Origin of the sequence: Huijunlia imazamoxiresistens, assembly GCF_037132455.1 — a bacterium.
GTDB lineage: Bacteria > Bacteroidota > Bacteroidia > Chitinophagales > Chitinophagaceae > Flavisolibacter > Flavisolibacter imazamoxiresistens.
Map to the genome: position 1 here is coordinate 346,030 of NZ_JBBBEI010000004.1, position 96,138 is coordinate 442,167.

The window sequence follows — 96,138 nt, forward strand, 5'->3', positions numbered from 1 at the left end:
GTAGGGAAGTCGAGCAGCAGCTTCATCTTCTCGCCGCTGATGTCGTAGAGCTGGGCGCTCTGGGTCAGCTCGGGACCCGTGGGCAGGTAGCGGTCCTTGGTGATCTTGTTGTAGGCGATCACGTATTTGCCCCAGGGCTTTTTGGTGGGTCCGCCCGGTACGCACAGGTGGCCGATGGAATAGTAGGTCGGTACGCGGTCCAGCACCTTCAGGGTCTTGATGTCCCATTTCACGATCTCGGAGGAAACGAAGAAGGAGGTGTAAGCGTTGCCCTTGCCATCAAACTCGGTATGCAGGGGGCCGAGGCCGGGTTTCTGCACTTCGCCGTGCAGCACCGATTCGTATTTCAATACAGGGATGCCGTCGTAATTGCCGTCGTAGTTGCGGCCGGCGATGGCCTGCTGGATTTTGGCAAAGGAAAAAACGGGGATCACCGCCGCCAGCTTGCCGCTGCCGATGATGTACTCGCCGGAGGGGTCGGTATCGCAGCCGTGGGGCGACTTCGGACAAGGCATCAGGTACACCACGTCCTGCAGCTCTTTGGGGTCCAGCACCAGCACTTCCTTTTCGATGGTGGAGGTGGCGGTATGGGTTTTCTCGTTCAGCACGTTGTGGGCATAGGTCACCGGCACTTTTTTGCCCTTGCCCGCCCGGGCGTACTCCTGCGCCTTTTTCCAGTTCACGGCCATGATAAAGTCCTTGTCCTTGGCACTGGCATTCACTTCCAGCAGGGTGTTGGCCTTTTCGGAATTGTAGCAGCTGAAGAAGAACCAGTCTTTGGAGGCGCCTTTGCCGGCCCGCGCCAGGTCGAAGTTGATACCCGGGAGCAGCAACTGGAAGTCGATGCTCAGGCGGCCGGTTTTGGGATCCACGGCAATAAAGCTCACGGTACCCTTGAAGTTTTCCTTGTAGGTGGAGATGGGCACGTCGGTTTGGTTGCCCACCGGAACGCTGAAGCGGGTGCCTGCCACCACGTACTCGGTGTTTTCGGTAATAAAGGGCGAGGAGTGGTTGCCGGCGCTGTTGGGGATCTCGATGATCTCCTCGGTGCGGAAGGTGGAGAGGCTGACCCGCCCGATGCGGGGGGTGTTGTTGGCGTTGCCAAACGCCCAGCGGCCGTCGTGCTCGCCGTTGGTGGTGGACAGGGCGATGTGGTGGAGGTCGTCCCAGGGCACGAAGCCGTGGGAGGTATTGAGCATGGCTTTGGATTCTTCGCTGAAGCCGTAGCCGTTCTCGGGATGCTGGGAAAATACGGGGATGATACGGAACATGCGGCCGGAGGGGATGCCGTAAATGCTCATCTGGCCGTTGAAGCCGCCGGAAACGACGTTGTAGAATTCGTCGTACTTGCCCGGCGCCACGTACACTTTTTCAGCCGCATCGCTGCTGGCGGCATTGCCGGCCGCTTTTGTTTTGCAGCCGGCAATCCCACCGGCCATTATTGCCCCGGCCGCGGCCAGAAACAGGGTGGTTTGAATTTTTCTCATGTGAAACTTTTTGATGGTGAACTTGTGAACTGGTGAAAGCAGGCGTCAGCCAACTCAGGAACTCAGGAACTCAGAAACTCAGAAACTATTTCTCCCCGTCATTGGAGCGCATAAACTCGAGCACTTGCCGCGCTTCATCTTTGGTGAGGTTCTGGTTGGGCATGCGCACCAGCAGTTCTTCCAGCAGTTTTTGGGCGTCGGGGTCGGTGTTCAGCATGGCTTCGGGGTCGAGGATCATGCCCATGATCCATTCGGGCTTTCGTTTTTTGGTCACGTCCTTCCATCCGGGGCCTACCAGCTTCTCGTCGGTCAGCTTGTGACAACTCTGACATTTCAGGTCGTAAATACTTTTACCCGCGTTCACCCAGGCGGTGTTCAGCGGGGAGCTGAGGGTAACGGCTTCCAGTTTAGGAGCGGTGGCGGCCGGCGCTTCGGCAGCAGGTTCGGACCCGGCGGCTGGCTGCGCATTGTTGCTTCCGCAGGAAGCCAATAGCGCTGTTCCAGCCAGCAGCAGAGCGGCAGCAATGTTGATTTTATTCATGTGTAAAAAGTTTAAGAGGTGTTAAATGTCCCGGACGATCCAAAAGTATTCCGGCTGCCGGCCCGCCATCAGTGAGTAGCCTCACAGTCGGGGATGATCTTCGTCAGGTTATGGCCGCAGGGGTATTAATACTTTTGAGTACAATTCAAATTGTACCAATATGATGTTCTCTAAATCCTTTGGGTATTCCGTTCGCGGCATGTTATATATAGCGCTGATGCAGGACGAGAAGGTGCGGGTGCACGCCGAAGAAGTGGCTGGTGAGCTGGGCGTGCCCAAACCCTATATGAGCAAGATCCTCAAGACCATGGTGAAAGAAGGCCTGCTGCTTTCGGTAAAGGGCCCCCAGGGCGGCTTTGGGGCCAGCCAGCGTACCCTGGAGACCACCCTGATGGATATTTTTAAGCTGACCGACGGCCTGGGATACTTCAACCGCTGCGCCCTGCGGATGGACGAATGCAGCTCGAAAAACCCCTGCCCGATGCACGTGCATTTCGAGCAGGTGAAGTCGAGCCTGCGCCACCGCCTGGAAACCACGACCATCGGCCAATTGATCACCGGCAACAAGGCGGAATTCATCAGGAGCATCGCTTCCCTGAATTTCGAGGTGGGCGGTGTGCTGGTGTAAGTCCCGTTAACGTACAGCGGTCCCGGCCCGGTGCCGGCCGTTTCCCCCTTAACCTATTAACTATGGAACCGAAAGTAAAAGCAGGAACGCTAGCGGATATCGTGCGCAGGGACGTGAATGAACCGGAAGGCGCCCCCCGGCGGGTGACCCTGCCCGGCGCCATTGATTTCAACGACTGGTCTATCGAGTTCCTGATCGAGTATATCGTCAATATTTACCATGCTTCCCTGAAGCGCCTCCTCCCGCTGTTGAATGCCGAGGCGGCCGCTTTTGCCGGCAACCACGGCGCTCCTTATCCCCATGCCCCGAAGCTGGCCCAGGTGCTGGGCGAGCTGTCGTCGCTGCTGCTGGAGCATATGGCCAAGGAGGAGGACAGCCTGTTTCCTTACCTGCGGCAGATCTCCTCTACCCACAAGCGCCGGGAAACCTACGGCAGCCTGTTTGTGCGCACGCTCAGCAAGCCCCTGGACCAGATCAAAAAGCTGGAACATACCCACATCTCGGCCCTTCTGGACCAGCTGCGCCGCCTCACCGGCAACTACCAGTTCGCCGCCGACGCCCCCGCCGCCTACCGCCAGCTGCTGCAACAGCTCCGGGAACTGGACGCCGACCTGGTACAGCACAAACACCTCGAAAACCACATTCTTTTCCCCAAAGCGATGGTCCTGGAGAAGGAGTTACTCCAACTGTAGCAGTTTACGGGTTTACGGGTTAAGTTCCTGAGTTTCTAAGTTCCTGAGTTCCTGGGTTGGCGTTACTCCGGAAGAAGCAGCCTCCGGGCTGGGTCAAACCCGTGCACCCCTAACTCAGGAACTCAGAAACTCAGGAACTTAACCCGTAAACCCGTAAACTTGTAAACTCGTAAACTCACAAAAAGAACAATGCCTCAATTAAGCAGTAAAGCGGCGACCATTTACGCCGTCCTGGTGTTTGTCTTTACCCTGGTGGTCAGTTTCCTGTTGCCGGGGTACACCATTACGCTGAGCGGCCTGCTGATCGTCATCTTCCTGTCGGTTTTTGTGCAGGACCAGCGCTCCACCATCATTGCCGGCGTCGTCAGCAGCATCGTCATCGGCCTGCACCTGTGGATGGCCTTTTCACAGGGCGCCTACCAGCCGTGGACCGAATTTTTCTTCATGCTCCTCCTGGCTTTTTTTACCACCCTCATTGTGCTGTACATCAAGGGACTGATCCGCAACATGCAGTTCGACAAATCGCACATGACCTCGCTGTTTGAAAACGCTACCGAGGGCATTTTGCTCACCAACGAAAAAGGGACGATCATCCTGGCCAACCCGGCGGCCTGCAAAATGTTCGGCTACGAAGGCAGCGAGCTGATCGGCCTGATGGTCGACGCCCTCATTCCCAAGCGCTACCGGGCCGGCCACGTACACCTGCGGGAAGGCTTTTACCACCACCCCCAAAACCGCGAAATGGGCTCGGGCCGCGACCTTTACGGCGAGCGCAAGGACGGCCACAACTTCCCCGTGGAGGTGAGCCTGAGCGTGTACCGCCAACAGGCGCAAACCTTTGTCATCGCCTTCGTGGTGGACATTACCCACCGCAAGGAGATCGAAGGCAGCATGATCCAGCAGCAGCAGCAGCTGGAAAAAGTGTCGCACCAGCTGCGCAAGCTCAATGCCGAGCTGGAAGCCAAGGTGGAGGAACGGACCATCATCCTCAAAGAAGCCCTGCAGCGCCTGGAGGAATCGCAGGCCGAGCTGAGCGAAGCCCTGGACAAGGAGCGCCAGCTCAACGAGATCAAGAGCCGCTTTGTGTCCATGGCCTCCCACGAGTTCCGCACCCCCCTGAGCGCCGTGCTGTCCTCCGCCTCCCTTATTGCCAAGTACACCACCACCGAGCAGCAGGACCGGCGTGACAAGCACATCAACCGCATCAAGGATTCCGTCAAGCACCTCAACGACCTGCTGGAGGACTTCCTGTCGCTGGGTAAGCTGGACGAAGGCAAGATTGGCGCCAGCCCCTCACCCTTCAACCTGGCCGAGACCATCCGCGACACCATCGACGACATGAAGGGCATCCTGAAGCAAAGCCAGCAGATCAGCTACGAGCACGAGGGCCCCGAGCTGGTGTACAGCGATAAAAAGCTCCTGAAAAACATTATGATCAACCTGATCAGCAATGCCGCCAAGTTCTCGCCCGAGGACGGCGCCATCCGGGTCAAAAGCCGCACCGAAGGGGAGCAGGCCACCGTATCGGTGCAGGACCAGGGCATCGGCATTTCCGAGGAAGACCAGGAGCACCTGTTCTCGTCCTTCTTCCGCGGCAAGAACGCCCTGAACATCCAGGGCACCGGCCTGGGCCTCCATATTGTAAAACGCTACCTTGAGCTGATCGACGGAAATATTAAATTGCACAGCAGGCTGGGCGAAGGCACCACCTTTACTTTTTCCTTACCGGTAAATCCGAAAAATAATGCAGAAAACTATCCTGGTAATTGACGACAATAACGACCTGAGAGAAAATACCGCCGAAATCCTGGAACTGGCCGGCTACAAGACGGTGACGGCGGAAAACGGCAAACGCGGCGTGGAGGCGGCCATCCGGGAAAAGCCCGACGTGATCGTGTGCGATATCATGATGCCCGAGCTGGACGGCTACGGCGTGCTGCACCTGCTGCGCAAAAATGCCGGCACCCAGGACATTCCCTTTATCTTCCTCACCGCTAAGACCGAACGCAGCGACTTCCGCAAGGGCATGGAAATGGGCGCCGACGACTACGTGACCAAGCCCTTCGAGGATATCGAACTGCTCAACGCCATTGAGATCCGCCTGAAGAAGACGGAGATCCTGGAAAATAAATACGCCTCTTCGCCCCAGGGCCTGACGCAGTTCGTGCACGACGTCAAAAGCGCCGGCTTCCTGAAGCAGCTGTCCGACCAGTACGACGTGGAGCATTTCAACAAAAAGCAGGTGCTTTATTCCGAAGGCAAACGTCCCCGCTTCCTGTACTATTTGGTGAGCGGCAAGGTCAAGGCGTTCAAGATCCACGAGGATGGCAAGGAATACATTACCGACCTGTTCAGCGCCGGCGACTTTATCGGCTACTCGGCCCTGATCGAGGACAAGAACTACGACGACAACGCCTCGGTGCTCGAGGATGCGGAGATCATGCAGATCCCCCGCGACGAGTTTTTGCAGATGGTGTACGGCGACATCAACATCGCCGCCAAGTTCATTCATATCGTGACGCAGAACGTCAAGGACAAGGAGGAGCGCCTGCTGAACCTGGCCTACAGCTCGCTGCGCAAGCGGGTGGCCAAGGCGCTGGTGGACATCCATTCGAAGTTCAATGCCCGCAATACGCCCATCGAGATCTCCCGCGACGACATCGCCCAGTACGTAGGCACCGCCACCGAATCGCTGATCCGCACCCTGAGCGATTTCAAGGAAGAAAAACTGGTGGAGATCAAAAGCGGCAAGATCATCGTCACCAATCCCGATAAGCTCAAAAACTTGTTATACTAAGAACAGTTTACGAGATTACGGGTTTACAAGTTTACGAGTGGTTTCCAGGCCTGGCAGGTTATTTAAGCTTGCCAGGTTTTTTGTTTTTGTAAACCATGATCAATGACCAATGCCCCTTGACTAAAAAGATGCTCAGGTCACTTTAAACAATGATAAATGTTTGCAGGGGCGTTAACCTGCATCAGCTTTCACCGGGAGGCTTCTGTTTAGCTTTGAACCATGATGCCCACCGTAGCGATAAACCCCCTGCTGATCCGGAAATACAACCTGCCGGTACCCCGATATACCAGTTATCCCACCGTTCCGTTCTGGAACGAGCACCTGGAAACGGACACCTGGCGGTCGCTTTTCAGCCGGCGCTTTCATGAGCAGAACCACACCAACGGCATCAGCCTGTACATTCACCTGCCCTTTTGCGAGTCGCTCTGCACCTATTGCGGGTGCAACAAGAAGATCACCACCAACCACAAGGTGGAGGAGGAATACCTGCTGGCAGTGGAGAAAGAGTGGAAGCTGTATCGCAAGTTGATGCAGCAGACCCCCGTGATCCGCGAACTCCACCTGGGCGGCGGTACCCCCACCTTTTTTTCGCCCCAGAACCTGGAGCGCCTGATCAAAACCATCCTGAAAGGCGCCATCGTGCATCCCCAGCGGGAGTTCAGCATCGAAGGCCATCCCAATAACACCACCACCAAACACCTGGAAACCCTCTATAACCTGGGCTTCCGCCGCATCAGCTACGGGGTGCAGGACAACGATCCCGAGGTGCAAAGGGTCATCAACCGCCACCAGCCCTTCGAGCGGGTGAAAGTAGCCACGGAGGAGGCCCGCCGCATTGGCTTTACCTCGGTCAACTTCGACCTGATCTACGGATTGCCCTTGCAAACCCTGGAAAGCATCGAGCGCACCTTTAGGCAAGTGATTGAGCTGAAGCCGGACCGCGTAGCCTTTTACAGCTATGCCCACGTACCCTGGACCAGCAGGGCCCAGCGCCTGTTCGACGAAAGCCACCTGCCCGGTCCGGAGACTAAGGTGCAGCTGTACCTGAAAGGAAAGGAGCTGCTGTTGCAGGAAGGTTATTCCGATATCGGCATGGACCATTTCGCCCTGCCCCACGACTCCCTGTACGCCGCCCGGGAGGAGGGACGCCTGCACCGCAACTTTATGGGCTATACCACTCAAAATTCCGGCCTGTTGCTGGGACTGGGCGTCTCCAGCATCTCCGATGCGGGCTATGCCTTCGCGCAAAATGAAAAAGCCCTGCACGACTATTATGCCGCTATTGAAGCGGGCAAGCTGGCCATCAGCAAAGGCTATGCGCTGAACGTGGAGGATTGCTCGTTCCGCCAGTATATCCTCGACATCAGCTGCCGGGCAAGGACGGTCTTCCATCCTGCCGACCTGCCCCTGCTGCGGGAGCATACCTTTCCGCAACTGGAAAGCCTGGCGACCGACGGCCTGGTGGAATGGAATGAGGAAGGCGTGACCCTTACGCCGGAAGGCCATTATTTTATCCGCAACTGCTGCAGCGCTTTCGACCTGTACCTGGCGAGGAGCGGGAAGCGGCCGTCGTTCAGTAAGGCCATTTAAAGAGTTTACGAGTTTACGGGTTTACGCGTTTACAAGTTGGTTTCCAGGTTCCGGAGGGTTGTTGTTCGGAGGTTTTGGAAACCATCTTTTTGTGTTTGTGATAAATTTGTATGGGTAAAAAATATTATTTGAAATTATTTTCAGATATTAAATAGTTAATGTATTTTGTGTACGTGTTGAACAGCGATTGATGCAGTTGCCTTATGGTTACCGGGACGCCCTCCTCCAGGGCGAACAGATCTGAACCCAGGATCGATTACCCATAACCATAAGTATATGAAAGTTTACACCAGTCGTTTTCTTTCCATTCTTCTCCTTTTTTCTTTAGCGGCCTGCAAGAAAGACGTTCGTGTTCCGGGCTTTGATGCGGAACGGCAATTACCCTTAGAACGGCTCAGTAAGCCGGAGCAGGAAGTGGTGAAAAAGTTTGAGCAGGCTTCCTGTGTGCTCCAGGGACTATTTGCCGATCAGCCGCTCCGGCAGGAATTCAATGCCTTTATTGCCGCAAAACTGGAGCGGACACAATCAGATGAGGAGCTGACGTTCCGGGAAATATTCAATGCAAGGCCGGTATCGCTGCCGGGTGTCAGGCAGGATTTTTTGCAGCGGTTGAAGGTTGCTTTTGTGCAAGCCTTCCTTGCGGGCAATTATCCCGGGGCGGATAAATACAAGGACTTAAAGTTCGGTTCGGAAGACGAACTGGCTGCCTTTTTTGATCTGGAAAAAGTAGCGTCTCCCGCTTTTCGGGTGAATGCAACGGCCAATACCGGTTATCAAACCGAGGGGCTGGGGCTTCCCTACATGATATACTTTCCTTATTCTGAAAATTTTCCTTCAAATAATTCCCGGAACTATACCATTTGTTATGATCCACTGTATACCAACGACTCGAATACAGGCTTGGTGTTCCACGCCGGCAGCGGCGAACTCCTCAAAGAAGTAACTGTGGATGACGATTACGCTTATGAGCATCCCACCTATTTGCTCACTTACGACGATGGCCTGCAACATTCCGATATTTCTTCCGGGCTGGTACCCGTTAAGTTTTCATCCTACCACAAGAAGTTTTTTAATGATGATTACCGGTCGGATTTTTTTAATGATACAGATTCAGAACAGGAGCAGGAAACCTCAACAACTGCCTGCACCACACGGCTCGGGGTAAAGGATGGCCGGTGGACCTTGCTGAAAAACGGCTATGGCCTTTTTGAAGGCGGGATTGATTATGCGGTTGCCGTTTCCTTCGGTGTTTCCTACGTAAGAATTCCCGGCGAAACTCCAGGGGCAAATCCTGAACTGATAATAGGTGGAGCTACGGCATGGGGTTATCAAAAAATCAGAAGGAAGAAAGTAAAGCAGATGCAGAAGAATGAAAATGAATATTGTTCCTTCGGAATGAATGTGGCGCCCTGGTGTGCAGGCAAACCAGACGGATTGGTGTTCCTTTATGAATATGACAGGCCTAAAAAATTTGGTCAAAGTACCAAGGAGTGGTCGGGCTTTGTCAGCCGCGCAGCCCTCTTGATTTCCGATCCGGTAACCAGGCAGAAGGTTATGGATTTAAGCAACAATGGCGTGCCGCCGCTGGTTACAGTTTCACTGGAAGGCAATTCCAATTCCAAAGTTGAACAAATCACTCAGATTAGTAGCGACGATGTCTGGATCAACCAGCAACAGCCTTCGCCATTTACGAAACCCTCCCTTTTAAACGGATACAGGGTCTACGGATCCGATGATGTGAATGTAACGTTGGTAATAGAATAAGGAACCAGGCCGGGAGTAACGGGGCGGGACACCGTAGGTGCCCAACGCTGTTTGTCAAGCTCAGGAACATAGGAACTCAGGAACGAACTCGTGAACTCGTAAACCCGTAAACTATCTCTTCTTCGAGGACTCTCTCACCGTCAGAATGTTATCCAGCACCCGGGTTTCGAACTCGGTTATGGGGCGTTTGCTTTCGATGATCTGAATGAGTTGTTCGATGGCGACCTGGCCGATTTCGAAGGCCGGCTGGCGCACCGTGGTGAGGGTAGGGGTGAACAGGTCGCCCAGGTTGGAATTGGTAAAACCCATGAACCCCATGATGGTCGATCCGGCGGGGTGGGTCTTCAGCAGCCGCAAACATTCCGTGGACAGGCGGTCGCCGGCCGTAAAGATGGCGTCGGGGCGGTCCGGGCCGGACAGCAGCTCGTTAAGAGCGTCTTCCACTTCGGTGGCGATCATGCCCCCGTGGTGGCAGTGCTTGAGCAGGCTTTCCCGGAAGGGCAGGCCGTGCTTTTCCAGGGCAGCCTTGTAGCCCTGGAGGCGGTCGCGGGTTATGGACAAATGCGCCGAGGAGGTGATATGGGCAATGCGGGTAAAACCCTCGGCGATCAGGTGTTCGGTGGCCGAAAAGGCGCCCTGGAAGTTGTTGGAGGTCACCTTGTGGGTCTCGATCTCGCTGGTGATGCGGTCGAAGAACACGATGGGCAGCCCCTTGTCGTGCAGGTCCTTCAGGTGCGCCAGGTCCTCGGTTTCGCTGGACAGCGAGATCAGCAGGCCGTCCACCGACCGCGAGGCCAGGTGCTGCACGTTCACCTTCTCCCGCTCGTACGACTCGTGGCTTTGGGTGATGATGACATGGTAACCCCGGTTGTAGGCAATGGATTCGATACCGTTGATGGCCTGCGAGAAAAAGTTGTTGGCGATCTCGCTCACCACGATGCCGATGGCGCGGCTTTTCCGTTCCTTCAGGCTCAGGGCTATGGGGTTGGGCCGGTAATTGATCTTTTCGGCGTATTCCAACACCAGCTTTTTCGTTTCCGGGCTGATCTCGTAGCTGCCGCGAAGGGCCCGCGAAACGGTGGAGGTGGACAGGTTCAGGGCGCGGGCAATATCTTTTATCGTAACGGTATCAAACTTCATCGGCTTGCTATTTTTCTATGGCAGCGGGTACTTCCGGTTTAAAAGTATAGTTTTTTTCCGGTTTCCCGCTTTCCCCTTTGAACGGTCCCTGCCCGCCGGCCCGTTCATCTGCAGCCTGAAATCGTTTTCCCCAAAGTGCGTCCCTGCCGGCAGGCGCCGGCACTCCCGGTCACAGGTCTCCTTCCGGATCCCCGGGGCGCAGGTGCCGGTATTTCTTTGAATTACTGTCAGTTAGCCGTGGACCGTGCTCCGAAACGCTTGATGCTGCCAACGCAATCGTTCCCGGAAACGATTGCATAAAAAAAGTAAAGCCTGCCGGTTGCGGGGAATATTTTAAGCTGTAGTCTTGCGTCCGCAATAAACAGGACAGCACAGGACAGGACCGTTCGACCCGATAAGAGGAAGAGTTGATAAAAGTTAGGAAAAGAGAGCAGCCAGGTCATTTTCTGAATTGTCCGGTTGACGTCACTTTGTGTGGTCTTTGGCTGCAACTTGCTGACATCCTGTTCGTTGCGACCGGCCAGATTAGAGCGCCTTTGCGAAACGGGCGATCATTTCCGGCCATTCGCCGATTCTTTGTTGAAACACTGAGTCGGGGCAAGGACCTTTGCGGCCCTTTCAACTTCGATTACTTTTTTAAAACTTAAGCTTGTATATGCTGAGAAAACTCTGCTTGTCATTGCTATTGACAGGTGCGGCTACCCTCACCTGGGCACAGACGCACAAAATTACGGGCACCGTCACCCGTTCCGGCGCATCGGAATCGCTGTCCGGCGTATCCGTAACGGTAAAGGGAACCAACACAACGGTGACCACAGATGCCAACGGAAAATTTACCATTAATGCTCCCCTCCAACCCGGTACTGTTTTAGTATTCAGCCACGTGGGCTTTTCCGCCCAGGAGGTGAAAGTGGGCGAAAAAACCTCCTTCAGTATTGCCTTGAAAGACGAAGCCGCCACCATGAGCGACGTGGTGGTGATCGGTTATGGCAAGGCCAAAAAAAGTGACCTTACCGGCGCCGTTGGCATCGTTAGCGGTAAGGACCTGGCCAAAACCCCCGTAGTGAATGCCGCCGAAGCCCTGACCGGTAAAGTGGCCGGTCTGCAGGTGACCACCACCGAAGGTTCGCCCGACGCGGAAATTAAAGTGCGCCTGCGCGGCGGCGGTTCGGTAACCGGCGACAACTCGCCGCTCTACATTGTGGATGGTTTCCCCGTGAGCACCATCAGCAACATTGCCGCTTCCGATATTGAAACCATTACCTTCCTCAAAGATGCCGCCTCTACCGCCATCTACGGTGCCCGGGCCGCCAACGGCGTCTTCCTGGTAACCACTAAGGAAGGTAAGGCCGGCAAGATCTCCGTAACGGCCAATGCCTACGGCGGTTTCCGCAAGATTACCAAGGAGCTGGACGTGCTGAATCCTTATGAGTACGCGCTGTACCAGTATGAGATTGACCAGTCCGCTACTTTCCAGAACTATTATGGCGCCTACAAGGACCTGGAAATTTACAAATCCATGAAAGGCACCGACTGGCAAAAAGAAGTATTCGGCCGCGCCGCCAAACAACAATATTACAACGTAGGGGTGAGCGGCGGTACCAAAGCCACCCGTTTTAACCTGAACCTTACCCGCAACGAAGAAGAAAGCATCATGCTGGGGTCGGGCTACGAGCGGAATAACCTGAACTTTAAGATCAACTCCGATATTTCCAGCAAACTGAGCTTTGACTTCAATACCCGCCTGTCGCATATGAAGATCGATGGTGCCGGTGTAAATACCGGTTCAGGTTCCAACACCCGTCTGCGCAACTCCATTAAATATGCGCCTACCCGTGGCCTGAAGTCGTTCGACCAGTCGCTGATCGACGACGACAACTCCACCATCAGCGCCGAAAGCCAGAGCCTGCTGTACGATCCGGTGAAATCGGTACTGGACGAGTACAAAAAACAAAGCAGACTGAACAATACCTTTAATGGCGGCCTGAGCTGGAAAGTGGCCAAGGGCATTACCTGGCGCACCGAGGGCGGTTACGAGTTCCGCAACGAACGGACCGACAACGTTTGGGGCCCTTATACCTCTAACGCCCAGCAATATGCCGGACAGCCCATCGGGCAGATCAGTTCGCTGAACGGTTACAATTACCGCGTGTCGAACTTCCTGACCGTGGACAAATCCAACTTTATCAACGGCCATAGTCTTACCGTTGTGGCCGGCCAGGAAGCCCTGTCCAGCGGTTTCAAACGCGTGACCAATGAATCGCGGTTTTTCCCCAGAGATATGAAAGCCGACGACGTAATGGCCTTCATGAACCTGGGTACGGCCATCCCGACCGTGACTACCATCTCTCCCGATACCCGCATGTCCTCCTATTTTGGCCGTGCCAACTATTCGCTGTTCAATAAGTACCTGCTGACCGCCACCATGCGGGCAGACGGCTCCAGCATCTTTGCGCAGGGCAAGCAGTGGGGGTATTTCCCCTCCGTGGCCCTGGGCTGGAAAATCTCGGACGAAGAGTGGATGAAGTCTCAGTCCGGCTGGCTGAACCAACTGAAGCTGCGTACTTCTTACGGTACTACCGGCAACAACCGCATCGACCCCAACCTGTGGGCGCTGATGTACAGCACCAGCAGCGAAAACAAGCCTTATTTCACCAACGAGGTGGAAGCGGCCCAGCTGATCCCGGGCTCCAACCTGCCCAACCCGGACCTGAAGTGGGAAACCACCGTTGTGCGCAACGCCGGCCTGGACTTCTCGCTGTTCCGCAGCCGCCTGAGCGGTACCCTGGACGTGTACTGGAACACCACCAACGACCTGCTGGTGCAGGCGCCGATCCCGACGCAATCGGGTTTCACCTCCCAGTTCCAGAACTTCGGCAGCACCTCCAACAAAGGCATTGAACTGGTGCTGGACGGCAGCATTCTCAATACCAAGGACTACAGCCTGAACGCCTCGTTCAACATCGGTATGAACCGCAACCGCGTGGAAGAGTTCCGCAACGGCGTGGCCGACTTCAAAACTTATACCTCCGGCTGGAACGGCACCGCCCAACCCCTGGAAGACTATATCATCCGGCAGGGGCAGCCTGTAGGCCAGATGTACGGTTATGTAACCGACGGCATGTACTCCTTCGATGACTTTACCTTTAACAATGCCACCAAAAAGTGGGACCTGAATAAAGGCGTAGCGGACAACTCCTCGCTGACCTCCGCCACCTACTTCGGCCCCGGCGCCCTGAAGTTCAAGGATATCAGCGGCCCCAATGGTGAAGCGGACGGCGTGATCGACGCTTATGACAAAACCGTGATTGGCAATGCCAACCCCGTACATACCGGTGGCTTCAGCCTGAACGGCCGCTACAAAGCCTTCGACATGATGGCCAACTTCAACTGGACGTACGGCAACGATATTTACAACGCCAACAAGATCGACTATACCACCTTCCTGTTGTCGCGTAAATACCAGAACCTCCTGGCCGATATGTCGCTGGAAAACCGTTTCACCATCATCGATCCCGAAACCGGCTACAACGTGGCTTCCGGCGCTAATGCCAACCCCGAGCGCCTCAAAGCCATCAATGCGAACGCTTCCATCTGGAGCCCGCTGATGACGCAAACCCCGCTGCACAGCTGGGCCATCGAGGACGGTTCTTTCCTGCGCCTCAACACCGTTACCCTGGGTTATACCCTGCCGCAGTCGCTGACCAAGCGTGCCCGCATCAGCACCCTGCGGGTATACGTAACCGGTTACAACCTGTACACGCTGACCAACTACTCCGGTTTCGACCCCGAGGTGGACAGCCGCAGAAACCCGCCGGTAACCCCTGGTGTTGACTATTCCGCCTATCCGAAAAGCCGCTCGTTCATCGGTGGCGTTAACGTAACCTTTTAATTGATTAATTGCCGATAAACAATGAAAAGAAGCACTTATATCACACTCGCCCTTTTTGCAGGACTGGGCCTGACCGCCTGTAAGAAAGAGTTCCTCAATACCCCCTCGCCCTCTGAATTTACCGAGGAAACGGTTTATTCTTCCGCCGCCTACACCGAGTTCGCCATCAATGGCATCTACTCCCTGCTTACCCAGGACCAGATGTACTCGGCCCGGCTGCCCCTGAACTACGCCACCAATTCCGATATCGAAATTGCAGGCGCCAATGCCACTACCTATAAGGAAAACTCCACCCGCGGGTTGTCGAACTATGCCGGCACCCCCGACAACTCTTCCATTACCCGGGAATGGAACATGATGTACAAGCTCATCGAGCGGGCCAACCTCGCCGTGGAAGGCATCCGCCAAAGCCCGGTGATGGCCACCGCCGACTCCACGAAAATGAAAGGCTACATGGCCGAAGCCCTGACCCTGCGGGCGCTGACCTACTTCGAGCTGATCAAGAACTGGGGCGATGTGCCCTACAAGGCCGAGCCCACCAAGAGCGACCTGTCGAATGTATTCCTGCCGGTTTCCGACCGCGATGAGATCTACGACAAGCTCCTGGCCGACCTCCAGGAAGCCGATAATATGTCCTCCTGGGTAGGCAGCGGTAATTACGGTACCGTTGAACGCATCACCAAAGGCTTTATCAAAGGACTTACCGCCCGCATCGCCCTGTTTCGCGGCGGCTACTCCATCCGCAACAAGCAAGGATGGCCCACCGAAAGAGGCGCCAACTGGCGGCAGTACTACGAGCTGGCACGTACCAAATGCCAGGAGATCATGGCCAACGGCAAGCACCAGTTGAACCCGGACTACCAGAATATCTGGAAAAAGCTGAACAGCATGGAACTGGACCAGACCTATTTCGAAAACCTGTTCGAGGTAGCCAATGGCCTGGGCCGCAGCGGCGAAATGGGCTACACCATCGGGGTGCGTTTTATGCCGAACAAAAAGTATGGCTTCGGCAACAATGCCAACGTGGTGAATACGACGCCTTACTACTTCTATTCCTTTGACCAGAAAGACCTCCGCAGAGACTATACCGTAGCGTATTATACCTACAGCAACAGCGCCGGCGAGGCCAAGGAAGTGTTCGTATCGAACCCCCTGAGCTTCACCTTCGCCAAATGGGACCAGCGCATGATGGGCGACAAATGGAAAGCCCTGAACCTGGCGGCCAGCGGCAAGTTCGGCTACGGCATCAACTGGTCCATTATGCGTTATTCCGACGTGCTGCTGATGTTTGCCGAAGCGGAGAACGCCCTGAACGGCGGCCCCACTGCAGCGGCCAAGGACGCCCTGAAAAAAGTACGCAGCCGGGCTTTTGCGGCCGGCGACCGTGCCCAGAAGGTGGAGGTGTATGTGAACAACCTGGCCGGCGAGCAGGACTTCTTCAACGCCATCGTGAACGAGCGCGCCTGGGAATTCGGCGGCGAAGCGGTACGCAAGTACGACCTCATCCGCTGGAACCTGCTGGAAGCAAAGATCCAGGAGCAGCGCAACGTGCTCAAGCAAATGATGGCCGGTACCGGTGCCTACAGCACCCTGCCTAAGAACCTGTTCTATAAGTATGACGCCAACAACGAAACCCTGGATAAGACCAGCTTCAATTTCTATGAGGATAAAGGTTCGGCCGACATCGCCGGTTATACCAAGGTGGCCTGGCTGGCCGGTTATTCCGACGCCAACAAGACCTCTTATACCCAGCAGATCGACCTGTTCAGCAGCGGGCTGAACGAAAAGGTTCCCAACCGTCACCTGTATCCTTATCCCGGTACGGTAGTGGCCGAATCGCAGGGCTTACTGAAGAACGCTTACGGTTTTTAATCACATTCAACCTCTTTTATAGAAATGCACTCCAAGAATATCTATAATATCCTTTTTCCCGTATTGGCAACCGGGATCATCGCTTCAGGCATCGCTTCCTGTAAAAAAGCCAACGACTGGGAACAGGACCAGAGCTACAACCGCCTGTTCCGCCCTACCGAGCTGACCGCAACGGTAGACGGGGTAACCCCCACCATCCGCTGGAAGACCACGCCCAATACCCAGGGGTATGTAATCGAGCTGAGCCAGGACAGTCTGCAGTTCAACAGCATCCAGAAAACCTATAAAGGGGTCGCTTCCAAGGACGCCACCGGCTACTTTTTCGTGGTCCCCGACCTGCTGGAACCCCTGACCCAGTACTCCATCCGGATCAAAGGCACCGACTCTATCGGTATTCCCGAGTCCCAGTGGGCGACGGTAGCTTTTAAAACCAGGACGGAGCAGATCTTCAATGCCGTTACGGATGCGAACCTGTCCACGAACTCGGCTAAGCTGACCTGGAAGGCCACACCCGATGTAACGCACATTACTATCGGCGCCAACCGGTACGATATTTCGGCTTCGGAAAAAGCCGCCGGAGAAAAAACCATCTCCGGTTTGCTGAATGATACCGAGTATACCGCCACCCTGTATTTCAATACCCGCATCCGCGGCCAGATCAAGTTCGCGACGCTGCCCCAGTTGCCTACCGGGCCCAACGTGGTGAACGTAGCTGCCGGCGACTCGCTGTCCGTGCTGATGCAGAACGCCGCCAACGGCACCATTTTCGTGCTGCGCAAAGGGACCAAGTACAGCACCGACAACCTGGTGAACCTGCCCGAGGGAGCGTCCTTCACTGTATGGGGCCAGACCGGCGGTGCCAAGCCGATCATTGCTTTCAACGGCATCAACCTGCCCGCCAATGCCGGCACCATAAAGTTTGAAAACGTGGACCTGACCGGTTACCAGGAAGGTGATGCCAGCAAGACCAAGCGCAACTACATTTTCAACCAGTCGGCCGCCTCCACCACCGCCGAGATTGTTTTTGAAAACTGTACCATCCGCAACTTTGTCAACACGCCCATGCGTATTCAGGGTACCAACAACATTACCATTGGTAAGTTTTCCGTGTCCAAATGCCTTGTTTATGACATTGGTGTGAACGATGCCGGTACCGGTTCGTATGCCTTCATCCATACCAACGTGGCTAGCGGCAAGATCAATAACATTTCCATTACCAACACTACGTTTTACAAGATCGGTTATGGCCTGATCCTGCATAATGCCGCCCCGTCGCAAACCGTGCTGGTGAAGGATAATACGTTCTACAACATCGTGGGCAGCACCCGGTACTTTATTGATTACAACACGCAGGCGGTTTCTTCCTCCTTTGTGCTGGAAAACAATATCCTGGCGAAAACGCACTCGACTGCGTCTCCCTCTACCGCAAGAGGGATCCGTTCGGCTACCGCTCCTACGGTGATCAATACGTACAAAACTACCGACGTGCAGTTTTCTGCCAATCCTATTGCGAACATCCTGGATTACAGCAAAGCGAGCACCGACCTGTTTGCCGATCCGGACAACGGCGTCTTTACCATCAAGGACGGTTCGTTTGCCGGCAGCGCCACCGCAGGCGACCCCCGCTGGAGGCCGTAACCTCTGACCGAATTTTTACGAAGGTGTGGCCGGCAACGGCCGCACCTTTTTTTATCCATCTAAAAACTGATCCTGTGCGATACGTTTCTCTGCTTACTTTTTTCGGACTGCCGGTTCTGCTGGCTGCAGCCAGCTGCAATAAGCCCGGCGATGCTACGGCCGGTATATCTGGTACCGTCACTACCACCACCGAAGGACCCACCCAGGTGCAGGAAGACGCCCTGGCCTTTCCCGGGGCCGAGGGTTATGGGAAATCCGCTACCGGCGGCCGCGGCGGCAAGATCATTAAAGTCACCAACCTCAATGATGCCGGCCCGGGCTCGCTGCGCGCCGCCCTGGAGGCCGCCGGCCCCCGCATCGTGCTGTTTGAAGTGTCGGGCACCATTGCCCTGAAAAGCCGCCTGGTCATTAAAAACGGCGACCTGACCGTCGCGGGCCAGACCGCTCCCGGCGACGGCATCTGCCTGCGCCACTACGAAGTGAACGTGGATGCCGACAACGTCATTCTCCGCTACCTGCGCTTCCGTATGGGCGACGAGGCCCGGCAACAGGCCGATGCCCTCTGGGGCCGCTACCACCAGAACCTGGTGATCGACCACTGCTCCATGAGCTGGTCCATCGACGAATGCGCTTCCTTTTATGCCAACAAGAACTTTACGATGCAGTGGTGCATCCTGTCGGAAAGCCTCAACAAATCCTTCCATGAAAAGGACGACCACGGCTACGGCGCCATCTGGGGCGGCACCAACGCCTCCTTTCACCACAACCTGCTGGCCCACCACAACAGCCGCAACCCCCGCTTCAACGGCGGCGGCCGCAGCGGCCTGCCTGCCAGCCCCCTGGGCCCCGAAACCGTAGATTTTCGCAACAACGTGCTGTACAACTGGGGCGCCAACAGCTCCTACGGCGGCGAAAACGGCACCTACAACATTTTTGGCAACTACTACAAGCCCGGGCCGGGGACCGAGACCTCCAAACGCAAACGGATATGCGAAATTTCGATGGACGCCGACCCCGTGACCTTCGCCCCGGGTTTCGGCACCTTTTATATTTCGGGGAATTACGTGGACGGCAATACAGCCGTTAGCGCCGACAACTGGAACGGCGGGGTGGACCTGCGTCCCGGCGCTGTGCTGGCCCAGGCCAGGGCGGCGCAGCCCTTTGCCTTCAGCGCATTAACGGAACAGTCCGCTGCCACGGCCTATACGGTCGTCCTGGCCTATGCCGGCGCCAGCCTCAAACGCGACGCGGTGGATACCCGGGTAACGGGTGAGGTACGGGCCGGCACCGCCACCTACAACGGCTCCAAAACCGGCAAAAAGGGCATCATCGACGCGCAAACGGACGTGGGCGGCTGGCCCGAACTGAAGCAGGGCGCCGTGCCCGCCGACACCGACGGCGACGGCATGCCCGACGACTGGGAAAAAGCCCAAAAACTCGATCCCAAAACCGCCAATGCCTCCGGCCGCCAGCTGAGCACCGCCTACGACAACATCGAAGTATACTGCAACAGCCTGGTGAAAGGCATTACGGAAGCACAGAAGGGTTTGTAGTTTATGGTTTGTAGTTTGTAGAAGGCGTAAAATGAATTGTAAAAAAATCATATGACAACCGTTCAACGAATTTTCTGTTTATCGATTGCCGCACTGGCGGCAACAGGCGCCTCGGCGCAAACCATTGCTTTTCCAGGAGCCGAGGGGTATGGCAAATACGCCACCGGCGGCCGTGGCGGCAAGGTAATCAAGGTGACCAGCCTCGACGATGACGGTCCCGGCAGCCTGCGGGCGGCCGTCAATGCCAAGGGACCCCGCACCATCGTGTTCGGCGTGTCGGGCACCATCCACCTGCTGTCACCCCTGGGCATCAAGGGCAACGTGACCATTGCGGGCCAGACCGCCCCGGGCGACGGCATCTGCCTGGCCGACCACCCCGTGCAGCTGGCCGGCGACAACATCATCATTCGCTACCTGCGCTTCCGTATGGGCGACCGCTACCAGAACCAGGGCATGGTGAACGGCGCCGGCGGCGACGACGCCTTCAGCGGCCAGCGGCGCAAACACATCATCATCGACCACTGCAGCATGAGCTGGAGCACCGACGAAGTATTTTCCGTCTATGCCGGCGACAGCACCACCCTGCAATGGAACCTCATTGCCGAACCGCTGAACTACTCCTACCATTTCGAAACCGGCGACAAGGACTTTGAACACCACGGCTTCGGCGGCATCTGGGGCGGCCGCCATACCTCCGCCCACCACAACCTGTTTGCCCACTGCGCCAACCGCACCCCCCGCTTCGACGGCGAACGCAATATCCCCGAAGAATTCGTGGATTTTCGCAACAACGTGATTTACAACTGGGCCCAGAACAACGTGTATGCCGGGGAGGGCGGCAACTACAACCTGGTGAACAATTATTACAAATGGGGGCCGAACACGGCGCCCAAAGTAAAATACCAGCTGCTGAACCCCTATAAAAAGGAACCTAACCTGCCCTATGGCCAGTTCTTCCTTTCGGGCAATTACGTGGACGGCTCACCGGCAGTGACGGCCAACAACTGGAGCGGCGTGGTGATGAACGAAGGCACCGCCGCCGATACGGTGCGGGCAAAAGCAGCAGCGCCCCACCCGGCTGAAGCGGTGACCACCCATTCGGCGCAGGAGGCCTATGGACAGGTGCTGGTGTTGGCCGGCGCCTCCTTAAGCAGGGATACGCTCGACAGGCGCATCGTCGGCGAGGTGCACAGCCGTACCGGCCGCATCATCGACGTTCAGGGCGGCTACCCCCACGGTACCGCTTACGAACAAACGAAAGGCGCCTGGCCGGCGCTGAAAACCGCCGCCGCTCCGCCCGATGCCGACAACGACGGCCTGCCCGATGCCTGGGAAAAGAAAAATGGCCTGAATGCCCGGGACGCTTCCGACGCTTCGGCTTCCAGGGCGGGTTCTGCGTACACCCACATCGAATATTACATCAACAGCCTCGTGGAAACCGCCGCCACGGCCCAACCGGCCCAGCCGGTCAAACAGGGCAAAGCCGGCAAAGCCAGTAAAGCCGGGAAGGCCGGAAAAATGAACCGGAGAAAATAGACATTCTGTTTCTTTGCGCCACCACGAATACCCTAGACCATAAACCCCAAAATCGCCATGAAACGATTCAGCGCTTTCCTGCTCCTCGGCCTTTGCCTGCAGGCATCGGCCCAGAAGACGGAACTTTCGAAAGTATGGGTGCCCGACCTGGGCAACGGCACGTATAAGAACCCCGTGCTGCATGCCGACTATTCCGACCCCGACGCCGTCCGCGTAGGCAACGATTTCTACCTCACCTCCTCCTCCTTTGCGGACGTGCCGGGCCTGCCGATCCTGCACTCCAAGGACCTGGTGAACTGGACCCTAATCGGCCATGCCCTGAAACGCCAGCCGCCCTTTGAGCATTTTTCCAAAGTGCAGCACGGCAATGGTGTCTGGGCCCCCTCGCTCCGCTACCGCAACGGCGAGTTTTACCTTTATTACCCGGACCCGGATTTCGGCATCTACCTGGTAAAAGCGAAAAACCCCGCCGGTCCGTGGAGCGACCCCATCTTGGTGGAAGGCGGCAAGGGCCTGATCGATCCCTGCCCCCTCTGGGATGACGATGGACAAGCCTACCTGGTGCACGCCTATGCGGGCAGCCGCGCCGGCATCAAAAGCGTGGTGGTGGTGAAAAAGATGAATGCCGAAGGCACCAAAACCATTGATGAAGGCAAACTCGTTTACGACGGCCATGAGCTGGACCCTACCCTGGAGGGCCCCAAGTTCTACAAGCGCAACGGCTACTACTACATCTTTGCCCCGGCGGGTGGTGTGCCCACGGGCTGGCAGCTGGTGCTGCGTTCCAAAAACATTTACGGTCCCTACGAGCGCAAGGTGGTGATGGACCAGGGCGCTTCGCCCGTCAACGGCCCGCACCAGGGCGCCTGGGTGAACACCCCCACCGGCGAGGACTGGTTCCTGCACTTTCAGGACAAGGAAGCCTACGGCCGCGTCGTGCACCTCAACCCCATGAAATGGGTGGGGGACTGGCCGGTGATCGGTGTGGACAAGGACGGCGACGGCAAGGGCGAGCCCGTGACGGTTTATAAAAAGCCCAACGTGGGCGGCAAAACCTATCCCAGGGCCACCCCTCCCGACAGCGACGAGTTTAACGGCACCTCCCTGGGCCGGCAATGGCAGTGGGCCGCCAATCCCAAGGCCACCTGGTCGTTTATGAACACTGCCAAAGGCAGCCTGCGCCTGTTTTCCGATAAGGCCGACAGCGTCAAAAACCTCTGGGACGCCCCCAACGTGCTGATGCAGAAGTTCCCGGCCGAGGAGTTTATGGTTACTACCAAGGTGGCGTTCACGCCCAACAACTCCAAGATCGAGAACGAGAAGGCCGGCCTGGTGATTATGGGCTTCAGCTATGCCCATATCGGGTTTAAGAGTAAAAAGGGCGAGATCAGCCTCGTATACACCCTCTGCAAGGACGCGGTGAATGGCAAGGCCGAGACCGAGCAGGTGATCCGCCGGGCAGGCGATTCCACCGCCACCGCTTATTTTCGCGTAAAAGTGACGAAGGGCGGCAAATGCCGGTTTAGCTACAGCACCGACGGCAGCTCCTTTACCGAGGTGGGCGAGGAGTTCACCGCCGAAGTGGGCCGCTGGGTCGGTGCCAAGGTGGGCATCTTCTGTACCCGCCAGACGCAGATCAACGATTCGGGCTTTGCCGATTTCGACTGGTTCCGCGTCGAGCCCATTGCCCTTTAGGAAATTGGTTAATTGGTTAATTTGTTCATTAGGCCTTGATCGTTGAAACGTCGCCTCTTTACACCTAATACCCAATTAACCAATTAGCCAATTAACTAATCCCTAATCTCTTATGGCTTAACCGCTAGTGCAATTCGGGACTCTTCTGTAATTCGTTAAGCGAAAACGTTTAGCCCGGCAAAAAACAGGAAGGAAGGGGGCCATGGCCCCGCTTCCTTTTTTTAATTTGGTGGGGTGATTATCCGTACCTGTCCCGGCAGGGCGGTTTTTCCTTGCTTTGTTTTGCATTAACCAATCCATGATGAACCACGTTACCGCTGCTGCTCCTTATTCGGACATCCTCTGCCTGCTCACCGGCGGGGAGGAAACGGTAGTCCCGCGCTCCCAGGCCGGGCCAGACACTGTCCTCCAGAACTTCTATTCGGCCTTTGCCAGCATGGAAGACGGCTTTTTCTTTGCCAACCGCCAGCTCCGGCTTACCTATTACAACCCCGCCGCCGAATCCATTTTCCGGAAAGCCTATCAACAGGAAATAATGATCGGGGAAAGCATTCCCGCCCGCCTGCCGGCCGACCGCAGGGAGGTGGTCGCCACTTTTTTCCGCCGGGCGCTGAAAGGCGAAACCATCGAGTACGAAACGGTGCTGACGGAGGAGGGGGTGGCCCCCCTGTGGCTGGGCTGCCGGTATTTTCCCACCCGCGATGCCCTGGGCAACATTACCGGCATTTGCGGCATCCTGAAAGACATTACGGTACGCAAGGAACTGGAGAAAGCGGAAGCGGAACGCAAGAAGATGGAGGAAAAGCTGCTCCAGGAAAAGGCGCTCTTTGAGGAGTTTATGAAGAATACGCCCCTGCGGGCCTGGATCGCCGACGAAAACGGGGCGCTGCATTATTTCAACCCGGTATTCGCCCGTGAGTTCGGCCTGGAAACCGCCGCAGGTAAGGTCAATGTTTTTAATTTGTTCCCCGAAGACCTGGCCTGGAAATATTTTCTGCAAAACCAGGAGGTGATCCGCGGCGGCCGGCCGGTGGTGAGTGATGAAGAATCCATCCTTCCCGATGGCACGCACCAGAACGTCAAGCTCGTGCGTTTCCCCCTGACCGTCGACGGCCAGTCGATGGTGGGCGGGTACACCGTCGATATTTCCGCCCATATAAGGCTGCAGGAAGAGCTGGCCAAAAGCGTGGAGCAGTTCGAATACGCTACCAAGGCCACTTCCGACGCCATTTACGAATGGGACCTGGAAAGCGGCCGCATGCAGCATTCCTGGTTTTACAGCAAGCTGTTCGGTTCGCAGCAATACCCCATGGCGCATTTCGAAGGGGTACACCCCGCCGACCGCGACCGGGTGCAACAACAGGTGGTGGACACCCTCAACGACCCCCAAAAGGACCGCTGGCAGCTGGAATACCGCCACCGCTCGGGGGGCAGCCAGTACCGCCACATTATCTGCAAATCCTTCGTGATCCGCCGCAATGGCAAAGCGGTGCGGGTGATCGGCGCCAAGCAGGACATTACCGAGCAGAAAAAGCTGCAGGAGCGGCTGATTGAGCAGGAAAAGGGCATCAAACGCGAAATTGTCCGGTCCGTAATCGAAACCCAGGAAAAAGAGCGCCGCCAGCTGTCGGTGGAGCTGCACGACAATATCAACCAGATGGTGGCGTCCTGCAAGCTGATGCTGGAGATCGGCCTGTCCAACCCCGCCAATGCCCCCCTGTTTACCGAAAAAGCCTATAACCACCTGCAGGAGATCATTACCGGCATCCTGCGCATCAGCCACAACCTCAATCCTTCCACCATCGAGGACATCGGCCTGAAGGAGGCGCTGGTACAACTGCTGGGCAAAACGGCCGTTACCGAAAAGCTGAAGATCGAGTTCACCCACCACCATTTCCTCGAAGCCCACCTGGCCCAGCCCGAAGACAAAGTGGCGGTGTACCGCCTGGTGCAGGAACAGCTGGCCAATATCGTGCAGCATGCCGGCGCCCGCAACGTTTGGGTGCGGCTTGCGTCCGGTCCCAACAAGGTATTCCTGTCCGTGGAGGACGACGGCAACGGCTGCGACAAGGAAGCCATGGTCACCGGCCGGGGCCTGCGCACCATCTACCACCGCGTGGAGTATTACAACGGGAAAATGATCCTGGATACGCAGCCGGGCCAGGGCTGCCGGCTGAAAGTGCTGCTGAAAACCGGCGGCCGGTGAAATTGGGGATAAAGCTCATCAATTGGTGAAAAGGGATAAAGCGGTCTCTTTTCCTAACTTATTGACATTCCTGCCGTACGGCCGGCGCCCTGCCGGAAAGGGGGGCGGTGCAAAAAATGTGAATGCCCGAAACCCTTTACAGGCAAGGCTTTCGGGCGATTGAGCCGTTAAGCGTTAAATATGGCACTTTGTTTGGCAATACATAATCGGAAGAACCTCGTATATAGGCTGTATGGACTGGTAACGCAGAACGCTCACTGAAAAAAGTACTGTTATGAAAAATTCTAAACACATTACCTCGGTAGAAAGCAAGGTGAAACTTCCGGAAGCCACAGTAGAAAGCTATATCAACCACCGCTATCAAAAAACCCGTACCGACCGGGATGCTTCCGGCGCCTATGATTTCTCCTCCGACCATTTTGAGCAAATCGATATTTGCTCCGCTTATTCACCCGTTTACGGCACCCTGGAAATTGTCTGCAACACGGGCTATTCGATCTACAGCATGAATGTTCCGGTAAGCACCCGCTTCCTGATCATCTGCACCCGGGAGCTGGAAAGCGCCTATAAGCTGACCTGGAGCTTTTCGCTCTCCTGATGAAGGATACTGCCGCCCGTCGCCCTTCTCCTGGAACCTGTTTCGTCCGCACCCTTTGCCCGGTCGTGACCGGAAGACGCCTGACTGTATTGCCTCCTGCAGGTGCTGCTTCCCGTTACTCCCTGTTGCCGGCTTTTGACCGCCGCCCGGCTGTTTCCCTGCACCCGGCCTTTCGGGAACGTTTGCATAAATAAATCAGTACGGCTGCCCGCCGACCGAAGGTAGAACGGGGCAGAAAAACGTTCTTTGCGCCCTCACGATAAATTCATTAGCGATCATGAACAGCAGAAAATGGGTCGCCTCCTTATGGGCGGCAGGCAGCCTGCTTTGCGGCACTGCCTTACGGGCGCAGCAATTGGCCTTTCCCGGGGCGGAAGGCTTTGGCAAATGGGCTACCGGCGGCCGCGGCGGCAAGGTAGTGGAAGTGACCAACCTCAACGATGACGGACCGGGCTCCTTCCGCCAGGCTTTTGGGGAATATCCCGGCGAACCCCTGACGATCGTTTTCCGGGTGGGCGGGCTGATTGAACTGAAAACGCCGCTGAAGGTGAACCGCTCCAACATCACCATCGCCGGCCAGACGGCTCCCGGCGACGGCATCTGCCTGACCGGGAATTCGTTTGTACTGAGCGGCGGCGGTAAGGGCGGTCCCAAAGGGAACGTCATTATCCGTTACCTCCGTTCGCGGCCCAGCTACAAGCTCAAAACCGGGGTCTACGGCTTCGATATGGAAAACTGCACCAACGTGATCATCGACCACTGCTCCTTCAGCTGGGCCAACGAAGAGTGCGCCGCCATGTACGACAACAAGTATGTGACCGTTCAGTGGAGCATTGTCAGCGAAGGCCTGTACCAGGCCGGCCATGCCAAGGGCGCCCGCTCGTACGGCGGCGTCTGGGGCGGGCAATACGTTTCCTACCACCACAACCTCATAGCCCACCAGAACAACCGGGCCATCCGCTTCAACGGCGCCCGGGCACACGATACCATGGCCGTGGTGGACTACCGCAATAACGTCATTTACAACTGGGGAAAATACAACGCGGCCTATGGCGGCGAAGTGGAAATCAACGGCGGCGTGTCGCAGGTGAATATGGTGGGCAACTACTATAAACCCGGACCGGCTACCGGCAGGCCCCTGCAATTTGTACAGGCCAATTACACGGCCGCCAAAGCCAAAGGCATCGGCCAGTGGTATTTGGCGGGCAACATCATGGAAGGCAACCGTGCCCTGACCCGCAACAATACCGGCGGGCTGGACCTGCAGCACCTGCCCGACGACCAAAGCCGGAAGGCCGCCCGCTCCTCCGCGCCTTTCGCCATCACCGCATCGCTGCCCCGGCAAACCGCCGCCGATGCGTACAAGGCCGTGCTGGCAGGTGCCGGCGCCCTGCTGCCGCACCGCGATGCGGTGGACAGCCGCGTAGTGGAAGAAACCCGCAAGGGCACCGCTTCCGGAAAGGGCTCCATCGGCAAGGGCATTATCGACGATCCGTCGGGTGTGGGCGGCTGGCCCGCTTATGCTCCCGGCACGGCCCCTGACGATAGCGACCACGACGGCCTGCCCGACACCTGCGAGGACCAAAAAGGATACAATAAGAACGATGCGGCCGACCGCAACGAACTGCTTCCCAATGGCTACACCCGCCTGGAGGAATATCTGAATAGCCTAACCTCACCCCCGGCCCCTCTCCATTTGGAGAGGGGTGCCCCAACCAGTAAGTGATCCTGCTGGTGGGTACATAGACGTTTGTTCATTAGAAAAGCCTTTTCCACACCGGAAAAGGCTTTTCTAATGAATAGAGTTCTTTTCTTCAAACCAGTAGGATAAGCCTCTGGTTTGGGCACCCCTCTCCAAATGGAGAGGGGCCGGGGGTGAGGCCTACCCCAGTATCGCTTTTTCCACCAGCTTCTTGCCCAGGGTGGAAAACTTCAGGGTCAGTGCCGCGTCCCTTCCGGGCTGGGTCATTTTGTTCCAGGATTTCTGAAGGATGCGGATCATTTTCTGCTCGTCGTGTTTTTTCAAAAAGTCCTCGTACTGGAATTCCAAAAATACCAGGCAGAGGGCGTTTTCCATGGCCTGCACCTCGGCGTCGGTGCGCAGGCCTTCCTTGCGGATGATGTGCTGCACCTCCCGGATCTGGTCGTCGCCATAGCCCGCCTCATGCATCAGCTCGCCCGCCTTTTCGGCATGGAACTTCGCCAGGTCGGTCCGCCACTGGTAGTAGCCGGGCTTGTTCATGGGGTATTTTTCCCGCGGGCTTTGCCAGCGGCCGATGTGCTGGGCCCGGGAAGCCAGCAGCAGGGCTTCGCTGGCCTGGGGCGCCAGCTTCCTAATCCATTTATACAGTTGCAGGGCATAAAAGTATTCGGCCGGGTAATCTTTTCCTTCCCAGGTGATGCTATTGGGGTCCTGCAGGTTGTAGGCGTCAAATAATTCAAAGGCCTTTTCCAGTTTGCTCATAGTGTGTCCATTTTGTTGCGGGCAGCCGCGATGATGAAATATACGAATAGGGCAGGGCTGTTGGCAAGCAGGCGGGCCTTTTTCTTTTAGGGGCCCAACGCAATAATTCCCTGTAAAATTAAGGGTTGCCGTTCTTCTTCAGGCGTTTGGAGGGGCGGGTGTATGGACGGGCTTATCAGAACTGGTAATGTTTTTGCGGCCCTGGTAGAATTGTTCCTTTTAAAGAGTTCGTTTATTCCCCCCTGTGAGAACGGCACCCGCCCTCTTGTTATAAAACGATTGCTTCTGAGAGCCCCTCTAATACCAATATTATGTGGACAAACTTCTTTCACGGGCCGTTCGCAACAACTTCTTTCCTTCTTCATTTTCATTGTTCACCCTTAATCCTTGTGTATGAATGTAAAGTTCTATCTCATCTTTGTTTTCCTGCTGGCCGCTGCGGCCGCCTGGTCCCAGGGGCGGCAGGTTACCGGCCGCGTCCTCAAGCAGGCCACTTCGGAGCCCCTGGTGGGAGTAACGGTGGCCGTTAAGGGACAAACCACCCGTACCACCACCAATACCGAGGGTCGCTACACCATCTCGGTTCCGGCGGGCAGCCCCGTGCTGGTATTCAGCTATGTGGGCCATAAGCCCCAGGAGGTGACCGTGGGCGCCCAGGGCACCGTGGACATCAAGCTGGAAGAGGAAGCCGCCGCCCTGAGCGACGTGGTGGTGGTGGGCTATGCCACCGTGCGCCGCCGCGATGTGACCGGTTCGGTCTCCTCGGTCAGCGCCAAGCAATTAAAGGACGTACCCCTGTCCAATGCCGCAGAGGCCATCACGGGCCGGCTGGCGGGCGTGCAGGTGACCACCTCGGAGGGTTCGCCCGGCGCCGATGTGCAGATCCGCATCCGCGGCGGCGGCTCCATCACGCAGGACAACTCGCCCATTTATATCGTGGACGGGGTGCAGGTGGAGAACGCCCTGTCGGTGATCTCGCCGCAGGATATTGCCAACATCGACGTGCTGAAAGATGCCTCCACCACCGCCATTTACGGCGCCCGCGGGGCCAACGGCGTGGTGATCATCACCACCAAGAGCGGGCGGGCCGGCAAGACCACCGTCACCTACAACGGCACCTACGGCTTCCGCAAGATTGCCCGCAAAATGGATGTGCTCGACCCCTACGAGTTCGTGACCTACCAGTGGGAGCGGGCCCGCACCCTGGGCGATACCTCCTTCAACCGCATTTACGGCAGCACCTGGGATACCCTGAACGTTTATAAGAACATCGACCCGGTGAACTGGCAGGAAGAAGTGTTCGGACGAAGGGCGCCCTACCAGCTCCACAACCTGTCGGTCAACGGCGGCAGCGGGGGCACGACCTTCAACCTCAGCCTCACCGCCAATAACGAAAAAGGCGTGATGATCGAATCGGGCTTCCGGCGCAACCTGGTCAATTTCAAACTGGACCATAAAGCATCGGATAAGTTCCGGGTGGGCATGACGGTCCGCTATATCGACCAGCTGATCAAGGGCGCCGGCACCTCCAGCACCGGCAGCCGTACCACCGGCCGCCTGCGGCACAGCATCCAGTACCGGCCCTTCGAACTGCCCCGGGTGGCCACCGCCGACCCGGCCGACGATGAGGCTTTTCGTAATTCCGCCGGCCTGACCAACCCCGTGGTGCTGACCAGGGCCGAATACCGCAGGGGATATACCCGGGGCACCAACGTGAGCGGCTATTTCAGCTACAACCTGCTCAAGAACCTCACCTTCCGCTCCAACCTCGGCTACGATGCGACCAACACCCGGTCCAACTTTTTCTCCGGCTCCGTTACCTCCCTGGCCCGCAACAATGCGTCGCTGCCCGTGGTGCAGCTCAGCAACCGCGAGGAACGGACCGTCAATATTTCCAATACCCTCCAATACACCCTCAACGGCATTGCCGACAAACACGACTTCGACGCCTTGATCGGACAGGAGATCTACGAGTTCCGGTACAATACCCAGAACAACGAGGTGCGGAACTTCCCGGTGGATATCGAACCCGAGAAGGCGTTTTCACGGCTGTCGCTGGGTACCTCGGCGCCCCTGTCGCCTTCGGCCTATGTGTCGGTGCCCAGCCGCATCTTTTCGCTGTTCGGGCGCATCAATTATTCCTTTGCCAAAAGGATCCTGGGCTCCTTTACCCTGAGGGCCGACCGCTCCAACAAGTTTGCGTTCGATAAGGGGGCGCTGCTCTTTCCTTCCGGAACGCTGGCCTGGCGCTTCTCGCAGGAAAAATTCATGGAGCCGCTGCCCTTTATCACGGATGCCAAGCTGCGGGTAGGCTTTGGCACGGCGGGCAACAACCGGATCGGCGACCTGTTGTTCCTGCAGCTGTACAGCGTCACCGGGCAATATGCCCTCAACCACACCGTCGTTTCCGGCTATGCGCCCTCCTCCCTGGCCAATGCCAACCTGCAGTGGGAACGCAACGTGTCGCAGAACGTGGGGCTGGACCTTTCGTTCCTGAAAAACCGGCTGAGCCTGACCGTGGACGCCTACCGCAACAAGGGCAACGACCTGCTGCTGTCGGTGAATATCCCGCCGACCTCGGGCTATACGCAGCAGATCCAGAACGTAGGCGCCACCCTCAACCGGGGCCTCGAATTCCAGCTCAACGCCACGCCGGTTTCCAATAAAACCTTCAGCTGGTCGTCGAACTTCAACCTGGCGTTCAACCGCAACAAGGTGGTGAGCCTGGGACCCATTACGGAAACCACCCGCAGCGCGGGCTGGCAGGGCTCCGACGGGGCCGACGATTACCTGGTGAAGGTGGGCGAGCCGGTGGGCCTCATGTACGGCTTTGTCACCGACGGCTGGTACCAGATCAGCGACTTCGATTACAATGCCACCACCGGCGCTTATACCCTGAAGCCGGGCGTGCCCAATTCCGGTACCATTTCGGGGGTGATCCGGCCGGGCGCCCTGAAAATAAAGGACATCAACAACGATACGCTGATCAACAATTCCGACCGCACCGTGATCGGCAGGGCCAACCCGAAATTTACCGGGGGCTGGAACAACCAGTTCAACTACGGGCCCTTCGACTTCAGCGTGTTCGTGAACTTCGTGTACGGCAACGATATTTACAATGCCAACAAGATCGAGTGGACCGATGCGTCCTTCCCCGGCACCAATGTGCTGGGCGTGATGCGCGACCGCTGGCGCTACATCAACGACCAGGGACAGGTGGTGACCGACCCGGCCGCCCTGGCCCGCCTGAACGAGAACGTAAAGATCTGGTCGCCGGTGAACAGCAACCGCTATTTCCTGAACTCCTGGGCGGTGGAAGACGGCTCCTTCCTGCGGGTGAACAACGTTACCCTGGGGTACACCCTCCCGGGTAACCTGCTCAAACGCATACGGGCGGCTTCGCTGCGGGTGTTTGTCACCGCCAACAACCTGGCCACCATCACCAATTATTCGGGCTATGATCCCGAGGTCAATACCCGCCGTTCCGACCCGCTGACGCCGGGCGTGGATTTCGCGGGTTATCCCCGCACCCGCACCTATGTGGGCGGAATCAACCTTTCTTTCTAAATGCATAAAACACAGGTATGAACAAAAGATCGTTCATGAGAATAATGCCCGCAATCACGGCCGCCCTGATGCTCTGGTTTGCCGGCTGTAAAAAATACATGGAGGTGACGCCCGTATCGGAGATCGGCTTTAATGAAACCTTCGGCAGCGTGGCCAGCGCCTTCAGCACGGTGATCGGGGTGTATGACGAGCTGCAGGGCGATAACGGCTACGGCATCCGCATCAACCTGTACTATCCCTACGATTCCGATGAGGGGATGGTCAGCGGCGATATCGACAACGGGCGCCGCGGCATCGGCCGTTACCAGTTGCAGTTGAGCAATACCGAGGTGGCCAACCCCTTCCGCCAGTTGTACCGCGGGCTGGAAAAGGCCAACCTGGCCATTGAGCAGATCCCGAAAATGGCCCTGTATACGACGGGCACCGAGACGGAAAAGGCCGAACTGCGCCGCCTCCATGGCGAGGCGCTGACCCTGCGGGCCCAGTTCATGTACGAGCTGATCCGCAACTGGGGGGACGTGCCGGCTTCCTTTTCACCCTCGTATGCGAACACCGACCTGTTTACCCCCCGCAGCAACCGCGACTCCACCTACGACCGCCTGATCGCCGACCTGGCGGTGGCGAAGGACCTGGTGCCCTGGCGCACCGAAGTGGCCCGCAACGAACGCATCACCAAGGGCGCCGTGAAGGCCCTGCGCGCCAAGCTGGCCCTGTTTCGCGGCGGTTATTCGCTCCGGGGCACCGGCCGGGTGCCGGGCCGCATGGAGCGTCCCGCCGATTACCAGAAATACTACCAGATCGCCCGCGACGAATGCAAGGAGATCATGGACCGGCGTGACCAGCATACCCTGAATCCCAACTACGAGAACATCTGGCGCAACATTGCCAACGTGGGTGCTTCGCCGGGCAACGACACCTGGGGCGAGATCCTCTTCCAGGTGGGCGCCGGCGGCCAGAGCAGCAACTCCGACAGCCGCATGGGCCAGTACAGCGGCACCCGCGTCAATGGGTCTTCGCGCTACGGGGGCGGCGGTGGCGGCATCCAGATGCTGCCCATTTATTTCTATGCCTTCGATTCCATCGATACCCGGTGGCCCGTATCGGTGCCCGTGTATTCGATTAATTCCGATAATACCAAAAGCCACGTGGCCCTGACCTCCATAACCGACGGCAAGTACCGCCGCGACTGGCGGGTGCCGGCCCTGCCGGGTTCGGCCCTCAACCTGAGCTTCAACTGGGTGCTGATCCGCATGTCCGACGTGCTGCTGATGTTTGCCGAGGCCGAAAATGAGCTCAACAACGGGCCCACGGCAGCCGCCATTGCTGCCTTCGAAGAGGTGCGCAAACGTGCCTACCGGGGCAATGAAACCCGGATCGGCACCACCCCCACCGACAAGGCGGGCTTCTTCAACGCCATCGTTAACGAGCGCTACCTGGAGTTCGGCGGCGAGGGGGTGCGCAAATACGACCTGATCCGCTGGAACCTGCTGGCCCAGAAAATTGCGCCCCAGACCGGCGAGATCCGGGTCAAGCTCCGCCAGCTGCGCGACGGGCAGGGCCCTTATGCCAACGTGCCTTTTTACATCCATTGGAAAAAGAACGGCGAAGAGATCGAGCGGTTGAACTCGTACTACAAGCCCGACCTGGTGTCGGGACCTTCCGATACCCTGGCCAAGTCGGGCTGGACCCGCACGGCCTGGCGGTACGACCTGGTGCGGGCCGACAATACGATCTCCGTCGGTTCCACCCGGGTGCATTACATCGACGCGATCGCTTATTTTTTCGTTTCCGGCAAAAGCGAGCTGTTTCCCTTCGACCAGCAAACCATGGATGCCTACCGGGGACAACTGGTGCAAAACCCCGGTTATTGACAACGTAAAAAAGAACTTTCCTCAAGTCCCGCTCTTCCGGCGGGACTTTTTCATACTTCCCGCCGAACCTGTGAACCCGTGAACTTGTAAACTCGTGAACTTACTCCGTACCGGGAACGATTGCATAAAAAAAGTGGCTTTCCGGTGGGGGGCAAACGCCATATTTGAATACTCTTGTTAGCGACTATTTTTCTCTTTATCAATAATAGCATTATGAACAAAAGACCTTTTTTCTTTTTCTTTCTCCTTTCCCTGCTGATCTCCCTGGGCAGCTTTGCTGCCGGCACCTACGACTTCGTGGTGGCGCAGGACGGCAGCGGCAACTTCAAAACCGTACAGGAAGCCATCAATGCCGTGCCCGACTTCCGTAAAAAAGAAACCGTCATCTTTATCAAAAACGGCGTGTACAAGGAAAAGCTGGTGCTGGCCGAAAGCAAGCAGCTGGTGACCTTTATCGGCGAAAGCCTGGAAAAGACCGTGCTGACCTACGACGACTGGGCCCAGAAGAAAAACGCCTTCGGTGAGGAAAAGGGCACCTCCGGCTCCTCGGGCTTTTATATTTACGGCCACGGCTTCTCGGCCGAGAACATCACCTTCCAGAATACCGCCGGTCCCGTGGGACAGGCCGTAGCGGTGTTCGTGGCCGGCGACCGGGTGCGCTTTAAGAACTGCCGCTTCCTGGGCTTCCAGGATACGCTGTATACCTACGGCCGCGAAAGCCGCCAGTACTACAACCATTGCTATATCGAGGGAACCGTGGATTATATCTTCGGCGCTTCCACCGCCGTATTCGACAGCTGCACCCTTTATTGCAAAAAAAGCGGCTATGTAACGGCGGCCTCCACCCCCGAAGGCAAAAAGTTCGGCTACGTGTTTCTCGACTGCACCGTCACCGGCGATGCGCCCGCGGGTTCCTTCCTGCTGGGACGGCCCTGGCGGCCCTTCGCCAAAACCGTTTTCCTGCGCTGTAACCTCGGGCCGCAGATCGGTAACGAAGGCTGGAGCAACTGGGGCAAGGCCGAGAACGAAAAGACCGCCTTTTATGCCGAGTACAAAAATTCGGGTCCCGGCGCCTCCGCCAAACGCGTACCCTGGGCCCGCCAGCTCTCCGATGCGGAAGCGGCCCAATACACCGTGAAGAACATTTTCGGCGACTGGAACCCGCTGGAAAAATAGGCAAAGGGCAATGGGCAATAAGCAAGATATTCATCCTGAAAAGGCGGCCGGGGACAATGGGTTCCCGGCCGCCTTTTTAGGATCGGCGCTGACTATGTTCAATTTATGTACCTTTAAACGCTTTTTTGTTAAAACAATAAGCTTTTCCCATGATCCGTGAAAACAACCAGCCAACGTACGAGAAACTCTTAGATCTTTCGCCGGATGTATTGTGCTCGGTAAATGAAGAAGGCATTTTTGTGACTGTCAGTGCGGCCGCCAGGGAGCTGTGGGGATACGAACCCCGCGAGCTGGTGGGCACTTCTTATTTCCGCCTGCTGCCGGAGCCGCAGCACCCGAAAGCCCTTTCCCTGGAGCAGCGCCTGCGAAACGGTTCTCCACAACTGAAAATTTCCCTGGATTTTTTGCATAAGAGCGGCAGCCTGGTGCCGGCGACCTGGTCGGCCCAGTGGGAAGCACAAACGGGCCTGATGTACTGTGTGGCCCGGGCGGCCGGCGATGCGACCGAAAAGATGGCCCTTCAAAAAATGCTGGTGGAGGAAAAGGTGACCGCCCAGAAGGAGATCTCCAAAGCCATTATTTCCACCCAGGAAAAGGAGCGGGGCGAGATCGGCAAGGAGCTGCACGACAACATCAACCAGCTGCTGACCACCGCAAAGCTGTGCATGGAAAACACCTTCCTGTTTCCCGACCAGCGGGATCTTTTTGCCCGCAAGTCCGTGGACCTGGTGCAGACCGCCATCCGGGAGATCCAGGCGCTGTCGCGCCGGTGGGTGGGGCCTTCGCTGCAGGAGCTGTCGCTGAAGGCGGCGCTGACCGAACTGGTGGGGCAGTACCGGGCACTGAACCGGTTCAGGGTGGAAGAATTTTATTCGTTCTGCGAGTCCGCCCTCGATAAGGAGTTGAAGATAAACCTGTACCGCATGGTGCAGGAGCAGTTGAACAATACGCTGAAATACGCCCGTGCCAGCCGCGTACAGTTGTCGCTGGTGGGTGATGCCCGCCGGCTGCGCCTCGTGATCGAGGATGACGGGGTGGGCTTCGATCCGCCGGCCAGCCCGAAGGGACTGGGACTGGCCAATATCCGCAACCGGGCGGCCCTCTTCCGGGGCAAGGCCGTCATTTCCTCTTCGGCGGGCAAGGGCTGCCGCCTGGAAGTGGTGTTCCCGCAGCCCGGCGTGGCCAGCCTTTCGTTGCCGGCCTAGCGTGGGGCAAAGGGGACGAGGCTTATCTTTGCCGGCCTCCTGTTTGCCCAGGAGTCCCTCATCGCAACTTAACCGGAATTTTTTTTATGTCTAAACGTATTCTCAAGATTGCCGCAGCCATGGGAGCACTCTTCCTGCTGTCGTTTGCCGTACCGCCGAAGAAAAAGAAAGTCTACCTGATCGGCGATTCCACCATGTCCATCAAGCAGGTGCGTTATTATCCCGAAACCGGCTGGGGCATGCCCTTCGTGTATTTCTTCGACTCCACCGTGGTGGTCGACAACCGGGCGCAGAACGGCCGCAGCACCCGCACCTTTATCGAGGAAGGCCGCTGGAAGCCGGTAGCCGACAGCCTGCAGGAAGGCGATTACGTCTTCATCCAGTTCGGGCATAACGACGAAGTGCCCACGAAAAGGAGTTTTACCACCGAAGCCGATTACAAGGCCAACCTGCTGCGCTTTGTCACTGAAGCCCGCAGCAAGAAAGCCACTCCCGTGCTCATTACCCCGGCGGCCCGCCGCAAGTTCGACTCCACCGGCAAGGTGGAAGGCACCCACGACGTGTATGCCGAGCTGGTACGGGGCGTTGCCCGCCAGCACAACGTGCCGCTGATCGACCTGGACCGCCAGAGCCAGGCCCTGTTGCAGCAAATGGGCGTGGAAGGCTCCCGCCTGCTGTTCAACCAGCTGCAGCCCGGCGAGCATCCCAACTATCCCAAGGGCATCGAAGACAATACCCACTTCAACGAGCTGGGTGCCCGCCGCATGGCCCAGATCGTCCTGGCCAACATCAAAAGCCTCAAACTGGAGCTGGCCGACCACGTAGTGCAGCGGTAGTCAAGGGATGATGATAATTAAATGAAAAGGCCCCGTTTCGTTGACGGGGCCTTTTCATTTAAGGAAAAAGAGCATTTTATGATCCGGGATTAACCGGGCTGAGTATGGATTCAATGCGGTTCAGCTCCTCGGTTTCGAATTTGAGGTTCTGGAGGCATTGGATGGAATCGGTGATCTGTTCGGGCTTGCTCACGCCGATCAGCACCGAGCTCACCCGGCGGTCCTTCAGGATCCAGGCCAGGGCCATCTGCGCCAGGCTCTGCCCCCGCTCTTCCGCCAGCTGGTTCAGCTGGTACACCTTCGACAGCGTTTCTTCGGTTACATGCTGCCGTTGCATGGCCCCGTTCACCAGGCCCCGGGCGGCCCGGCTGTCCTGCGGAATGCCCTGCAGGTATTTGTTGGTGAGCAGGCCCTGGGCCAGGGGCGAGAAGGGGATGCAGCCCACGCCTTCCTGCTCCAGCAGGTCCAGCAGGCCTTCTTCCTCCACCCAGCGCACCAGCATCGAGTACTTGGGCTGGTGGATGAGGCAGGGGGTGCCCAGCTTTTTGAGGATGCGGAAGGCTTCGGCCGCCTCGGTGGGACGGTAGTTCGACAGGCCCACGTACAGGGCCTTGCCCTGGCGCACGATCCCATCCAGGGCCGCCATGGTTTCTTCCAGCGGCGTTTGCGGGTCGGGACGGTGGTGGTAGAAGATGTCCACGTACTCCAGGCCCATGCGCTTCAGGCTCTGGTCCAGGCTGGCGACCAGGTATTTTTTGGAACCCCAGTCGCCGTAGGGGCCGGGCCACATGGTGTAGCCGGCTTTGGTGGACACGATCATCTCGTCGCGGTAGGAGCGGAAGTCGTCCTTCAGGATCTTTCCGAAATTCTCCTCGGCCGAGCCGGCGGGCTGGCCGTAGTTGTTGGCCAGGTCGAAATGCGTGAGGCCGCTGTCGAAGGCCCGGCGCAGGATGGCCCGGCAGTTCTCGAGCGGGTCCACGTGCCCGAAGTTGTGCCACAGGCCCAGCGACAGTGCCGGCAGGCGCAGGCCGCTGCGCCCGCAGCGGCGGTATTCCATGAACTGGTATCGTTGCGAATTGGCTGTATACTGCATAAGTTGGTTAAAGCGTAAAAATAGGGCGAAGCGCGTAAAGGCCCTTATAAAAGAAAAAGGCGGCACCGGGGTGCCGCCTTTTCGTTAAAGAGCAGGGTTGCTGCTGTGGCGTTACTGTTTTACCAGTTTGAGGATCCGGCGTTTGTCGCCCTGGATCACTTCCGTCAGGTATACGCCCGGGCGGTAGTTCGCCCCCAGCCGCAGCGTCGTGTTCGGCGCTACGCCGGTTTGGGTCTCCACCATACGGCCGGCCAAATCAAATACCCGAAGGGTGAGCGCTGTTTCGCCGCCGGCAAGCACCAGCGTAAAGCTGCCTGCCGAGGGGTTGGGCACTGCCGTTACCGACAGCTGGGCCAGCGGCTCTTCCACGCCCATGCGGGCCGTGGTGGGCACGCCTTCCGAAGGCTCTACACCCCAGATCAGCTGTCCGTTGCGGTACAGGGTGATTCTGTTGTTGGCGATGTAGGCACTGTTGGCGGCATAGGAATAGTCGTTCAGCTCGTTGAGCGCTTTCCAGGTGCTGAGGTACACCTTGGAGAAAATCTCACCGGAATTGGTGCCCGCCTTCAGCAGGCCGGCAGTCGCATCAAAGCTGTACTCCACATAACCGGTGGCGCCGGTCAGGGGTGTCGCCAGGGCCACGTAGCGGGCCTTTACCTTGGCGGCGCCCATCTTGGCCCAGTCGATATTGGTGATCACCGACGTACCGTTTTCGGGAGTAAACCAGTAGCGGGCGGTGAGCTCGCTCAGGAGCACCCCAACGGTGTCATTGTTCACCACCTTCAGGTAGGGACGCAGGTTGTTGTTGGCCGTTTGACCGCCATCGCCGTCCAGGTGCTGCACCTGCAAATTCAGGGGCAGTACGCTCAGGACTTGCGTGGCTTCGGCGGCATTGTAGGTATCATTACCACCCTGGCTAACGGTGAGGATCGTAGCGCCCGGGCCGGTCAGGTGTACTGTTCCGGAGGCATCCACGGTGGCCACTGCGTTATTGGAGCTGCTGTAGCTTACCGGCAGGCCGGAAGTGGCTGCAGCACCCAGTGCAAAGTCCGCATCGCCGATGAACTTGCGTACCTGCTGGCCGAGGGTGATGGTTTGGTCCTGTTTGCGCTCGAACACCGCGGTGATGCTCTTCGCGGCGTTCACGGTCAGCGTCAGGGGGTTGGCGTGGCCCGAGGCGTCGCCTGTCCAGCCTGTGAAGCGCCAGCCGGCAGCCGGGGTGGCGGTCAGTTGGGCCGACTCGTCCGCGCTGTAGTTTTCCTTGCCCTGGCTTACGGAGCCTTCACCCGACACGCTGGTGGTGACCTTGTAGGTGATGGGGGCGGTGGAGCTGCCGCCGGAGCCGATGGCGCCGGAGCAGTTGGCAGCCGCGGGGCTGTTGCCGGTGATTTCGATCCACTCGATGTCGCCCATAGCGGCCGACGTAAGCACTTCGATGCGAATCTCGTTCACACCGTTGCCCAAAGTAACGTTCAGGGGCGTGGTGGTGAGGAACGCCGTGCTGCTGGCCGGTTTGGGGAAGGCAACGGCCGCGTTCACCACGGTGCCGTTCACCAGCAGCTTGGCGGTTTCCTGGGCGGAGGAGCCGCCGCCGGCATAGCGCCATTGCAGGGAGTAGGTGCCTGCTGCGGGTACCTCCACTTTCCAGTTCATGCCTTTGCCGGCGGTATTGGAAAGGTTCACGACATTGACCGAACCCACGGTGCGGAAGGTGCCGTCGTAGCTGCACAGGCCGGTAGCCGTGGTGGCGGTGTTGTCGATGCGCAGGGTGGGGCCGGTGGTGGGCGTGCCGCCGCCGGTGCCCGGGTTGGACGTCGTGTCCGTGCCGCCGCCGGTAGCCGTAAAGGTGGCGGTGAGGACTTTGTTGGCGTTCATGGTCACGGTCAGGGGGTTAGCCGAACCGGTAGCGTCGCCGCTCCAGCCGCTGAACTGGTAGCCGGCGGCCGGCGTAGCAGTCAGTGTGGCGGTCTCGCCGCTGTTGAAGGTGCCATTGGCAGGGGCTACGGTGCCCTGGCCGGTAACCGAGGTGCTGAGCGTGTAGGTGACGGCCGGGGGCGGGGTAGCACCACAGGAAACATCGACCTTGCCCACACCCACGTTGGCGGGGATCAGGCTCATCACAGAAGCTACGGGATCTACCGTATAGGTGTACGGCAGGGTGGCCGGGGTCCAGAAGTCGCAGCCGGTCTGGGTAATGGAATTGGCGCCCGAGGTGCCGGTGAAGATGCTGCCGCGGTCGCAGATGTAGCCTACGCCGTCGAACTTGTCGGTGGCCAGGGGCAGCTTCACGTTTTCGTACACGTTGTTCTCGATCAGGGCATGGGCTCCCTGGCGGGCGGCCAGACCGTAATCATCGATGTCCTTCAGGTAGTTGTTAAACATGTGCACCGCACCCCAGCGCAGGCTCGGGTTCCTTCCGTCGGTATGCTCGAAGAAGTTGTGGTGGAAGGTTACACGGATCTGGCTGTCGGTGGCTGCGGCTCCGGCGTTGTCGGTATGGCCGATCAGCACGGTTTTCATGTGGTGGTGGAAATAGCTCCAGGAAACGGTCACGTAGCGCGAGCCGTTCTTGATGTCCATCAGGCCGTCGTAGGTATCCACGCCGATGCCGGGGCCGATGATGCTGTGGAACTCGCAGTGGTCCACCCATACGTGCTGGCACTCGTCGATGGTGAGGCCGTCGTTGGGATAGAACACTTCGTGGATCTTCAGGTTGCGCACGATCACGTTCTTGTAGTCGCGGAAGTTCAGGCCCACGTTCTGCAGTTCGGCCGTGCTGCCCAGTCCCAGTACCGACACGTTCGCACCGTTCTTAATGGTCACGACGGTAGAGGAGGGGGCGGAGATCTTGCCGCTGATGTACACTACCTGGGGGGTGGTGTTCTTTTCGCGGCTCAGGCCCCAGGCTTCCAGTTGCGCCAGGGTGCTGATGACGAGGGTGTTGCAGGGCTGACCGGCTACGGCGCCACCGGTAGTGGTGGTATAGCCCTCGCCGCTGGTGGCGGCAAAGCCGATCATGCTGTTGTCCACCACGGGTTGTACGCCGTCCCAGAAGATGGCAGTAACGGCTTTGTTGCCGTCCATGGTCACGGTCACCGGGTTGGCGGTGGTATTGGGCAAACCGCTCCAGCCGGCGAACTGCCAGCCGGCAGCCGGTGTGGCGGTCAGGGTAACGGTCTCGCCCTGGCTGAAGGTGCCGTTGGCGGGGCTTACGGTGCCCTGGCCGTTGATGGTAGTGGTCAGCTCGTAAGAGATGGGGGCCACGCTGCCGCAGGAGGCGGCCAGGGGGTTGTCACCGGTCACTTCCATCCAGTCGATGTTGGCCAGGCCGTCGGCGGTAGTGGCTTCCAGGCGGATGGTGTTGGTGCCGGCTGCCAGGTTCACGCTTACGGCCGGGGCCACGGTCCAGGAGGTCCAGGCGCCGGTGGCGGGGAAGCTCAGGCTGGGGACTACGGCGGTGCCGTTCACCAGCAGTTTGCCGGCACGGTCGCCCGACAGGCTGGCGAACCTCCAGGTCAGCTGGTAGGTACCGGCGGCAGGCGCCTGCACGTTCCAGTTGATGCCTTTGGCCACGGCGTTGTCGGCATTGAGGTAATAGCCGTTGTCGGCGCCGCCGTTGGTGTTTTCGCGCTTGCCGTCCACGCTGCAATAGCCGGCGGTGGGGGTCACTGCTTCTTCCAGGCGGATGGTGGTGCCCGAAACAGCGACGGCGGAGAACTGGGCGGTGATCGATTTGTTGGCGGTCATCGCTACGGTCAGCGGGTTGGTGGTACCGGTAGCGTCGCCGCTCCAACCACTGAAGACATAGCCTGCTGCGGCAGTGGCCGTAACGGTGGTGGAGGTATTTTCGTTAAACGTGCCGCCGGCGCTCACGCTGCCGCCGGGGGTGGCGGCCGTGGTCAGCTGGTAGGTGACCGGTGCCGCTGCAATCAGGGAGAAATTGGCCGTCAGGGTTTTGTTGCCGTTGACGGTGAGATTGGCAGTGGCTGCGGTGCCGCTGGCGTCGCCGCTCCAGCCGGTAAATTCATAGCCGGCGGCGGGGGAGGCGGTGGCGGTCACGGCAGTGCCGTCGTTATAGGTGCCGCCGGCAGGGGACAGGCTGATGGAGCCGCCTGCAACCGGGTTGGCAGTAGTGGAAACGGTATAAGTTGCCGGGGTGGAAACACCGCCGCCGCCGGAGCCGATGGCTGCGGAGCAGTTGGCGGCCACAGGGCTGCTGCCGGTCACTTCGATCCATTCGATGTCGCCCATAGCGGCCGACGTAAGCACTTCGATGCGGATCTCGTTCACACCGTTGCCCAAAGTAACGTTCAGGGGCGTGGTGGTGAGGAACGCCGTGCTGCTGGCCGGTTTGGGGAAGGCTACGGCCGCGTTCACCACGGTGCCATTTACCAGCAGCTTGGCGGTTTCCTGGGCGGAGGAGCCGCCGCCGGCATAGCGCCATTGCAGGGAATAGGTGCCTGCTGCGGGTACTTCCACTTTCCAGTTCATGCCTTTGCCGGCGGTATTGGAAAGGTTCACGACGTTGACCGAACCTACGGTGCGGAAGGTGCCGTCGTAGCTGCACAGGCCGGTAGCCGTGGTGGCGGTGTTGTCGATGCGCAGGGTAGATCCGGTGGGAGGGGTGGTGCCGCCGCCGGTGCCGCCCGATCCGCCGGTGGCCGTAAAGGCGGCCGAAACGGTGGTGTTGGCGTTCAGCGTCACGGTGGTGGTGGCCGACGTGCCGGAGGCCGCGCCGCCCCAGCTGCCGAAGGTATAGCCGGCGGCCGGCGTGGCGGTCAGGGTCACTACCTCGCCTTCGCTATAAGAGCTTTTGTCGGGGTTGCGGGAAACATTGCCGCCACCCGTGGGGGTGGTATTTACCGTTAAGGTGTAGGTGGTGGCCGGGGGCGTGGTAGCGCCGCCGTATTCTATGGCGCCCAGGTCGGGAGCGGAGCCGCTGTAGGCAATGCCGGTAGCGAGCGTACCCACATTGATCATGGGGCTGCCGGCCACCAGGTTCAGGAAGCCGTTACCTGTGGGGTTGTCGTTGGGACCCATCGTCAGGCTCTGGAACGAGGCGGCATTGACCGTATAGCCCCAGTTGGTGGTATTGGAAAAAACGTTGGGGGCGATCAGCGTACCGATCACCTTGTCGTTCGAGGCCGACAGGTAGGAGAGGTTGTTGCGGTACACGTGGGTGCCCACGTCGAAACTGAAGTTGCGCTGGGCATTCTTGTAGCCGGTGCAGTTCGTGACCTCGATGGAGCCGGGGTTGCTGTTGAAGGTAAACCCGTGCTTGCCATTGTTGAAGGCCATGCAGCGGCGCACGATGTGGTTGACGGCAATGTCTTCGCCACCCAGCTTGAAGCCGTTCTTGTCACCGCTGCCCGAGGAGCCGCCGGTGGTGAGGGTACCGTTGCTGTGGGCGATGCAGTTCTCCAGGGTCACGGCGCCGATGGGGCCGGTCTCGGGCTTGGTGTAGAGGTCCCAGCCGTCGTCGATATTGTGGTGGGCGATGCAACCGCGGAAGACGTTGCCGGGGCCCGTGGTGAGCTTGCAGGCAAAGCCGTCGGCATTTTCGTTGGTGGCATCGCGGTTGTCGTACGATTCGCAGTCGAGGATCAGGTTGTCGGCCGGCCACTCGGCAAAGGGCGCCGCGGAGGAATAGCGGCCCAGCTGCAGGCCGGTGTCGCGGTTGCGGCGGGTGACGCATTTTTCCACGGTATTGTGGTTGCCGCCGATAAAGATGCCGTTGTCGCCGGCCTGCTCCACGGTGATGCCCTTCACGTGCCAGTAGTGGCCGTTCAGCGTCAGTCCGCGGTTGGTGGAAAGTTCGGCCTGGGCCGAAAAGTTCAGGACAGGGGTTTCGCCGGCATAGGCGTAGATGTGTTTGGGGGCGGCTGCGGTGCCGTCGTTGCCGCGGGCCACGGTGATGCCGGTAAGCTCGTAATAAGTGCCGCCGCGCAGGTAGATGTAGTCGCCGGGAGCTGCCTGCTGGATGGCTTGTTGCAGGCTTTTGTAAGGACTGGAAAGCGTGCCTGTGTTGGCATCATTGCCGTCGGGAGCCACGTAAATGTTGGCTGCGAAGGCGCTGCTACCTCCCATCAGGGCAAAAAGAAGGCATGTGAAGAAATTTCTCTTCATAGCAAGCAAACGTTTTTAATCATTAAAAGGGGTTACTCAAATGGGCATACGAAGGGCAGGATCATGTGTAAGGCATCATCAAAAAACGGGGGTTTAAGTGAAAAAATAAGGGTCCCGGTTCCTTACCGGAATGACCATATCAAGTTGAGATAAGTGCGGCTATACTGGACGCTGTCCGGGGGGCACGCCCCGGTGTAAAGGTTTGATGGGAAAGTGCAGGTAGTTTTGGTGTTTTCTGTTTTCGGTCAGTGGGAAACTGTCCTGCTCTGTCCTGATGAGTTCAAAGATATTTTTCCTCTTTCCAGAATCATCAGGGCGCCCTAGGTATTTTTACGCAATCGTTGCCGGCAACGTTTGCGCACGGGTTTCCTTTAAGCTTTTTTTAAGGTAATGGGCTGATTGCCATAGAATTATTGGAGGCTGGAGGGCGCAGGAAAAAGGCCTGTTCCATAAGCCGGGGAACCAAACTTATTGAACAGGCCTTTATTATCGTTTCACTCAAACTATCAGCCGGCGATGCGGGCGCTTACCTGGTCCTTCATCATCGCCCGTACCGCGTCGGCAATGCCGGCGGCGTCGTAGCCGCATTCGCGGTGCAGCTCCTTCAGGGTGCCGTGCTCCACGATGCGGTCGGGGATGCCCAAAATTTTAAGGTCGTTCTTGTAGCCGTACTTCGCCATGAACTCGGCCACCGCGCTGCCGAAGCCGCCGGTAATGGTGCCGTCTTCGATGGTGATGATTTTTCCGTACTGCCCCAGGGCTTCGTGCAGCAGCTCCTCGTCGAGGGGCTTGGCAAAGCGCATGTCGTAATGTGCCGGGTTCAGTCCCGATGTTTTCAGCTCGCGGATGGCGGCGGCGGCGAAGTTGCCGGGGTGGCCCAGCGACAAAATAGCGATCTCCTGGCCGTCCTTCAGCTTGCGTCCCTTGCCGATGGTGATCTTTTCGAAGGGCTTGCGCCAGTCGGCGATCATGCCTTCGCCCCGCGGGTAGCGGATGATGAAAGGCAGGCCGGTGCTTTCGAGCTGGGCGGTGTACATCAGGTGGCGCAGCTCCACCTCGTTCATCGGGGCGGAGATGACCAGGTTGGGAATGCCGCGGAAGTAGGCGATGTCGTAGGCACCGTGGTGGGTGGGTCCGTCTTCGCCCACCAGGCCCGCCCGGTCGAGGCAGAACACGACGGGCAGCTTCTGGATGGCCACGTCGTGCACCACCTGGTCGAAGGCCCGCTGCATAAAGGAGGAGTAGATGTTGCAGAACACCCTCAGGCCCTGGGTGGCCATGCCGGCGCTGACGGTGACGGCATGCTGCTCGCAGATGCCTACGTCGAAGGCGCGGTCGGGCATTTTTTCCATCATGAACTTCAGCGACGAGCCGCTGGGCATGGCAGGGGTGATGCCCATGATCTTGTCGTTCTTCTCGGCCAGCTCAATGAGGGTATGGCCGAAAACGTCCTGGTACTTGGGCGGCTGGGGCAGGTCGAATGTCTTTTTGTAGATCTCGCCGGTGATCTTGTCGAACAGGCCGGGAGCATGCCACTTGGTCTGGTCCTTTTCGGCCAGGGCATAGCCTTTGCCTTTGACGGTAATGACGTGCAGCAGCTTGGGGCCGGGGATGGTGCGCAGGTCATGGAGGGTGTCGACCAGCTTGGTAATGTTGTGGCCGTCGATGGGACCGAAGTAGCGCATGTTGAGGGCTTCGAACAGGTTGCTGCTTTTCGAGAACAGGCCCTTGAGGCTGGCTTCGAACTTGCTGGCCATATCGCGGGTGAACTGCTTGCCGATGGGCAGCTTGCCCAGCAGCTTCCAGACGTCGTCCCGCACCTTATTATAGGTATGGGAGGTAGTGATGTCGGTGAGGTATTCTTTCAGGGCGCCCACGTTGGGGTCGATGCCAATGCCGTTGTCGTTGAGGATGATCAGTACGTCGCTGTCGGCCACGCCGGCATGGTTGAGGGCTTCGAAGGCCATCCCGGCGGTCATGGAGCCGTCGCCGATGACGCCCACCACCTTGCGGTCGTCCTCGCCCTTGTACTTGGCGGCCATGGCCATTCCCAGGGCGGCGGAAATGGAGGTGGAGGAGTGGCCGACGCCGAAGGTGTCGTACGCGCTTTCGCTGCGCTTGGGGAAGCCGCTCAGGCCTTTGTATTTACGGTTGGTGTAGAAGTTGTCGCGGCGGCCGGTGAGGATCTTGTGGCCGTAGGCCTGGTGCCCCACGTCCCACACCAGCTGGTCGTAGGGCGTGTTGTAGATGTAGTGCAGGGCTACGGTCAGTTCCACTACCCCCAGGCTGGCGGCAAAGTGCCCGCCATGCACGCTCACGACGTCAATAATATATTGACGCAGTTCCTCGCACACCTGGTGCAGGTTGTCTTTCGGAACTTTTTTCAGGTCTTCAGGGGTGTTAATGGTTTGTAACAGGGCTCCCGGTTGTATTTGCATTCAGCGGCATTTAAAAGGTAAAAATAAATCTTTATTTTTCCCGGAAGGACTTTCCGGCCCTATTGTTTCGCAAAAGCTCGCCACTTCCCACTCACTATTCGCTTTTCGCCACTGGTACACCCACCGGCACCGGTTTGCAGCGATAGGTTTAGCTTTGCAACTTGCGGGCCGGGCAGGATCCCTTCCCTGGCATACCAATCAATCAGCGAAAACAGAAGTTTATGAAGCGTGTTGTTTTTTCCCGATACTGGCTGTTTCAGCTTCTGGGCTGGGTGGCGTTCGCCCTGATCAACATATTTTTTGCCGGCGTGTTCGGCATGGTCAGCGGCAAGCTCATTTACCGGCTGCTGTTCTTTATCGAGATCGGCTTTTTATTTTCCCACCTGATGCGGGAAACCATCCACAAGTCGGCCATATTGGTGAAAAGCCTGCAGCAGCAGGTGATCAACTTCCTGCTGCTGACGGTGATCTTCGCCGTGTTTATGGCCCTGCTGCAAACGCCCTTCGAGCTGGTCTGCGGCCTGCGGGCCACCGACGAAGGGGAGGGGCACCCCTTCCACCGCCTGTTTTTTGCCAACTTCGCGCCGGCGGCCTGGTCGCTGTTTATCTGGAACTCCATTTATTTCATGTACCACTACGTCCAGAAAAGCCGCAAGCAGCAGATGGACACGCTGCAGCTGGAGGCCCTGGTCAAAGCCCTGGAGCTGAAAACCATCAAGGCGCACATCAACCCCCACTTCATCTTCAACGCCCTCAACAGCATCCGCGCCCTCATCGACGAGAACCCCCAGCGGGCCCGCGCAGCGGTAACCGAGTTGAGCAACATTCTGCGCAGCAGCCTGGCGGCCGAAAAGGGCGAAACCGTTAGCTTTAAGGAGGAACTGCGGATCGTCAAGGACTACCTGGCGCTGGAAAACATGCGCTTCGAAGACCGCCTGCGGGTGGAATATGCCGTGGAAGCCAATACCCTGGGCCAGCAGGTGCCGCCGATGATGCTGCAGACCCTGGTGGAGAACGCCATCAAGCACGGCATCAGCAAGCAGGTAAAGGGGGGCGTGGTCCGCATCGCCTCGGGCTGGGACGGCTTCCACCACCGCCTGTCGGTGCAAAACACCGGCAGCCTCAACGGCGGCAGCGGCCAGGGCGGCTTCGGCCTCTCCAGCACCCGCGACCGCCTGCTGCTGCTCTACGGCGAACGGGCCCGCTTCGAAATCAAACAACTGACCGAACAGCTGGTGGAGGCGACGGTGCTGATACCGGCGAAATGAGTTCCTGAGTTTCTAAGTTCCTGAGTTCCTGAGTTGTCGTAACTCCGAACTAGCGCACGCCTAACTTAGAAACGCAGGAACTTAGGAACTAACAACTATAGAACCCTTTCTAACTTAGGAACATGAAAGCAATCATCATCGACGACGAACGCCTGGCGCGGGCCGAATTGCGCAAGCTGCTGAACGACTTTCCGGAAATCGAGATCGTGGACGAGGCCGCCAATGCCGACGAAGGCCTGGCCAAGATCGCCAGCCAGAACCCCGACCTCATTTTCCTGGACATCCAAATGCCCGGCAAGACCGGCTTCGACCTGCTGGCCGAACTCGATCATGCCCCGCAGGTGATCTTTACCACCGCTTATGACGATTATGCCCTCAAGGCCTTCGAGGTCAACGCCCTGGATTACCTGCTGAAGCCTATAGAGCCCCGGCGCCTGGCAGATGCCATCCAAAAGCTTAATGCGCTGGAAGGAGGCGGGAATGGAGGGCCCGGCGCGTCGCCGGCTTCCGCCGAACCTGCCCGCATGCTGACCGAGCACGACCAGGTGTTCGTCAAGGACGGTGAGCGCTGCTGGTTTGTGAAGCTGGGCGAGATCCGCCTGTTTGAAAGCGTGGGCAACTACGCCAAGGTGTTCTTCGGCCCCAACAAGCCGCTGATCCTCAAATCGCTCAACGCCCTGGAAGAGCGGCTCGATGAGAAAGTGTTCTTCCGCGCCAACCGCAAGCATATTGTGAACCTGCGGCTGATCGAAAAAATTGAACCCTACTTCAACGGCGGGCTGCTGCTCGAGCTCAAAGGCGGCGAAAAGATCGAGGTGAGTCGCCGCCAGACGGTGAAGTTCAAGGAAATGATGTCGTTGTAATTTTAAATTTTGCCTCTATGATTCGCCTGCTCCTATTCTTGCTGGCTGTAGTGCCCCTTGCGGCTCCTGCACAAACAACGGGTGTTATCAATGCGCAGGAAGTGCTGCGCATTGAAAAAGTGCTGGCGGCCGACAGCCTCGGGGGGCGGCAGGCAGGCACTCCCGGCCTCGCCAAAGCGGCGGCTTTCATTGCTTCGGAGTTCAAGGCCGCCGGCCTGCAAACGCTCTCCAATGCGCCGGGTTACCTGCAGTCCTTTAAAAAGATACAGACCGGCGCGCAAAAGGTTAGCTGGAAAATGGGCGGCCGGCCGATGGACGCCAAGCGGGTGGTGGTGGTTTCTTCCCAGCCCCGCCTGGAGGTAACGGAGCAATCGGGTTATAAAATAAAGACCCTGTCGCCGGGCGCCAACCCCGTGCTGGAAGCCATGCGGATGGCGCAGGCCCGCGAAAACAGCATCGTGCTGGTGAACGAAGCCTATGCCTCGGGCTTTCTCCGCCTGGGCCAGTACCTGCAGTCGCAGTTTGCCCAGGAAACCAGCACCATCTTCATTTTATCCAATGCCGCCACCCTCGATCCATTTGCCATCGACATGCAGCAGCAGGTGGAAGGGGTGCCCCTCTCCAACGTGGTGGGCATACTGCCCGGCAAAAGCCGCCCCGATGAATACGTGATCTTCTCGGCCCATTACGACCACCTGGGCATCGGCGCCCCGGTGGAGGGCGACAGCATCTTCAACGGCGCCAACGACGATGCCGCCGGCACTACCGCCGTGATCCTGCTGGCAAAGCACTTTCAACAACTGGCCAATAACGAGCGCACCCTGGTATTTGCGGCATTTACCGGCGAAGAGGAGGGCGGCTTCGGCTCGCAGTATTTTTCGCAGCGCTTCAATCCCGCCCAGGTGGTGGCGATGTTCAATATTGAAATGATCGGTACGGAAAGCAAATGGGGAAAGAATTCGGCCTACATCACGGGCTTCGACCGGTCGGATATGGGTGCTATCCTGCAAAGGAATTTAAAGGGCACGCCCTTCACCTTTCATCCCGATCCCTATCCCGATCAGCAGCTGTTCTACCGCTCCGACAACGCCACCCTGGCCCGCCTGGGTGTTCCGGCGCACACCATCTCCACCTCCAAAATGGACAACGAACCCTACTACCATACCGTAGATGATGAATGGGAAACCCTCGATCCCGCCAACATGGCGGAGATCATCCGGGCCATTGCCGAAAGCAGCAAATCCATTATTTCCGGAAAAGATACGCCGGCAAGGGTGAGCGGAGAATAGTTTACAAGTTTACGAGTTTACAAGTTTACGAGTTGCTGGCGCCCGTCAGCAACTCGTAAACTTGTAAACTACAGCTCTCTTACCCTGGCTGGAACAGAATGAACGGCCGCCGCTATTTCGCGGATAAGGAGCGGGTCTTTTTCGATGGCATTGCCCACGACGATCACGTCGGCGCCGGCCTTGCAATTGAGATAAGCCTTTTCGGCATCGCGGATGCCGCCGCCTACGATCAGCGGAACGCTGATGTTTTTGGCGACGGCGGCGATCATTTCTTCGGGGATGGGCTTTTTGGCGCCGCTGCCGGCATCCATGTATATGAGTTTTTTGCCCAGCATTTCGCCGGCCATGGCGGTGCACAGGGCGATGTCGGCCTTGTCGGCGGGGATGGGACTGGCATTGCTGATGTAGGAAACCGTAGTGGGAGCGCCGCCGTCCACGATCATGTAGCCGGTGGGGATCACTTCCAGGCCGCTGCGTTTGACCATCGGCGCGGAGATCACGTGCTGGCCGATCAGCAGCTCGGGGTTGCGGCCCGAGATCAGCGAGAGGTACAGCAGGGCGTCGGCATAGCGGGTGATCTGGGAGGGGCTGCCCGGGAACAGGATCACCGGGATATCGCATTGCCGCTTGATGTGGAGAACGCATTCATCCAGGTCGCCGGAAACCACCAGGCTGCCGCCTACGAAAATATAATCGGCTCTTACCTCGCAGGCCAGGTTTACCAGTTCGGAAAGGGAGGGGGCAGAAACTTTATCGGGGTCGATCAGAACAGCAAACGACTTATGTCCGCTCTTTTTCTTCTCCACTAACGATTGAAATACATTCTTCATCAGCAACGGTTAATGTAATATAATACAAAAATGCAAAAAGTTCCTACAACCTTTTGTAGACCGCCAGTTGGGCAATGTGGTTATTGGTGAAATAATTCCTCGTATTGCTGTATTGGTTCATGTATCCGGCTTCCAGGTCGATCTTGCCGGGCAGGCGGTAGCCGAAGGCCAGGTACAGGCGGTTCTGGTCGAAGGTCTTGCCGTTGACAGCCGATTTATCACCGGTATTGAGGAACACCTCGTTCTGCAGGGCGAAGAAGGGGCCTTGGGTGAAGGTTTGTCCTTTGACGAGGGGCAGGATGTTGCGCAGGAAGTAGCGGAAGCGGTAGGCGTGGTTGTAGCCGTCGGTTTCCAGGTCGTTGTTGTGCAGGGTGGCAATGGGCAGGTAGCGCTCCTCGAAGCGGAAGCGGTGTTGCACCGATACCGTCTTTATTTTATAGGCGTAGATAGCCTGTTGCCAGATGCGGTGTTCGGCCAGGTAGCCGCTTTCGTTCTGGATCGTTCTGCGGCCGGGGATATAGGCGTAGCCGGCGGTAAGGGAGATCTTTTTGGTCAGGTGGTAGTTAAGGCCGGTGCGCAGGAGGACCGTTTGCAGGTGCTCCAGGCGGTCGCTGCTGCGGAACTGCCCGTCGAAATGCAGGCTGAATTTGTCGGATAGTTTAAAGGTGCTGAAGTTGGCCAGCCAGCCGGAATGCTGCACTTGTGCGTGCCCGTAAGTGAGGGCTACGCAGAAAAGGAAGGCCAGGACGAATCGCTTCCACATCATCATCATAATTTATTACATGCTTTTTTCCCTGGGACAGGGGCGGTTAAAAAAAACAAATATAAGTAGGGAAAATTAAGTGGCTGGTTCTGTGCAAACTGCGGGCTGCTTTACCGGCTTTCCGGCGTTGCCCGCCGGAAGAGCCGTTTGTCTCCACTAAGCTGATGCTAATGATTTTAGTAAAATTTAGTAAATTGTGGGGATTTGTGCAAAAGATGTTGATAACGGTGGAAAACGGGTGCGAAAATCCCGGAATCCTCACCCGGCTTGAATTTCGTGAGTTATCCACATTTTTTGTGGACATCTCCGGCCCCCTTTTTTCGCTACTCAGGGTACTTTCGTCTTGTCGTTTCGCACCTGTTGTGCGAAGGCAAACCGAAGAAAATACTAAAATTCTTAAATATGGGCACTTCAAAAAATTCAATCAAAGGCTTAACGTTCGGCCGAAAATTTACCAGTGACGATGTACCGGTGTTTGACCTGTTCGATTACGATTACCGCACGTCGGTGATCCGCAATCCCAGTGGAGAGGTGGTTTTTGAAATGAAAAACGTGGAAGTGCCCAAGGGGTGGAGCCAGATCGCTACCGACATCCTGGCCCAGAAATACTTCCGCAAGGCCGGTGTTCCCCAACCCGATGGCAGCCTCGGCCGCGAAACTTCGGTCAAGCAGGTGGCCCACCGTATGGCCCACTGCTGGCGCGTATGGGGCGAACGCTACGGCTACTTCGCTTCCGAAAAAGACGCCCAGGTATTTTATGACGAACTGGTGTACAGCATTCTTGCCCAGATGTGCGTGCCCAACTCTCCCCAGTGGTTCAATACCGGCCTGCATTCCAGCTACGGCATCACCGGCAAGCCCCAGGGCCACTACTATGTAGACCCCGTGGACGGCCAGCTGAAAGAATCCACTTCCGCCTACGAGCGCCCCCAGCCCCACGCCTGCTTTATCCTGCACGTGGAAGATGACCTGGTAGGCGACGGCGGCATCATGGACCTGTGGGTCCGCGAAGCCCGGATCTTTAAATACGGCTCCGGCGTAGGCACCAACTTCTCCAGCATCCGCGCCGAAGGCGAAAAGCTGAGCGGTGGCGGCACCTCCAGCGGTCTGATGAGCTTTTTGAAGATCGGCGACCGCGCTGCCGGCGCCATCAAGAGCGGCGGCACCACCCGCCGTGCCGCCAAAATGGTGTGCCTCGACCTGGACCACCCCGAAGTAGTGGACTTCATCGACTGGAAAGTAGCCGAAGAAAAGAAAGTGGCCGCCCTCATCGCCGCCGGCTATGCCAGCGACTACGAAGGCGAAGCCTACCGTACCGTTTCGGGCCAGAACTCCAACAACTCCGTACGCATCCCCAACTCGTTCTTCGACAAGCTGGCCAAGGGCCAGGACTGGGAAATGGTAGCCCGTACCACCGGCAAGGTGATGCGTACCATTCCTGCCAAGGACCTCTGGGACAAGATCGCCTACGCCGCCTGGAGCTGCGCCGATCCCGGAACTCAATACAATACCACCATCAACGAATGGCATACCTGCCCCGCCGGCGGCGAGATCAGGGCTTCCAACCCCTGCAGCGAGTACATGTTCCTCGACAACACCGCCTGCAACCTGGCATCGGCCAACCTGATGAAGTTCTTCGATGTGGAAAAGACCCACTTCGACGTGGAAGGCTTTGAATACGTTTGCCGCCTGTGGACCACTGTACTGGAAATCTCCGTGCTGATGGCCCAGTTCCCCAGCAAGGACGTTGCCCGCCTGAGCTACGAGTACCGCACCCTCGGCCTCGGCTACGCCAACCTCGGCACCCTGCTGATGGTGAGCGGCATCCCCTACGACAGCGAAAAGGCCCGGGCCATCGCCGGCGCCATCACCGCGATCATGACCGGTACCGCCTATAAAACCTCCGCTGAAATGGCCTCCGTGCTCGGCGCCTTCCCCCGCTACGAGGAGAACAAGGAGTCCATGCTGCAGGTCATGCGCAACCACCGCCTGGCGGCTTACGATGCCGACCAGTACGAAGGCCTGAGTGTAAAACCCCAGGGCCTGAAAGCCAACTATTGCCCCGACTACCTGCTGAAGGCCGCCTGCAAGGCATGGGACGATGCCGTGTCGCTGGGTGAACAATACGGCTACCGCAATGCCCAGGCTACCGTGATCGCCCCCACCGGCACCATCGGCTTGGTGATGGATTGCGATACCACCGGCGTGGAACCCGACTTCGCCCTGGTGAAATTCAAAAAACTCTCTGGCGGCGGTTACTTCAAGATCATCAACCAGTCGGTGCCCGCAGCCCTGAAGAACCTGGGCTACAACGCCCAGCAGGTGGATGCCATCATCAAGTACGCCGTAGGTGCCAAAACATTCGAAGGCGCTCCCTTCATCAACTCGCAATCACTGGCCACCAAAGGCTTTACCCCCGCCGAGATCCAGAAACTGGAAGCGGCTGTGGGCTCGGCCTTCGAGATCGGCTTCGTGTTCAACGTATATACTTTAGGTGAAGAATGCCTGCAGCGCCTGGGCTTCAAAGCCGAAGATTATTTCAACTTCGAGTGGAGCCTGCTGGAAGCCCTCGGCTTCACCGAAGAGCAGATCGACGCTGCCAACGATTATGTCTGCGGTACCATGACCGTAGAAGGCGCCCCCTTCCTGAAAAATGAACACCTGCCGGTATTCGACTGCGCCAACAAGTGCGGTAAAAAAGGCGAGCGTTTCATCCACGCCCACGGCCACATCCGTATGATGGGTGCCGCCCAGCCCTTCATCAGCGGTGCCATCTCCAAAACCATCAACCTGCCGAACGAAGCCGTGGTGGAAGAGATCGCCGATGCCTACATGCTGAGCTGGGAGCTGGGTCTGAAAGCCTGCGCCCTCTACCGCGACGGATCGAAACTGAGCCAGCCGCTGAGCAACAAGTCCGATAAGAAGAAAGCCGCCCAGGAAAAAGAAGAAGAGGCCGACATCAATGCCGAAGGCATCGTGGACCTGGGTAAACTGACCGTGGACGACCTGCTGGAAGAAGTGCAAAAGCGGGTACAATCCTCGCCGGATACCCAACTGAAACGCCAGCTGGCACGCATCGTGGAACGCCGTTCCATGCCGGCCAAGCGCCGCGGCTTTACCCAAAAAGCCAAGATCAACGGACAAGCCCTGTTCCTGCGCACCGGTGAGTACGCCGACGGTACCCTGGGAGAGATCTTCATCGACATGGCCAAAGAAGGTGCGACCATGCGCAGCATGCTGAACTGCTTTGCCATCGCCATCTCCCTGGGCCTGCAATACGGTGTGCCCCTGGAAGAATTCGTAGAGAAATTCGTGTTCACCAAGTTCGACCCCGCCGGTTTCGTAGAGCACCCGAACATCAAGTCGAGCACCTCCATCGTGGACTTCGTCTTCCGCGTGCTGGGCTACGAGTACCTGAACCGTACCGACCTGGTGCACGTACTGGACAAACCCGAGGTCATGAACACGGGCAACGACGCCTGGGACGAGCCCGTAAAAGCTCCGGAACTCTCCAGCGTACGTGTAGTAGCACCCACGCCCCAGGCCATCAAAGCGGCGAAGCAAAGCCTGACCCCCGTTTCCGGCCACATGGATACGGTCAGCGCGGCGGCCCGCACCATGCAAAGCGACGCCCCTGCCTGCAACACCTGCGGACACATCACCGTACGCAGCGGCACCTGCTACAAATGCCTCAACTGCGGCAACAGCATGGGTTGCAGCTAATCATCAGGCTATTAGTGTTCTCTCTTAATAGTTGTTATGTCATAAAAAGTCCCGCTTTCCAGCGGGACTTTTTATTGGGGTAGGGAGCAAGGCATAATTTTTTTCCGTACCGGCAGCATGAAGACAGAAAAGGAAAAAATGCTCGCCGGCGAGCTGTACGACGCCCTGGACCCGGTATTATCCGAAGAGCGGCTGAAGGCAAGGCTGCTGCTGAAAGAGCTGAACGACGCGCGGGAGGACCAGGCCGAAGAACGGGCCCGGGTACTGAAAGCATTAATCCCCCAGGCGGGGGAGGGGCTCTGGCTGCAGCCGCCCTTTTACTGCGACTACGGCTATAATATCATTACCGGCGAAAAGGTATTTTTCAATTTCAACTGCGTAGTGCTGGATGTGACCCTGGTGACCATCGGCAGCCGTACGTTGTTCGGGCCCAACGTGCAAATCTATACCGCCACCCACCCCCTTGACCACAAGGTGAGGGCTTCGGGGCTGGAGAGTGCCCGGCCCATTACCATTGGTGAGGACGTGTGGGTCGGCGGCAGCGCCGTCATCTGCCCGGGCGTCACCATCGGCGACCGCTCGGTGATCGGGGCGGGCAGCGTGGTGACCCGCGACATCCCCCCTGATGTATTTGCGGCGGGCAATCCCTGCCGGGTGATCCGTCATTTAACACCGGAGGAACGGCAGATGTAACCTCACCCGTCGTCTCGTCAGGGGCGAGACGACGGGTGAGGTCTACTTCCTTCCCGCCACAAAATCCCTTAAATAACTGCAACGGTTATACGTATACTGGTAAAACTTGGTGCTGCCGTATTGCTGTTGAAAACCGGTGAAGAACGGGTTGTCGCGGAACTTCCGCTCGAATAACCGCATTTGTTTTTCATATTCGTCGTAGTTGTTGCCGTATCCCGGTTTGGGGATTTGGCGCTGGGCGCATTTCGCCACCATAAAGTAACAGGCGGCCTTGAACTCTTTATTCTGCGTCAGGTCGTGCGCCTGCTGGTACAGGCTGCGAGCCCTGTGCAGCCCGAAATATTCCTTCTGCCAGGCCTGTTCGTAGTGGCCCGTGTTCCATTCGGTGCCGGAACGGTAATAGTTTAAAGCCTCCCAGCTGTTGCCGTAATGGCTCATGTTGTAAAAGGCGCTGGCCAACTGGTACAGGGTTCTGGACCTGGTGTCGGTGCTTTTCATCGTGTCCAGGCTTTTCTGCATGCCGGCGATCTTTTGCGCCAGCGTCAGCTTGGTGTAAGCTTTGGCCACGCCCTTATCGTAGCGCTGCCAGTCGTTCAGGTAATCGTAAAAAGGATCTACGTTGACCGTCACCGTTTTATTCGTTTTAGGATGGTAGATTTCATTGGCCAGCGGCTGCAGGTTCGTGGCTTTTGCGAGCCATTCCGCCGCTTTATTGAAATTGAAATCGCGGAGATAGGAGGTGCCGATGACATCCAGTACCTGGTTGCGGGTAAAGGAAGTGTTCTGTACCAGGTAGTTTTCGAAGGGCGTGCGGTTTGGGGCGGACAGCAGGTCGAACAACTGTACCAGCTGTTTGGTGTCCATGGATTGCTGTACGAATTCCAGTCCGCGGGAGTAGTAACCGTATTCGGATAGTTTACTGCTGCCCAGGAAGGCTTCGTCCGCCAGGCCGTAGGCCAGGGCTTCACGGTACAGATCGCCCTGCTGGTGGTACTTCTGGGCGATGATCTCGGAGAAAAGGTTGCGGAAGAAGACGGCGTACTCGCTGTTGTCTTTTGCTTTCTGCGCCAGCCATTGCACCGAAGGCAGGATCTGGGCTTCCCGCTCCTTGTCCAGCCGGGGCTGTTCGTTGGCCATCACCAGCAGGTTGATCAGCTGCAGCTGGTCGGCTGTAGCCGGCGCCGGGGCGGCCTTTTGCGCCTGGGCGATCAGGGCTTTGGCTTTCGCGTAGTTCTGGTCGATAAAGGCCAGGTAGGCGGCACCGGTCAGGTATAAGGACTTATGGGCCACTTCGGGGCTGTTGGCCGCTTTTTCGAAAAAGAGGCCCATGCGGGTCAGCGGCGGGCGGCGGCCGGCCGTATCCTCCGGTTCGAAGCCGAGGTAATACGCGTTGCCGCCTTTTTCCTTTTGCAGCCGGGGCGACAGGTAGCCTTCCTCCACCTTGTTGATCTCGCGGATCGCCAGCACGTCCAGCAGGGGAGCGGTGGGATCGAGGCGGAACACTTTTTCCAGAATGTCGGGCCGGTACGCCTTGCCGTACAGGCCGTAGAGGGCATGAATGGCGGCTTTCTCCTTATCGGTTTTTCCCAGGGCGGCATAGATCTCTTCCTGGCCCGGGGCCGCGTTACGGGTGGCCCAGAAAAAGCCCAGGTATACCTGCTTTTTACCCGCGCCGGCCAGCGGGAACAGCTTGCTGTATTCGTAGGCCGCTTCCTTTAACCGGCCCTGTCGGAACAGGCTGCCGGCCTTGTAGCCCCAGGCCAATGTTTTTACCGCGGCCGTACCGGACGCCAGGCGGGCATCATACCAGCGGATGCAGTCGGCGGGACGGTTGTTGTAAAATGCCAGCTTGCAGCGCTGGAAGGCATACTTTTCTTTCAGGAAGGCATCGCCCGTTTGGCCTTCCCGCTTTTCGGCCTCGGCCATCAGGTTGTTGAGCAACAGGCTGTCCCTTGGCGGCGCCTCCTCCCAGAGCCCGTGCCAGGTAAGGCTTTCCACCTTTTTGGCAAAGGAAAGGTATTGAAAGGCGCTCCCCTTCTTTTGCGCCAGCAATGCTGCGGCCAGGCTGTTCTTCCGGACACTGTCGGGCATAACCGGGGATTTGCCGGTCTGGGCATACTGGACAAACTGGTCCACCTCGGCTTTTTTCACTGCATACACCAGGTTCGCAGCCTCCTCCGGGCTGTTCGTCCCGGCATACGCCTGCCACTCCCGGATGATGGGATCGGCTTCGGGGCCGTTGCTTTTTTCGCCATACCAGCTGTCGTCGTAGAAGTCGAGCAGGCGGGTATAATAAAAGGGCTTGTAGGGCTCTGCCCCGCCCAGGCTGCGGCTGAAAAAGGAAGTGAAATAGTCGTACGGGTCTTCGACAGGGCCGCAGCCGATCATGTTTTCGGGCAGCAGGGCCAGGGCCAGGCTAGCGAAAGCGGTCAAAAATATTTTCCAGTTCATACGGTTGATAGCGGTTTAGGTGATGGCGGTCGAGGTGGTAAAAAATTACGCTGATTTCTTTATTCCTCAATTTCCGGTCGAGCAATTTTGCAGCTTCCATGAGGGCGGCCGGCGGACTGCCTTCGTAGCGCAGCCAGTCGCCTTTAGTAAAGGCATAGCCGTTGACGACGGTATCGCGGGTAAAAACGATGCGACGCTCCCGGCGGCCGGCGTCGGGCAACTGGTAGGAGTGGAACAGGCCCTGGTACTGCCGGCCCCGGAACCATACATACCAGTCAAACAGGGGCAGGGCCACATCCAGCGGCAGGGGATAGCTGTCCAGGTTGCGAATGTATTTCTGTAATTCGGTGGTTTCAATGATGGAGTTTCCGGTTTCGGGCCGGCGCAGGTTGCCCATGTTGTAGCACATCAGCAGGCCCTTGTCCACCGGCGGTATGCCATTCTGGCTGATGTACTTCAACTGGTGCAGGCGGATGGTGGCGGAAAAGGTCTTATGCCGGAAGAATGGCTCCCGGCGGAGGGCCTGCAGCAAGCGGAAATAAGGCGTGCGGGTGGCGGCTGTCCAGTCGCAGTCAATCTGTACCTCGTTGGACAGGCGGAGGCCGTGGGTAAGAGCGAGCTGTTCGGTCAGGCGGGCCAGGTGGCGGGCCAGCTCGGGAATGCCCATGGGGGCGAGGTGGCGGAGGGTTTCGTGGGTAATGAAGACCACGGGGGTAATGGTCAACCCGGCCGGTGGTTTTTCCGAAAAGCGGATCTGCGCGGCGGGCTGGGGCGCCTGGCTTTCTTCGTTCCAGGTGACGTCGAAAAATTTTACGTACAGCCGGCGGCAGTGGAGCCCCGTAAGCGCCTTCCGTTCGGCGGAATCCAGTTGAAAAGAGGAGCGCCAGTAGTAAAAGGCGCGCTGCACCTTCCGTTCCGGCCCGGTGCTACAGCCGGCCAGGACCATTGGAAGCGAGAACAGCAGCAGGAAGGTCCAAAAAAGAAAAGCTTTCATTTCGTTTGGAAAACAGAAATGAAAGCTATCAAATTATTTGTATCAGCCGGGCTTATTTGCCGCCGAAAATGCTGTTTACAGCACCCTGGAGCATCGGGTATTTTTCTACCACGAAGTTTTTGAGGGTTTCGATGACCTGGTTGGCCTGCTGGTCGTCCAGTCCAACGTGCTGTTTCAGGCGCTCTACCAGTTCATTTACCTGTTCGCCTGCATTTTCCTTGTTGCCAAACATATTTCCAAACATAATTCTGATTTATTCTGGTTAAACTGATGAATGAATGATAAAAAAAAATGGTTTAACGGGAGCCGGAGGATATCCGTATCAGCCGTTAAACCATTGGGATTAGGCCACTTTCAGCAGGCTCAGCTTGCTCTTGTCAAACTTGCGCTTGGCGTACTCGAGGTCTATATTAAAGAATTTTTCCTTCGAGGAGGGCAGCTCGAACATGGCGTCGGTGAGGATGCCTTCGCAGATGCTGCGCAGGCCACGGGCGCCGAGCTTGTATTCCATGGCTTTTTCCACCATGAAGTCGAGCACGTCGTCTTCGAGGGTCAGCTTGATGCCTTCCAGCTCGAACAGGCGGTTGTACTGCTTGATGAGCGCATTCTTCGGCTCGGTGAGGATGGCACGCAGGGTAGTGGCGTCCAGCGGATCGAGGAAGGTGGTCACCGGCAGACGGCCCAGCAGTTCCGGGATCAGGCCGAAGGCCTTCAGGTCCTGGGCGTTGACATAGCGCAGCAGGTTCTTTTTCATGTTGTCCTGGATGGCCTTGTCTACGTTGAAGCCGATGGTATTGGTCTGCACCCGGCGGGCGATGATCTTGTCGATGCCGTCGAAGGCGCCGCCGCAGATGAAGAGGATATTTTGCGTGTTGATCTTAATCAGCTTTTGTTCGGGGTGCTTACGGCCGCCCTGCGGGGGTACCAGCACGTCGGTGCCTTCCAGCAGCTTCAGCATGCCCTGCTGTACGCCCTCGCCGCTCACGTCGCGGGTGATGGAGGGGTTGTCGCCTTTACGGGCAATCTTGTCGATCTCGTCGATGTAGACGATGCCGCGTTCGGCAGCCGCCACGTCGTAATTGCACACCTGCAGCAGGCGGGTGAGGATGCTTTCCACGTCCTCGCCCACGTAACCGGCCTCGGTAAATACGGTGGCATCCACGATGGTGAAGGGAACGTTCAGCAGCTTGGCGATCGTTTTGGCCAGCAGGGTTTTACCCGTACCGGTTTCGCCCACCATGACAATATTGCTTTTTTCGATCTCGATTTCGTTGGGATTGTTCTCGGTTCCTTTGTATTGCAGGCGTTTGAAGTGGTTGTACACCGCCACGGCCAACACCTTTTTGGCTTCGTCCTGCCCGATGATGTACTCATCGAGGAACTTTTTGATCTCCATCGGTTTTTTGACCGTCAGCTTGAAGGAGGACGGCGACTTCTCATCACGGATCATGAGTTCCTGGTCGATAATTTCCCGGGCATGCTCGACGCAGTTCTCACAAATGTGTCCTTCCTGGCCGGCGATCAGGATCTTCACCTCGTCTCTGCTGCGGCCGCAAAAGGAACAATGTAATATATTTTTTGCCATTGGTATTGGTTGATAGGTAATTATAAGAAAGTTTCCCGGGCGCAAACGCTGCACATCGAGTTTACAAAAGTAAAAAAATCCGGTGGGCGGAATCTGTTTTTCGGGGAATTAAGGAAAGTTTCTGAGTTCCTGCGTTCCTAAGTTCCTGAGGTTTACCTGTGCGGTAAACCACTTAGGAACGCAGGAACTCAGGAACTTTTAATACAGTTTGTCCACAATTTTATCGACAATGCCGTACTCGATCGACTTTTCAGCATCCAGCCAGTAGTCGCGTTCAAAATCCTTGCGGATGCGCTCCACGGTCTGGCCGGTGTTCTGGGCCAGGATGCGGGCGCCCATTTCCTTGGTGCGGAGGATCTGCTCGGCATGGATTTCCATGTCGGCGCTCACGCCCTGGATGTGGCCGCCCAGGGAGGGCTGGTGGATCATCACCTCGCCGTGGGGGAAAATGAAGCGGCGACCTTTTTCACCACCGCTGAGCAGGATGGAGCCCATGGAGGCGGCCAGGCCCATACAGATGGTGCTTACCGGCGATTTGATCATGCGCATGGTATCGTAGATGACCATGCCGGAGGTCACGGAGCCGCCGGGGCTGCTGATGAAGAATTTGATCTCCTCGCCGGGCTTGTCGGCTTCCAGCAGCATCAGCTTGGTCACGATGTCCTTGGCGGATTTATCGTCCACGATGCCCCACAGGTAGATGCTGCGGGCTTGAAAGAAATATTTTTCCAGGCGCTTGTACAGCATTTGGGTATCCATCTGTGCCCGCTCTTCCTTTTCTTCTTCCGGTTCGGTTTCGGGGGCTCCCGGTTCGGGGGCGGGTCCGGGTTGGGGCTGCATTCTCCAGGGGCTGTTCAACTGGTGTATATAACTCATCTTCTATGCGTTTAGGGATTAATTACTTGGCGGTTTCGGGTTTTTTCTCTTTCCGGGGGTTGACCAGCAGCACTTCGTCCACCAGGCCGTATTCCTTGGCTTCGGTGGCGGTGAGCCAGTAGTCGCGGTCGAAATCGTTCTGCACCTGCTCCACGGATTTGCCCGAGTGGTGGCAAACGATCTCGTACAGCTCGCGTTTGAGCTTGCGGATCTCGTTGACGGTGATCTCGATATCGGTGGCCTGTCCGCCGATGGCGCCGCTGGGCTGGTGCATCATCACGCGGGCATGCTTCAGGGCGGCACGCTTGCCGTGGGTGCCGGCTGCCAGCAGCACGCTGCCCATGGAGGCGGCCATGCCGATACAGATGGTGGCCACGTCGGGGGTCACGTATTGGATGGTATCATAGATGCCGAGGCCCGCATATACGCTGCCGCCGGGCGAGTTGATGTACATATTGATATCGCGGTTGCGGTCGGTCGAATCGAGGAACAGCAATTGCGCGGTAACGATATTGGCCACTTCGTCGTTGATGGGATAACCCAGGAAGATGATGCGGTCCATCATCAGGCGGCTGTACACGTCCATGACGGCTACGTTCATGGGACGCTCCTCGATGATGTTCGGTGTCAGGGCGGTTACCTGGTACTTGTTGTAACTGTCTAAGGTATTGCTGGAAATGCCGCGATGCTTCACAGCATACTTTTCAAATTCCGAGGAAAAACTCATATCGTCTGGGATTAGATTTGAACTAAAATAAGTCTTTCTCAATTACCAAATACCATGCTACGCAAAAAAACAGACAAAAGGGCAGAAGGGGAAAATCAGAGGTACGAGGTACGAAGTACGAAGTAAGGAAAATGCAGGCTGGCAGCGGTTGGGAATTGAAAATGAGCCATTATTATTTTCAATAAAAAGCGCATGACAGTAGTTTTCCCGCCCGATCGTTCGTGTCAGTAATACATGTCAAAAAAAATGGAGAACAGATTGCTCTGTTCTCCATTCCTGTTTTATTTCCCTACTTCGTATCGCGTACTTCGTATTTCGTACCCGATACGTCGTATCTGCTAGTGATGATGATGTTGGTGCTGCTCGTTCATGTGGATGAACTCTTCGCGGCTGATCGGCGTTTCGGTGGCGTTCACTTTCGATTCGGCAAACTCGAACAGCTTTTGCGACTGCAGGCGGTTGAAGGCATCCTCCACGTATTTGCGGTCCTTCATCATACGGTCGATGTAATCTTTCACCCACTCCTGCTCTTCGTCCAGGGTGCCGCCCATGTAGCCCAGGAGCTGCTGCTTGGCAAAGTCACGCACGTCCTGCTGTTGTACCAGGATGTTGTTGTCGCCGATCAGTTTTTCGGTGATCACCGACCATTTCAGCTGGTTCAGGAAAGCGGGCAGTTCTTTTTCCACTTCCTCGTCGGACTTCTGCTGTCCTTCCTGGCCCTGGGTTTTCAGCCAGCGCTTCAGGAACTCCACGGGGAACTCCACGTGTGTGTTGTCCAGCAGCACGTGGTACAGGTTGTGGTGCAGCTGGTTGCGGCCTTCGGCATCCCACTGCTTTTCCAGTTCTTCTTTGATTTTCTGGCGGAACTCCTCTTCGGTCTTCACTTCCTGGCCGGGGAACAGCTGGGTGAAGAATTCTTCGTTCAGCTCCTTGGGTTCGATCAGGCCTACCTTGGTGATCAGCACCTTGAAGTGCTTGCCGGAGGCGCTGTCCAGGCCCAGGTCGTTCACCACCCACTGGCGTTCTTTTTCTTCAAAAGCCTCTTCCAGCTGCAGTTGCAGGGTGTCGTCCTTTTTCTTGCCGATCAGGGCGGGGCGGAAGCTTTCCTTGAAGTATTTTACCAGCAGGGAGTTTTCCTTGGTAATGCCGCCTTCGACCTCGGCCCCTTCGGCATCGGTTTCGATGAAGGTTACGTTCACCACGTTGTCGTCGCCGGTTACTTCTTCGGGCTCGCTCATGTTGCCGTAGCGGGTGCGCAGGCGCTCCACTTCTTCGTTCAGCATGTCGTCGGTGATGTCGATCTTATAGCGCTTCACCTCGATGGCGCCCAGGTCGGGCAGCTGGAAGTCGGGTTTCACGCCCACTTCGAAGGTGAAGGTATAGTTGTCCGGCTTGCTGGCGTCCAGTTGGGCCAGGTTGAATTCAACCGGCAGGGGCTGGGCGAAGATGTCCAGTTTCTCGGATTCGATATATTTAAATACCTCTTTGTCCACGGTGCGCAGCACTTCGTCGACGAACAGGGAGTTGCCGTGCATTTTACGGATCAGGCCGGTGGGTACCATGCCTTTCCGGAAGCCGGGGATATTGGCTTTCTTGCTGTAGTCTTTCAGCGACTTTTCAAATGAAGGCAGGTAATCCTCCTTACTGATCGTGATGCTCAGGTGCTTGTGTAAAGGTGCCACCTCTTGTTGGGTAACTGTAGCCATTTTTCGTTCGTTATCAGAGTTATAAGAAAAAAGGAACAAGGGACATGAAGTACGCTTTCTTCCTAATTCCTTGTTCCTTGTCGTAATAAAAAAAATATCTGTGCGGATGGAGGGACTCGAACCCCCATGCCTCGCGGCGTTAGATCCTAAGTCTAATGCGTCTACCAATTTCGCCACATCCGCTTTGACGGCCCGCTCAAAAGGCGTCCCCCTCCTGACGCTTTGAACCTCAAAGGGGTGCAAATGTAGGAGTTTTTTAGAAACATTGTTAATAACTAATCTTGTTAAAAATTTCTTTTTTGAATAGCTTAAATTCGTGACGTATGGAGACTGTAGCGCAGAAACCGAAGTATAATTTGAACGACGAGCAGGAGAAAAAACTCATCCTGCGGGAGTACCGGGCCTTGCTCCGATCGCTGAAGGTCCGCCTCAAACCCGGCGACCGCCGGCTGATCCGGCATGCCTTTGAAATGGCGGCCGACGCCCACAAAAGCATGCGCCGCAAAAGCGGCGAGCCCTATATCCTGCACCCCCTGGCGGTGGCCCGCATCTGCGTGGAAGAGATCGGACTGGGGATCCGCTCCACCATCTGCGCCCTGCTGCACGATACGGTGGAAGACACCGACATCAGCCTGGACGACCTCCAGCGCGAGTTCGGCAGCGAGATCGCCAAGATCGTGGACGGGCTGACCAAGATTTCCAACGTCATCGACGTGAACGCCTCCCAGCAGGCCGAAAATTTCAAAAAGATCCTGCTGACCCTCACCGACGACCCCAGGGTGATCCTCATCAAGCTGGCCGACCGCCTGCACAACATGCGGACCATGGACAGCATGAAGCACGACAAGCAGCTGAAGATCTCCTCCGAAACCGTGTACGTGTACGCCCCCCTGGCCCACCGCATGGGCCTGTACAATATCAAGACGGAGATGGAAGACCTGGCCATGAAGTACCTGGAGACCGATACCTACAAGGAGATCGCCCGCAAACTGGCCGAAACCAAGCGCGAACGCACCCGCTTTATCAACGAATTCATCAAGCCCCTCCGCGATAAGCTGGACGAAACCGGCCTTAACTTCGAGATCTATGGCCGCCCCAAGAGCATCCACTCCATCTGGAACAAAATGAAAAAGAAGGGCGTGGCCTTCGAGGAAGTCTACGACCTCTTCGCCATCCGCATCATCCTCACCTCCGCCCTGGACAAGGAAAAAGAGGACTGCTGGAAGGTGTATTCCCTCATTACCGACGAATACTCGCCCTCCCCGGAGCGCCTGCGCGACTGGCTCAGCAACCCCAAAAGCAACGGCTACGAAGCCCTGCACACCACCGTCATGGGCCCCCAGGGCAAGTGGGTGGAGGTGCAGATCCGCTCCAAGCGCATGAACGAAATTGCCGAAAAGGGCCTGGCGGCCCACTGGAAGTACAAAGAGGGCACCGACAACGAAAGCCGCTTCGACAAATGGTTCAGCCAGATCCGCGAGGTCATCACCAACCAGGACGTGGACTCCATCGACTTCCTGCAGGACTTCAAGCGCAGCTTCCTGGCCGAGGAAATTTACGTGTACACCCCCAAGGGCGACGTCAAAATGCTGCCTATCGGCGCTTCGGCCCTCGACTTCGCCTTTTCGGTGCACAGCGAGGTGGGCTCCAAGTGCATCGGCGCCAAGGTGAACCACAAGCTGGTGCCCATCAGCCATAAGCTGCGCAGCGGCGACCAGATCGAGATCATTACCTCCAACAAGCAAAAGCCCACCGAGGACTGGCTGAACTTCGTGGTCACCGCCAAGGCCCGCACCAAGATCAAGGACGCCCTGAAGGAAGAAAAGAAATCCATAGCCGAGGAAGGCCGCTACACCCTGCAGCGCAAGCTGGACGGGCTGGGCGTGGCCTTCAACCAGCACAACATCGACGAGCTGGTGGCCTTTTACAAGGTCAATTCCTCCCTCGACCTTTATTACCAGATCTCCATTAAGAACATCGACCTGAAGGAACTAAAGGAGTTCAAGGTGTACGGCGACCGCCTGGAGGCGCCCAAACCGGTGAAGCCGGCCCCGGCGGAAGTCAAGCACGAAGGCCCGCACCACGTGGTGCCCAAAAAAGATACGGAACTGATCATTTTCGGGGAAAGCTCCGACAAGATCATGTACAACCTGGCCAACTGCTGCAAGCCCATCCCCGGCGACGACGTCTTCGGCTTTGTCACCACCGGCAAGGGCCTGACCATCCACCGCACCAACTGTCCCAACGCCACCAAGCTGCTGTCGAACTACGGCCACCGCATCGTCAAGACCAAGTGGGCCAAGAACAAGGAAATTTCCTTCCTCACCGGCCTGAAGATCGTGGGCATGGACGACGTGGGAATTATTAATAAGATCACCAACATCATCAGCGGCGACCTGAAGCTGAATATTTCGGCCCTCACCATCGAATCCACGGAGGGGCTGTTCCAGGGCGCCATCAAGCTGTTCGTCCACGACAAGGAAGAGCTGGACGAGCTGGTGACCCGCCTGCGGGGGCTGAGAGGCATACATTCGGTGACCCGGTTTGATGCCGAAGTAGCTTCGTAGGAATTGGTTCATTGGTTCATTGGTTCATTGGGACCTGGCGGCGGCAACAGCCCTGCAATTTTTTTCTGATAAAAACCGGTTCTTACCGGTTTTTCTGTTCGGCCTGATCCCAATTAACCAATTAACTAATGAACCAATTAACCAAATTGGCAATTTCCAATTACTTTTGCCCCGGTTAAAAACAAATCAAAATATTATGGTTGATGTAATACTTGGCCTGCAATGGGGTGATGAGGGTAAAGGCAAGATCGTAGACTACTTTGCCGCTAATTACGATGTCATTGCACGGTTTCAGGGCGGTCCCAACGCGGGCCATACGTTATATGTAAATAATCAGAAAGTTGTGTTACATCAAATTCCCTCCGGTGTTTTTCACAAGGGAACCACAAATCTGATCGGTAACGGTGTGGTGCTGGACCCGGTGACCCTGCGCCGCGAGGCAAAGTCGGTAGCCGACTTCGGCGTGGACCTGAAGGAAAACCTCTTCATTTCGGAGCGGACCAATATCATCCTGCCCACCCACCGTGCCCTGGACAAGGCCGCCGAGATCGCCAAAGGCAACGAAAAGATCGGCTCTACCCTCAAAGGGATCGGCCCCGCCTATATGGACAAAACCGGCCGCAACGCCATCCGCGTGGGCGACCTGCTGCACAAAAGCTTTACCACCTCTTATATCAAGCTCCGCCTGAAACACCAGCGGCTGCTGGATAACTATAACTTCACCGAGGACATCTCGGGCTGGGAAGAAGAATTCTTCGAGGCCATCGAGTTCCTGAAGAGCCTGAACATTGTCAACGGCGAATACTTCATCAACCAGAAGATCCGCGAAGGCAAGAAAGTGCTGGCGGAAGGCGCCCAGGGCAGCATGCTCGACATCGACTTCGGTACCTTCCCGTTCGTGACCTCCAGCAATACCATCAGCGCCGGCGTTTGCAGCGGCCTGGGCATTGCTCCCCAGCACATCAAGGATGTGATCGGCGTATCGAAAGCTTATTGCACCCGCGTGGGCAGCGGTCCGTTCCCCACCGAGCTGGAAGACGAAACCGGCGAAGAGCTGCGCAAGATCGGCAACGAGTTCGGCGCCACTACCGGCCGTCCCCGCCGCTGCGGCTGGATGGACGCCGTCGCCCTGAAATATGCCTGCATGATCAACGGCGTTACCCAGATCGTGCTGACCAAGACCGATGTACTGGACTCCTTCAAGGACCTGTCGGTTTGTACTTCGTACAAGGTAGACGGTAAGGAATCCGACCAGGTGCCCTTCCAGATGACCTGGAACAAGATCGAGCCCCAGTACCAGCAGTGTGCCGGCTGGAACCAGGACATCACCGCGCTGACCGACGAGGCCAGCCTGCCCCAGGAAATGAAAGATTATATTGCCTTTATCAACAAAGAAGTGGGCGCTCCCATCCGCTATATTTCCAACGGACCGGGCCGCGACCAGATCATAAAAATTAACGGATAAGCCTATTTCAAAACCGTAAAAAATCTTTTTTGAAAATTTGGAGGAATGAAAAGTTCCTCCAAATTTTACACAGTTAATTCTTCTTGACCATGTCAGTAACTACAGTTGAAAAAGCATCAAAAGAAACGTTTCTTTTTGAAACGTTAATTGCCCAGGCGAAAGGCAGAGCACCGAAAAAGAAAAAAGAAGAGGAGCTGGAAGAAGAGGAGGAAGAAACCCCGAAAAAGAGCGCCGGCAAGGCAGCCTCGAAAAAGAGCAAGGACGAGGACGAGGACGACGAGGAGGAGGACCTGGATATCGACGAAGACGACGACGATTGGAATAAAAGCGACGAAGACGATACTTCCTGGGATCCGGATTTCGAAGAGTTCGACCTGCCCAAGTCCAAGACCAAGAAAAGCGGCGGCGGCGGCGGCAGCAAAAAAGGCGGCGACGAAGACGACGATTTTAAACTGGACGACGAATTCAAAGACCTCTTTAACGACAAGGGCGGCTTTGACGACGACGAAGACGACTATTAATTCATTGGAACAGAATAACCATTTTCAAAGCGGTACCTACCGGCTGGATGGTTCGGATGTCATAAAACAGAAAATGTTGAACTGGGTAAAACGGTTCAACATTTTTTGTTATCTGGACAACCACCACTACTCCCTCCAGCCGCACCGGTACGAATGCGTGCTGGGCGCCGGCGCCTGGCGCTTCGTAGACGATACCCACGGCCTGGACGCCCTGGACCGCCTGCTGGCCGCCAGCCCCGATTGGACCCTCGGCCACCTATCTTACAACCTGAAGAACCGCTGGTTCCCCGCGCCCGAAAAAGCGGACCCGGTAGGTTTTCCCCATTTCTTTTTTTTCCAGCCCGAAATCCTCATAACCCTCCGGGACAACGAGCTGACCATCCGGGCCGCCCACCCGCAGCAGGTGTATGCGGAGCTCCTTGCCGCCGGCGAAGCGGACGAAACGCCCCTGCCTTCCCTGGAACTGCAGCAGCGCTTCAGCCGCGACGCCTACCTCGAACGGGTGCGGCAGCTGCAGCAGCACATTTTGCGCGGCGACTGCTACGAGATCAACTTTTGCCAGGAGTTCTTTGCCGAAAGCGTTTCCCTGGACCCCGTTTCTTTATTTCAAAAGCTGGTGGCCGTTTCCCCCGTGCCGTTTTCGGCCCTGTACCGCCTGCACGACCGCTACCTGGTCTGCGCCAGTCCCGAGCGGTTTTTACTGAAGGAAGGCAACCGGCTGCTGTCGCAGCCCATGAAGGGCACGGCCCGCCGCCATCCCGATGACCCTCACGTGGACGCACAGGTGCAGCATGCCCTGTTCCACGATGCCAAGGAGCGGGCCGAGAACGTGATGGTGGTGGACCTGGTGCGCAACGACCTTTCCCGCATCTGTGCCGGGGCATCGGTGCAGGTGGAGGAGCTGTTCGGCATTTATTCCTTTCCGCAGGTGCACCAGATGGTGTCCACCGTCACCGGTGAATTGAAGGAAGGCGTTACTTTTTCCAGCATTGTGGAGGCGACCTTTCCCATGGGCTCCATGACCGGCGCCCCGAAGAAACGGGTGATGGAGCTGATCGACCGCTACGAGGCCGGCGCCCGGGGACTGTTCTCCGGGTCGGTAGGCTATATCGACGCACAGGGCGATTTTGATTTCAACGTGGTCATCCGCAGTGTCCTCTATCATGCCGGTACCGGCTATTTGTCGTACCAGGTGGGCTCGGGCATTACCTGGTACAGCCAGGCGGAGAAGGAGTGGGAGGAATGCCAGCTCAAGGCTATGGCCATAAAAAAAGTGCTGACCGGTTAGTCAGCACTTTTTTTATGCGGTGGCGGGGGATCTGCCGTTTGTGGTTCCATGAATCTAGTACAATACGATGATGCGATTTCCGGTCAATATTGTTGAGTATTCCAAACGTCAGATCTTTTGCCCTTTATTCTATCTTCCATCCGAGGCCAGCATCAGCATGATCGATTTCTCGAGGATCTGGGGTTTGTTGGCCTGGAACAGCAGCATTTTATCGGCCGGCAGGCGGAGGTCGACGCTTCCGTTGGCGGCCAGCTGCTTGTCGAAGTTCGGGTTGAGGCGGTTGAACTCTGCCGGGGTCATTTGAACGGTTTGCGCAATGATGGCGGAGTTGTATTTACCGCTCACGTTCATGATCTCCGGGTGGGTGCCCTTGGCCTGTGCGGCGGCAATGGCCGACACGGCGTCGGCGGAAGCCGGGGTGTTCAGCATCAGGTCTTCGGCGTCCTTCTTGGTCACGGTGGTGATGCCGCCGTTGCCTTCCATGATATAGTGGGTGGCAATGAACTTTTTCACGTGCATCCGCGATTCGGCGGGCAGGTAGCGTTCCAGCGTCCAGAAGTTGCGGCTGCCGCTCTTTTTGATGGCGGAGTTGACCACACCGGGGCCGCAGTTATAGGCGGCAATTACGAGCAGCCAGTCGCCGTACATGCCGAAGAGCTGTGTCAGATAGCGGGCGGCGGCGTGGGTGCTTTTGTAAAAATCGGTGCGCTCATCGGTGGTGCCGGATACGCGGAGGCCCAGGTTACGGGCGGTGGCCGGCATAAACTGCCAGGGACCAACGGCGCCTGCCCAGGAAACGGCGTAATTTTTCAGGGCGGATTCAATGACGGACAGGTACTTCATTTCGATGGGAATGCCGTGTTGGGCCAGCACATCGTTCATGAGGTCGAAGTAAGGTTTGCCCCAATTTTTCATCTTATTGAGGTTGGAGCCGAAACGCTCCATATAATCCTGTACGAAACTGATGGCGAGGGGATTTAACTTGGCTATAGCGAAGCCGGGGGAGGAGGCAGATTTGACGAAGAGGTTCTTAAAACCATCTTTGGGGTCGGCAGGAACAGCACCTTTGATAAGCGTATCAGAGATAGTCAGGCTGTAACCCGTTCGACCAGGCCCCGTGTCTGCTGCGTAATCCTTGAGAAAGAAGCTAACCATGCTAATGGTCAACAATAAAAGTTTTTTCATGCTCTCTTTTTTTAGAAGATTAACCAAATCGCACGGTGGAACCGGTACTCAACTTTATTGTTGCTTATACTAGCATCAATTGATGCGAAAAGCTCAGCAAAGATACGTCATTAAAACGGTTTGACATAGCCTGCAGGCCGTAGGGCAGGCCATTGTTATGACGAAACAGGGGTAAACTGACGGCGGGTACGCCCGTAAGGTTGGCGAAAACGGTAAAAATGTCGCCCATGTACATGGCCACGGGATCCTTTACAGCTTCGCCTGTTTTGAAGGCGGTATGGGGGGAGTTCGGGGCGAGGAGGATATCGAAATCCTTGAAAATCAGATCGGTCTGCTCCTGCAGCAGGCGGCGTACCTGCTGGGCCTTGGTAAAGTAGGCATCATAATATCCGTGGCTGAGTACAAAGGTCCCCAGCATGATGCGGCGCTTTACTTCCTTGCCAAAACCTTCCGACCGGTTTTTTTTATAAAATTCTCTTAAATCTGCCACGGGGGCCTTGGAACTGTAGCCATAACGCACCCCGTCAAAGCGGGAGAGGTTGGAAGAAGCCTCGGCGGTGGTCAGGATATAATAGGTGGGAACGATGTATTCGGTCAGCGAAAAATGCACCGGTGCCACGGTATGTCCCTGTGCTTCCAGGGCTTCCAGTTGGCTTTTCAGCTGGGCCGCGATCTCGGGATCCACCGACGGGTGTTCGAACCATTCGGGGAAATAGGCGATGCGGTATTTTGGGGTCTCTTCTTTCAGGGCGGCGGCGTAGGCGTCTACGGGCTGCTGGGCTACGGTGCTGTCGAAGTTGTCCGGCCCGGATACCACTTCCAGCACGGCGGCCACGTCGGCCACGTTTTCGGCAATAACGCCGATCTGGTCGAAGGAGGAGGCATAGGCGATAAGGCCGTAGCGGGATACCCGGCCGTAGGAGGGCTTGAAGCCCACGGTGCCGCAAAAGTCGGAGGGCAGGCGTACCGAGCCGCCGGTGTCGGTGCCCAGGGAGGCCATGCAGAGACCGGCCTTAACGGCCGCGGCGCTTCCACCCGAGGAGCCGCCCGGCACTACCGACTCATCCACCGGGTTGAGGGTGGGGCCGTAGGCCGAGTTTTCGTTGGTCGAGCCCATGCCGAACTCGTCGCAGTTCTGGCGGCCGATGATGATGGCGCCTTCTGCCAGCAGCCGCTCCACGGCGGTAGCCGAAAACAGGGAGGTAAAGTTTTCCAGTATTTTTGAGGAAGCCGAAACCTTATGGTCCTTGTAGCAGATGAGGTCCTTGATGCCGATGACCACCCCATGGAGTTTTCCTTTCCGGCCGGTAGCGTGCTGGGCGTCCAGCTCCGCAGCGCGCTGCAGGGCTTCTTCACCAAACACCTCCAGGTAGGCATTCAGGTGCCGGCTGCCTTCGATGGCCGCTAAATAATGTTCTACGGTCTGTACACAGCTCAGGCGGCCCTCGTTCAGCTGGGCCTGGTATTGTTCAATGGAAGAAAAGGAAAACAAGGGAATTCGGTCTTAAAGCACACAATAAGGTTAAGAGCCCTGCGCAACGGGGACACCGGCTGGGGAATTCCCGTGGGGAAGGGCAGGGAACGCGGGAAAGGGCGGGCGCGAACGGGGAGGACCGGAAACCGGGCCACCGTTCCCGCCGGCTGCCTTAGGATTGCTGGGTGGTCGAAGAGTTGGAAGTAGAGGACGGACCGGCCGGGCGGTTGGCCGGCTCATTCATGCCTTCTTCAATCTCTCTCCGCACACTGTTTTTGGCATCGTTGAACTCGCGGACGCCACGACCCAGGCCGCGCATCAGTTCAGGAATTTTACGGCCACCAAAAAGCAACAGCACGATAATGAGGATAACGATGATTTCATTAAAACCTAAAGGACCCATAAAACGGTATTAAATTGATTGTAAGTGCAAAAGTATTCCAAAACGGGCAGCGCGCAAGACGGCTGCCCGTTTTTTAGCAATAAAAAAGCGGAAGAAGTCTTCCGCTTTTACTATAAGATGGAGAGGCTTATGCATTTGCCACAATAGCCATTCTTTTTTCTTTGATACGAGCGCTCTTACCGCTGCGCTCACGCTGATAGTACAGCTTGGCGCGGCGAACACGGCCTTTTTTGTGTAATACTACAGACTCGATGTTGGGAGAGTTGAAGGGGAACAGACGTTCAACGCCCACGCCGTCGGAGATTTTCCGAACGGTGAAAGAAGCAGTAGCGCCCTGGCCTTGCATTTTGATGACATCGCCTTTGAACGACTGGATCCGCTCTTTGTTACCTTCGATAATTTTATAGTTTACGGTGATGTTGTCACCAGGATTGAACTTAGGAAGTTCTTTTTTGGCTGTTAGCTGCTCGTGCACATATGCTACCGCGGAGTTCATAACATTTTTATTTAAGGACGGCAAAGGTAAGGGAAAAATTGAAATTATTGTATCGGATAGGAGATTTTTTGTATCGGGCTGCATTTCCCGGCTTATTTATTTCGCTACCGGCTCCGGGTTGTCCTTCAAATTGCGGAGCAGCCAGTCGGTCATGCGGCTCCATAAATGATAGGAGGTATTGCCGCCGGAGATGCTGTGGGTCTTGTTGGGGTAGTAGGCGCTTTCAAAGGGAATGCCCTTCTGCACCATGGCCTCCACCATCAGCACGCTGTTCTGAAAATGCACGTTGTCGTCGCCGGTACCGTGGATGATGAGGAATGGCCCCCGGATCTTGTCCACGTGGTTGATGGGCGAGTTGTTGTCGTAGCCGTCGGGGTTTTCCTGGGGCGTGCGCATGAAGCGCTCGGTGTAGATGTTGTCGTAAAACCGCCAGGAGGTCACCGGCGCCACGGCCACGGCGGCCCTGAATACCCCGGCGCCCTTGCTGATGGCCAGGGAGCTGAGGAAGCCGCCAAAGCTCCAGCCCCAGTGGCCGATGCGGTTCTTGTCCACGTAGGGCAGGGTGCCCAGGTAGCCGGCCGCATCGATCTGGTCTTCCACTTCCAGCTTGCCCAGCTGCAGGTAGGTCTTCTTTTTGAACTCCTCGCCGCGGAAGCCCGTGCCGGTATTGTCCACGCTCACCACGATAAAGCCCTTTTGGGCCATCAGCTGGTGCCAGTAGGAGGCCGCGCCGAAGCGGTTGGCCACCTGCTGCGAGCCGGGACCGCCGTAATTGCAGAACAGCACCGGGTACTTCTGGGCGGGGTTGAAGGAGGGCGGCTTCAGCATCCAGGCGTTGAGGCTGTCGCCCCTGGAGGTGGGCACCTTCAGGAATTCGGCCGTGCCCAGGTCGTACCGGGCCAGGGTGGCCTTCAGGCGGCTGTTGTCGTTGACCACCCGGCCGCCGGTAGCGGCGAGGCCGTTGCGGCCTTTGGCCACCGTGTACAGCGTCACCACCTGCGGCGTATTGATAGTGGAGTAATAGTCGTAGAACTGCGAAAAGCTTCCATTCAGCTCCACGCGGTGCCAGCCGCTGCCGGTGGTGAGCGGACGGGTGGTTTTGCCCGAAAGGTCGCTGACAAAGAGATTGCGGTCCATGGGGGTGGGGTAGGCTAGGGTATAATATACCAGGCCATTGGCCTCGTCCACGCCGTTGACCTCCGCGATATCGTATTTCATCTTCGAGAGCAGCAGCTTCTTCTTGCCGTCCAGGCTGTAGTGGTAGAGCTGGGTGTTGCCGCCCATTTCGCTGGTAAACAGGAAGCCCTTGCCGCTTTTCAGGAACCACCAGTTGTCGTTGATCTCCACGTAATATTTATTGCGTTCCTCGTAAAAGGGGCGGGTGCTGCCGGTGGCGGCATCGGTTAGCAGCAGTTTGAGGTGGTTCTGGTGGCGGTTCATCCAGAACACCACCAGCTGGCTGTCGTCCCGGGTCCACTTGATGCGGGGAATATATACGTCGCCGCCTTCGTACTGGGCCTTTGCCTTGCCGCTGGTGGCCAGGTTATAAATATAGATGTCCACCTTCGAGTTGTCCTCGCCGGCCTTGGGGTATTTGTAGCGGTAGTCAGTATTGTAGCGGCTGTTGTACAGCGTCAGGTTGTATTCCTTCACGGCGCTTTCGTCAAAGCGGTAGTAGGCCAGGTGGGTACCGGCGGGGCTCCATTCGAAGGCGCGGGTAAATTCAAATTCTTCCTCGTACACCCAGTCGCAGTTGCCGTTGATGACGACGTTCCATTTGCCGTCGGTGGTGACGGGGGTGGTTTTACCCGCGCTTATATCATAGATATACAGGTTGTTTTCAAATACGTAGGCCACCTTGCTGCCGTCGGGGGAGAAGGTGGGGTGAAGCACCTTGCCCTCGCGGAGGCGGACCGTTTTTTTCGTGGCCACGTCGTACACCCAGGCGTTGGACCAGCTGGAGCGCCGGTAGATGGGTTCGCGGCCGTCGAAGAACAGCAGGCGCTTGCCGTCGGGGCTGCGCTCGAAATCATCGGTGGCCAGCTGTTCGCCTTTTTCGTTGCGTACGTCGGCCGGGTTGAAGAGGCTGTCGGGGCTTTGGGTGTCGAATCCGCCGAAGAACTCGGGGCGGAACGTTCCTTTTTTGTAAATGTCTTCCAGGGTAATCTGCTTTTTTTGCGCCAGGGTAGCCAGGGGCAGGAAAAGCAGGCATATCCAGAGTAGTCGCATGGAGAGGGTTTTGGTAAAAGTTGCTAAAGTAGTAAAGTACGCACTTTGTTCTACTCCAGTAACTTTTTCATGAGCTCCTGCAGGTGGTCGTAGGGGCAGAAGCCGGTGGTGATCAGCGACGGCCGGTCGTGCCGCCGGAAAACCAGGGTAGGGAAGCGGTTGATGCCGCGGTACTGCACTTCCTGGAGGTCGCGGCGGAAGGCTTCCAGGGCGCTGTCGCCCACCAGGTCGGCCGAGAAGCGCGCTGCGTCCAGGCTTCCCCGTTCCTGCGCGGCCATTTCCGCGGCCAGCTCCACCAGCACGCTTTGCAGGGCGATGTTGCGGCCCTGCACCATCACGGCTTCCCGCATCCGCCACAGGTAGCTTTCTGCCGCGGCCGGGCCCTGGGCTTCGGCGCATTTGAAGGCAATGCAGGGCAGGTAGGAAGAAGCCGGCGGGTTTTCGATCCAGATGCGGGTGTTGATGGGGACGCCGGTTGTATGCGCCGCCTCCATCCACACCGGTCCCATCTGGGCCGGGCGGCTGACGGAGGTCACGGAATCGCTGTAATTGTTCCAGCTGGGGATAAGGCCGCCCATGCAGTAGCGGTAGCGGAAGGTGCCGCCATAGTCGTGCCGCAGGCGCTGCCAATGGGGCTCAAACGCCCAGCTCCAGCAGCAAAGCGGGTCGGTGTAATACACGATTTCCACCGCTTCCGCCCCGCTGCCGGCAGCCTGTGCGCTTGTAGGTTGTGCTCCGGTGAAAGAGGATTCCATAGAATTAAAGGGGCTTGGTATCGTTGTCGGTTAAGGTGGTGTTCCATTGCTGCGGTCCGGGAGGGGCGGCGGCATTGACCTCACTGCTCCGCAATTCGCTCATTTCCTTATTGAGCTTTTGCACTTTCTTTTCGGTGCGGTCGGTGCCTTCGCTTTCCTGGTCGAGCAGGGCATTGGTTTGGATCACGTGTTTGATGGGGTCTTCGATAAACTGCCAGGTTTCGCCCAGGTGGGAGCTTTGTCCCTGGTTCCAGGGGCCGCGGAAGTCGTTGCCGCTGCTCATGTTGAAGTACAGGTTGCTGTACCGCGGATCGCTTTGCAGGATGCCCGGCGGGAAGTTGGGCTGGATGGTGTCCAGCGCCGCCTGGAACATCTGGTAGTGGGCCACCTCACGGGTCATCAGGAAGCGCAGCGTATCCTTCACATAGGGGTCGTCGGTAAACTGCAGCAGGTATTCGTACACCATCTTGGCCCGCGATTCGGCGGCGATATCGGAGCGCAGGTCCGCGGTCAGCTCACCGTTGGCGTCGCCGTTGATGTAGGCAGCGGTCCAGGGAACGCCCTGGCTGTTGGTCAGCGGAGGGGTGCCGGCGCTCGATACCAGCAGCTGGGGCGCCATCATGGCCTGGTGAATAATCTGCTCCTTGGCCGCCTTGCCGTCGAGCAGCTTCATGATCTCGGAATTTTCGGCCGCATTCTTCAGGTCGCCGTTAACGCCCGTCAGCAGCATCTGGATGGTCGCGCCCACGATCTCCAGGTGGCTGAATTCCTCGGTGGCGATATCCATCAGCAGGTCGTATTTGTCCGGGTAGGGATTTTTGGCGCCAAAAGCCTGCATAAAATACCTCAGGGCGGCGGCCAGTTCCCCGTTGGCTCCTCCAAACTGCTCCAGCAGCAACGTGGCAAAGGCCGGGTCGGGCCGGGAGACCTTTGCATTGAACTGCAAATCTTTAACATGATAAAACATAGTGCACTGTTTTATGAGTGAAAAATGTCTATAGTGTAAGAAAAACATGCCAAAGGTTTCCACAAACAAAAAGCACTGCCGGGGGCAGTGCTCTGAAAAATGAAGAGGGTATAACTTACCGGGCTTCGGCCATATCGGGGATGGCTTCCACTTTGTAGGCGCCGGCATCCAGTTTTTGCTTTGTTTCGCTGAACGCTTTCAGGGTTTGTTCGATGTCGGCGTCGGTATGGGCGGCGGTAGGGATGAGGCGGTAGATGATGTGGCCTTTCGGGATCACCGGGTACACCACGATGGAGCAGAACACGCCGTAGTTTTCGCGCAGGTCCATCACCATGGCGGTGGCTTCTTCCACGCCGCCTTTCATGTACACGGGGGTCACCATGGTATCGGTATTGCCGATATCGAAGCCGCGGTCCTTGAGGCCTTGTTGCAGCTTCAGGGCGTTGTCCCACAGCTTCTGGCGCAGTTCGGGCATGTTGCGCAGCATTTCCAGGCGCTTCAGGTTGCCGAGCACGTAGGGCATGGGCAGGCTCTTGGCGAAGATCTGGCTGCGGATGTTGTAGCGGATGTAGTCGATAACGGTGCGGTCGCCGGCGATGAAGGCGCCGATGGAGGCCATGGATTTGGCGAAGGTGGAGAAGTAGAGGTCCACTTTGTCCTGTACGCCCTGGGCTTCGCCGGCACCGGCGCCGGTTTGGCCGAGGGTACCGAAGCCGTGGGCGTCGTCTACCAGCAGGCGGAAGTCGTATTTATCCTTTAAAGCGGCTATTTCTTTCAGTTTTCCCTGGTCGCCGGCCATGCCGAACACCCCTTCGGTGATCACCAGGATACCGCCGGCGCCTTGTTTTTCGATCAGGGCGGTGGCGCGCTGCAGCTGCTTTTCGCAGTCTTCGAGGTCGTTGTGCTTGTACACGTAGCGGTGGCCGGCATGCAGGCGCAGGCCGTCGATGATGCAGGCGTGGTTTTCGGCGTCGTAAACGATCACGTCGTGGCGGCTGCACAATACGTCGATGATGCTGACCATGCCCTGGTAGCCGTAGTTCAGCAGGGCGGCGTCTTCCTTGCCGACGAAGGCGGCCAGTTCTTCTTCCAGTTGCTCGTGGTAATTACTGTTGCCGCTCATCATGCGGGCGCCCATGGGGTAGGCCAGTCCGAAGCGCTGGGCGGCTTCGCCGTCCACCTGGCGGATGTCGGGGTGATTGGCCAGGCCCAGGTAGTTGTTCAGGCTCCAGACGATCACGTCCCGGCCCCGGAATTTCATGTTGCTGCCGATCTCACCTTCCAGCTTGGGGAAGGCAAAGTAACCGTGGGCTCTTTCGCGGTGCTGGCCGATGGGGCCGTAATTTTTGACGAGTCTCTCGAAAATATCTGCCATAATGATTTGTTTACGAAGTTGTATATACGCGCTTAATATAGCAGAAAAAAAGATACTGATATTCCTTTAGCTCAATTCTTCCGCTTTTTAAAATTGCGGCAAAAATAGGAACTTCCCTCCAACTCGTAAACTCGTAAACGGGTAAACTCCTAAACTGGAAGTTAATGGTGCAACACCTCCAGGGCCAGCTTCCACCCGTCTTTTTCATACCGCCAGATGTGGAGGAAGACGTCGCGGCGGCCATTGAGGTTGGTGGTGCCGTAGACGTAGCCCAGGTCGCCGCTGGGGGCGATGCCCGAGTCCGATACCTTGAACTGGATGCCGGTGGGAATGGTTTCGATCACCAGCTGGCGGTCGCGGTCGCTGAAGGCCGGCAGGTGGCCGTTGCGGTTGATGATGCTGTTTTCCGAGAGGAACTGGCTGTGGGCCGCTTTGGCATCGCGGGCACTGGCGCTGATGAATTCATTTTCCACCTGCAGCAGGGAGGCCTGGTCGCTGCCCTTCTTTTTCTTTTTAAAGCTGATCTCCTCCACGTCGCGGGTATGGTTCACTTTGTGGTAGTCGTTGCCGATATCCAGTAAAAACTTCCACTGCCCGTCGACATAGTGCCAGATGGTGGTGTACTGGCCGCGGCCGGTGATGGTGTCCTCCCGGCTGGCCTGGAAGGTCCAGGGGCCGGTGGTATAGCCGAAGGTGCCCGAGGAAGCGACTTCGGCAAACTGGGGCTGCCATTTCAGGATCACCTTGTCCTCGGTGCGGGAGGTCCAGAGGGCATGGCTCTTCACTACCTGCCCCTGCTCAAATTCGATGGCTTCCTTGTCCATGTACAGCAGGAAGGCCTGCTTGACGCTGTTGATGGCAGCGGCCGCAGCAAAGTTGCGTTCCGTTTCGATCATGCCTTTGAGGTTTTTCTGGGCGAGGGCGCCCTGGAAGGCGCACAGGAGCAAAATAAACAGGTAGAAAATAGCTTTCATGGTGCCTAGTTTTAAGTGAAGAGATATCCTTTTAAAGTTAATCAATGTATTCGGGCCTTTCAAGATTCGCGTTAATTTTACTTCTCAAATTTTCTTAATGAAAAAGCTCCTCTTTTCTCTGCTGTTTTTCGCTTTTATTGGGGCCAATGCCCAGAGCCTTTCGCGGCCAAAACTGGTCGTGGGCATCGTTGTAGACCAGATGCGGTGGGACTTCCTGTACCGCTATTATGACCGTTATGGAAAAGACGGCTTTAAGCGCCTGCTGAACCGGGGCTTCAGTTGCGAAAACACCTTTATCCCCTACACCCCAACGGTAACGGCGGTCGGGCATTCCAGCGTTTATACCGGCAGCGTGCCTTCGCTGCACGGCATCATGGCCAACAACTGGTACGACCGGCAGCTCAAAAAGTCGGTCTACTGCACCGACGACACTACGGTACGGGGCGTGGGCACCACCTCTTCGGCGGGACGGATGTCGCCGCGCAGGCTCTGGGCCACCACCATCACCGATGAACTGCGCATGGCCACCAACTTTACCAACAAAACCATTGCCGTGGCCCTGAAGGACCGCGGTTGCATCCTGCCGGGCGGCCATACCGCCAACGCGGCCTACTGGTTCGACCAGGACCAAGGCAACTTTATCACCAGTACCTACTACCTCGATACCCTGCCTGCCTGGGTGCGGCAGTTCAACGACCGCAAGCTGCCCGATACCTACCTGAGCCAGAACTGGAACCTGCTGTACCCGGCTAATACCTATACCCAAAGCACCCCCGACGACCGGCCGTACGAAGGCAAGGTGCCGGATGGCAAAGGTTCTTTTCCGCACCTCACCAGCCAGGTGACACACGACAAATACGAGGCCTTCTGGTTCTCGCCTTTTGGCAATACCGTTACCCTGGAAATGGCCAAGGCCGCTGTTGAAGGCGAGCAGCTGGGCAAAGGAAAAGCTACCGACTTCCTGGCCGTGAGCATTTCCTCTACCGATGCGCTGGGCCACCAGTACGGCCCCAACTCCGTTGAGCTGGAAGACACCTACCTGCGGCTTGATAAAGACCTGGGCGCCTTCCTGAAATTTTTGGACGATAAAGTGGGCAAGGGCGACTACCTGCTGTTCCTGACGGCCGACCATGCCGTGGCACACGTGCCCGCCTGGAGCCAGGAGCACAAGATCCCCGCCGGCGGCACTTCCGCCGCCAACGTGCGGCAGCAGCTCAACGACGCCCTCCGCCAGCGCTACAACCAGGCAAATCTTATCGAAGTGGTAAGCGGCAGCCAGGTATACCTGAACGACAGTGTGCTGCAACAATCCGGCCTCGACCGTCGCGAGGTGAAACGGCAGGTAATACAGGCCCTGCTGCGCATTCCTGCCGTCTCCAAGGCCGTGGACCTGGAGGACCTGCCCTCCGCGGGCCTGCCTGAAAAGGTGAGGCTGATGCTGACCAACGGCTACAACCAGAAACTGAGCGGAGACATCCAGTTCGTCAACAAGCCGCAGTGGTTTGAGGTAGGCGTTACCGGTACCGGCCACGGCGCCTGGAACCCCTACGATTCCCATATTCCCCTGGTATGGTATGGCTGGAACATCCGCCAAGGCAAAACCAACCGCGAAACCTATATGACCGATATCGCCGCCACCCTGGCCGCCCTGCTCCGCATTCAAATGCCCAACGCGTGCATCGGGACCGTTATAGAGGAAGTTAGTCGATAAGCGTAGTTTACAAGTTTACGGGTTTACGGGTTTACGAGTTCCTGACGGGCGCCAGCAACTCGTAAACTTGTAAACTAGTAAACTATCCCCTGCACGAACCTTGCATTTGAAAGGGCTGCGGCGGAGGCTGTATTGTTGAAGTAGAGGAAGGTGCGGGTAGCTTCGCTTTGGGAGGCGGCCTGTTCCACCCTGGTTTTCAGGTAGGCATCGCCGTAAGAAGAATGATAGAGGCGGGGAACGCCGTGGAAGCGGTAGTAGAGCAGGGGAGCGGTGGCCATGACCTCGTCGGGCAGGCCGGGAAAGGAGACACCGCAGAAGGCAATGCCCCGGCGCTGCAGTTCCTGCTGTACTTCGGGGCGCCACCAGCTGATATGGCGGAACTCGATGACGTTGGCAAAAGAGGCATGGAGCTGGGAGGTGATGGTGTCGAGCAGGGCAGGCGCATACGCCATCTGCGGCGGCAGCTGGAACAGTACCGGTCCGAGCTTTTCTTTCAGGCCGTCCTGCAGCAGGAGGTAAAATTCATGGAGCGTTTCCTCCGTATTTTCGAATTGATGCTGGTGCGTAATGAGGCGGGGCACCTTAACCGAAAAAATAAAAGGGGCGGGGGATTTCTCATACCAGCCTTGAAGGGTCTTCAGCTGGGGGAAACGGTAAAAGGTATTGTTGATCTCCAGCGTATTGAAATGATTGCAGTAGTATTCAAACCAGCGGGCCGCAGGCAATCCTTTCGGGTAAAAGAGTTCCTTCCACTCTTTGTAGTAAAAGCCGGAGCAGCCGATATACCACTCCATAGGATTAAAGTTTACAAGTTTACGAGTTGGAAGTTCGGTCCCTCCTAATTCCCTATGAACAAATTAACCAATTCCCTACTTGTGGGGCAGCCACAGCTTGGCGATGGAGCTGGTAAGGTCCACCAGTTTGTTGAAGGTGTCGGGTTTGGTGACAAAGCAGTTGGCGCCCAGGCCGTAAGACATTTCCCGGTCCCTGTCGGAGGAGGAGGTGGTGAAGATCACCGTAGGGATGTGGTGGAACTGTTCGCTGCTTTTGATCTCCCGGAGGGCTTCCCTTCCGTCTTTGCCCGGCATGTTCAGGTCGAGCAGGATCAGGGCGGGGTATTCTTTTTCCTGGCAGTTGTCCAGGTATTCGATCAGCTTATCGCCATTCTCTATGAAGATGTATTCGTTCTGCCCGTTGCTGTTGCTCAGGAAGGCATCCCGAATGATCTCCCGGTCGTCCGCATCATCGTCTACGATCAATATATTGTGTTTGTGTTTCATTATTCTGGCAATATTATGGTAAAAGTGGCACCTTCGCCGGGTACACCGGTGGCATAAATAAGGCCACCGTGGTGTTCCACGATTTTTTTGCAAATGGCCAGGCCAATTCCCGATCCTTCGTATTCCGAGCGACCATGCAAGCGCTGAAAGATAGCAAATATTTTTCCGGCAAACTCATTTTCAAAACCAATGCCATTGTCTTTAATTTCGATCCTTAAATAATTCCCCGTACCGCCGGGTTCCCCGGCTTCCTCCCCGTTGACATAACTGTGGCGGATCGTAATGCGGGGCTGTTCGTCTTCTTTGGCGAATTTCAGGGAGTTGCTCAGTAAATTCTGGAACAGCTGGCGGAACTGCGACGGGATGATCTGGGCCACCGGCAGTCCGTCCGATTCGATCAGGGCGTTTTTCTGTTCGATCTTGAACTCGAGGGTCTGCAGCACTTCCTCCAGCACCTGCTGCAGGCTGTAAGGCTCATACGATTTATCGCCCGAGATCAGCGAAATAGACAGCAGGTCGCTGATCATGGTCTGCATGCGCTGCGAGGCATCGACGATCTTTTTCAGATAAATCTTTCCTTCGGGACTTAGCTTATCCATCTGCGTGGCCACCAGCCGGTCGCCGAAGGTGGAGATCTTGCGCAGGGGTTCTTTCAGGTCGTGGCTGGCCACGTAGGCAAACTCCTCGAGGCTGGCATTGGATTGTTCCAGCTTAAAGGAGTTCTGCAGCAGGGTGCGTTCCATGTCCTTGCGCTTGGTGATGTCCAGGGCGGCGCCCACGATCTGGGCCACCGAGCCGTTCTCGCGGGTCTTGAAGACCACTTCCCGCACCAGGAACCATTGCCAGTCGCCCTCTTTGGTTTTCAGGCGGCATTCGTACTGCAGCATCAGGTCGTTTTCCACGATCCGCTTTCGGCTGCGTTTCCGTTCCGGCAGCAGGTTCAGGTCGTCGGGATGGTACAGCTGTTCGGTTACCTGGCTGCCCATTTCCAACACATCTTCGGGCGTGTAGCCCAGCACGAAGAAAATCTCGCGGTTTACATACACCATCGAGGACTTTTCCACATCGTACAGGTACAGGATGGTGGGGGAGGCATCGGCAATGTGCCGGATGAAGTGCTGCTGTTCGGCCAGTTCGGCTTCCACTTCCTTCTGGGCCGTCACGTCCAGGGAAATGTTGAGCAGCAGCTCCACGGCTCCTTCGGCAGTGCGGTCGAAGACGGTGGTATAAGTGGTAAACCAGCGCCACTGGCCGTTTTTGTGCCGGATGCGGTAGGTGTGCTCGTACACGGGGGGCGTGTCCTGGCCGTTGTTGTCGGCCAGTTCCTGGATGGTTTCCAGAAACGCCTTCCGGTCGGGCACATCGGCCGGGTCGATGAGGCGGTCAATAAAGCCGATTCCTTCCTGCAGGGCGTCGGCGGGTTCGTAGCCCAGGAGCTTTTTGATGCCTTCGTTGACAAAGAGGTGCTTGCCCGTATGCGGGTTGTACAGGGCGATCATGGAGGGGGCGGTATTGGCGATCTTTTCGATCAGCTTCTGGCTTTCCTGCAGCCTCGTTTCGGCTTCTTTCTTTTCGGTGATGTCTTGCACGAAGCCGAAGAGGCCGCAGGTTTTTCCCTCGGCATCGATCTGCACCTCGGTATGAACCACCAGGTTTTTGAGCGCCCCGTTGCGGGCGATGATGCGGTATTCCAGCTGGAAGGGCTGTTGGTGGCGGATGGCGTTTTCAAAATGCTCTTCGTACATCCGGCGGTCGCCGGGGTGCACGAAGGCGATGAACTGGTCAAAGGGCAGGGGCTCGGGCTGCACCCCGATGCCCAGGATGCGGTAGAGCTCGTCGGACCAGTGGAGCTTGCCGGTACGCAGGTTTTGCGACCAGCTGCCCAGGTGGGCCAGCGCTTCGGTCTGCTGATACAGCTCTTCCGACTTTTTCAACTTGTCCATCAGCTCGCGCTGTTCGGTCACGTCCTGCACCGTACCCACGATGCGGATGAGGGTGCCCTGGGAATTGGTGACGCCGTTGCCTTTCAGCAATACGGTTTTCTGGAGGCCCTGGGGCAGGCGGATGCGGTGGTAGAGGTTCAGGGGTGCTTGCCGGTGGATGGCTTTTTTCACGGCCTTCAGCACCCGGGGCCGGTCCTCGGGATGGATCAGCGGCAAAAAGGTTTCGGTCGGGGCTTCGCCGGCGGTGGGCGGCAGCCCGAATATTTGGAAGGCTTCTTCCGACCCGTAGGTTTTGTTTTCCCTTATCTCGTAGCGCCAGCTACCGATATGGGCCAGGGCCTGGGCCTGTTTGTAGAGGATCTCGCTTTGTTCGAGCTGCTGCAGCAGGGCCTGCCGTTCGGTCACGTCCTGCAGGGTGCCGATGTAGCGGACCACCTTTCCCTGGTCGTTGCGTTCGGCCTCGCCCCGGGAATGCAGGGTTTTGTTGGTGCCGTCCGGCAGTTGAATGCGGAAGTGCATGTCCACGGTTTCGCCCGTTTCCAGGGCGTGGGCCATGGTGCGGTGGATCAGTTCGTTGTCATCGGGGTGGCGGTACCTGCGGAACAGGTCCATATCGTATTTCGCCTGGGGCTCCATGTTGAAGATGCGGGCCACCTCGGCTGTACAGGCAATTTCGTTTTTCTCGACGTCGTAAATATAATGGCCCAGGTGGCTGATGGCCTGTGCCTGTTCGTACAGCTTGTTGGTTTCGGTCAGTTGGCGCAGGATGCGGTGCCGCTCGGTCACGTCCATGACGGTGCCGCTCATGCCGGCAGGCTGCCCGTTTTCGTAATAGATGACCCCGCGGCAGGAAATGACCTTTTCGCCGGAGGCAGCCAGGTATCGGTATTCCTCGTCCAGCTGGCCGGACTGCGCCTTTGCCCGTGCTACGGCTTCTTCCAGCCGGGCCCGATCGGCGGGGTGCACTCTTTCCCAGAAGCTGTCGTGTTCGTTTTCCGATGCTTCCAGGATCTTTTGGCTCTGGGGCGAGAGGTAGGACTGGGAGTTGTTGAAGTGCCAGCGGTAGCTGCCGGTCTGGGCTATTTCCTGGGCTTCCAGCAGTTGGCGCTGGCTTTCTTCCAGCTGCTGGCGGGCGGCTTTTTCTTCCTGGATATCCAGCAGGAAGGCGATGATATCCAGGGCGTGGCCCTCTTCGTCGCGGTTGAAGACCGTGAAGTACGAGCGGGTCCAGCGGTAGCGGCCTTCCTTGTTTTTCAGGCGGTTTTCCAGGGTGCGGGTTTCCCCGTCGCGGGCGGTGGCCATATCGTTCAGGGAGGCCCGGGCCTGTTCGCGGTCGTCGGGATGCAGAAAGGCCAGGGGAAGGGGCGGGCCGGCGGCCGGTTTGGCCGGCAGGGGGCCGAAGAATTCCTTTCCTTTATTATTGAGGTAATGCACCTGGTCGTCCTGCAGCGAATAAATAAAGATGATCACCGGCGAGTTGTCGGCGATTTTGCGGGTAGCGCTTTCTTCCTTTTGCACCCGGCTTTTCAGCAGGCGGAGAGAGGCATTGAAGGATTCGGTTTCGAGGCTGGCGAGGTACAGGTCGATCTCTTTGGCCGTTTCCACCGCCTGCCGCACGTCGGCCGTGAAGCCGGGCAAAAAGTCCAGCAGGGTTTTTTTACGCGACAGGGAAAAAAGGGTGACGTCCTCGGCTTTAATATCTTCCTGGGAAACCATCAGGAGCAGCTGCCCGGCAGACTTATATTCCTCGCGTACGATATGAATGAGTTCGCCGGCCTTGTTTTCCGACAGGTATTTCAGGAAACGGGTGTTGATCTGAAGGGATTTTGCTTCCAGCTCTTCCGGGCTCAGGTGGGTAAACAGCTTCAAGACCGGGGCGTCCAGGTCGACCAGGCATTGCAGTTGGGCACGGGAAAATTCCTCCAGCCGCTCGCTGAGAAGGTGGGCGGCAAAGGACGGCAGATAAGCAAAGTTGTTTACGTTCAGACTGTTTTTGCTAGTTGACAACACAGGCTATGAGTATTAATAATCGAACGAACAATCCAAGAAATATTCCGGAACCCACTTCTCCGAATGATAAAATTACACGCAAATTCCAATTATTAATAATGGATTTAGCAACTGCCGGAAGGGGTTGGTTGCCAGCGCTCTTCCGTAACAAAAACAGAGCCCGCTGCGGCGGGCTTGGTTTCGGGCGGGGTGCAGGGGCGGCACAGGAGTTATCCTTCCCGGTTGGGGCCGGAATAAGGGTCTTCCTCCTGCGCCTCGTGGCGGTCGCCACCCAGGCTGTAGTAGTTGTTTTCCTCGTCTTCCTCTCCCAGCGATTCGTTTTCGTCATCCAGCTCGCTGCCGGGGATATCCAGGTCGGTATTGAGGTCTTCGCTGGCCAGGTTCTGGGGGGTGCCGATGGCGTCGTTGGTGGCATTGAGCACGGCCAGGTCGTCATCGTCCACATCGGCTTCGGTGCCGGCGCGGAGGCCCAGTCCGCCGTCATCGGCGGGCCCTTCATCGGGGCTTTCGCGGTTCTGCCCGGCGGGGAAGCGCTGCCCTACGCCGCTGGCATTCCGCGAGTTGGGAAGATTCTCTACATCTATGTCTTCGCGGGTATAGTCGTTTCGATGGTCCATGATGTCTTCCCGCGCCGGGTAGTGCGGGTAGCCGGGGAAATCCTGGTCGGTTCGGGGGTCTTTGGAGTTCTCTACCTCACGTTTGCTGTCCATGGCCTTGGAGGCGTCCTGTTCCGGGTTCCGGCTGCGGTTTTTATCCTGTTTCATTTTCATCGGTTTATCCATAGTATAATAAAATGTTGTGCCGATTGAAAAAACCAGGAGGATTTCGGATGCCGGATGGCGGATTTCGGATCCCCTTGATAGTTTACGGGTGCTTTTCAAAATGGAAATCTCCTGAAGGTGAAACAAAAATGCCCCCGGACTCCGGAGGCATTTTGTTCTATAAAACTTTATCGACTTTCTAGGGGATCCGAAATCCCAAATCCGAAATCATTTGAGGTAGGCCGAGTACATCCACACCAGCTTTTCCTTTTCGCGGATGTAGTCGCTCATGAGGGCGTTGGTGCCTTCGTCGCCGGCATCGCCGGACAGCGCCAGGATCTCGCGTTCGAGCTGCAGCAGGGTTTGAAAGGCCTGCACGATGTTGCCGACCGCCTGCTTGCCTTCCGACACGTTGGTGGCTTCGGGTATGGTCGCCTCCTTAAGATAGGCCGAGAAGCTGTGCGTGGGGGTAAAGCCCAGGGTGAGGATGCGTTCGGCGATCTCGTCCACCTTGACCAGCAGATCGGTATACAGCTCTTCGAACTTCGCATGCAGCTCAAAGAATTTTTCGCCGGTAATGTTCCAGTGGAACCCGCGGGCATTGATGTAAAACAGCTGGTAATTCGCCAGGAGGAGGTTCAGTTTGCCTGCCAGTTGCTTTGCCTGTTCGCTGTCCAGTCCAATTTGATTTTTCTGATCCATAGTATCTTTTTTTAAGTTCCTGAGTTCCTGAGTTGAGTTTACGGGTTTATGCGTTGGGCTGTCGTCCAATTCCCAATTAACCAATTCCATGCCCCCTCTAGGGAAATATTCCCAGCTCCGCATAGGTGTTGGCTACTTTATTAATGGCCACGACGAAGGCGGCGGTGCGCATGTCGGGGATGTCGGGACTATGCTGCCAGATATTGACGATCTCGTGGGTGGCGGCGATCATGGTTTCTTCCAGGCCGCTGTACACCAGGTCCACCTCGTCGGCGCCGTGCAGGATAAACTGCCGTTCGCGGTCCACCACGTGCTTGCCGGTCAGCTCTTCCATCTGGCCCAGGATATGGGCGTTCATGCTTTCGGTAAACCGCTTTTCCAGGCGGCCGTAGCGCACGTGGCTGAGGTTTTTGAGCCACTCGAAATACGAAACCGTCACTCCGCCGGCATTCAGGTACATGTCGGGCACCACCAGCACGCCCTTGCGGATGAACACTTCGTCGGCTTCGGGGGTGAGGGGGCCGTTGGCGGCTTCGCCGATGATCTTTGCCCGGACGCGGGGGGCGTTGTCGCCGTTGATGACGTTTTCCAGGGCGGCGGGGATCAGGATGTCGCAGTCGTATTCCAGGGCGTCGGTATTCTTGTCGAAGTTGGTAGCGCCGGGGAAGTTCAGGATGGAGCCGGTGGATTTGCGGTGGTCGAACACGGCGGTGACGTCCAGGCCGGCATCGGACCAGATGGCGCCTTCGAATTCGGCCAGGGCGATGATGCGGGCGCCCGCATTCTGAAAGTATTTGGCGGCATGGTACCCCACGTTGCCGAGGCCTTGAACGATCACCCGTTTGCCCTGGACGCCGGGAGTAAGGCCCAGGCGCTCCATTACCTGGGGCATGTTGCAGACCTCGCGGATGCCGTAAAAAACGCCCAGGCCGGTGGCTTCGCGGCGGCCGCGGACGCCGCCCTGGGTGACGGGCTTGCCGGTAACGCAGCCGGCGGCGTCGATCTCGCCGGGGCGCAGGCTTTGGTAGGTGTCCACGATCCAGGCCATTTCGCGCTCGCCGGTGCCGTAGTCGGGAGCGGGCACGTCGGTGCCGGGGCCGATAAAGTTCTTTTTGATCAGCTCGGAAGTGTAGCGGCGGGTGATCTTTTCCAGCTCGTAGGGGGAGTATTGTTTCGGGTTGATCTTGATGCCGCCCTTGGCGCCCCCAAAGGGCACGTTGACGATGGCGCACTTGTAGGTCATCAGGGCGGCCAGGGCCATCACCTCGTCCTGGTTTACCTCGGCGGCAAACCGGATCCCGCCCTTACAGGGCGTTTTGTGCTGCGAGTGCTGCACCCGGTAGGCTTCGATCACTTCGATGTGCCCGTCGTCCATGCGCACGGGAAACTTCATCTGGTAGACGGCATTGCAGGCTTTGATCTGTTCGAGGATGCCGGGGTCCCAGGTGGTAAACCGGGCCGCTTTGTCAAAGCTTTTGTTCACGCTCTCGAAAAAACTGTACTCTGTATTTTCTATCATGGGCTATCGATTTACCTGTTCGGATGCAACCCTTTTCACGAAGACAGAACGTACCGGATACCTTTTCCTTACCCTTCTTATTCGGACACCTCTTTCTCCAGCCGCGTGATCTTCCGGTCGAGGCGGATAAGATAAAAAATTATGCCTGCAAAAATGGTAAGGATCACGGCGATGACGACAAAAATTTTCCCGCTGCTGCGCATGCTGTCGGCCATGTCGACGGCGCCCTGGGCAGAGTCCTGGGCAAAGGCAAAAAACTGGATCAGAAGGAGTACGGTAACAACAAGGAGTTTGCGGGTCATGAATGTATTAGTTTTTTTTCTTTGATGAGGCTCATCCTGACTTTCAGGCTCACGATCCAAACGCCCAGCAGCGTCCAGCCGATCACGGCGGGGTAAAATACCAGCCGCATGCGGGCGTCGATATCGCGGGGGTTGAGGGCCGGGTTACCCTGGCCGCCGGGATGCAGGCTTTCCATCAGTCGCGGAAGTATCCAGATCGAGGGAAATAAAAAGGCGAATGCAAAAATATTATACACGGCGCTGATGCGGGCCCGCTTATCCTCGTCGGTAATGGAGCCGCGCAGTACGAAATAGGCAAAATAGATCAGCAGGGCAATAGCAGCGCCGATCAGCTTGGGTTCCTTGGCAATGGCACCAAAGGAGGCCGTGGCGGGGTTATTGGGATCGGCCCAGGTAAAGGACATCCAGATGGCGCCGGTGGCATAGCCCAGGAGGCCGAACACGCAGCCCACCGCCGCGTATTCCTTGGAGCGGATGTCGTTGTGAATGGAGCCGGTGCTCAGGTATTTCACGGCCTGCACCACCGAAACCGTAAACAGGATCATCATGCTGAACCACATGGAAACGTGGAAGTACAGGTTGCGAATCGTTTCGTTGAGGATATTCAGCCGCGGTACCTCGAAGACCCCCATATTAAAGACATTCAGTCCGGCGATCAGGGTGTACACCAGCAGCACCACGGACACTATTTTCCACCACTTTTTTTTCATAAAGAATCACGCCACTGTAAGCACAGTGCTTTTTAAGAATGGCAAAAGTAAGCCAAAAGAAGGAAGTAAGCGGGAGGGGGAATTGGTTAATTGGTTAATTGGGAATTAGGCGGGGTCGCTGTATATAAGAAACCTGGCAGGTTTTTAAAACCTGCCAGGCTTGCGGTAGCCGAAGGAACTCTGGAACTCGTAGCGCTAGTCTTTCCAAAGAAACGGAAACAGGATCACCGACAGGACGATGATCAGCAGGTTCATCACCAGCAGCAGCAGCACGGTACCGGTGGTGTCGGCGGGCATTTCGGAGAAAACGGTGTTGGACACTTTCATCAGCATCAGCAGCTGGGGAATGATCAGCGGGAAGCCCAGGATAGGCATGATGGCGGCATTCTGCTGCGCCCGGGCGGCGATGGCGGCCAGGAAGGTAAAGACCAGGCTCAGGCCCCAGCCCCCCAGGAACACCAGCCCGATGAAGGGCAGGAGCTTTTCCACCGGGTTGCCCATGAACAGGCTGAAAAGCACCAGGCTGAGGGTGCTCATGACCAGCATCAGCAGCGAGTTGAACAGCAGCTTCGCCAGCACAAAATGCTGGGGCGAGGCGATGGAGTGGTAGTACAGCATGCGGCCCCGGCTTTCCTGCAAAAAACTCTTGGCCACGGCATTGATGCAGATAAAGAGCTGGATGATCCAGAACAGGCCGTTCCAGACCTTGCTTTCCGAATCCTCGCCGACGGCCATGTACAGCACGAAGATGGTGGCGCCCACGTACAGCAGGATGCCGTAAAAGGTGTACTGTTGGCGCATTTCCAGCACCAGGTCCTTTTTAAACAGGGCCCATATGCGCGAAAAAGAGTTGATAGCGGATGATTTTAAATGAAGAAATAGTTGCAGGTAACGCTCCTAGTCGTCGATGGCGCCGTCCAGCTGGTAGCAGCTGCGGCAGCGCGGCTCGTAGGCTTCCTTTTCGCCCAGCATGATCTGGGCTTCGTGAAACACCTTGCGGTAGGAGTAATTGGCGATGTGGCCGCATTTCACGCAGATGGCGTGCAGCTTGGTCACGTAGTCGGCCTTGGCCATCAGGCAGGGCATGGCGCCGAACGGCTTGCCGGTATAATCCATGTCCAGGCCGGCCACGATCACCCGTACGCCCCGGAACGCCAGCTCGTCGCAGACGTTGGCGATCTCGTTGTCGAAAAACTGGGCCTCGTCCACGCCCACCACGTCGGCGTCCTTTGCCAGCGCCAGCAGCTGGCGCGCATGGTCCACCGGCACCGAATGCAGGCTGTTGGTGTCGTGCGACACGATCCGCAGCTCGTCGTAACGCACGTCCAGCGACGGCTTGAAGATCGCCACCTTCAGGTTGGCGATCGTGGCCCGCTTCAGCCGGCGGATCAGTTCCTCGGTTTTTCCCGAAAACATCGACCCGCAGATCACTTCGATCCAGCCGCGGCGCTCGCCTATGATGTTGGGCTCAATAAACATTTTACAATAATTGTTAGCAATTGGTGTCGGTTGGTTCAGGAAACAGTTTGTACTTTTAGCCACTGCTTGCGCAGTGGAAATTGATACAAAGCCATTTTGAAGCCGCCAAAAGTACCATAAACAGATGGAACGTGTCCAGGTTTTAATTGACAAATTAGTACAGTTACAGAAACAGGGCGACAGCATTCCCCAGATGCTGCTGACCGTGCAGCTTTTGCAGCAGGAATTGCAGGCATTGCAGCAAACCGTGAAACCCTCCGGCACCAAGGTGGCGGTGGTGATGCCCTCGCGCCCGGCCGTAAGGACGGTGCAGGTGGAGGCCCCCCGCGAAGTGCCCCGGCCCGCCGCCCCGGCAGAACCGGTAGTGCCGGCACCGCCGGTGACCCCGGTAGCGCAGGAAGCGCCGGCTGCCCCACCGCAGCCCGAGCCGGTAATAATAAATGAACAGCCCCAGGCTGAACAGCCCCAGGCTGATTTGCCCCAGGTGGAGTTGCCGCCGGTAGAACAGCCCCGGATGGAACAGCCCCAGGCTGACTTGCCCCAGGCTCCGGCCGTCCCGGCCCGCGAATACTACCCGCTCCAGGAATTCCCGGTAACCCATACCGTCCACGAGCCCGAGCCCCAGGCAGCGCCGGTGCCGCCTTCCCTGGCCCATCAGCCCGAAACCGGGCACCTGGCCGAGATGCCGCACCTGCCCGAAACGGGCCATTTGCCCGATCCGCGGTTCGATGCGGTGGCCGAAACGCCGACCCTGGTGCACCACCAGCCGGTAAAAGAGATCCACGAACTCATCGGGGAGCAGCGCGAATCGCTGAACGACAAGCTGAAACAGGAAAAAGTGGAGCTGGCCCACCTGCTGAAGACCACCCCCATCAAAGACCTGCGCAAGGCCATCGGCCTCAACGACAAGTTCGCCTTTATCAACGACCTGTTCCGCGGCGACGAGTCGATGTACGAGCGGAGCATCAAAACCATCAACGGCTTCCATATTTTACAGGAAGCCGAATACTGGATCAACCGTGAGCTGAAAGTAAAGCTGGGCTGGAACGACGACAAAGAGGTCGTGCAGCATTTTTATCACCTGGTCAAAAGGCGCTTTTCATAAATGAAGTCCAGGATCGCTTCCGTGGCGCCCTGGTTGTCGCGAATATAGTGCAGTGCAGCGGCGGCCGCCCTGCGGCGGGCGTCCTCGTCCGACAGCAGCCGCTGCACCAGCGCCTGCAGTTCTTCCGCCCTGCCGAAGCTGAAGCCGCCGCCTGCGGCGATCAACTCCTTGGCCTCCCGGTATTTTTCATAGTTCGGCCCGAACAGCACCGGCCTGCCGTAAACCGCCGCTTCCAGCGTATTGTGAATGCCGTCGCGGGTAAAGCCGCCGCCCACATACGTCAGGGTAGCATATTTATAAATACGTGACAGCATCCCCACGTTGTCGATAATGAGCGTGCGGGCCGCCGGCGGCAGGGGAGCGCCCGCTTTCAGCTGCGAGTACCGGACGGGCGCCGGGAACTCCTTTTCAATTTTTTCAATATGGGCGGCGTCGATCTCGTGGGGCGCCACAATCAGTTTGCAGTCCGGGGGCAGCTGCAGCGACAGCAGGGCGGCTTCGTCGTCCGACCAGGTGCTGCCGGCTACGATCACCCGGGCGGTTCCCGCAAAATCCGCCACAAACGGCACTTCCGTAAAATGCTCCGCGATCTCCGCCACCCGGTCGAAGCGGGTATCGCCGCTGATGCTGCCGTGGGAGATGCCGTGTTGCTGCAACAGCTGCAGGGAAGGCGGATCCTGTACAAAGATGCGGGTGAAGAAGTGCAGCATGTTGCGGTAAAAGCCGCCATACCATTTAAAGAAGGACTGGCCGGGACGGAATACCGCCGATACCAGCAGCAGGGGGATGTTGCGCCGGTGCACCGCCTGCAGGTGGTGGAACCAGAAATCGTATTTGACAAAGACCACCAGCGCGGGGCGGACCTTTTGCAAAAAGCGTTCGGCATGGGCGGCCGTATCGTCGGGCAGGTAAAACAGGAAATCGGCTCCTTGGTACCGGCGGGCGGCATTGTAGCCCGAAGGCGAAAAAAAGGTAACCAAAACTTTATACGAGGGGTAAAGGGCCTTCAGCCGTTCGATCACGGGCTTGGCCTGCTCGAATTCGCCGGCCGAAGAACTGTGGATCCAGATGAGGGGTTCGCCGGGCGTCAGCTGTTGATCCAGCTCCTGCCACAGCCGCTGGCGGCCGGCCACCCATTCGGCGGCCTTGGGGTTTCGTGTGGCGGCGATCTTTACGCCCAGCCGGTAGGCGGCAACGAAGATATTATAAAAGAAAATCAAGAAAGGACGTTTAACCGTATTCAGGGCAAATGTAACGGCAAACTTCCAACCTAAGCATTATTTCCTATTTTTGCGCCACTTTAACGGAAAATTACACGTATGCGTCCAATTCAAATGGTTGATTTAAAGCAGCAGTATCTCAGGATCAAGGAAGAAGTCGATGCCGCTGTTTTAAACGTTCTTTCCAGCAGTGCCTATATCAACGGACCCCAGGTGCAAAGCTTTTCTTCGGCCCTGGCCGCATACAACGGCGCCCGCCACGTGATTCCCTGCGCCAACGGTACCGACGCCCTCCAGGTGTCGATGATGGCCCTGGGCCTGCAGCCCGGCGACGAAGTGATCACCCCTTCCTTTACCTTTATCGCTACGGCCGAAGTGATCGCCCTGCTGCGCCTCAAGCCGGTATTCGTGGATGTGGACCCCCAGACCTTCTGCATCGACCCCGATGCCATTGAGGAAGCCATTACGCCCAACACCAAAGCCATTGTGCCGGTGCACCTGTACGGGCAGCCCGCCCATATGGAGCGCATCCTGGAGATCGCCCGCCGCCACAACCTGGCCGTGATCGAGGACAACGCCCAGGCCATCGGCGCGGATTATGTCTTCTCCGACGGCTCCTCCCAAAAGACCGGCGCCATCGGCACCGTGGGCACCACCTCGTTTTTCCCGTCCAAGAACCTGGGCTGCTATGGCGATGGCGGCGCCATGCTGACCAACGATGACGTCCTGGCCGGCCAGCTGCGCATGGTGGCCAACCACGGCCAGCGTCAGCGCTATTACCACGAGCTCGTGGGCTGCAACAGCCGCCTCGATACGGTGCAGGCCGCCGTCCTGGAGATCAAACTGAAATACCTGGACGAATACATTAGCGCCCGCCGCAAAGCCGCCGACTATTATGATGCCGCTTTCGCCGGCTGTCCGAAGATCACCACCCCCTACCGGGCACCCTACGGCCGGCACGTGTTTCACCAGTACACCCTGGTGCTGGAAGACGTGGACCGCGACGCCCTGAACGCCTTCCTGGCCGAGCACCAGATCCCCTCCATGATCTATTACCCCGTACCGGCCCACCGCCAGGAAATGTTTGCCGAATACCAGTCCGCCGAAACGAACCTGCCGGTAACCGACTGGCTGACCACCCGGGTATTGTCCCTGCCCATGCATACCGAACTGGACGAAGAACAGCTTGCCCATATTGCCGGAAAGGTGTTGGCCTTTGTCAACCGCTGACCGGTCACAAATTCATCTTCTCAACCTTCGACTCCCTAAATAAGCATTTATGAATATTACCGTAGTAGGTACAGGATACGTGGGCCTGGTAACAGGAACCTGCCTGGCAGAAACCGGCAACAACGTTTGCTGTGTGGACATCGACCAAAACAAAGTAGAAAAGCTCCGTGGCGGGCAAATGCCCATCTTCGAGCCCGGCCTGGAAAAACTGTTTGAACGCAACCTGAAGGAAAACCGTCTCTCCTTCACCACCTCCCTGGCCGAAGGCCTCAAGGACAGCGAGATCGTGTTCCT

Annotated in this window: 68 protein-coding genes, 1 tRNA gene and 1 pseudogene (1 of these 70 only partly in view); 33 read left to right on the forward strand and 37 right to left on the reverse strand. The window is 57.3% G+C overall.

Annotated elements, in window-relative coordinates; genetic code table 11:
- Together nosZ and V9K67_RS07170 are read right to left on the reverse strand one after the other, a co-directional pair.
- A protein-coding gene (gene nosZ, locus V9K67_RS07165) for a Sec-dependent nitrous-oxide reductase (protein ID WP_336721115.1) crosses the window boundary here: on the reverse strand, positions 1-1,487 show its 5' portion. Its footprint begins 508 nt before the window's first position; 1,487 of the gene's 1,995 nt are visible here — the first part of the coding sequence; its start codon is at positions 1,485-1,487; its stop codon lies off the left edge, out of view.
- An 85-nt stretch (positions 1,488-1,572) separates the two neighbouring features.
- Positions 1,573-2,028, reverse strand: a complete 456-nt coding sequence (locus V9K67_RS07170; protein WP_336721117.1) for a c-type cytochrome — start codon at positions 2,026-2,028, stop codon at positions 1,573-1,575.
- Between the two features lie 160 nt (positions 2,029-2,188).
- Here V9K67_RS07170 and V9K67_RS07175 point away from each other — a divergent pair, with 160 nt between their 5' ends.
- From V9K67_RS07175 to V9K67_RS07200, 6 genes are all read left to right on the forward strand, one after another.
- Entirely contained in the window at positions 2,189-2,656 is a 468-nt protein-coding gene (locus V9K67_RS07175) for an RrF2 family transcriptional regulator (protein WP_336721119.1), read from the forward strand.
- A 62-nt stretch (positions 2,657-2,718) separates the two neighbouring features.
- Complete coding sequence (locus V9K67_RS07180; RefSeq protein WP_336721121.1) at positions 2,719-3,348, forward strand: hemerythrin domain-containing protein; 630 nt, start codon at positions 2,719-2,721, stop codon at positions 3,346-3,348.
- A 189-nt stretch (positions 3,349-3,537) separates the two neighbouring features.
- Positions 3,538-5,118 (forward strand): sensor histidine kinase, encoded by a 1,581-nt coding sequence (locus V9K67_RS07185; protein WP_336721122.1) that lies wholly within the window; start codon positions 3,538-3,540, stop codon positions 5,116-5,118.
- The gene (locus tag V9K67_RS07190; protein WP_336721124.1) at positions 5,093-6,145 is read left to right on the forward strand and encodes a response regulator; all 1,053 of its coding nucleotides are present in this window, start codon (positions 5,093-5,095) and stop codon (positions 6,143-6,145) included. The genes V9K67_RS07185 and V9K67_RS07190 overlap by 26 nt, the downstream gene beginning before the upstream one ends.
- A 219-nt stretch (positions 6,146-6,364) precedes the next feature.
- Complete coding sequence (gene hemN, locus V9K67_RS07195) at positions 6,365-7,735, forward strand: oxygen-independent coproporphyrinogen III oxidase (RefSeq protein ID WP_336721125.1); 1,371 nt, start codon at positions 6,365-6,367, stop codon at positions 7,733-7,735.
- 276 nt (positions 7,736-8,011) lie between these two features.
- Positions 8,012-9,499, forward strand: coding sequence for a hypothetical protein (locus V9K67_RS07200; RefSeq protein WP_336721126.1), 1,488 nt, complete (start codon positions 8,012-8,014; stop codon positions 9,497-9,499).
- Between the two features lie 111 nt (positions 9,500-9,610).
- Here the strand turns inward: V9K67_RS07200 and V9K67_RS07205 are convergent, their stop codons facing one another.
- The gene (locus tag V9K67_RS07205) at positions 9,611-10,639 is read right to left on the reverse strand and encodes a LacI family DNA-binding transcriptional regulator (protein WP_336721127.1); all 1,029 of its coding nucleotides are present in this window, start codon (positions 10,637-10,639) and stop codon (positions 9,611-9,613) included.
- A 655-nt stretch (positions 10,640-11,294) separates the two neighbouring features.
- On the opposite strand from V9K67_RS07205, the gene V9K67_RS07210 reads away from it, so the two are divergent.
- The 9 genes from V9K67_RS07210 to V9K67_RS07250 all read left to right on the forward strand — a co-directional run bounded on the left by V9K67_RS07210 (position 11,295) and on the right by V9K67_RS07250 (position 27,355).
- Positions 11,295-14,531 (forward strand): SusC/RagA family TonB-linked outer membrane protein, encoded by a 3,237-nt coding sequence (locus V9K67_RS07210; protein WP_336721128.1) that lies wholly within the window; start codon positions 11,295-11,297, stop codon positions 14,529-14,531.
- Positions 14,532-14,552: 21 nt separating this feature from the next.
- A complete protein-coding gene (locus tag V9K67_RS07215; RefSeq protein WP_336721129.1) occupies positions 14,553-16,403 on the forward strand; it encodes a RagB/SusD family nutrient uptake outer membrane protein in 1,851 nt (616 codons plus the stop codon).
- Positions 16,404-16,427: 24 nt separating this feature from the next.
- A complete protein-coding gene (locus V9K67_RS07220) occupies positions 16,428-18,041 on the forward strand; it encodes a DUF5123 domain-containing protein (RefSeq protein WP_336721131.1) in 1,614 nt (537 codons plus the stop codon).
- Positions 18,042-18,115: 74 nt separating this feature from the next.
- Positions 18,116-19,594, forward strand: a complete 1,479-nt coding sequence (locus V9K67_RS07225; RefSeq protein WP_336721132.1) for a pectate lyase family protein — start codon at positions 18,116-18,118, stop codon at positions 19,592-19,594.
- Between the two features lie 51 nt (positions 19,595-19,645).
- Positions 19,646-21,130 (forward strand): pectate lyase family protein, encoded by a 1,485-nt coding sequence (locus tag V9K67_RS07230; protein WP_336721133.1) that lies wholly within the window; start codon positions 19,646-19,648, stop codon positions 21,128-21,130.
- Positions 21,131-21,187: 57 nt separating this feature from the next.
- Positions 21,188-22,825 (forward strand): glycoside hydrolase family 43 protein, encoded by a 1,638-nt coding sequence (locus V9K67_RS07235; protein WP_336721134.1) that lies wholly within the window; start codon positions 21,188-21,190, stop codon positions 22,823-22,825.
- 298 nt (positions 22,826-23,123) lie between these two features.
- Entirely contained in the window at positions 23,124-25,031 is a 1,908-nt protein-coding gene (locus V9K67_RS07240; protein ID WP_336721135.1) for a PAS domain-containing sensor histidine kinase, read from the forward strand.
- Positions 25,032-25,305: 274 nt separating this feature from the next.
- A complete protein-coding gene (locus V9K67_RS07245; protein WP_336721136.1) occupies positions 25,306-25,629 on the forward strand; it encodes a hypothetical protein in 324 nt (107 codons plus the stop codon).
- A gap of 277 nt (positions 25,630-25,906) precedes the next feature.
- Positions 25,907-27,355 (forward strand): pectate lyase family protein, encoded by a 1,449-nt coding sequence (locus tag V9K67_RS07250; RefSeq protein ID WP_336721137.1) that lies wholly within the window; start codon positions 25,907-25,909, stop codon positions 27,353-27,355.
- Between the two features lie 156 nt (positions 27,356-27,511).
- Here the strand turns inward: V9K67_RS07250 and V9K67_RS07255 are convergent, their stop codons facing one another.
- Entirely contained in the window at positions 27,512-28,093 is a 582-nt protein-coding gene (locus V9K67_RS07255) for a DUF4202 domain-containing protein (protein ID WP_336721138.1), read from the reverse strand.
- Positions 28,094-28,486: 393 nt separating this feature from the next.
- On the opposite strand from V9K67_RS07255, the gene V9K67_RS07260 reads away from it, so the two are divergent.
- From V9K67_RS07260 to V9K67_RS07280, 5 genes are all read left to right on the forward strand, one after another.
- Positions 28,487-31,660, forward strand: coding sequence for a SusC/RagA family TonB-linked outer membrane protein (locus V9K67_RS07260; protein ID WP_336721140.1), 3,174 nt, complete (start codon positions 28,487-28,489; stop codon positions 31,658-31,660).
- A 35-nt stretch (positions 31,661-31,695) separates the two neighbouring features.
- Entirely contained in the window at positions 31,696-33,531 is a 1,836-nt protein-coding gene (locus tag V9K67_RS07265; RefSeq protein ID WP_336721141.1) for a RagB/SusD family nutrient uptake outer membrane protein, read from the forward strand.
- A 213-nt stretch (positions 33,532-33,744) separates the two neighbouring features.
- Positions 33,745-34,707, forward strand: a complete 963-nt coding sequence (locus V9K67_RS07270; RefSeq protein WP_336721142.1) for a pectinesterase family protein — start codon at positions 33,745-33,747, stop codon at positions 34,705-34,707.
- A gap of 149 nt (positions 34,708-34,856) precedes the next feature.
- Entirely contained in the window at positions 34,857-35,912 is a 1,056-nt protein-coding gene (locus V9K67_RS07275; protein ID WP_336721143.1) for a PAS domain-containing sensor histidine kinase, read from the forward strand.
- A gap of 86 nt (positions 35,913-35,998) precedes the next feature.
- The gene (locus tag V9K67_RS07280; RefSeq protein ID WP_336721144.1) at positions 35,999-36,748 is read left to right on the forward strand and encodes a rhamnogalacturonan acetylesterase; all 750 of its coding nucleotides are present in this window, start codon (positions 35,999-36,001) and stop codon (positions 36,746-36,748) included.
- A 76-nt stretch (positions 36,749-36,824) separates the two neighbouring features.
- On the opposite strand, the gene mgrA is transcribed toward V9K67_RS07280, so the two are convergent.
- From mgrA to dxs, 3 genes are all read right to left on the reverse strand, one after another.
- The gene (gene mgrA / locus V9K67_RS07285) at positions 36,825-37,841 is read right to left on the reverse strand and encodes an L-glyceraldehyde 3-phosphate reductase (protein ID WP_336721145.1); all 1,017 of its coding nucleotides are present in this window, start codon (positions 37,839-37,841) and stop codon (positions 36,825-36,827) included.
- 111 nt (positions 37,842-37,952) lie between these two features.
- A complete protein-coding gene (locus V9K67_RS07290; protein ID WP_336721146.1) occupies positions 37,953-43,967 on the reverse strand; it encodes a right-handed parallel beta-helix repeat-containing protein in 6,015 nt (2,004 codons plus the stop codon).
- 506 nt (positions 43,968-44,473) lie between these two features.
- Complete coding sequence (gene dxs, locus V9K67_RS07295; protein WP_336721147.1) at positions 44,474-46,405, reverse strand: 1-deoxy-D-xylulose-5-phosphate synthase; 1,932 nt, start codon at positions 46,403-46,405, stop codon at positions 44,474-44,476.
- Positions 46,406-46,626: 221 nt separating this feature from the next.
- Between dxs and V9K67_RS07300 the strand changes: the two genes are divergently transcribed.
- The 3 genes from V9K67_RS07300 to V9K67_RS07310 all read left to right on the forward strand — a co-directional run bounded on the left by V9K67_RS07300 (position 46,627) and on the right by V9K67_RS07310 (position 49,825).
- The gene (locus V9K67_RS07300) at positions 46,627-47,673 is read left to right on the forward strand and encodes a sensor histidine kinase (protein WP_336721149.1); all 1,047 of its coding nucleotides are present in this window, start codon (positions 46,627-46,629) and stop codon (positions 47,671-47,673) included.
- A 122-nt stretch (positions 47,674-47,795) separates the two neighbouring features.
- Positions 47,796-48,536 (forward strand): LytR/AlgR family response regulator transcription factor, encoded by a 741-nt coding sequence (locus tag V9K67_RS07305; RefSeq protein WP_336721150.1) that lies wholly within the window; start codon positions 47,796-47,798, stop codon positions 48,534-48,536.
- Between the two features lie 17 nt (positions 48,537-48,553).
- Complete coding sequence (locus V9K67_RS07310) at positions 48,554-49,825, forward strand: M28 family peptidase (RefSeq protein WP_336721151.1); 1,272 nt, start codon at positions 48,554-48,556, stop codon at positions 49,823-49,825.
- 68 nt (positions 49,826-49,893) lie between these two features.
- On the opposite strand, the gene V9K67_RS07315 is transcribed toward V9K67_RS07310, so the two are convergent.
- Both V9K67_RS07315 and V9K67_RS07320 read right to left on the reverse strand, forming a co-directional pair.
- Positions 49,894-50,655, reverse strand: a complete 762-nt coding sequence (locus V9K67_RS07315) for a phosphoglycerol geranylgeranyltransferase (protein ID WP_336721152.1) — start codon at positions 50,653-50,655, stop codon at positions 49,894-49,896.
- Between the two features lie 43 nt (positions 50,656-50,698).
- Positions 50,699-51,427, reverse strand: a complete 729-nt coding sequence (locus V9K67_RS07320) for a DUF2490 domain-containing protein (protein ID WP_336721153.1) — start codon at positions 51,425-51,427, stop codon at positions 50,699-50,701.
- Positions 51,428-51,820: 393 nt separating this feature from the next.
- Between V9K67_RS07320 and V9K67_RS07325 the strand changes: the two genes are divergently transcribed.
- Together V9K67_RS07325 and V9K67_RS07330 are read left to right on the forward strand one after the other, a co-directional pair.
- Positions 51,821-55,141, forward strand: coding sequence for a vitamin B12-dependent ribonucleotide reductase (locus V9K67_RS07325; protein WP_336721154.1), 3,321 nt, complete (start codon positions 51,821-51,823; stop codon positions 55,139-55,141).
- A 117-nt stretch (positions 55,142-55,258) separates the two neighbouring features.
- Positions 55,259-55,834 carry a sugar O-acetyltransferase gene (locus V9K67_RS07330; RefSeq protein ID WP_336721155.1) on the forward strand — a complete coding sequence of 192 codons (576 nt, stop codon included), beginning with the start codon at positions 55,259-55,261 and terminating at the stop codon, positions 55,832-55,834.
- Between the two features lie 42 nt (positions 55,835-55,876).
- Here the strand turns inward: V9K67_RS07330 and V9K67_RS07335 are convergent, their stop codons facing one another.
- From V9K67_RS07335 to V9K67_RS07370, 8 genes are all read right to left on the reverse strand, one after another.
- The gene (locus V9K67_RS07335; protein ID WP_336721156.1) at positions 55,877-58,285 is read right to left on the reverse strand and encodes a hypothetical protein; all 2,409 of its coding nucleotides are present in this window, start codon (positions 58,283-58,285) and stop codon (positions 55,877-55,879) included.
- Entirely contained in the window at positions 58,251-59,279 is a 1,029-nt protein-coding gene (locus tag V9K67_RS07340) for a hypothetical protein (RefSeq protein WP_336721157.1), read from the reverse strand. The genes V9K67_RS07335 and V9K67_RS07340 overlap by 35 nt, the downstream gene beginning before the upstream one ends.
- Positions 59,280-59,331: 52 nt before the next feature.
- Entirely contained in the window at positions 59,332-59,523 is a 192-nt protein-coding gene (locus V9K67_RS07345) for a hypothetical protein (protein WP_336721158.1), read from the reverse strand.
- A gap of 99 nt (positions 59,524-59,622) precedes the next feature.
- Positions 59,623-60,864 (reverse strand): ATP-dependent Clp protease ATP-binding subunit ClpX, encoded by a 1,242-nt coding sequence (gene clpX / locus V9K67_RS07350; protein ID WP_336721159.1) that lies wholly within the window; start codon positions 60,862-60,864, stop codon positions 59,623-59,625.
- A 198-nt stretch (positions 60,865-61,062) separates the two neighbouring features.
- The gene (locus V9K67_RS07355; RefSeq protein WP_336721160.1) at positions 61,063-61,740 is read right to left on the reverse strand and encodes a ClpP family protease; all 678 of its coding nucleotides are present in this window, start codon (positions 61,738-61,740) and stop codon (positions 61,063-61,065) included.
- A 22-nt stretch (positions 61,741-61,762) separates the two neighbouring features.
- Entirely contained in the window at positions 61,763-62,467 is a 705-nt protein-coding gene (locus V9K67_RS07360) for a ClpP family protease (protein WP_336721161.1), read from the reverse strand.
- Between the two features lie 338 nt (positions 62,468-62,805).
- Complete coding sequence (gene tig / locus V9K67_RS07365; protein ID WP_336721162.1) at positions 62,806-64,173, reverse strand: trigger factor; 1,368 nt, start codon at positions 64,171-64,173, stop codon at positions 62,806-62,808.
- A gap of 101 nt (positions 64,174-64,274) precedes the next feature.
- Positions 64,275-64,356: transfer RNA gene (locus V9K67_RS07370), tRNA-Leu, on the reverse strand.
- Positions 64,357-64,496: 140 nt separating this feature from the next.
- On the opposite strand from V9K67_RS07370, the gene V9K67_RS07375 reads away from it, so the two are divergent.
- From V9K67_RS07375 to V9K67_RS07390, 4 genes are all read left to right on the forward strand, one after another.
- Positions 64,497-66,740: a RelA/SpoT family protein gene (locus V9K67_RS07375; RefSeq protein WP_336721163.1), complete on the forward strand. Its 2,244-nt coding sequence runs from the start codon at positions 64,497-64,499 to the stop codon at positions 66,738-66,740.
- A 196-nt stretch (positions 66,741-66,936) separates the two neighbouring features.
- A complete protein-coding gene (locus V9K67_RS07380) occupies positions 66,937-68,205 on the forward strand; it encodes an adenylosuccinate synthase (protein WP_336721164.1) in 1,269 nt (422 codons plus the stop codon).
- An 89-nt stretch (positions 68,206-68,294) separates the two neighbouring features.
- Positions 68,295-68,726, forward strand: a complete 432-nt coding sequence (locus V9K67_RS07385; RefSeq protein ID WP_336721166.1) for a hypothetical protein — start codon at positions 68,295-68,297, stop codon at positions 68,724-68,726.
- A 73-nt stretch (positions 68,727-68,799) separates the two neighbouring features.
- Positions 68,800-70,014, forward strand: coding sequence for an anthranilate synthase component I family protein (locus V9K67_RS07390; protein ID WP_336721167.1), 1,215 nt, complete (start codon positions 68,800-68,802; stop codon positions 70,012-70,014).
- A gap of 129 nt (positions 70,015-70,143) precedes the next feature.
- On the opposite strand, the gene V9K67_RS07395 is transcribed toward V9K67_RS07390, so the two are convergent.
- From V9K67_RS07395 to V9K67_RS07435, 9 genes are all read right to left on the reverse strand, one after another.
- Positions 70,144-71,199: a lytic transglycosylase domain-containing protein gene (locus V9K67_RS07395; protein ID WP_336721168.1), complete on the reverse strand. Its 1,056-nt coding sequence runs from the start codon at positions 71,197-71,199 to the stop codon at positions 70,144-70,146.
- Positions 71,200-71,263: 64 nt separating this feature from the next.
- Positions 71,264-72,691, reverse strand: a complete 1,428-nt coding sequence (gene gatA, locus V9K67_RS07400; RefSeq protein ID WP_336721169.1) for an Asp-tRNA(Asn)/Glu-tRNA(Gln) amidotransferase subunit GatA — start codon at positions 72,689-72,691, stop codon at positions 71,264-71,266.
- Positions 72,692-72,845: 154 nt separating this feature from the next.
- Complete coding sequence (locus tag V9K67_RS07405) at positions 72,846-73,076, reverse strand: Sec-independent protein translocase subunit TatA/TatB (RefSeq protein ID WP_336721170.1); 231 nt, start codon at positions 73,074-73,076, stop codon at positions 72,846-72,848.
- A gap of 127 nt (positions 73,077-73,203) precedes the next feature.
- A complete protein-coding gene (gene rplS / locus V9K67_RS07410) occupies positions 73,204-73,572 on the reverse strand; it encodes a 50S ribosomal protein L19 (RefSeq protein ID WP_336721171.1) in 369 nt (122 codons plus the stop codon).
- A gap of 96 nt (positions 73,573-73,668) precedes the next feature.
- The gene (locus V9K67_RS07415; protein WP_336721172.1) at positions 73,669-75,801 is read right to left on the reverse strand and encodes a S9 family peptidase; all 2,133 of its coding nucleotides are present in this window, start codon (positions 75,799-75,801) and stop codon (positions 73,669-73,671) included.
- 50 nt (positions 75,802-75,851) lie between these two features.
- Positions 75,852-76,556, reverse strand: coding sequence for a DsbA family protein (locus tag V9K67_RS07420; RefSeq protein WP_336721173.1), 705 nt, complete (start codon positions 76,554-76,556; stop codon positions 75,852-75,854).
- Positions 76,557-76,560: 4 nt separating this feature from the next.
- Complete coding sequence (locus V9K67_RS07425) at positions 76,561-77,523, reverse strand: manganese catalase family protein (protein ID WP_336721174.1); 963 nt, start codon at positions 77,521-77,523, stop codon at positions 76,561-76,563.
- Positions 77,524-77,638: 115 nt separating this feature from the next.
- A complete protein-coding gene (locus tag V9K67_RS07430; protein WP_336721175.1) occupies positions 77,639-78,898 on the reverse strand; it encodes an aminotransferase class I/II-fold pyridoxal phosphate-dependent enzyme in 1,260 nt (419 codons plus the stop codon).
- 161 nt (positions 78,899-79,059) lie between these two features.
- A complete protein-coding gene (locus tag V9K67_RS07435) occupies positions 79,060-79,872 on the reverse strand; it encodes a DUF4440 domain-containing protein (RefSeq protein ID WP_336721176.1) in 813 nt (270 codons plus the stop codon).
- A 97-nt stretch (positions 79,873-79,969) separates the two neighbouring features.
- On the opposite strand from V9K67_RS07435, the gene pafA reads away from it, so the two are divergent.
- Positions 79,970-81,583, forward strand: a complete 1,614-nt coding sequence (gene pafA / locus V9K67_RS07440) for an alkaline phosphatase PafA (RefSeq protein ID WP_336721177.1) — start codon at positions 79,970-79,972, stop codon at positions 81,581-81,583.
- 74 nt (positions 81,584-81,657) lie between these two features.
- On the opposite strand, the gene V9K67_RS07445 is transcribed toward pafA, so the two are convergent.
- The 10 genes from V9K67_RS07445 to V9K67_RS07490 form a co-directional block, all read right to left on the reverse strand.
- Complete coding sequence (locus V9K67_RS07445; RefSeq protein ID WP_336721178.1) at positions 81,658-82,377, reverse strand: DUF72 domain-containing protein; 720 nt, start codon at positions 82,375-82,377, stop codon at positions 81,658-81,660.
- 75 nt (positions 82,378-82,452) lie between these two features.
- On the reverse strand, positions 82,453-82,863 hold the full coding sequence (locus V9K67_RS07450; RefSeq protein WP_336721179.1) for a response regulator: 411 nt from the start codon (positions 82,861-82,863) through the stop codon (positions 82,453-82,455).
- Entirely contained in the window at positions 82,863-86,816 is a 3,954-nt protein-coding gene (locus tag V9K67_RS07455; RefSeq protein WP_336721180.1) for a PAS domain-containing protein, read from the reverse strand. Before V9K67_RS07455 ends, V9K67_RS07450 begins: the two co-directional genes overlap by 1 nt.
- A gap of 209 nt (positions 86,817-87,025) precedes the next feature.
- Complete coding sequence (locus tag V9K67_RS07460) at positions 87,026-87,580, reverse strand: hypothetical protein (protein WP_336721181.1); 555 nt, start codon at positions 87,578-87,580, stop codon at positions 87,026-87,028.
- Between the two features lie 225 nt (positions 87,581-87,805).
- The gene (locus V9K67_RS07465; protein ID WP_336721182.1) at positions 87,806-88,279 is read right to left on the reverse strand and encodes a Dps family protein; all 474 of its coding nucleotides are present in this window, start codon (positions 88,277-88,279) and stop codon (positions 87,806-87,808) included.
- A gap of 97 nt (positions 88,280-88,376) precedes the next feature.
- Positions 88,377-89,798 carry a Glu/Leu/Phe/Val family dehydrogenase gene (locus tag V9K67_RS07470; RefSeq protein ID WP_336721183.1) on the reverse strand — a complete coding sequence of 474 codons (1,422 nt, stop codon included), beginning with the start codon at positions 89,796-89,798 and terminating at the stop codon, positions 88,377-88,379.
- A gap of 77 nt (positions 89,799-89,875) precedes the next feature.
- On the reverse strand, positions 89,876-90,100 hold the full coding sequence (locus tag V9K67_RS07475) for a CcmD family protein (protein ID WP_336721184.1): 225 nt from the start codon (positions 90,098-90,100) through the stop codon (positions 89,876-89,878).
- Positions 90,097-90,810 carry an ABC transporter permease gene (locus tag V9K67_RS07480; RefSeq protein WP_336721185.1) on the reverse strand — a complete coding sequence of 238 codons (714 nt, stop codon included), beginning with the start codon at positions 90,808-90,810 and terminating at the stop codon, positions 90,097-90,099. Before V9K67_RS07480 ends, V9K67_RS07475 begins: the two co-directional genes overlap by 4 nt.
- A gap of 195 nt (positions 90,811-91,005) precedes the next feature.
- Positions 91,006-91,611 carry a heme exporter protein CcmB gene (locus tag V9K67_RS07485; protein WP_414696762.1) on the reverse strand — a complete coding sequence of 202 codons (606 nt, stop codon included), beginning with the start codon at positions 91,609-91,611 and terminating at the stop codon, positions 91,006-91,008.
- 96 nt (positions 91,612-91,707) lie between these two features.
- Positions 91,708-92,289, reverse strand: coding sequence for a thymidine kinase (locus V9K67_RS07490; RefSeq protein ID WP_336721186.1), 582 nt, complete (start codon positions 92,287-92,289; stop codon positions 91,708-91,710).
- 124 nt (positions 92,290-92,413) lie between these two features.
- Here V9K67_RS07490 and V9K67_RS07495 point away from each other — a divergent pair, with 124 nt between their 5' ends.
- Entirely contained in the window at positions 92,414-93,394 is a 981-nt protein-coding gene (locus tag V9K67_RS07495; RefSeq protein ID WP_336721187.1) for a DUF8457 domain-containing protein, read from the forward strand.
- On the opposite strand, the gene V9K67_RS07500 is transcribed toward V9K67_RS07495, so the two are convergent.
- Entirely contained in the window at positions 93,367-94,614 is a 1,248-nt protein-coding gene (locus tag V9K67_RS07500) for a 3-deoxy-D-manno-octulosonic acid transferase (RefSeq protein WP_336721188.1), read from the reverse strand. The two genes, V9K67_RS07495 and V9K67_RS07500, sit on opposite strands and share 28 nt — an antisense overlap.
- A 99-nt stretch (positions 94,615-94,713) precedes the next feature.
- Here V9K67_RS07500 and V9K67_RS07505 point away from each other — a divergent pair, with 99 nt between their 5' ends.
- Positions 94,714-95,844: a DegT/DnrJ/EryC1/StrS family aminotransferase gene (locus V9K67_RS07505; RefSeq protein WP_336721189.1), complete on the forward strand. Its 1,131-nt coding sequence runs from the start codon at positions 94,714-94,716 to the stop codon at positions 95,842-95,844.
- A gap of 49 nt (positions 95,845-95,893) precedes the next feature.
- Positions 95,894-96,138, forward strand: a pseudogene (locus V9K67_RS07510) (UDP-glucose 6-dehydrogenase); the annotation flags it as partial.

What these genes read in the sequence shown, in the direction of transcription:
- V9K67_RS07170 (WP_336721117.1), bottom strand. Translation starts at nt 2,028, where the DNA reads ATGAATAAAATCAACATTGCTGCCGCTCTGCTGCTGGCTGGAACAGCG.
- V9K67_RS07175 (WP_336721119.1), top strand. Translation starts at nt 2,189, where the DNA reads ATGATGTTCTCTAAATCCTTTGGGTATTCCGTTCGCGGCATGTTATAT.
- V9K67_RS07180 (WP_336721121.1), top strand. Translation starts at nt 2,719, where the DNA reads ATGGAACCGAAAGTAAAAGCAGGAACGCTAGCGGATATCGTGCGCAGG.
- V9K67_RS07185 (WP_336721122.1), top strand. Translation starts at nt 3,538, where the DNA reads ATGCCTCAATTAAGCAGTAAAGCGGCGACCATTTACGCCGTCCTGGTG.
- V9K67_RS07190 (WP_336721124.1), top strand. Translation starts at nt 5,093, where the DNA reads ATGCAGAAAACTATCCTGGTAATTGACGACAATAACGACCTGAGAGAA.
- hemN (WP_336721125.1), top strand. Translation starts at nt 6,365, where the DNA reads ATGATGCCCACCGTAGCGATAAACCCCCTGCTGATCCGGAAATACAAC.
- V9K67_RS07200 (WP_336721126.1), top strand. Translation starts at nt 8,012, where the DNA reads ATGAAAGTTTACACCAGTCGTTTTCTTTCCATTCTTCTCCTTTTTTCT.
- V9K67_RS07205 (WP_336721127.1), bottom strand. Translation starts at nt 10,639, where the DNA reads ATGAAGTTTGATACCGTTACGATAAAAGATATTGCCCGCGCCCTGAAC.
- V9K67_RS07210 (WP_336721128.1), top strand. Translation starts at nt 11,295, where the DNA reads ATGCTGAGAAAACTCTGCTTGTCATTGCTATTGACAGGTGCGGCTACC.
- V9K67_RS07215 (WP_336721129.1), top strand. Translation starts at nt 14,553, where the DNA reads ATGAAAAGAAGCACTTATATCACACTCGCCCTTTTTGCAGGACTGGGC.
- V9K67_RS07220 (WP_336721131.1), top strand. Translation starts at nt 16,428, where the DNA reads ATGCACTCCAAGAATATCTATAATATCCTTTTTCCCGTATTGGCAACC.
- V9K67_RS07230 (WP_336721133.1), top strand. Translation starts at nt 19,646, where the DNA reads ATGACAACCGTTCAACGAATTTTCTGTTTATCGATTGCCGCACTGGCG.
- V9K67_RS07235 (WP_336721134.1), top strand. Translation starts at nt 21,188, where the DNA reads ATGAAACGATTCAGCGCTTTCCTGCTCCTCGGCCTTTGCCTGCAGGCA.
- V9K67_RS07240 (WP_336721135.1), top strand. Translation starts at nt 23,124, where the DNA reads ATGATGAACCACGTTACCGCTGCTGCTCCTTATTCGGACATCCTCTGC.
- V9K67_RS07245 (WP_336721136.1), top strand. Translation starts at nt 25,306, where the DNA reads ATGAAAAATTCTAAACACATTACCTCGGTAGAAAGCAAGGTGAAACTT.
- V9K67_RS07250 (WP_336721137.1), top strand. Translation starts at nt 25,907, where the DNA reads ATGAACAGCAGAAAATGGGTCGCCTCCTTATGGGCGGCAGGCAGCCTG.
- V9K67_RS07255 (WP_336721138.1), bottom strand. Translation starts at nt 28,093, where the DNA reads ATGAGCAAACTGGAAAAGGCCTTTGAATTATTTGACGCCTACAACCTG.
- V9K67_RS07260 (WP_336721140.1), top strand. Translation starts at nt 28,487, where the DNA reads ATGAATGTAAAGTTCTATCTCATCTTTGTTTTCCTGCTGGCCGCTGCG.
- V9K67_RS07265 (WP_336721141.1), top strand. Translation starts at nt 31,696, where the DNA reads ATGAGAATAATGCCCGCAATCACGGCCGCCCTGATGCTCTGGTTTGCC.
- V9K67_RS07270 (WP_336721142.1), top strand. Translation starts at nt 33,745, where the DNA reads ATGAACAAAAGACCTTTTTTCTTTTTCTTTCTCCTTTCCCTGCTGATC.
- V9K67_RS07275 (WP_336721143.1), top strand. Translation starts at nt 34,857, where the DNA reads ATGATCCGTGAAAACAACCAGCCAACGTACGAGAAACTCTTAGATCTT.
- V9K67_RS07280 (WP_336721144.1), top strand. Translation starts at nt 35,999, where the DNA reads ATGTCTAAACGTATTCTCAAGATTGCCGCAGCCATGGGAGCACTCTTC.
- mgrA (WP_336721145.1), bottom strand. Translation starts at nt 37,841, where the DNA reads ATGCAGTATACAGCCAATTCGCAACGATACCAGTTCATGGAATACCGC.
- V9K67_RS07290 (WP_336721146.1), bottom strand. Translation starts at nt 43,967, where the DNA reads ATGAAGAGAAATTTCTTCACATGCCTTCTTTTTGCCCTGATGGGAGGT.
- dxs (WP_336721147.1), bottom strand. Translation starts at nt 46,405, where the DNA reads ATGCAAATACAACCGGGAGCCCTGTTACAAACCATTAACACCCCTGAA.
- V9K67_RS07300 (WP_336721149.1), top strand. Translation starts at nt 46,627, where the DNA reads ATGAAGCGTGTTGTTTTTTCCCGATACTGGCTGTTTCAGCTTCTGGGC.
- V9K67_RS07305 (WP_336721150.1), top strand. Translation starts at nt 47,796, where the DNA reads ATGAAAGCAATCATCATCGACGACGAACGCCTGGCGCGGGCCGAATTG.
- V9K67_RS07310 (WP_336721151.1), top strand. Translation starts at nt 48,554, where the DNA reads ATGATTCGCCTGCTCCTATTCTTGCTGGCTGTAGTGCCCCTTGCGGCT.
- V9K67_RS07315 (WP_336721152.1), bottom strand. Translation starts at nt 50,655, where the DNA reads ATGAAGAATGTATTTCAATCGTTAGTGGAGAAGAAAAAGAGCGGACAT.
- V9K67_RS07320 (WP_336721153.1), bottom strand. Translation starts at nt 51,427, where the DNA reads ATGATGATGATGTGGAAGCGATTCGTCCTGGCCTTCCTTTTCTGCGTA.
- V9K67_RS07325 (WP_336721154.1), top strand. Translation starts at nt 51,821, where the DNA reads ATGGGCACTTCAAAAAATTCAATCAAAGGCTTAACGTTCGGCCGAAAA.
- V9K67_RS07330 (WP_336721155.1), top strand. Translation starts at nt 55,259, where the DNA reads ATGAAGACAGAAAAGGAAAAAATGCTCGCCGGCGAGCTGTACGACGCC.
- V9K67_RS07335 (WP_336721156.1), bottom strand. Translation starts at nt 58,285, where the DNA reads ATGAACTGGAAAATATTTTTGACCGCTTTCGCTAGCCTGGCCCTGGCC.
- V9K67_RS07340 (WP_336721157.1), bottom strand. Translation starts at nt 59,279, where the DNA reads ATGAAAGCTTTTCTTTTTTGGACCTTCCTGCTGCTGTTCTCGCTTCCA.
- V9K67_RS07345 (WP_336721158.1), bottom strand. Translation starts at nt 59,523, where the DNA reads ATGTTTGGAAATATGTTTGGCAACAAGGAAAATGCAGGCGAACAGGTA.
- clpX (WP_336721159.1), bottom strand. Translation starts at nt 60,864, where the DNA reads ATGGCAAAAAATATATTACATTGTTCCTTTTGCGGCCGCAGCAGAGAC.
- V9K67_RS07355 (WP_336721160.1), bottom strand. Translation starts at nt 61,740, where the DNA reads ATGAGTTATATACACCAGTTGAACAGCCCCTGGAGAATGCAGCCCCAA.
- V9K67_RS07360 (WP_336721161.1), bottom strand. Translation starts at nt 62,467, where the DNA reads ATGAGTTTTTCCTCGGAATTTGAAAAGTATGCTGTGAAGCATCGCGGC.
- tig (WP_336721162.1), bottom strand. Translation starts at nt 64,173, where the DNA reads ATGGCTACAGTTACCCAACAAGAGGTGGCACCTTTACACAAGCACCTG.
- V9K67_RS07375 (WP_336721163.1), top strand. Translation starts at nt 64,497, where the DNA reads ATGGAGACTGTAGCGCAGAAACCGAAGTATAATTTGAACGACGAGCAG.
- V9K67_RS07380 (WP_336721164.1), top strand. Translation starts at nt 66,937, where the DNA reads ATGGTTGATGTAATACTTGGCCTGCAATGGGGTGATGAGGGTAAAGGC.
- V9K67_RS07385 (WP_336721166.1), top strand. Translation starts at nt 68,295, where the DNA reads ATGTCAGTAACTACAGTTGAAAAAGCATCAAAAGAAACGTTTCTTTTT.
- V9K67_RS07390 (WP_336721167.1), top strand. Translation starts at nt 68,800, where the DNA reads ATGTTGAACTGGGTAAAACGGTTCAACATTTTTTGTTATCTGGACAAC.
- V9K67_RS07395 (WP_336721168.1), bottom strand. Translation starts at nt 71,199, where the DNA reads ATGAAAAAACTTTTATTGTTGACCATTAGCATGGTTAGCTTCTTTCTC.
- V9K67_RS07405 (WP_336721170.1), bottom strand. Translation starts at nt 73,076, where the DNA reads ATGGGTCCTTTAGGTTTTAATGAAATCATCGTTATCCTCATTATCGTG.
- rplS (WP_336721171.1), bottom strand. Translation starts at nt 73,572, where the DNA reads ATGAACTCCGCGGTAGCATATGTGCACGAGCAGCTAACAGCCAAAAAA.
- V9K67_RS07415 (WP_336721172.1), bottom strand. Translation starts at nt 75,801, where the DNA reads ATGCGACTACTCTGGATATGCCTGCTTTTCCTGCCCCTGGCTACCCTG.
- V9K67_RS07420 (WP_336721173.1), bottom strand. Translation starts at nt 76,556, where the DNA reads ATGGAATCCTCTTTCACCGGAGCACAACCTACAAGCGCACAGGCTGCC.
- V9K67_RS07425 (WP_336721174.1), bottom strand. Translation starts at nt 77,523, where the DNA reads ATGTTTTATCATGTTAAAGATTTGCAGTTCAATGCAAAGGTCTCCCGG.
- V9K67_RS07430 (WP_336721175.1), bottom strand. Translation starts at nt 78,898, where the DNA reads ATGGCAGATATTTTCGAGAGACTCGTCAAAAATTACGGCCCCATCGGC.
- V9K67_RS07435 (WP_336721176.1), bottom strand. Translation starts at nt 79,872, where the DNA reads ATGAAAGCTATTTTCTACCTGTTTATTTTGCTCCTGTGCGCCTTCCAG.
- pafA (WP_336721177.1), top strand. Translation starts at nt 79,970, where the DNA reads ATGAAAAAGCTCCTCTTTTCTCTGCTGTTTTTCGCTTTTATTGGGGCC.
- V9K67_RS07445 (WP_336721178.1), bottom strand. Translation starts at nt 82,377, where the DNA reads ATGGAGTGGTATATCGGCTGCTCCGGCTTTTACTACAAAGAGTGGAAG.
- V9K67_RS07450 (WP_336721179.1), bottom strand. Translation starts at nt 82,863, where the DNA reads ATGAAACACAAACACAATATATTGATCGTAGACGATGATGCGGACGAC.
- V9K67_RS07460 (WP_336721181.1), bottom strand. Translation starts at nt 87,580, where the DNA reads ATGAAACAGGATAAAAACCGCAGCCGGAACCCGGAACAGGACGCCTCC.
- V9K67_RS07465 (WP_336721182.1), bottom strand. Translation starts at nt 88,279, where the DNA reads ATGGATCAGAAAAATCAAATTGGACTGGACAGCGAACAGGCAAAGCAA.
- V9K67_RS07470 (WP_336721183.1), bottom strand. Translation starts at nt 89,798, where the DNA reads ATGATAGAAAATACAGAGTACAGTTTTTTCGAGAGCGTGAACAAAAGC.
- V9K67_RS07475 (WP_336721184.1), bottom strand. Translation starts at nt 90,100, where the DNA reads ATGACCCGCAAACTCCTTGTTGTTACCGTACTCCTTCTGATCCAGTTT.
- V9K67_RS07480 (WP_336721185.1), bottom strand. Translation starts at nt 90,810, where the DNA reads ATGAAAAAAAAGTGGTGGAAAATAGTGTCCGTGGTGCTGCTGGTGTAC.
- V9K67_RS07485 (WP_414696762.1), bottom strand. Translation starts at nt 91,611, where the DNA reads ATGCGCCAACAGTACACCTTTTACGGCATCCTGCTGTACGTGGGCGCC.
- V9K67_RS07490 (WP_336721186.1), bottom strand. Translation starts at nt 92,289, where the DNA reads ATGTTTATTGAGCCCAACATCATAGGCGAGCGCCGCGGCTGGATCGAA.
- V9K67_RS07495 (WP_336721187.1), top strand. Translation starts at nt 92,414, where the DNA reads ATGGAACGTGTCCAGGTTTTAATTGACAAATTAGTACAGTTACAGAAA.
- V9K67_RS07505 (WP_336721189.1), top strand. Translation starts at nt 94,714, where the DNA reads ATGCGTCCAATTCAAATGGTTGATTTAAAGCAGCAGTATCTCAGGATC.